Below are 115,343 nucleotides of genomic sequence, written 5' to 3'. Positions count from 1 at the left end.
GCTGCTGGGACGTGCCGTGAAGCTGACCCCGGTCCAGCACGGCGGGGGACAGGAACGCGACGTACGCTCCGGCACCCTGGACACCGCCTCTATCGCGGCCTTCGCCGCCGCGGCGGCGGCAGTCACCGGCAAGCTTGCAGCGGAGTCAGCGCGAGTCGCCGCGCTGCGGGACCGGCTGATCGACGGCGTCCGCGCTGCCGTTCCGGAGGCCGTGTTGCGCGGAGCCCCCGGGGCCGGCCGGCTGCCGGGCAACGCGCACTTCACCTTCCCCGGCTGTGAGGGCGACTCGCTGCTGTTCCTGCTGGACCTTGCCGGGGTGGAATCCTCGACCGGCTCCGCCTGCACCGCCGGCGTGCCGCGTCCCTCCCACGTGCTGCTCGCCATGGGCCTGGATGAGGACACCGCGCGGGGTGCCCAGCGCTTCACCCTTGGCCACGCGTCCATGGAGGCTGACGTCGATGCCCTACTGGCGGCCCTGCCCGCGGCTTATACGCGGGCCCGCCAGGCCGGCATGGCCGGACACGAGTCCAGCATCCAGACCGCCGGGACCGTCGCCCGCCGGTCCGCCGCCCAGGGCTAGCCCTCCCGCAGGAGCTGTTCGAGCGGGATGTCGGGATCCGCCAAGGAGTCCGGGCTGGCGGCGGCGCCCGCCGTGATGAGTGCCTTGATGGCTTTTTGCGGTTTGTCGGAACGCGGCCAGTTGACGTTCATGCCCGCGACCACGCGGCCGCCGCGCTGCCAAAAGGCGAGGAATTCCTTCCGCTCGAGTGAACCCCGCAGCACCGGCGGGCCCTCGACCAGGCTGGGGAAGCCGGAATACTCCATGCTGACGTCGTACTGGTCCGTGTAGAAGTACGGAACGGTGTCCAGTACGGCGTCCCGGCCGAGCATCGCCCTGGCGGCAACCTTCCCGCCGTTGAGCGCATTGGACCAGTGCTCGCTGCGGTGGTGCCCGCCCGTGAAGGGATGCAGGGCATTGGCGACGTCGCCGGCGGCAAAGACTCCGGGAGCCGACGTCCGCAACGAGGCGTCCGTGAGTATCCCGCTCTCCACCTCGATACCTGCGGCCGCGGCGAGCGACGTCCCGGGGACGACGCCGACGGCGATGATCACCAGGTCTGCGGGCAGGATTTCGCCGGCATCGGTGCGGACGGCGGTGACCCGGCCGGCCGCGCCGCTGATCGCGGCGGCCGACGCCGGGAGGCGGAACCGCACGCCGCGGGACTCGTGCAGCGAGCGGAAGAACGTTCCCAGTTCGGGGCCAATAGCGGCTGCCAGCGGCACCTGTTCGAGCCCCAGCAAGGTGACAGAGTTGCCATAGGAGTTCGCCGCGGCCGCCAGTTCCATCCCGATCCAGCCGGAGCCGACCATCACCACGTTCCGGCCCCCGCCGGCGAGGGCGTCCCGGAGCCGGCGGCTGTCCTCGAGAGTGCGGAAGGTCATGACGCCGTCGAGGTCGCTGCCGGGCAGTGGAATCGAACGCGGCCTGGCCCCGGTGGCCAGCAGCAGCGCCGAGTACCGGAGCCGGCGGCCGTCCCCGAGGGCCACGGTCCGTGCCGCGGTGTCCAGCCCGGTGACCGGGACGCCCAGGAGCAGGTCGACGTCGTGCTCCGCATACCAGCCGGCCGGAACCACCGGCAGCGACTCGTCGCCTGCCTTGCCCAGCAGGTATTCCTTGGACAGCGGCGGGCGCAGGTAGGGTGCATGCGCCTCCTCGGCGAGCAGGGTGACCGGCCCCTCGAAGCCTTCCGTCCGCAGGGTCTTAGCGGCGGTGGCTCCGGCCAGGCCGCCGCCCACAATCACGATGTTTTCGCCAGTCATCTCGCCAGTCCCAACCGTGCTTATCACGCCCGCCAACTCTAAAACTGCTAATGTCGACTTTAGAATTGCTGCTTGGCGCCGTCAAGGCTTTTTGGGGGAGGAATCGGCGTGGCGATAGACTGGGCAAGCGGGCGTTGTGTTATTTCCGGCTTCCGCGAACCTTCCATTTCCGAGAGAAAGCCAGCATGCGAGTTCTTGCAGCCATGAGCGGCGGCGTCGATTCAGCCGTCGCCGCAGCCCGCGCCGTCGAGGCCGGCCACGACGTCGTCGGGGTCCACCTGGCGCTTTCCCGCATGCCCGGAACACTGCGCACCGGCAGCCGCGGCTGTTGCACCATCGAGGATTCGCGCGATGCCTGGCGGGCGTGCGACGTGCTCGGCATCCCGTACTACGTGTGGGACTTCTCCGAGCGCTTCAAGGAAGACGTCGTCCAGGACTTCATCGACGAATACGCTGCCGGCCGCACGCCCAACCCGTGCATGCGCTGCAACGAGCGGATCAAGTTCGCAGCCCTGCTGGAGAAGGCGATCGCGCTCGGCTTCGACGCCGTCTGCACCGGCCACTACGCCAAGGTGATCACCGACTCCGAGGGCAACCCCGAGCTGCACCGGGCCGCTGACTGGGCGAAGGACCAGAGCTACGTGCTCGGTGTCCTCACCCATGAGCAGCTCCGGCACTCGATGTTCCCGCTCGCGGATACCCCCTCCAAGGCCGAGGTCCGCGCCGAGGCCGAGCGCCGCGGGCTGTCCGTGGCCAACAAGCCCGACAGTCATGACATCTGTTTCATCCCCGACGGCGACACCGCCGGCTGGCTGGCCGAGAAAATCGAGATGACCTCCGGCGACATCGTGGACGAATCCGGCGCCAAGGTCGGCGAGCACCCCGGCGCCAACGCCTTTACCGTCGGCCAGCGGCGCGGCCTCAAGCTGGGCACCCCGGCCGCCGACGGCAAGCCGCGCTTTGTGCTGGAAATCCGGCCTAAGGAGAACAAGGTGGTTGTGGGTCCCGAGGCCCTGCTGGCGATCGATGAGATCCGCGGCATCAAGGTTTCCTGGGCCGGGCTGCCGATCGCGGAGATCGCCACCGGCGAGGAGTTCGACTGCCACGCCCAGGTGCGCGCCCATGGGGACCCGGTGCCGGCAACGGCCCGGATGGAGCACGCCGGCGGGTCCGGCAACCTCGTAGTCACGCTGACAGAACCCCTGCGCGGCGTCGCCCCCGGCCAGACGGTGGTGCTCTACCAGGGCAGCCGGGTCCTGGGCCAGGCCACCATCGACGCGGCGCGGTCGTTGCAGCGCGCCGCGCTCTAACCGCACCTGGCATGTCCGGCGGTGCCCGCGGGCGAACCCGGCTCCGGCCGCAGGGTGCCGAAGATCGGGGCCTTTCGCTGAAGAAAACGATGAGTTCGGTGGAATCGTGTAAATTTTGTGTCTCAACTCACAAGATAGTGCGATTCACGCCATGGTCTTCTGGTTGAATCTAGGAATCAGGACAGTGGGCGCCCCTCGAGTCAAGCTACTTCGGGCTGCGCACTAGTACTCATCGAACAGAAAGTTCACAGATGGCAATGAACAAAAAGGCCCTGCAGAGCGCCATCGCGCTTGCCGGGGTGTCCGCCTTTGCATTGACGGCCTGCACCGGCCCTTCCGGCGGCGGAACGTCCTCCGGCAGCGCCGCAGGCGGAGGCACCATTACGTACGGCACCACGGACAAAGTCGTCACCCTCGACCCGGCTGGCTCCTACGACGCCGGCTCGTTCATGGTGATGAACCAGATCTACCCGTTCCTGATGAATTCGAAGCCCGGAACGGCGGACTCCACCCCGGACATTGCCGAGTCCGCGTCCTTCACGAGCCCGACGGAGTACACCGTCAAGCTCAAGCCGGGCCTCAAGTTCGCCAACGGCCACGCCCTGACGTCCTCCGACGTGAAGTTCTCGATCGACCGCGTCGTGAAGATCAACGACGACAACGGCCCGGCCTCGCTGCTGGGCAACCTCGCTTCGGTCGAAGTCAAAGACGACTCCACCGTCGTTTTCAAGCTCAAGGAAGGCAACGACCAGGTCTTCCCGGGCGTGCTCGCCGCGAACGCCGGCCCGATCGTCGACGAAGAGGTCTTCGCCGCCGACAAGCTGATGAGCGACGACGACATTGTCAAGGGCAAGCCCTTCGCCGGCCCGTACACGATCGAGAGCTACAAGAAGAACGAGCTCGTCAGCCTCAAGGCGAACCCGGACTACCAGGGCCTGCTCGGCAAGCCGGCGAACGACAGCGCCACGATCAAGTACTACGCGGACTCCAATAACCTCAAGCTCGACGTCCAGCAGGGCAACATCGACGTCGCCGGCCGCAGCCTGACCGCGACCGACGCCGCCGACCTGGAGAAGGACTCCAAGGTCAAGGTCCACAAGGGTCCGGGCGGTGAGCTGCGCTACATCGTCTTCAACTTCGACACCATGCCGTTCGGTGCCAAGACTGCCAACGCCGACCCGGCCAAGGCCCTCGCCGTCCGCCAGGCCATGGCGGACGTCGTTGACCGCGATGCCATCGCCAGCCAGGTCTACAAGGGCACCTACCTGCCGGCGTACTCCGTGGTTCCCGACGGCTTCGTCGGCGCGATCACCCCGCTCAAGGAGATGTACGGCGACGGCAGCGGCAAGCCCAGCATCGACAAGGCCAAGAAGGCCTTCAGCGACGCCGGAGTCACCGCGCCGGTCACCCTGAAGCTGCAGTACAACCCGGACCACTACGGCAAGTCTTCCGGCGACGAGTACGCCATGATCAAGGAGCAGCTGGAGAAGTCCGGCCTGTTCAAGGTTGACCTGCAGTCCACCGAATGGGTTACCTACTCCAAGGACCGCACCAAGGACGTCTACCCTGTCTACCAGCTCGGCTGGTTCCCGGATTACTCCGACGCCGACAACTACCTGACCCCGTTCTTCATCCCGGGCAACTTCCTCAAGAACCACTACGAAAACCCCACCGTCACCGAGCTGATCAAGAAGCAGCTCACGACCGTGGACAAGGGCGAGCGCGAGAAGCTGCTCGGCGAGGGGCAGACGGCCGTCGCCAAGGACCTCTCCACGCTGCCGCTGTTGCAGGGCGCCCAGCTCATGGTTGCCGGCAAGGACGTCCAGGGTGTCGAAAAGACCCTCGACGCGTCCTTCAAGACCCGTCTTGGTGTGATTTCCAAGTAGGTCCAGTCCCCATCCGGTCCTGACCAGCCAAGGAGGCGGGGCGCCCGCGCGGCGTCCCGCCTTTCTTGCTGATAGCAGGACAACCGATTCCGGAAGCCCACGAAGCCGATGGAAACACAATTTTAGGTACCAATGACAACACTTATTGAGGCGCCGCCCAGCGACGCCGACGGCCTGTTGCCGTCGAAGAAGAAGTCGTCCGGTGGGGGACTGGGCCAATACATCCTGATCAGGTTCCTGCTGATCTTCCCGACCATCCTCATCCTCGTAACGATGGTGTTCTTCCTGATGCGGATCACCGGTGATCCGATCACCGCCGCCCTGGGCGGCCGGCTTCCGCCCGAACAGCTCGCAGAACGAATTGCCTCGGCCGGTTACGACCGGCCCATCTTCGTGCAGTACTTCGAGTACCTCGGGCAGCTCATGTCCGGGAACCTGGGCACCACGCTTTCGGATAACCGACAGGTCGTGGAGGTACTGACCACTTACGGTGCGGCGACACTGGAACTGGCCGTCAACGCCGTTATCGTCGCCCTGCTTGTCGGCATTCCGTTGGGTATGGTCGCCGCGCACCGCCGGGATAAGGCCCCCGACGCCGTGCTGCGGATCATGGCCATCCTCTTCTACGCCACGCCCGTGTTCTTCGCGGGCCTGTTGCTCAAGCTCACGTTCTCGGTCTGGCTCGGCTGGCTTCCGGTTGCCGGGCGGGCTAAGACCTCCACGGAACTTGCCCTCACCGCGCTCCAGGCGCCCACCGGCATCTACTGGCTCGACGCGCTCCGCAGCGGCAATCTCAACGCCCTCGGCGACGTCATCGCACACGCGGTGCTGCCCGCCCTCGCCCTGGGCCTGCTGACCGCCGGAATCTTCCTGCGGCTGGTGCGCACCAACGTGATCGGCACGCTCGGCAAGGACTACGTGGAAGCAGGCCGCTCACGCGGAGTCAGCGAATTCCGCCTGGTGACCAAGCACGCCTACAAGCCCGCGCTCATCCCCATCATCACCGTGATGGGCCTGCAGATCGCGGTCCTGCTCGGCGGCGCCGTCCTGACCGAGACCACCTTCGAATGGAAAGGCCTCGGTTTCCAGCTCGCCAGCTATCTCACCGCACGCGACTTCGTCGCTGTGCAAGGCATCGTCGTCCTGCTTGCCGTGATCGTGGCCGTCACCAACTTCATCGTGGACATCATCGCCGCGCTGATCGACCCCCGCGTGAGGTACTGACATGAGCATCGAACCCAATAGCATCAACGACAACCGCCGGAAACCCTGGTTCGGGAAGCTGCCGGTCGTCTCCCACTTCAACAAGAGCGTCGGTCTGCAACGCGGCATGCTCGTCGCCGGGCTCATCCTGACCTCGCTGTTCCTGCTGACCGCAATCTTCGCTCCGCTGATCGCGCCGTTCGGCTTCTCCCAGATCTCCGACGCCGACGGCGGCTTCCCCGCGCAGAAGGCCCCCGGCGGCAAGCACCTCCTCGGCACCACAGTCGGCGGCTACGACGTGTTCTCCCGCGTGGTGTGGGGGGCGCAGACCGCCGCGCTGGTGATTGTGGTGGCCGTGATCATGTCCATCTTCATCGGCGTCATCCTGGGCCTGCTCAGCGGCTACATCGGCGGGTGGCTGGACCGGATCCTCGTGGTCATCGCCGACGCCGTGTACGCCTTCCCGTCCCTGTTGGTCGCGATCGTCATGGCGATCGTGATCAGCGGCGGCCGGTCCAGCCTGTGGGGCGGCATCCTGGCCGCGGCGATCTCCATCACCGTGGTCTTTATCCCGCAGTACTTCCGCGTCATCCGGGCCGAAACCATCCGGCTCAAGGCCGAACCCTTCGTTGAATCGGCCAAGGTGGTGGGCGCGTCCAACATCCGGATCATGACCCGCCACATCTACAAAAACGCCACCCGCACCCTGCCGCTGATCTTCACGCTGAACGCCTCCGAAGCCATCCTCACCCTCGCGGGCCTGGGCTTCCTGGGCTTCGGCATCGAACCGACTTCGGCCGCCGAATGGGGCTTCGACCTCAACAAGGCGCTGGCGGACACCACCTCGGGCATCTGGTGGACCGGTGTCTTCCCCGGCTTGGCCATCGTCCTCACCGTGCTGGGGCTCACCCTGGTCGGTGAAAGCATCAACGACCTCAACGACCCGCGCCTGCGCGGCCGCAAGAAGGCCGCTTCAGGCAAAGCCGGACCCGACACTGCCGGACCGGGCAGCTCCAGCGCACCGGCCGCGGATACAGCAGAAGTGAGAAGTTCATGAGCACCAATCTCGGCTCCGTTTCAGACCAGCACACACGGGGCTCCGGGCCCGTGCTGGACATCGACCACCTGAGGGTCACGTTCGCCACCGACGCCGGGGACGTCTACGCCGTGAAGGACGTCAGCCTCGAGGTCAACCCCGGCGAGGTCGTCGCGATCGTGGGCGAATCGGGCTCCGGCAAGACCGTCACCGCCAAAACCATCCTGGGGCTGCTGCCGGAGACGGCGATCAGCTCCGGCGCGGTGTTGATCAACGGCAACAACGTGATCAGCGTCAGCGCTGCGAAGCTGCGGGAAATCCGCGGCCGGGACGTGGCCATGGTGTTCCAGGAACCCTCGACAGCGCTCAACCCGGTCTTCACCGTGGGCTGGCAGATCGCCGAAGGCATCCGCGCCCATGCCGGACACGGGGGAGCCGGCCGGGTCAGCGCCAAGGAGGCCAAGTCCCGGGCGATCGACGCGCTGCGCAAGGTGGGCATCCCGGATCCGGAAACCCGGATCGACTACTACCCGCACCAGTTCTCCGGCGGGCAGAAGCAACGCGTGGTGATCGCCGCCGCGCTGGCGCTGAACCCGGGCCTCATCGTCGCGGATGAGCCCACCACTGCGCTGGACGTCACGGTGCAGGCGGAAATCCTGGAACTCCTGCGCAACCTCCGGGACCAGTACGGCACCTCCATTGTGCTCATCACGCACAACATGGGCGTCGTCGCCGATCTCGCGGACCGCGTCGTCGTGATGTACCAGGGCGACGTCGTCGAGGAGGCCAGCGCGCGGGTGCTCTTCGCGGAACCGAAGCAGGACTACACCAAGAAGCTCCTCGCCGCGGTCCCGCACCTGGGCCGGAACTCCGCCTCGGCCGGCATGACCGAACGCGCCCACCAGGGCGGCAAGGTGCTGGTCGAGGCCAAGAACCTGACGATCGAGTACCCCGGCCGGCTCGGCAGCCCTGCGTTCAAGGCTGTGGACGGGGTGAACTTCACTCTGTCGGAGGGCGAGGTCTTCGGCCTCGTGGGCGAGTCGGGTTCCGGCAAGACGACGATCGGGCGCGCCATCGCGGGCCTGAACCGCACCACAGGCGGGAGCCTGAAGGTGCTGGACTACGAGATGCTCGATCTCAAGGAACGCACCTTCAAGCCGCTGCGCAAGCAGATCGGCTTCGTATTCCAGGACCCGGCGGCGTCCTTCAACCCGCAGCTCACCATCGGGGACTGCATCGCCGAGCCGCTGATCATCCACACCAAGCCGACGCCGGCGCAGGCCCGGCAGCGGACCCGTGAACTGCTCGAAGCCGTGCAGCTGCCCGCCGCGTACGCGGACCGGTACCCGCATGAACTTTCCGGCGGCCAGCGCCAGCGCGCCTCGCTGGCGCGGGCGCTGATCCTGAACCCGAAGCTGCTGATCGCTGATGAGCCGACGTCGGCGCTGGACGTGTCGGTGCAGGCGGTAGTGCTGGAACTGTTCAAGGAAATCCAGGCCGAATTCGGCTTCGCCTGCCTGTTCATCAGCCACGACCTCGCCGTGGTGGACATCCTCTCGCACTGGGTCGGTGTCCTCTATAAGGGGAAAATGGTGGAGCAGGGGCTCGGGAACCAGGTCATGGGCAATCCGCAGCACGACTACACAAGGAAGCTGATCGCCTCCTTGCCGGTTCCGGATCCGGACGAGCAGGCCCGCCGCCGCGAGCAGTTCCGCGCGGTCCTCGGGGCCTGACAGCCCGGCCGGGAATGCGGCGCCCGGGGAGCCGCCTGCCGCGAAGGGGCGATGCCCGCCGTTCACACGAACGGCGGGCATCACCCCTTCGCGGCCGGCCCGCCGCCGCTTAACACCCGGAAGAAGTGCGCCTCCAGCGCCTAGACTGGACCAATGACCGAGCAGAACCAGAACCTCCCCGACGCCGACAGCTATGACCCCGCCGCCAGTTCGCTGGCCGGGCAGGTGGATCCCGCGGTGATGGCGGAACTGCTCTCAATCCGCTCCAGCATCGACAACATCGATGCCACCCTCGTCTTCCTGCTGGCCGAGCGGTTCAAGGCGACGCAGAAGGTCGGCTTCCTCAAAGCCGCGCACAAGCTCCCGGCCGGGGACCCCGGCCGGGAGACGGCACAGATCGCGCGCCTGCGCCGGCTCGCCGCCGAAGCCCACCTGGATCCAGCGTTCGCCGAGAAATTCCTGAACTTCATCATTGGCGAGGTGATCCGCCACCATGAGGCCATCGCCGAGGACCACCAGGCGGCCGCCCATCAGGCCGCTGCGCAGCGGTCCACGGCTGACGCGGACCCCGCCGTCGCCGCCGAAGCGTAGAAGTGCCAGTGCCTAAAGCTCCCGGCCAGGTCACGGCCACCGCACTGGGCCCCTGGCCAGGCGAAGACCCGGTCGAAGCCGCCCGCATCATCCGCGGTGAACTCGGCAGCCCGCACCTGCCCTTCCTCGCCGAGCTCCCGGACCGCGGGGTCGGTTCCGACTCCCTGGGCCGCACGGCGTCCCTGCTGGAAGGGCTCGCCGTCGACATCCAGCCCTACGGCTGGCGGCTCGTTGACCGGCCCGGCAAGGACCTCATGCGGGCCCGGTCGGCCCTGTCCACCGACATCAACGTCCTCGCCGACGTCGTCGGGGCCGAGGACACTCCCGCCGCGGAGCTCAAGATCCAGCTGCGGGGACCGGTCAGCCTCGCCGCCGGGCTGCACCTGCACAACGGGGAACGGGCCCTCATCGACCACGGCGCGCGGCGGGACCTCGCGGCCTCGCTCGCCGCCGGTGTGGGCTCCTACCTGCGCCGGGCCGCCGCCGCGGCGCCGGGCGCGAGCCTGGTGGTGCAGCTCGACGAACCGGACATCGCCGCCGTGATGGCCGGCACCATCCCCACCTCCAGCGGCTACCGCACCCTGCGCGCGGTCGCGGGTTCGGAGATCACCGAATCCTGGCGCCTCGTCATCGACGCCCTGAGGGCTGCCGGCGCGGCCGACATCGTCATCTCCGTGCCGGAAGTCGAGGCGCCCTTCGACCGGATCCTCGCCGCTGGCGCCGACGGGATCGCGGTGCCGCTGCGGGCCCTGACCTCCCGCCAGTGGGAACAAATCGCGGGCGCGGTGGAGTCCGGAAAACGCTTGTGGGCCGGGACCTTGCAGGTCGATGATCCCGCCGCGGCGCTGCCGCGCGTGCCCCAGGCTGTCGAAACACTCTGGCGCCCGTGGCGCCAGCTCGGGCTCCCGGCCGCCACGCTGGGCTCGGTGCGGGTAACGCCCGCGGGAGGCCTCGCCGCGCACACGCCGTCGTCCGCGACGGCGGTGCTCACCCGGCTGACGCAGCTGGCTGACGGCCTGAACCAGCTCGCGCTCGGCTAGGGCCTAGAGGCGGCGTTCCCAGCGGTCCGGCCGCGCCCGTTCGGGAAGATGGCCCGGCGCCGCGGCAGCGCCGGGGTATGGCTCAAGCCGGTAGCCGAAGTGCCCGGCGTAGACCAGTACCAGGCCGATCTGCGGCTGGATCACCTTGACCTGGATGCGGTGCCGGCCCTCGCCCGGCTCCCACCACTGCTCGGCGTAGGCCTTGGCGTCCAGGGCGTCCGGCAGCGGGATCCGCAGCGGGCCCAGGAACAGCCGGGAGGCCTCCGAGACGCCGCGCAGCCTGCCTTCCGGTGTGACGCTGAGGTTAAGGTCGGTGACCAGCCGGCGGTACCGGCCGACGTAATCCACCAGCCGCGGGGTGCCGGCGGAGGAGTCCAGGCTGGTGGTGTCGTGGAAGATCCTGGTGGTCTCCGGAAAGAAAATCTCCCGCCGGGCGGTGAGGCTGGAGCGGCCGAACGGATCAAGATGGGCGTGGTTCTCGATCCGGAACCTGATGCCCTCGCCGTACTCCGGGAAGAACGCCTGCTCCCCGGTCGCGAGCCGCAGCATCGGCCGCAGCCAGCGCTGCCGGCAGCCGACAACGTCAAAGACGCCCTCACCGACGCCGTAGTGGCCGGAACCGGGAGCGAGCGAGAAGTAGTCCTGCAGTTCGGGCTGCAGCCGGGAAAAGTCCGGCCCGAGGCCGATCTGGTAGATGGGGTCGTAACTGGTCACGGCATCCTCCTGGTGGTCACAGCCGTCCTGCGGCCTTCAACCGAATGTACGCGTCCGCGAGCGCCGGCGGCAGCTGCGCCGGTTCGGCGTCGACGACTTCGACGCCGGCCAGGCGCAACTGGGCGCTGACTGCCTCGCGTTCCAGCAGGGCGCGTTCGGCGGCGGCGGCGCGGAAAACACCGCTGGCGGTCGAGCGCTCGCGCTGCATTTCGCCGAGCCTGGGATCGCGGACCGAGGCGACCACCACGACGTGCTGCTGCGCGAGCTGTGCCGCCGTCGGCAGGAGCCCCGCTTCGGGGGCGCCGCCGTCGAGCGCGGTGAGCAGCACCACGAGGGAGCGGTGCGCGGCCACGGTGCGGACCCGGGCCGGGATCTGCGGCCAGTCGAGTTCAATGAGTTCGGCCTCGAGCGGGACCATGGCCTGGACCAGCTGTCCCAGCAGGTTCCCCTTGGCCGCGGACCCGGCCTGCGCCCGGAGCCTGCGGTCGAAGGCGAGGAAGTCGACCCGGTCCCCGCCCCGCTCGGCGAGGACGGCCAGCAGCAGCGCCGCCTCGATGCCGGTATCGAGCCGCGGCTCGTCGGCGATCCGGGCGGCGGCCGTGCGCGAGGTGTCCAGCAGGATGACGACGCGGCGGTCACGCTCCGGCCGCCAGGTCCGGACCACGACGGCGGAGCGGCGCGCCGTGGCACGCCAGTCGATGGAGCGGACGTCGTCGCCGCGCACGTAGTCGCGCAGGGAGTCGAATTCGGTGCCGGCGCCGCGGATCTGCACTGCCGCCTTGCCGTCGAGCTCGCGCAGGCGGCGCAGCTTGGAGGGAAGGTGCCGCCGCGAATGGAACGGCGGGAGCACCCGGAGCGTACCGGGGCACGGGAAGGTGCGCTGCCGGGCGGCAACGCCCAGCGGGCCGAAGGCACGGAGCGTGACGTGCGCGGCGGCCAGTTCACCGCGCCGGGTGGGCTGCAGCGTGACGGTGATCCGGCGGCGCTCGCCGGGCGGGACCACCAAGGGCTGGACCGGGTTCTGCGCGCCGGCCGATGGCTGCCAGGCGTCCCGCACCAGCCCCCGCAGCGCACGGTTACCGGCATTCGCCACCGTCAGTACGGACTCGGCCGACCCGGCGAGCGGGACGTTGGCGGGGTCGTTGCGCTGCACCGAGACCTGCCGCAGCGGGACCGCGAGCGCCAGGTCCAGCAGTGCGGCGGCAAGAAGCAGCAGGCCCACTGCGGCAGCCGACCCCCAGCCGGGCAGAAGCGCCACTGGGACCAGGCCCAGCAGCGCCAGCAGCACGAAGCGTCCGGAGACTGCCATGGCTCAGCGCGGAACGGGGACGGAAGCGAGGATGCTGGCCAGCACACCGTCGACGTGGACGCCGTCCATCTGCGCCTCGGGGCGCAGCGCCACCCGGTGCCGCAGGCAGGGCAGGGCGAGGGCCTTCACGTCGTCGGGGGTGACGAAAGTGCGGCCGGAGAGCCACGCCCAGGCGCGCGTGCCGTTCAGCAGGGCTGCGGCGCCGCGCGGCGAGACGCCCAGCTGGAATGACGGCGCCACGCGGGTAGCGCGGACCAGGTCCACGATGTAGGCGAGAACCTCGGGGCCGATCCCGACGGCGGCCACGGCGTGCCGCGCCTGCTCCAGCTCGGCGCGGCCGGCCACCGGGCGGACGCCGGCGGCGGCCAGGTCGCGCGGGTTGAATCCGGCCGCATGCCGTCGGATCACCTCGATTTCGTCCTCCCGTCCGGGCAACGGCATGGTGAGCTTGAGCAGGAAGCGATCCAGCTGGGCCTCCGGCAGGGGATAGGTTCCCTCGTACTCGACCGGGTTCTGCGTGGCCGCCACGATAAAGGGCGCGGGAAGCTGGCGCGAGACGCCGTCCGCCGACACCTGGCGCTCCTCCATCGCTTCCAGCAGCGAGGCCTGGGTCTTAGGCGGCGTCCGGTTGATCTCGTCGGCCAGCAGGATATTGGTGAAGACCGGGCCTTCGCGGAAGCTGAACTCCGACGTGTGCGAATCGAAGACAAGTGAGCCGGTAACGTCGCCGGGCATGAGGTCCGGGGTGAACTGGATCCGCTTGGTGTCGAGGCTGAGGGCGGCGGAGAGGCTGCGCACCAGCAGTGTCTTGGCCACCCCCGGTACCCCTTCGAGCAGCACATGGCCGTGGCACAGCAAAGCGATCAGCATCCCGGTGACGGTGGCGTCCTGCCCGACGACGGCCTTGGCGACCTCGTGCCGCACATCCAGCAGGGCCTGCCGGACGGGGTCCGGGTCCCGGGAACCCCAGTCGCCGGGCGCCTGCGGCGCGTGCGTGGAAACGCTTGGCTGATCGTTCATCGGGCGTGTACCTCTTTCTCTAGTCGGTCCAGCTGTTGGGCCCAGCGCACGAGCTCGGCCTCCGCGCGGGGAACGGCATCGAGGACGCCGGCGACCGTCTCCGGTGCCCGGTCCAGGTGCCGGGCGGCCGCGTCAATGATGGCCGCAGCCCCGGCGTCCGGTCCCAGCCTGAGCGTGGTGGCCAGCCGCACCAGGCTGCCGGCCCGGAGGACTTCGGCGGCATGATCGACAGCGCGGGCGTCGTGGTAGAGACGGGCCCGTCCTTCAGCCGTTTCCACCGCCTTCACCACCACGGGGAGCGGCTCGAAGACCAGGGGGCCGAGCCGCCGGCCGCGCCAGAAGATCGCGAGGATCGCCACGAAGGCCAGCCAGGGCCCCAAGACGTGGGCCCAGGGCGCGGCGAGCTGATCGAGGGTCACCGGTTCCGTCGCTGCGGGTACATCGGCGATCCCGGGCAGATACCAGATCAGCCGTTGTTCCGCTCCGAGGCTCCGCAGCACGAGGGCGGCGTTGCCCTGCTCTGCCAGGGCCGCGTTGCTGAGGATTCCGGTGCTGCCCAGGACCACTGTCCGGCCGTCCTCGCTGCCGGCGTAGAGGCCTCCCAGGCCGCCGGGCGGGGCGTAGCAGACCACTTCCGCGTCGTAGAGGTAGCCGTTCCGGGCCGAGACCGTGCCGGCGGCGGCGGCGTCGGGAAGGACACACCCCGCCGCGAGCACCTCGGTGCTGTCCGGCACCACTCCGGCCTGCTGGATCCCGCCGCCCACACCCTGCAGCGTGTTCAGCCGGGGTGTGATCACGACCAGCCGGTCCGCGGCTGCGCCCAGGTACTGCAGCTGGTCCCGGCCAAGGTAGCCGTTGCGGTCGTAGAGCAGGACAGTGGTGCCCGCACCGGCGCGCTTGGCGGCCTCCAGCGCCTGCCTGGCCGCCGCCAAAGAGCCCTGCTGCTCCACGTCGACGCCATGGCGGCGGAGGATTTCCGCGGCGGCCTGCGCCCCGTCCGGGGCAGGGTTGCGGATGGACAGCGCCGTCCGGTCGCCGCGGGGCTGCAGTTGAAGGACCGCCGTGAGAACCAGCGCTGCGACAAAGACGACGCCGAGCACGCTCCAGGTGCGGTGCCGCCGCAGCCACCGGCGCAGCGAGGGCGGGCGGCTCATAGCGGCCTGACGAAGGCATCCGCGCCCGCGTCCTGATAGTCCGGAATGGTGCCCGCGAGCGCCCCGTCGAGCTCGGCCAGTGCCGCATGCTCGTGCCGGCCCGCAGCCGCACCGCCGTAGCGCACGGCGTCGAAGGTAAGTGCAGCGCCCTGCAACTCCCGGGCGTGCGCACCAAAGGCCCGGCCCAGCCGGGCGGCGGCCTCGTGCGCGGTCCGTCCCGGTTGCCGGTTTAGGACGGCGCGGTCTTCCGCCGCCCGGACAAGGGCCCGGAACTGCTCGACGACGGCAGCGGGCCAGTCTTCGCGGGCCGCCGCCTGCCGGGCGCGCTCACGATGCGCCGCCGGGCTAAGCTCCCGGCCGGCGTCGAAGACGTCCTCGACGGCGGGGCGCCTGGCGTTGAGCCGGGGCCGCACCACCAGGACGGCGGCGCCGATGACCACGGCGGTGATGATCAGCAGCAGCGGCAGGGCATAAGGGCCGTCGCCGCCGGGGCCGCCGTTGCCGGTCAGCGCACGCAGCCAGCGGCCGAACTCGGCAAGGGCTTCGTCGAGCCCACCGGGTGCGGCGGCGCGGTACGGTGCCTTCGCAAGTTCGTCCGCGGCCCAGCGGCCGGCGTCTTCGCGTCCGGGAAGCACCGGAGGTTCCTGCTGGAAATGTACAAACAGCGCCGCTCCGGCCCAGACCACCGCAAGGGCTGGAAGACCCGTCATCCGCGGAACGGGGGAGGGCCGTAAGGCGGCTGCTGCCAGGCGGAGGTGTCCCCGTGGAGCAGCGCGGGACCGCGCCCGGGGACCCCTTCCGGGTCGCTGCCCGTCTCCAGCTGCCGCAGCAGGGCCAGGTCCAGCCCGTCCTTGCGCATCCGCAGGTCCAGGTAGACCAGGGCGACGGTCGAAGTCTGGAAGGCGTAGCCCAGGGCCGCGACCAGCGCCGAAACTACCGCGCTGACCACCGTGACCGCGATCCCGAGCGCCTGGGTCTCACCCTGGCCGCCCTGCGCGAGGACCGTAAACCCGACCGCGTTGCCGACAAGCTTCACGGGAAGCAGGGCAATTTGGGTGAGGACGGCGACGAGCAGACCGACCACCAAGGTGATGCCGAGCAGGCGCCACCAGCTCCCGCGGGTCAGCTGCCAGGAGCGGCGAAGTCCGGCGAACGCGCCGGTCTCTTCGACTGCGATCGCCGCCGGTGCGACGAGGAACCGTACGGCGAGCCAGCCCAACGCAATCATCACGCCGATAAACAGGCCGATCAAGGCAGGTGCGGCGGCGCGGTCCATGGCAGCCAGGAGTGCCACTGTGGCCAGCACCGAGAGAGCGACGACGGCGGCGACGCCGAGGATCAACAGGCCGGCAAGGCCCAGCAGGGCGCCGGTCCGGCCGCGGGACAGTGTCCACATCTGGCGGAAACCCGTCTTCCTGTTCAGTAGCGAACGCGCCACGGGGACGGCCATGGCGCCTTGCATGAGGACCGAAACCAGCGCCGTGAGCAGCGCCAAGAGGATGCCGACGCCGGCGATGCCCAGCCCGAGTGCCGCCGCCTGTGAGCGGCTGAGGCCCTCCAGCCAGGATGCGGGCGACCACCCGGAGACGGCACCGGTCTGTGCCAAGGCGGAGGCAACAGAGCCGAGCCCCTGGGCGATCACACCCGCGCCCAACATGGCTGCAGGATTGCGTCTGATGGTCTGGAAGGCGCCGTCGAGGATTTCGCCCAGCATCAAGGGGCGCAGCGGCACAATGCCTGGTTTCGGCGGGGCCACGTAACGGGGCTGGCCGTAAGGCGACGGCTGGGCGGAGCCCATGCCGGGGAAACCAGGACCAGGACGCTGCCCGCCCCGCTGCGGGTGCTGGCCCCATTGCGGCTGGCTGCCCCACGGCGGCTGCTGGGCGGGAGGGGGCGGCGGGGTTCTCCACTGGGGTTGCTGGCCCCACTGGGGTGGCTGCCCCCACGGCGGCTGCTGGGCCGGCCAGCCCCCCTGCTGCGGCGCGTTAGGTTCCTGCTCAGACAAGCTTTTCCTCCCCAAGAAATTGCCCGCCGGACGCCCGCGGCCCAGGCCCCGGGGCCCTGCTGTCCACAGGTCCCGGCGTGAGTCCGGGCCAGCTGTGCCCTTAGCCTATAGTTTCGGCGGCCGGCCGCAAGCCTGCGGGCCGGTGCGCGGCGCCTGATTACCGGTGGACGCGGCGCGGGCGTCCCACGGCGGGCAGCCGCCCGCGCCATGCCGGGGACCGCCCGAATACGACAAAGCCATTTCAATAGGGGAATATATAAGCTATGAAGGCACGGATTTTGGTAGTTGACGATGACGAGGCGCTGGCCGAGATGATCGGTATTGTGCTGCGCAACGACGGCTTCGACCCCGTCTTCTGCGCGGACGGAGGCCAGGCCCTGGAGGTTTTCCGCTCCTCCAAGCCGGACCTCGTGCTGCTGGACCTAATGCTTCCGGGGATGGACGGCATTGAGGTATGCCGTCAGATCCGCGGCGAGTCCGACGTTCCGATCGTTATGCTGACGGCCAAGTCGGACACCTCGGACGTGGTCCGCGGACTCGAGTCGGGCGCCGACGACTACGTTCCCAAACCCTTTAAGCCCGCGGAACTCGTGGCACGCGTCCGGGCGCGCCTGCGTCCCGGCGACCAGAAGGCGCCGGAGACCCTGCGCATCGCGGACGTCACGATCGACGTCGCCGGCCACGTGGTGAGCCGCAACAGCGAACGGATCTCCCTGACTCCGCTGGAATTCGACCTGCTCGTCGCCCTGGCACGCAAACCCTGGCAGGTCTTTACCCGTGAGCTGCTGCTGGAACAAGTCTGGGGCTACCGTCACGCGGCGGATACCCGTTTGGTCAACGTCCACGTCCAGCGGCTGCGCTCGAAGATCGAACGCGATCCGGAAGCCCCTGAAGTTGTATTGACGGTCCGTGGTGTCGGCTACAAAGCGGGTTCCTGAGCCGGCGGACGGCCACCCGCAGCCAGCCTCCGTGATCGCTGTCCCGGAACTGGCCGCGCCGCCAAATCCGGAGACAGCTGCGCCCGGGCCTCCGGAGCCGCCCCCCGGGCAGAGTCCGCTGTTCCGGGCCGGCATCTGGGCCCGCCGCGCCAGGATCGTCACCGCCCGCGTTCTCCGGCTGCTGCGCACCGGGGCGTCGCGCCTGCTGCCCGCATCCAGGTACCTGTTGCGCGCCCTGCAGCGGCGGTGGCGGAGGTCCCTGCAGTTCCGCACCGTGCTGACCACCCTCATGCTCGCGATCGGTTCCTTCGCCGTGGTCGGCGCTTACCTGTCGAACCAGATCGCCAACAACCTCTTCCAGGAGCGGCTGGCCCAGGCGGAGTCCGAGACCCGCTACAACGTCAAGCAGGTCCAGGACACGTTCGACGGCGCCCAGGTCACCGACCAGTCGAGTGTGATCACCCTGGTGTACGACACTTTGAATGCCGTCGAAGGCCGCGGCTCGGTGATCCAGCGCCGCTATGTCTTCGAAGCCATGCCCGAACAGACCAAACCGCGCAACCGCTGGGTCGAATCGCGGGCCTCGGACCAGCTCACCATCAGTGTGATCCCGCCCGAGCTGCGCAAGGCGGTCCAGGAGTCCGGCAAGGACCAGTTCTGGGCGTCCACGGAGTTCCCGGTGGGAACCGAGGACCGCCCCGGGATCGCCGTCGGGAACAAGGTGACCTTCAACGGAACCGTCTACGAGCTCTACCTCATCTACGACCTCAACACGGCGCAAAAGACCCTCGACGAGATCCAGAACGTCCTGCTGGCCGGCGCTGCCGCCCTGGCGCTCATGATCGGGGCCGTCGCCTGGTACGTCACCCGCAACGTGGTCAGCCCGGTCAGTCATGCCGCCGTCGTCTCCGAAAAGCTGGCCGCCGGCCAGTTGCAGGAACGCATGGTGGTCAAGGGCGAGGACGAAGTGGCCCGGCTCGGTGCCTCGTTCAACCACATGGCCGCCAGCCTGCAGGAGCAGATCACCCAGCTGGCCACCCTGTCCCAGATGCAGCAGCGGTTCGTCTCCGACGTTTCGCACGAGCTCCGGACCCCGCTCACCACGGTCCGGATGGCCGCTGAGGTGCTCTACGACGCCCGCGACCAGTTCGACCCGATCAACAAGCGGTCCGCGGAACTGCTCTACAACCAAGTCGAACGCTTCCAGTCGCTGCTGGCGGACCTGCTGGAAATTTCCCGGTTCGACGCCGGCGTGGCCATGCTCGACGCCGAACCGACCGACATCGTCCAGCTCATTTCGCACGTGATCGAGGGGGTCGGCCCGGTAGCCGCCGAGTACGGATCGGAGGTGACGCTGAATGCCCCCGCCGGCAGCATCATTGTCGAGATGGATGACCGGCGGATTGACCGTATCCTGCGCAACCTGGTCCTGAACGCCTTGGAACACGGAGAGGGACGGCCGGTGAACGTCTCGGTGGCGGCGAACGACACCGCGGTGGCCGTCGCCGTCCGGGACCACGGCATCGGCATGACCGCCGCCGAAGCCGCCCGCGTGTTCGACCGCTTCTGGCGTGCCGACCCGGCCCGGGCACGGACCACCGGCGGCAGCGGCCTGGGCCTCTCCATCGCCACCGAAGACACCAAACTGCACAACGGCTGGCTGCAGGCCTGGGGCCAGAAGGGACGCGGCTCCAACTTCCGCCTCACCCTGCCGCTGCGCCAGGGCGAAACCATCACCCGGTCGCCGCTCCAGCTGGAACCCGCCGACGTCGGGCCGGCCGGCGACCAGTCCGAGCGGACGATGCTGCTGCTCGAGACGGCCGTCACCGATCCCCGTCCGGCCGCCGGCCGCGACGGGACGAAGGAGCAGTCATGATAGGCACCAGGAAGTTCACCAGTCCCGCCGCGGCCCTGCTGGCGGTGATCCTGGTCCTGCTGACGTCCTGCGCACAGATCCCGCGTTCCGGTCCGGTCGGCAAGAGCACCGATGAGAGCGCCGGGAAGCCCAACAACGCCCCGGTCTTCTTCCCCGTGGCCCCGCGGCCCGGGGCATCCCCGGAAGCGGTGATTGAGGACTTCTACCTCGCGGGCAGCGGCTATGAGGACGACTACGCCGTCGCCCGGCAGTACCTCACCCAGGCCTCCTCGGTGCAGTGGAAGCCGGACCGCCGGGTGCTGGTGTTCCGCTCCGCCCGCGTGGTGCGCACCGCCGTCGAAAACGTCTTCAACTACGAACTGGACCTCGCCTACACCGTCGACGCCGATGGGATCGCCACAGCGTTGCCGGAAGGGTCCAAGGAAAGTATCCCCGCGACGCTGACCAAGGTGGACGGCGAGTGGCGCATCGCCGAGATTCCGGACGGCACCGCCATCCCGGAACAGACGTTCAAGGTCATCTACGGCGCGTACCCCATCTACTTCTATGACCCCACGTTCACCTACGCGGTGCCGGATATGCGCTGGTTCATCAAGAAGAAGACCGTCAAGGCCATGGCCAGTGCCCTGCTCGGCGGTCCCGCCCCCTACCTCAAGGGCGCCGTGGTGAGCGCCTTCCCTTCGGGCATCAAGCTGGCCCGCGAGTCGGTGCCGGTGGTCTCCGGTGCCGCGCAGGTGGACCTCACGGCCAAGGACCTCGTGGAGGCCTCCAACCAGGACCGGCTGCGGATGCAGACCCAGCTCTCTTTGACCTTCCGCAGCCAGCCCGATGTCGTCAACGTGGAACTGCGGGCCAACCAGGACCTGGTGCGGGTGGAAGACGACGGATCTGTGCTCCCGCCCGTGCGGAACGTGGAGGTCCCGGCCCGCCAGATCGCCGTCAGCAACAACGACCTGGTCCGCTACGAGAACAACAAGCTGGGGCCGGTGCCGGATATCCAGTCCGTCCGGGCCCTGGCGCCGCGACTGCCCGCGGAATCTCCGGTATCCCAGGCCGTGGCGTTCCTCAACCGCGGCCACGGCACGCTGTACTCGATCATCCCGGGCCAGCCGGCGCGCGCGCTCACCACGCGGGCCGGCCTTTCCAGGCCGTCCTTCGGCCGGTACGACTGGGTCTGGAGCGCCGGACCGGGAGGCAACGGGACCACCGAGGTCCTGGCCTACCGGCCCACCGGGATCGCGGCCGGGGCGAACGTACCCACCGTGACCCTGGCGCCGCCGTGGCTGGCCGGCAGGAGCGTCAAGGAATTCAGGGTCTCGCGCGAAGGAACCCGCGCGCTCGTCATTTCAGAGCTGAACGGCAAGACCGCCGTCCAGATCACCGGAATCGTCCGGACCGCCGACGGCACCCCCCGGGATCTCACCGCGCCGATCACCCTACTGACGGCCCGGGCCCCGGACCGCGGTGTCTGGGTCAACGACACGACCGTCGCGGTGATGAAGAGCTCAGCCAGCGGCAACGTCACCCCCGAGCTGCTTTCCCTGACGTCCGGTGCTCCGCAGGAGCTGGCGCCCTGGCCGGGCCTTACCGCGCTCAGCGCCGGCAACGGGCCTGCGGAGATCTTCGGACAATCCACGGAGGGCATCTTCCAGCGCCTCGGTAACGGCTGGTCAGCGCAGCTCAAGGGGGCCATCGACCCGTCCTTCCCGGGCTGACCGGGCTACCTGTCCACATAGCGCGGCTGGTCCCTGCCGCGGGAGGCCGGGAACGCCCAGCCTTGAAAGGTGACCAAACTCCGGCGCCGCGCCCTTAAACTGACCCCTATCCTGACCCCTGTCCTGGCCCCTGATCCTGACCTCGCCCCGCAGCCGGGGGCGGCGAGGCACCGCGGGGGCTACTCCAACTGGCCGGCGCGGGTGGCGGACGGGGCCGCCGCTGCCGCCGCCGAACTGCTGGCACTTGCCGTGCCAGTGGAATGCGTCTGCTGCGGAGCGGAGGACCGGACCCTCTGCGGTGCCTGCGCCCACCGGGTCCGCCAGCTGACGCGCCGGCCGTTCCGGGCCGAGGGGAGGGCCCCCGCACTGGTGGACATGGACGGCTCCGTCCTGTTGCCCGTCGTCGCGGCCGGCGTCTATCGGGGTGAGCTGGCGCAGTCCGTGCTGTCGTTCAAGAAGTACGGCCAGCGCCAGCTGGCCGAGGAACTGGCCACGGCCCTCGTCAAAGCCATCGGTGCCGCCGCCGGCCGGGCGGAGCGGATCGTGCTCGTGCCCGTCCCCACCAGCAGCGCGGCCTTTCGACGCCGGGGGTTCAGCCCGGTGCACCTGCTGCTCTCCAAGGCCCGGCGGAGCCCGGCGCTGGACCGGGCCGACGTCGCCGATGTACTCCGCCGGACCCGTGCTGCGCCGGCCGCTTCCCGCAGCCGCACCGCGGCGGCAGCCGGCTGGCCCGGCTGGCCAGGCGGGCAGAAGGGTTTGGGCCGTGCGGCAAGGTTCCGGAAGGTGCGCGGTTCCATGCAGGTCAAGGGCCGCGCACGCCGGGCGGGGCTGGACGGTGCGCCCTGCGTCGTGGTGGACGATGTGCTCACCACCGGTGCCACGCTGGCCGAAGCGGCCCGCGCGCTCCGCGCCGCAGGCGCGGTGGTCCGCGGCGCGGTGGTGCTCGCGGCGACACGCCCGCCGGTCCAGTACGACTTTGCCGCCGCAATCCCCGCCGCTGGCGGGAACCACAGCCGGGAGGAAAAAAATAAACCGAAAAAAGATGAATAACAGGGGGCTATGAACTAACGTCGAAGATGGGTACCAAGAACAGATGTACCTGTCGATAGCGGCTCGGAAAGGGGCTCGACTGTCCGTCAGATCAGCCCCCGGAAGCGCCGCCGTCGTGTCACCGAAGTCATTTGGAGGGCACCATGGAGTTCATGATCAGCGGTCGCAATTTGACGGTTTCCGACCGGTTCCGCGAATACGCCGACGAAAAGATCTCAAAGATCGCTTCCCTTGGGGACAAGGTCCAGAGGGTCGACGCGAAGGTCACTAAGGAGACCAAGGCCCGGCAGACCGCAGAGCTGCTCACCGTAGAGCTCACAGTCCTCGGGCGGGGTCCCGTGATCCGTGCCGAAGCCAGCGCGGCTGACAAATTTGCCGCCTTCGATCTCGCCTACAACAAGCTTCTTGAACGGTTGCGCCGGGCCAAGGACCGCAAGAAGGTCCACCACGGCCGGCACACACCCAAGTCCGTCACCGAGGCAACGGCCTCCCTGGAACCGGCCAGCACCAGCGAGCCCATCTATGAGGAAGCGAGCCACCCGCCGCAGTCCGCCCCCGCGGAGAAGTCACCGTACGAGCTGGAGAACGACATCCCGGCCGGCGACTCGCCGGTGCTGATCCGCCGGAAGGTCTTCCCCGCTGCGTCCCTCTCGCTCGACGACGCCGTCGACAATATGGAACTCGTGGGCCACGACTTCTACCTGTTCGTGGACAAGGAGACGAAGGCCCCCTCGGTCGTTTACCGCCGGGAAGGCTGGACTTACGGGGTTATCAGCCTGGACCAGACCTGCGAACCGGGCGAGGCTCCGCTGGAAGAAAAGATCATCGCTTATCGTTCAGAGGATGAGCCTGCCAGCGCCTGAGCTGGTGACCATCCGACGAAGGGACTGACGTGCACGCATCGCTGAGCCTCAAGCAGGCGCGGCGGATCGCACTGGCAGCCCAGGGATTGGACAAGGTCCGGCCCGCCGCACCCGTGAGCGCACGGGCGGTGGGCCGTACCTTTGCCCGCCTCCACCTGGTCCAGATCGATTCGGTCAACGTGCTCTCGCGGAGCCATTACCTGCCGTTCTTCTCCCGGCTCGGGAACTACGACCGCGCCATCCTGCATCGGATGGCGGAAACGCACCCGCGGCGGATGATGGAGTACTGGGCCCACGAGGCCAGCTTCATCCGCCCCGAGCACTTCCCTGACCTTGTGCTGTGGCAGAACCGCAAATGGGTCGGCGCCCACGCCATGGACCCGGAACTGCGCAGCGCGGTGGCCGAGCGCGTGCTGGAAGTTTTGGCCGCGGGCCGGCCGCTGACCGCCGCCGAACTCACCGCCAGGCTGGGCCACGTGGAGGACCGCCCCAAAGACAACTGGGGGTGGAACTGGAACGCGGTCAAACGCGTCCTCGAGCACCTCTTCGAAGAGGGCCTGGTCTCGGCCGCGTCCCGGACCGGATCCTTTGAACGCCGCTATACGCTGACCGCCAGAGTCCTGGCCGCCTCCCCGACCGGCGGGCGGGCGGTGCCAGCGCAGGCTGACACGGCCGCAGCCCGGGAACCGGACGCCGCGGCTGCCATGGTCCGGCTGATCGACGCCGCGGCGCAGGCCCACGGGATCGGCACAGTGCGGTGCTTCGCGGACTACTTCCGCACCCCATTGCGCGCCGCCGCCACCGCAGTGGAGCAACTCGTGGATGCCGGACGGCTCGAGCCGGTGACGGTGACCGGCTGGAACAGGCCGCTGTACCGGCACGCGGACGCCGGGTTGCCCCGCGCTGCCCGCGGCCGTGCACTGCTCAGCCCCTTCGATTCACTCGTCTTCGAACGACGCCGGCTGGAGGAACTGTTTGGCTTCCACTACCGGATCGAGATCTACACCCCCGAAGCCAAACGCCGCTACGGCTACTACGTTCTGCCCTTCCTGCTGCGCGACGGGATCGTGGCCCGCGTGGACCTGAAAGCGGACCGTGCGACGGGCGGCCTGCTCGTCCGCAGCAGCCACGCCGAGCCCGGCGCGCCGGCTGACACCGCCGTCGAACTCGCCGAAGAACTGCAGCTCATGGCAGAGTGGTTGGAGCTGGACCGGATCGTTGTCGCCCCCGTGGGGGACCTGGCGCCAGCGCTCGGGCGGGCCGTGGCCGGCCTGCCTCCGCTCTGAGGGAACAGGCGCGTCCCGCCCTGCGTCCCTCCCGTAGACTAAACACGCCGGAATTCGGCAGCTTGAGACTGGGAGCAATTTCACGTGGCATCACTTATTGAAAAACTTCTCCGCACGGGTGACAAAAAGACCCTGCGGCAACTGCGGAACTATGCCGATTCCATCAATGCCCTGGAAAGCTCCTTCAAGACCTTCACCGACGCAGAACTGCGCGAAGAGACCGACCGTCTCCGTGCCCGCCACACCGACGGTGAAAAGCTGGATGACCTGCTGCCCGAGGCGTTCGCCGCCGTCCGCGAGGCATCGTCCCGCACCCTGGGGATGCGCCACTTCGACGTCCAGTTGATGGGCGGCGCCGCCCTGCACCTGGGAAACATTGCCGAAATGAAAACCGGTGAAGGTAAAACCCTGGTGGCCACCGCTCCGGCCTACCTCAACGCGCTCACCGGCAAAGGCGTGCATGTCATCACCGTGAATGACTACCTCGCCGAGTACCAGTCGGACCTGATGGGCCGCGTGTACCGCTTCCTTGGCCTGAGCAGTGGCTGCATCCTCTCCAACCAGGACCCCGCCGTCCGCCGCGAGCAGTACGCCTCAGACATCACCTACGGCACCAACAACGAATTCGGCTTCGACTACCTGCGCGACAACATGGCGTGGGACAAGTCCGAACTGGTCCAGCGCGGCCACCACTTCGCCATCGTCGACGAAGTGGACTCCATCCTCATCGACGAAGCCCGCACCCCGCTCATCATTTCCGGACCGGCGCAGGGCGATACCAACCGCTGGTACAGCGAGTTCGCCAAGGTGGTCCTGCGGCTGCAGCCCGAGACCGACTACGAAGTCGACGAGAAGAAGCGGACCGTCGGCGTCCTCGAGGCCGGCATCGAGAAGGTCGAGGACTACCTCGGCATCCACAATCTCTACGAGTCCGCGAACACCCCGCTAATCGGTTTCCTGAACAACGCCATCAAGGCCAAGGAACTCTTCAAGCGGGACAAGGACTACGTCATCCTCGACGGTGAAGTCCTGATCGTCGACGAGCACACCGGCCGCATCCTTGCCGGGCGGCGGTACAACGAGGGCATGCACCAGGCGATCGAAGCCAAAGAAGGCGTCGAGATCAAGGCCGAGAACCAGACCCTCGCCACGGTCACGCTGCAGAACTACTTCCGCATGTACGACAAGCTCGCGGGTATGACCGGCACCGCCGAAACCGAAGCGGCCGAGTTTATGAGCACCTACAAGCTCGGCGTTGTCGCCATTCCCACCAACCGGGACATGCAGCGCATCGACCAGCCTGACCTCGTCTACAAGAACGAGACGGTGAAGTTCGACGCCGTGGTCAAGGACATTGCCGAGCGGCACGAAAAGGGCCAGCCGGTGCTGGTTGGCACTACCAGCGTCGAAAAGAGCGAATACCTGTCCCGGCTGCTGGCCAAGGAGGGCATCCGCCACGAGGTCCTGAACGCCAAGAACCACGCCCGTGAGGCGTCCATCGTGGCGCAGGCCGGCCGCAAGGGCGCCGTCACGGTCGCGACCAACATGGCCGGCCGCGGAACCGACATCATGCTCGGCGGCAACGCCGAGTTCACCGCCGTCGCCGAGCTCGCCAAGCGCGGGCTCGATCCGGAGGAGAACTCCGAGGAATACGAGGCCGCCTGGCCGGCCGCGTTCGAGGCCGCCAAGCAGTCCGTCAAGGACGAGCACGAGGAAGTCCTCAACCTCGGCGGCCTCTACGTGCTCGGCACCGAGCGGCACGAGTCCCGCCGGATCGACAACCAGCTCCGCGGCCGCTCCGGCCGCCAGGGCGACCCCGGCGAGTCCCGCTTCTACCTGTCGCTGACCGACGACCTGATGCGGCTGTTCAACTCCGGCGCAGCCGAGCGGCTCATGAACAGCTCCGTGCCGGACGACGTCGCCCTCGAATCCAAGCTCGTCTCGCGGGCCATCGCCTCGGCCCAGGGCCAGGTGGAGGGCCGCAACGCCGAGCAGCGCAAGAACGTGCTGAAGTACGACGACGTCCTGAACCGCCAGCGTGAGGCAATCTACGGCGACCGCCGTCGAATCCTGGAAGGTGATGACCTGCACGAAAAGGTCCAGTACTTCCTCGAGGACACGATCACCGCGTTCATCGACGAGGCAACGGCCGAAGGTACCGGCGACGACTGGGACTTCAACCTGCTCTGGTCGAACCTGAAGACCCTGTACCCGGTCAGTTTCGCGCCGCGCGATGTGATCGACGAGGCCGGTGGAAAGTCGCGGATCACCGCCGACTTCCTGAAGGAAGAGATCCTCTCCGATGCGCGCCTGGTTTACCAGGCCCGCGAGGAGCTGATCGGCTCGGAGAGCATGCGCGAGCTCGAGCGGCGCGTTGTCCTCTCCGTGATCGGCCGGAAGTGGCAGGAACACCTCTACGAGATGGACTACCTCAAGGAAGGCATCGGCTTGCGGGCGATGGCCCAGCGCGATCCCCTGGTCGAGTACCAGCGCGAAGGCTTCATCATGTTCCAGGCCATGATGGAGGCCATCCGCGAGGAGAGCGTGGGCTTCCTGTTCAACCTGGAGGTTGAGGTGACCCCGGCGCAGGACGTTGTGGTGGCCGACGCCGCAGGCCAGCACACCGAGCACCAGGAGCCGCAGATCCACGCCGCCGGCCTCGAGGCCCCGGAGAAGCCTGCCCAACTGCAGTACACGGCTCCCGGCGAGGACGGAGCAGCCCAGACCCGGGTCGAGGCGAAGTCCTCCGGCCGCTCCGGCAACCCGGCCAAGGCCGCGGCCCAGGAACCGCCGCGCCGCGCCAACAAGAAGAAGCGGCGGTAGCACCAAAGCGCTGACAGCAAAGCAGGGCCGGAACCGCAGTTCCGGCCCTGCTTTTTGGTTTCCTCCTTTCCTTGTGTCCTCGCGTGGTCTTTCAGCCGATCTCCAGCACGGTGACCCGCCACACCAATCTGTTGCGCTCCAGCCGGAGCGCGACGGCGCGGACGCGCAGCTCGTCGGACACCACGGCGCTGGCCTCATAGACGTCCTCGGACACCCGGAGTGTGCGGACCGAGAGGACGGCCGGGTTCCGGTGCAGCCGGCCCGCCGTAGGGGACGTGCCGGACGCAACACGGCGCGTCAAAGCGGCCCGATGCTGCAGCGCCGCCAGGCAGCGCTCGTCAAGCCGCCGGGCGAGCTGCTGGACGGGCCGGGTTCCGGCGAGGACCTCGATGGCGGCCTGCACGGTGGACCGGGAAATCGCGCACACCTCGCGGTCCTCGTCTACGGCCCGCAGGGCCGGTGCCGGTCCGCGGGGACTGGAGGGACCGGAGGCGCGGGGGCCCGGCGGCGCCGTCGGGAAAGGGACAGCGGCGCCTGCGCGGATAACGGTTGCGGGACTCATGGGTTTTCCTTTGCTGTCGTTTGATCGGGGGGCTGGCTGGTGGGTTTCAGGGAAGCGCAGGTAGGCGAAGCACCTGCCCGGGCAGCAGCAGTCCTGGATCGCTGCCGATGAGCTTGCGGTTGGCCTGATAGAGCCGGGGCCAGGCCAAGGCGATGTCGACGTCTGACGCCAGCGGGCCCAGCTCTGCCGCGCAGATGCTCCACAAAGAGTCCCCGGCCCGGACCGTGACCTCGCCCGCGCCCACGGCCGGCTGCTGCGGCGGCGGACGCAGCGGGAGGGGCGCAAGGGCACCGGGGTCCACCGGCGGCGGCGCCGGCGTCCAGTGCGGATCCACGCCGAGGATCCGGGACCTGACGGAGGAAACGGAAGGTCTCGGCGCCGGATCAGGTGAGGGGCCGGAAGCCGCTGCCGGACCAGGACCCCGCGCCGGCGTACCGGTGGCCGGTACAGTACCGTCCAAGGCGCCGCCGGTGGGGGTCCACGCCGCTGCAACGGCCGGCGGGATGTGCGGGGCCGGCGCCGGAGCCCCTGGGCCGGGACCGGCGTGGGCCAGCGGGGCCGTGGCGAGCTGCAGCCCGACGGCGGCCAGGGCCAGCCGGCGCATGAAGGCGGGGCTGAACCTGCCCGCGGCCACCGCGGCGCGGCGGCTTCCGCTGCGTTCGAGCAATGCGGCCGTGACAGCGATCAAAAAGGACAGCGCCCACCAGGTAACGACGATCAAACCGGTGGTGTTGGCCGCGACTGCCAGATGGTCCTCGAAGGAGAGTGATTGGCGCCGCGCGGCCGAGGATCGCAGGCGCTGCGCGAGCTGGGCGCCCGACCCGGCGAGGAAGCATCCGAGCAGGAGGATGAGGGACGCCATGGCGGCGTCGGTACCGAGCCCGCGACGGTGCCCGGCGCGGGATAGTTCCGTGGTGTCCATAACCGCCTCCTCCGCGAGCCCGGCCCGCTGGCTCAAACGATACGTTTTGATGCAGTTTGATCTAGTTTGATCAATCTGGAGTTGCTTAAGGCGAGTTTGAGCTTTTTTGAGGTGGTTTGTCTAGAGCTGATGGAAAGAATGTGGATTGACCGCCGCCGGGGCCGCCCCTACGCTGTCGCCATGCGGTGGGACGACCTGTTTGCAGACCTGGAGGCACAGCTGGCCGCCGGGGAACGCCGTGACCTGGACGTCGAGATCGGTGAACGGGCGCGGGCGGAAGCCGCAACGGTCGAGTTGGCGGACCGGCTGCGGGGTTCGGTGGGCCTGCGGATCGGCGTCCACCTCGGTTCCGGGACGGTGTACGAAGGCACCCTGAGCCACGCGGGCAGCCAGTGGTTGGTCCTCGATGAAGAGCGGCACCAATTGCTGATTCCCCACACCGCGGCCGTTCGCTACGCAGACCTGTCCAGGCTGGCGGTCGGAGCGGCCACCGAGGTCCGGCAGCGGCTCGGCTTGGCCAGCGCACTCCGGGGGTTGGCCAGGGACCGCGCCAGCCTGGCCGTGATGGTGTCCCGCGGGGCGGCAGCGGAATCCGTGCTGCACGGGGTGATTGACCGGGTCGGTCGTGATTTCCTGGACCTGGCGGTCACCGACCCGGGCGAGGAGCGCCGCCCTGCCAACGTCAGCGCGGTGGCGACGATTCCCTTCAGCGCCCTTGCCGGGTTGAGATCGGTGCGCGTCGCCGACGGCTAGCCGGCCGGGCTCACTGGCCCTTGGCCCTGGCCTCGTCGATAAGCCGGCTGGTCTCGGCGTAGCGTTCCTGGATGTACTGCTCCAGCATGCTCTCCTCAACCCGCCACTGTCCCCGGCCACCCACCTGGATGGCCTTGAGCTGGCCGCTGCGGACAAGGGCGTAGGCAGCGGGGGAGTTGATCTGGAGCTGCTCGGCAACGTCTGCGAGGGTCAGGAATCGGGGCATGGCACTATTTTGCCACCGGTGGTGGCGTTTGGGGCCGTTATCCACAATTTGCTGTTGTTTGCTTTGGTATCTTCCCGCCGGGGCGCCAATTCGTGAGAATAGGGGTGTCCGGCGCCCGCAGCCCGGGCTGCGACTACGGGGGGAGCAGGACGCATGAGTGTGAGCACGGTGGCCGGCGGCGCCCGGTTGAAGAAACCCTCGTGGAAGGACCCGCGGCTCCTCGTGGGGATCCTGCTGGTGCTGGCCTCGGTCGCCGGTGTCGTGTCGCTCGTGACTGCGGCTGACCAGACCACGGAGGCCTTTGCGGCCAGCGAACCCATCGCCGTCGGAGAGAAGCTCACCCCGGACAAACTCCACCGGGTCAAGGTCCGGCTGGGCGACGTCGAACAGCACTACATCACCCCGGAGTCGGGGCTGGTTGACGGGCTGGTGGCGGTCCAGCGGATCGGCAAGGACCAGCTCCTGCCGCGTGAAAGCTTCGGCGAACAGGACGGGCTGGACCGCAAACCCGTCGCCATCACCATCGACGAAGCCCTGCCGCCGCAGGCGGTGGCGGGCTCGCGCGTGGACGTCTGGGTAGCGCAGCCCGACACCGGAAACGGGTTTAGCGAGCCCACGCTGCTGCTCCCCGGCGCCGAGATCGCGCAGCTCACGCCGGGCAGCACCGCCCTGGGTTCGCAGCGCGCCACCGTGGTGATGGTGCTGGTCGCGGACGGGCAGATGCCGAAACTGCTGGGGGCGCAGGCCAACAAGGCCAACATCTCCGTGGTCTGGAATCCGGGTGGTGCGCCCTGATGGGCATTCCGGTGGTGACCGTGGGCCGGACCCGTGACGACCTCGTCGGCGGGCTGGAGCGGCTTCATGGGCCGGTGTCCGTGGTGCGCCGCTGCGGCGAGCTTGCCGAACTCCTGGCCGCGTGCCAAACCGGCCTGGCCCGTGCTGCCGTCGTCGCGGAGGGAAGCGAGGAGCTCACCGCCTCCCTTGTGGACCGTCTCTCTGCGGTGGGGGTCGTGGTGGTAGCGCTGACCGACAGCCCAGAGGAAGCTGCCAGACTGTGGGGGATCGGCGTGACGGCCGAGGTGTCCGGCCTGGAACCGGCTGCGCTCGCCGCCGTGATTGCCGGCGCGGTGGCGCGGCTCGCGGGGGAGCGGCCCGGGCCGTCGGCAAGTGCCTTTGCCGACCACTCCGCGGCGCTTCGCACGCCGCCCCGCGCAGCGGACACTGCGGCGGCGGGTCGTACGGCAGCGCAGCGCGCCGGGGACCACACGCCGGATCCCGGGGCAGACGGGGTCGGCAGCGCCGTCGGGGCCGGCGGTGGCAAGCCCGTCACGGGGAGGATCATCGCCGTCTGGGGTCCGGCCGGCTCGCCCGGCCGGACCCTGCTGGCCGCCAACATTGCCGGCGAACTGGCCGCCGAGGGCAAATCCGTACTGCTCGTCGACGCCGACAGTTACGGCGCCAGCGTCGCCGCGGTGCTGGGACTGCTCGACGAGGCTGCCGGGCTCGCGCAGGCGTGCCGGCTGGCGGACCAGGGACTGCTCGACGGCGCCGCGCTGCTCCGGATCGCCGCGCCGGTCGCTAGCCGGGCCGGGACCTTCCGGGTCCTCACCGGCGTCACCCGTTCCGACCGCTGGACCGAACTGCGCGCTGCCGCGCTCTCGCTGGTCTACGAACGTGCCCGGGAAGTCGCCGAGGTTACGGTGATCGACGTCGGCTTCTGCCTCGAGGCCGACGAGGAGCTCAGCTTTGACTCCATGGCGCCGCGCCGGAACGCCGCGACCCTGCGGAGCCTGGAACTGGCGGACACCGTCTATGCCGTCGGCGCCGCCGACCCGGTCGGGGTGCCGAGGCTGGTGCGCGGACTGGCCGAACTGGCGGCGGCAATTCCGCAGGCGGCCCCGCGCGTCGTCCTGAACAAGGTGCGGGCCGGCGCCGTCGGACGCTCCCCGGAACGCCAGCTCCGCGACGCCTGGGCACGCTACGGCCCCGACGTGCCCTTGGAAGCGTTCCTCCCGGCGGATCCGGCAGCGTGCGACGCCGCCCTGCTGGCCGGCTCGCTGCTGCTCGAGGCCGCGCCCGACTCTGCCCTGCGCGGGGCCATCGCCGCCTTGGTTTGTGCACCTGTCCAGCGAAATCGCAAAGCCTCTGTTGTTTCTTCCACAGCAAAGGCCCGGCTAAAGGGCTAGGCTCGCCATGAGGGCCGCAACGGTGCGGCCATGAACTTTCTTGATGGAGGCGTTTGTCGATGTCGTCTGGGTCCAGCGTGGAGGATCAACCCGTTTCGATCGGTGCCGGTGAAGGGTACTTCGCGGACTACTACGAACATCTCGCCGAGGAGGACGCCCGCGCCTACGGCGAAGACGTCCTGACCGCCCGGTCCCAGACGCACCTGCAGGCGGCCGCCGCCCGCCAGCCCGGCGTGGCGAACATTTCCATCTCCGATGAGGCCGAGTCCAGCGTCGTCTACATCGTCACCGACGACATGCCCTTCCTGGTGGACTCCGTCAACGCCGAACTCGTCCGGCAGAAGTCCCCGATCCACCTGGTGATTCACCCCCTCTTCGTCGTCACCCGCAACCGCACGACCGGCCAGCTGGTCAAGGTCGCCCGGGTGCCCTCGCACCTGGGGATCTCCAGCGGCGACACGGCAGCGATGCCCAACCTCTCGCACCTGATCGCGCAGGGCGACAACGCCTCGCACATGGAGTCCTGGATCGCGGTCGAAATCGACCGGGTCGACGACGCAAAGCGCGCAGAGCTGACCGAGGGCCTCACCCGGGTGCTCGGCGACGTCCGGGCGGCGGTCGAGGATTGGCCGAAGATGCGCAACAAGGCGCACGAGATCTCCGACGACCTGGACAAGGTGGCCGACTCCGCCCAGATCGCAGAACTCCGCCAGGCGCAGGAGCTGCTCCGCTGGCTCGACGACGGAAACTTCACCTTCCTGGGCTACCGCGAGTACGACCTGCTGAACGAATCCGGCGAGGACGTGCTGGAACTGCGGGAAGGCAGCGGCCTCGGCCTGCTGCGTAACGGCGCCGACACCCGCCACCAGATCCAGCACTTGACCGAAACCGGCCGCAAAAAGGCGCGCGAGAAGCGGGCCCTGGTCATCACGAAGGCCAACTCCCGCTCCACGGTGCACCGCTCGGCATACCTGGACTACATCGGCGTCAAGAGCTTCGACGCCTCCGGGAACGTCAACGGCGAACGGCGCTTCATCGGCCTCTTCGCCACGACTGCCTACGCCGGCTCCGTCCGGGACATCCCGGTGGTCCGCGAGAAGGTCGACGCGGTGCTGCGCGATGCCGGGTTCCCGCCGGACTCGCACTCAGGCAAGGACCTGCTCGGCATCCTCGAGACCTACCCGCGCGATGAGCTCTTCCAGATCGAAGTCCCCGACCTTGCCGCCATCACCACCGGCATCCAGCGGCTGCAGGAGCGCCGCCGGACCCGGTTGTTCCTCCGCCCGGACATCTACGGCCGGTTCATGTCCGCCCTGGTGTACCTTCCCCGCGACCGGTACACCACCAATGTCCGGCTGCGGATCGAGAAGGAGCTGCGGAAGACCTTCGACGCGGTCTCCATCGACTATGAGGCGCGGATGACCGAATCCGCCCTGGCCCGGCTTTTCTTCCGCATCCGGCTGCCCAAGGACGCCGACGTCAGCCACGTGAACAGCGACGAGCTGGAGAAGCGCCTTGTCCGCGCCGCGCGCTCCTGGAGCGAAGGCATCGGTGAGGTCCTGCGTGCCCGCGCCGGCGCCGACGGTGAAAACGGCGCCAAGGAACTCGCCGCCGTGTGGGCCGAGGCGTTCCCTGCAAGCTACCGTGTCGACTACGAGGTCGAAGACGCGCTGGAGGACATCGCCCGCTTCGAGAAGTACGGCGCCGCCGCCGAGCGCGCCGGCGGCGCCGCCGGGGAGCAGCCCGGCGTGCACGTCTACCTGCCCGCCGGCGCGGGCGCCACGCTCGAGGAGGATGCCCGGGTCAAGCTCTACATGCTCGAGCCCAAGAGCCTGAGCCAGATCCTGCCCTACTTCCACAACCTGGGCCTTGAGGTCCTGGACGAACGTCCCTTCGAGATCGAAACCTCGGACCACCGGGACTTCTTCCTCTACGACCTCGGCCTCAAGTACCCGGCCGGCGTGGACCCGGTCCGCACCGGTGCCCTGCTGGGCGAGTCGTTCGCGGCGGCTGTCTCCGGCGCCGTAGAGTCGGACAGCTTCGACCGCCTGGTGCTGCGTGAAGGCATGCACTCGCGCCAGGTCATCGTGCTGCGCGCTTACGCCAAATACATGAGGCAGATGGGCAACACCAACTCCTTCGAGTTCATGGCGGACACACTACTGGCGAACCCGGACGTGGCCCGCGGGTTGAACGCCCTTTTTGCCGCCCGCTTCGACCCCGCTGTGGCGCCCGAGGACCGCGAACAGCGACAGGCCGAAGTCCGCGCCGGTCTCGACACGTCCATCGAACAGGTGGCCACCCTCGACGCCGACCGGGTGCTGCGCACGTTCAAGAACCTGATCCAGGCCACGCTGCGGACCAACTTCTACCAGAACAAGACGCACGTCAGCTTCAAACTTGATCCCTCCGGCATTGACGGCCTGCCCTTCCCGCGGCCGATGTTCGAGATCTGGGTTTACTCTCCCCGCGTTGAGGGTGTGCACCTGCGCTTTGGCAAGGTGGCACGCGGCGGACTCCGCTGGTCGGACCGACGGGAGGATTTCCGCACCGAAATCCTGGGCCTGGTCAAGGCCCAGACCGTCAAGAACGCCGTGATTGTTCCCACCGGCGCCAAGGGCGGGTTCTACGCCAAGCAGCTTCCGGATCCCGCGGCGGACCGCGGCGCCTGGATGGCCGAGGGCATCGAGAGCTATAAGACCTTCATCCGCGGCCTGCTGGACATCACCGACAACCTCGTCACCACGCCGGAGGGCGAGACGCTGGTGCCCCCGGCCGACGTTGTCCGGCACGACGACGACGATTCCTACCTTGTCGTCGCGGCGGACAAGGGAACCGCCTCGTTTTCCGACATCGCCAACGGCCTCGCCGCCGAATACGGCTTCTGGCTCGGCGACGCTTTTGCGTCCGGCGGTTCCGTCGGCTACGACCACAAGGCCATGGGCATCACCGCCCGCGGCGCGTGGGAATCGGTCAAGCGCCACTTCAGCGAGCTGGACCTTGACACGCAGACCGAACCGTTCACGGTCGTCGGCGTCGGCGACATGTCCGGTGACGTCTTCGGCAACGGCATGCTGCTCTCGCGGCACATCCGGCTGCTCGCGGCATTCGACCACCGGCACATCTTCCTGGACCCGAACCCGGACGAGGCGGCCTCCTTCACGGAACGCCAGCGGCTCTTCGAGCTTCCCCGCTCCTCCTGGGACGACTACGACAAGTCGCTGATCAGCGAAGGCGGCGGCGTCTTCGCCCGCCAGGCCAAGTCTATTCCCGTCTCCGCACAGGTCCGGGCGGCGCTGGGGCTGCCGGAGGGCACTACCCGGCTCAGCCCGCCGGAACTGCTTCGTGCGATCCTGCTGGCCCCGGCCGACCTGCTCTACAACGGCGGCATCGGCACCTACGTGAAGGCGAGCACGGAGAGCAACGCCGAGGTCGGCGACAAGGCCAACGACTCCATCCGCGTCGACGGCCGGGAGCTGCGCGTGAAGGTGGTCGGCGAGGGCGGCAACCTCGGCATGACCCAGCGCGGCCGGATCGAGGCGGCGCTGCAGGGCGTCATCCTCAACACGGACGCGATCGACAACTCGGCGGGCGTGGACTGCTCCGACCACGAGGTCAACATCAAGATCTTCGTGGACCGGATGGTGGCCGCCGGCAAACTGGATCCGGCCGAGCGCGCGGAGTTCCTTTCCTCGATGACGGACGAAGTGGGCCGGCTGGTGCTCGAGGACAACATCGACCAGAACATCCTGCTGCTCAACGACCGGATGCGGGTGGCCGAATGGAGCCCCAGCTACGAGCGGCTCATGGACTGGCTGGAAAAGTCCGCCGACCTCAATCGCGACCTGGAAGCACTCCCCACCACCGAGACCCTGCGCGAACGCCTCGAGCAGGGCCAGGGGCTGACCTCGCCGGAACTCTCCGTCCTGGCCGCCTACGCCAAAATCGAACTCGCGACGTCGCTGCGCGACAGCGACCTCGCGGAGGACCCGTGGTTCCGCGAAACGCTCCGCGCCTACTTCCCGAAGCAGCTGCGGGAACGTTTCGACGCCGAACTGGACACCCACCCGCTGCGCCGGGAAATCATCGCGACCGTCGTGGCGAACGACATGATCAACCTGGGCGGCATCACGTTCGCGTTCCGCGCCATGGAGGAAACGTCAGCCACTGAGTCCGCCGTCGCCAAGGCCTTCGTCGCCCTCCGCGAGGTCTACGAGCTGGACATCATGGTGGCCGAGCTTAACGAGCTGCCGGCGTCATTCCCGACCGAGCACTGGAGCACCGTCCACCTGGACATCCGCAGGCTCCTGGACCGTGCGGTCCGCTGGATTCTCAGCCAGGGCAACGCCGCACGGCCGATCGCCGAGATCGTGGCCGAATTCAAGCCTCTGATGGATCCGATGCGGGCACGGCTGCTGGACTACCTGCGCGGCGACGACCGCGAACGGGTGTCGCAGTGGCTCGAGAAGGCCCGGAGCTGGGAGCTCCCCGAGGACCTGGCGCACCGCTGGGCCGAGCTGTTCGAAAGCTTCGTTTTGCTGGACATCGCCAAGATCGTTCACGTCAGCTCCGAGCCGGTGGAGAAGATCGCCCATGTCTACTACACGGTCTTCAACCGATTCCACGCCGATTCGCTGCTGGAACGCATCACCAAGCTGCCCCGGAAGGACCGCTGGCAGGCTCTGGCCCGTGCGGCCCTGCGTGATGACCTGTACTCGACCGTCTCGGACATGACGACGGCGGTCCTGGAGGCGACGCCGTCGGACCTGTCGGCGGAAGAACGGCTCGTGGCCTGGGAAAGCCAGAATGTGGAGCAGCTGGGACGGGCGAAGAGCATGTTCGACGAGGTAAACGCGCTCGAGGCCGATGACATGGCCTCACTCTCGGTAGCATTGAGGCTCTTGAGGTCAATCGTCCGACGCTAGGGTCTGCCGGCCCCGCGTCGCAAATGGAGGTGCAGTGGCAATCTTTACGGACCCTATCAGGGAGCATGCTGATTTCGGGCCGGGGGATGCCGAGTGGCTGCACCTGCTCGTGGGGGACTGGCAGATGGTCGCCGACCTGGCCTTTGCCGACCTCGCCTTGTGGTTTCCGCACCCCGAGCTCGGCTACGTGGCGCTGGCCCACGTCCGCCCCTCCACCACGCACACGGTGTTCCATGCCGACTTCGTGGGGGAGGGGATCCGCTCGGACCTGTTGCGCCTCGTGAACAAGGCCTGGGAAAGCCGCACTATCGAACGCTCCAACGAGACCAACTGGAACAGCGACATGGCGATGCGGGTCGAGGCCGTGCCGATGGTCCGCAACGGCCGGACCCTCGCGGTCGTGACCTCGCACATGGACCTCTCCAGCTCGCGGATGCCCTCCCGGCTGGAACTGACTTACCGGCAGTGCGCCTACGACCTGCTGCGGATGGGCACCCTGGGACTCTGGCCGGATTTTGCCTCGCCCACCGGATCGCGCCGCGGCGCGCCGCGCGTCGGCGACGGCCTGATCCGGCTCGACGCCGAAGGGATCGTGCAGTACGCGAGCCCCAACGGCGTCTCCGCGTTCCGGCGGCTCGGCGACGGCGAATCGCTGGAGGGCCGGTCACTGGCTGAAGTCACGGCCGGCCTGCTGCGGGACCGCCGGATGGTGGACGAGACGCTGCCGCTGGTGGTCACCGGACGCATGCCGTGGCGCAGCGAGATCGAATCCCGCGGGGTGAGCCTCTCGCTCCGCGCGATTCCGCTGCGGGACGAACAACAGCGCTTCGGGGCGCTCGTCCTGTGCCGCGATGTCTCAGAACTGCGCCGGCGGGAAATGGAGCTGGTCACCAAGGACGCCACCATCCGCGAGATCCACCACCGCGTCAAGAACAACCTGCAGACCGTGGCGGCGCTGCTGCGCATGCAGTCCCGCCGGATGGTCAGCGACGAGGCCAAGCAGGGGCTAGAACAGGCCATGCGCCGGGTGGCGACGATCGCGCTGGTCCACGAAACGCTCTCGCAGGGCCTGACCCAGAGCGTCGACTTCGACGAGCTGATCGGACGCCAGTTCCGCCTGTCCGCCGAGGTCGCCTCGCCCTCCCAGCAGGTAAAGACCCAGCGCTCCGGATTGTTCGGCGAATTGCCCAGCGACTTCGCGACGCCGCTGGCCCTGGTGATCAATGAACTCGTGACCAACGCCGTCGAACACGGGCTTGAGGGCAGGGCCGGGACGGTCTGGCTGCTTGCCGACCGTTCCGAAAGCGAAGACGGGGACGAACTGCTCACCGTGACGGTGGCGGACGACGGCGTCGGGCTGCCGGCCGGGTCCTACACCGAAGGCCTGGGGCTGCAGATCGTCCGGACCCTGGTCACGAGCGAACTCGGCGGGAGCATCCAGTGGAAGCCGCGCGAGGGCGGCGGAACTGCGGTGCAGGTAGTCCTCAGCCTCGCCACGCGCTGAGCGGCCCCGACCCAAACGCGCGGGCTAAGGCAAAACCACAGGCAGAAGCAAAGGCCCCGGACCAATCGGTCCGGGGCCTTTGCTGACGGCTTGCCCGACGGCGTGGAATCAGGAAGCGCGGCGGGCGCGGGCCGCGCGGCGCTTCAGGGCACGGCGTTCGTCTTCGCTCATGCCGCCCCAGACGCCTGCGTCCTGGCCCGATTCGAGGGCCCACTGCAGGCAGGTGTCCACAACGGGGCAGCGCCGACAGACGCTCTTAGCTTCCTCGATCTGCAGGAGGGCGGGGCCGGTGTTTCCGACGGGGAAAAACAGCTCCGGGTCCTTGTCAAGGCACGCTGCGCGGTTACGCCAATCCATGCTGATCAGTAACTCCATTCCTGGGAATTCGTTAAATGCCTCTTGTGAAATTATTCACTAGAGGCTTCATAAGAAAGGGGCCCTGTGGGCCCCCTCGGTCATCTGGATTAAGCGTGTCATGTTAACGCTGTGTAAACAAGGGGTATTTACCGTACAAATGCCGCCAAATCGTGAGCGATGCATCACATTGGCTGGCGGTACCCCCACATCTGCACGACTATGTCCGGTAGGGTGCCAGTGTGTCAAGACCCCCAGTAAACCCCGCCCAGCCCGCTGAGCCCCGGCCCGGCGAACCGGGGCCCGCTCCCGCCGCGAGGCCCGCCGGAATCACCGTCATCGCCATCGTCACGGCGCTGGAGGCGGCGGCGCTGCTGGTGGCCGCCGGGTGGTACGGTTTCCAGCTGCTGACCGGAGCTCCCGTTCTGTCCTTCTGGGGCGCGGTCTTCACCCTGGGGCTCCTGCTGGCATTCTCCGCCTGGCTTTTCGCCGTCAGTTACTTCCTCTTCCGCGGCTACCGCTGGCCGAGGGCCGGGGCGCTGGTGGCCCAGCTGTTCATGCTCACCATCGGCTTCCCGACGTTGACGGGCGGCTACCCCGCGGCGGGGCTGGCCATGCTGCTGCCTGCGGCCCTGGCAATCGTGCTGCTGTTCGACAAGCGCGTTATTGCCTTCGCCTCCCGGCCGGGCGGCTCAAGCCGCGCCCTCTAGCGCATCCGGTCTTCGGAACCGCGTTGCGCCGGCGGCACTTCGATCGCCAGCTGCACGGCCGAAGGCAGGCCGTTGACCACAACGACGGCCCGGCCGGGCGGCGGGCTGTGCTCCGGCTCGAACCGGATGCCGAAAAGATCCGCGTCGGCCGCGGCGCGGGGGGCGATCAGGATCCCACAGCCCTCGCCGCGGACCTGGAGGGTCAGCGGCACCCGCTGCTGGATCATCCGCCGGAAGCCAGCGGTCAGCACCACAGTCCAGCCAAGGCCGTTGAGCTCCGCCAGCCGCATATTGGCGTCCATGCCCACGAGGTCCAAGTCATCGGCCAGCGCGATGGCACCCCGGTCGAGCTCCCCGGCCCGAGCCCGCGCCAGCACCGCGGACCAGTAATCCTCCGGCCCGGCTCCAGGCCCGGGACGCAACCATTCGACCCAAGGGTTCAGTCCCGGCAGGGCCCGAAGCAGGGAGCTCTTGCCCGCACCGGGTCCGCCAAGCACGGCCAGGACGTTGCCCGGCGGCAGCGGGACGCCGGCCGGGACGAGTTCATCCCCGCCCACCCCGAGCCACAGCCGGGAGGGGCGGGCCGGCGGCGCGGGAGGCTGCGGCCCGATCCGGGCCCGGACCTCGGCCACGGTCACGACGGCGGGAAGCGGCTCAACCCGGAACGGCCGAACGGTCAGGGGTCCGGTGGTGCACGGCCGGAGCCCTGTTTCGGGCGGCTCGTACAGCTGGGCGGCGTGCGGAGTGGCTTCGGCGAAGGGGCCGGCTACGGCGACCCTGCCGGGCACGGCCGGAAGTTCCGGCAACCGGGGCCAGCTGTGCCGGCTTTCCTCGGTCGATCCGGCCGGAAAGAAGATCCGGTTGGGAAGCGCCGCGAAAAACCTTGCCGTCACAAGTTCGCGCCCGCCGGCGACGATGGCGGTCACGCCCGCCCCGGCGCCGTCACGGATGATGTCATTGACGAGGTCCTCGGCCCACGCCAGGGGCCCGGAGCGGAAGGCCGATACCCACGACCCCCAGTGGTTCAGCACGAGAACCAGGGGAAAGGCAGGCGCCGCCCCCGGCGCGGCCAGCCGGCTCCGCGCTTCCCCGGCCAGCCGCTCCAGCACCCGGACAGCGCGGCGCAGCTCATCGGCACCCGCCCACGCACCGACCCGGGGCGAGCCTGCCGCGCCGCGCAGGGAGCCGTCGGCGTCGAGGATGTACAGATGGGCTTCAAGGTCGTCACCCAGCAGCTGTTCCACAACCAGCCGGCAGGCCGCTGCCGGCCCGCTGGACGTCCCGCCGCGGGCGTCGCCGATGAGGGCAAGGTGGCCATGACCGCCCGCGTGCCAGCGAAGCTGGCGGACATGCTGTTGTTCCGGCACGTCCACCAGCCCCAGCAGCACGCCCGGCCCGTCCGCCGTGGCGGCGGAGCCGGCACCACGCCGGGGAAACGGCAACCGCCCGGGCAGCGGCGCGGCGACCGGGCGCCGGGGGAGGGCACCGCCACGCCCGGACCACAGCCCTGACGTCAGCCGGACCAGCGGAGCCGCGGCCTGGGCGGGGGTGGGCAGGACGCGCGGGCCCGTTCCGGTCCGGCGGGCTGCGGGCCTCCGGTCCAGCAGGGCCGCGGCCGTCGTGACGGTCACGGCCAAGCCGGCGGCAGGCTGCGCGGCTCCCAGGGCAGCGGTCTGGAATTCCTCGGGTGCAGCGCTGCCGCGCAGCAGGTAGGCGCGCCCCGGCCTGTCCAGCGGAATGGCCGCGGCGAGCCGGGAGTTCATGACGTCCGCGGACTCCAGCTCCGACTGGACCCGCAGCACGACGCTGCTGGTGACGTTGGCCCGGATGTCCGCCGACAGTGCCCCCTGGGCGCGCTGGGTGGCCATCACGAGGTGGATTCCCAGCGACCGTCCGATGGCCGCGATCCGCATGAGTTCCCGCAACGCGGAGGGCGCCTCCTCGACCAGCATCCGGAACTCGTCGATAACGAGGACCAAGCGGGGCAGCGCCGGCAGCCCGGAGGCTGGTGCCGGGTAGGCGGCCAGATCGGGGACGCCGGCAGCGGCGAGCAGTTCCTCGCGGTGCCGGACTTCCGCGCGCAGCGACGCCAGGCTGCGCTCCACCTCGTGGCTGGCCAGGTCGGTCAGCATGCCGACGCAATGCGGCAGGCCGGTCAGCGGTCCGAGCCCGGAGCCGCCCTTGAAGTCCACGAAGAGCAGGTTGACGAGGTCAGGCGGGTAGCTGGCCGCCAGCCCGGCCACGAGGGTGCGCAGGAACTCCGACTTTCCGGATCCGGTGGTCCCGGCCACCAACAGGTGCGGCCCGTCCGCCACCAGGTCCAGGTGGAGCGGCCCCGTTGCCGCCCGGCCGACCGGAACAGGCAGTCCCCACCTCGGCCTGCCGTCGGCCGCGGACCAGCACCGTTCCACCGCGCCGGCAGAGAGCGGCAGGAGCTCACTCAGCCGGCACGCGTCCGGAACGCGTCCTGATCCTGCGTCCGGCCGGGGTTCCGTCCCGCCCGCACTCCGGCAGAACCGGTCAAACACCTCCGCCGGGACAAGATCGGCGGTGAAGACGGTCCGTGCGGTGCCGGTGGTGAGCACGGCCCCGCGCCCGCCCAGCACGACCGTCTGGCCGGGTCCGGTGTGCCCGGAGGCACTGAAATCGAGTACCTGCCAGCCGCGCCCTGCCGCCGCAGCGCAGAGCCCGGCGGCGTTGTCCGCCCCGGCCAGCACGATCAGCACGCCACGGTCCCAGCCCGGGCCGGGGCCGGCGGCAAGTTCCGCTGCGGTCAGTGACCCGCTCGCCGACAGGGACACCTGTGCCAGGAAACGCGCCGCGAGCGGCAGCGACCGGCCGGGACCGTGCAACAGAATCCGCGTCCGGCTCGCCCGGGGGTAGCTCGCCAGCTGCATGACCAGAAACCGGACCAGCCCGGCGCGGGATTCTTCCGGGCCGCGGAAACCGGCCGGCGCCGCGGGGTCCAGGCACACCGGAACCGGTCCCACGGAAGGGGCCTGGAATCCGGGGTCGTACGGATCCAGGCTGATTCTCGCGGAGTCCCGGGCGAGGCCAAGCCGCAACCAGACGGGTCCGGCGCCGGGTCCGTCCTGGCCCGCAATGGAGTCCGGAGTCCGCGCGTCGATGGCGAGTTCCGCGGCGGACGGGGCGGCCCGCCGGCGCCGGCCGCGGTCTTCCTCGACGGCGGCGGCGATGGCGGCCTTCAGCACGCGCCGCCGCCTCCGGCCGGACAGTGCCGGTACCAGGACCGAGACCGCGGACAGGGCCGAGAAGGCCAGGAACATCCACAGCCCCGTGCCGACGGCCAGGGCGATGCCCGCAGCCAGAGGGAGCGCAGCGGTCAGCACCAGTGCGGCGCGGTTGGCGGAACCCGGATTCGGGATCCGCAGCGGCTCCGAGGTGTCACAGCCGGCATCGGGCCACCCGGGACCCGCCGCGGCGCCGGGGGCCGCGCGGCCGCCGCGGAACACCAGGCCGAGGGTCGACTGGCCGCAGCCGATGACAGAGTCGCTGGAAACCCGCACGCTCGTCACCGGCTTGCCGTCGACTGAGGTGCCGTTGGCGCTGCCCAGATCAACCAGGGTGACTCCCGAATCGGTCACCTCCAGCAGCGCGTGCGCGCGGGAAAGCTCCGGGTCGGGAAGGACCAGCTCCGTCCCGCCCCGGCCCACGCGGTAGCTTCCGCGGCGCAGCGGCAGCAGCGTCCCCGCCCGCGGTCCGCTCAGCACAGCCAGCAGGAGGGCATCGCCGCCGGGGGCCGCGCCGGCAGCGATGCCGTCCACCAGGACGGCGCCGCTGACCAGCGGGGCTTCCCCGGCGGCCAGCGTGCCCAGCGGTACGCCGTCCACCGTCAGCCCGGTGGTGCCGAACTGCCGGGCCACTGCTGCCTCCAGCTCGGTTCCCGGGCAGCCGGCCGGCAGCTCGACGGACAACTCAACCGGGTCCGCCGGGACCCCTGGCGCCGCGCCGGGCCCACGGACCAGGGTGCAGTGCAGCAACACCGGGGACTCCCATCCGTAAAGACGTGTATCCACCACACGCTAGGGATCAACGAGGCGTCGGCGGCAACAAAGTCCGGCCATGTGGATAACGCCCGGCGGTGGAAAAGTGCCGCCGCCGCAGCGGGAAGACCGGGCGCAACGCGCGAGCGGGGACCGCTTGCGGCGCACGGCCCCGGGCGCCGCGATTCGTGGCTCCGGCATAACGCTCGGTAGTCTAGAGCAGCAGACGATGCACAACGTTGCGCTGCCCGCATTCGAACCAGGAGATTTTGTGACCGCTGACCTCGTCATCGTAGGGTCGGGCTTTTTCGGCCTGACAATCGCAGAACAGGCCGCCACCGAGCTGGGCTTGAAGGTCGTCGTCATCGACCGCCGCCACCACATCGGCGGCAATGCCTACAGCGAAAAGGAGGAGCAGACCGGGATCGAAATCCACCGGTACGGTGCCCACCTCTTCCACACCTCCAACGACCGCGTGTGGGAGTATGTCAACCGCTTCACGACGTTCACGAACTACGTGCACAAGGTCTACGGCGTCCACAAGGGCGAGGTTTACTCCCTCCCCATCAACTTGGCCACCATTAACCAGTTCTTCCGCGCGAACCTGACCCCCGGCCAGGCCCAGGACCTGATCAAGGAACAGGCCGGGGAGCTGGCGGGCACCGACCCGCAGAACCTCAACGACAAAGGCATCCAGCTTATTGGCCGCCCGCTCTACGAGGCGTTCATCAAGCACTACACGGGCAAGCAGTGGCAGACGGATCCCAAGGACCTGCCCGCCGGCATCATTTCCCGACTCCCGGTGCGCTACAACTACGACAACCGCTACTTCAACGACAAGTACGAGGGCCTGCCGACCAACGGCTACACCGCGTGGATCGAGAAGATGGCGGAGCACCCGAACATCGAAGTCCGGCTCAACACCGACTTCTTCGACGAGTCGCACGAGTACAGCAAGGACAAGGTCGTAGGCAACATCCCCGTCGTCTACACCGGACCGGTGGACCGCTACTTCGACTACGCCGAGGGCGACCTCTCCTGGCGCACCATCGACTTCGAGGAGGAAGTGCTCGACGTCGGGGACTTCCAGGGAACCTCGGTGGTCAACTACAACGACGCCGACGTCGCCTACACGCGCATCATCGAGCCGCGCCACTTCCACCCCGAGCGGGACTACCAGACGGAGAAGACCGTCATAATGCGCGAGTTCTCCCGTGCGGCGGAAAAGGGCGATGAGCCCTATTACCCGATCAACACCCCGGCGGACCGCGAACGCCTGCTCAAGTACCGCGACCTCGCGGCCGCCGAGCAGGACGTGCTGTTCGGCGGGCGCCTCGGCACCTACAAGTACCTGGACATGCACATGGCCATCGGCTCAGCCCTGACCATGTTCGAGAACAAGATCCGCCCGCATTTCGAGGGTGGCGCCAAGATTGAAAGCGGAGGGGTGGACGCGTGAGCGTAGGCCAGCAGGACAATCAGACCGTGACCGCCGGGCCGGGCACCGACGCCGCCTGGCACACCATCCAGCGTGTGATCCTTCCGGGCGAGCGGGGACACGAGACCCTCCCGCTCTACATGGACTCCGGTGTGGTGAGCAGTTCCACCGACATCTCGGCGGAACTGTCCGGGTTCGGCCGTTCCAAGACCCCGGTGAAGCTCCTCGACCCGGCCCGGATGGCGCACGCGGATGACATCACCTCGCGGACCAGCGCCTCGGTGCGGGCCGGCGAGCGCATCTCCTTCGCCACCTACTTCAATGCCTTCGCAGCGAGCTACTGGCGCCGCTGGACCACGGTGGAAGAGGTCCGCCTCCAGGTCCGGACGTCCGGGCGGGGCACCGTCAGCATCTACCGCTCCAACGCCCGCGGCTCGCTGCAGCACGTCGAGACCACCAGGGTCGACGGCGAAGCGGAGACAGAGTTCGTCCTGTCGCTGGCCCCCTTCGGCGACGGCGGCTGGTACTGGTTCGACGTCACCGCCGGAACCGAGGACATGGAGTTCGTCGGTGCCGAATGGCAGACCCAGGCCGTGCGGCGGCAGACCGGATTGATCACGCTTGAAATCACGACGCTGAACAAGACCGCCTACTGCATCAACAACCTCCGCATCCTCGGGCAGCACCCCGAGGCCTTGGAGCACGTCAAGGAAGTCATCGTTGTCGACCAGGGCACCGACAAGGTGGCGGAAGCCGAGGGCTTCGCCGAGGTTGAGAGTGCGCTCGGCGGCAAGCTGCGCATCATCGACCAGAACAACCTGGGCGGATCCGGCGGCTTCGCCCGCGGGATGTACGAGGCGGTCGAGAACGGCAGTGACTACGTCCTGCTGCTCGACGACGACGTCGTCATCGAGGCCGAGAGCCTCATCCGGCTCGGCACCTTCGCCGACTACTGCAAGAAGCCCACCCTCGTCGGCGGCCACATGTTCGACCTGCACGACCGCAACGTGCTGCACACCCTGGGCGAGGTCGTCAACCCTTACCTGATCGGCCCGGCCGAACCCAACCCCAGCCAGGAGATGCGCCACAACTTCGCGCAGCGGAACCTGCGGGACACGCCGTGGATGCACCGCCGCGTCGACGTCGACTACAACGGCTGGTGGATGTGCCTGATCCCCACCGCGGTGATCCGTGAGATCGGCCTGTCGCTGCCCGTCTTCATCAAGTGGGATGACTCCGAATACGGTGTCCGTGCGAAGGCCGCCGGGTACAACACGGTGTCCCTGCCGGGTTCGGCTGTCTGGCACGTCTCGTGGATCGACAAGGACGACCTGGTCGGCTGGCAGGCCTACTTCCACACCCGGAACCGGTTCATCTACGCGCTGCTGCACAGCCCCTACGATTTTGGCGGCGGCCTGGTGGAGAACTCGATCAAGCTGGACCTCAAGCACAACATCTCCATGCAGTACTACACGCTGCAGGGCAGGATCGAGGCCATGAAGGATCTCTTGCAGGGACCCGGCAGCCTGCACAAGATGCTTCCGACCAAGCTCCCCGAAATCCGTGCCATGGCGCAGGAGTTCTCGGAAGCCCAGTTCAAGCCCAGCTTCGACGACTACCCGTCGGTGATGTCCACCAAGGTTCCCCGCCGCGGCAAGGGCGTCTCGGTGCCGTCCTACCTGGGGCTGCTGCCGTGGGTGGCAAAGACCGTGGTCCGGCACGTCGGTTTCCCGGTGTCGGACACGTCCAAGGCCCATCCCGAGACCATCGTGCCCCACCAGGACAACAAGTGGTGGCGGGTCTCCCAGTTCGACAGCGCCCTGGTATCCAACGCGGAGGGCAGCGCAGTGTCCTGGTACAAGCGCGATCCCCGCCGGGTGCGCGCCCTGCTGGCCGAAAGCGTCAAGGTGTACGGCGAGGTCCTGCGCCGGTGGCCGGCCCTCAAGCAGGAATACCGCGGCGCCCTTGCCGAGATCACCTCGATGGACGCGTGGAAGCAGACCTTCGACGCCAACAGCAAAGGCGACAGCAGCCGATGAGCGCCAGCACCCAGGAGCTCGTTGAGCCCGGCCTGGGCCGTGGCCTGGCCGACGTGGCCCGTTCGCGGTTCCTGCTCAAGCTGCTGGTCCGCAAGGAACTCAAGATCCGCTACCGGGGATCCGTCCTGGGCCTGCTCTGGTCCTACGTCAAGCCGGGCGTCCAGTTCATCGTCTTCTACATTGCGCTCGGGGTCTTCCTCGGGCTGGAGCGCAGCCCCCGGAATCCGGAAGGGCTGACGAACTACGCCGTCTACCTGTTCTCCGGCATCGTCCTGATCAACTTCTTCACTGAGGCCCTGGGGAATGCCGCCCGGTCGATCGTGTACAACGGCAACTTGATCAAGAAGATCTACCTGCCCCGCGAACTTTTCCCGGTGGCCTCGGTCTGGGTCTCGGCAGTGCACTTCTTCCCGCAACTGGTGGTGCTGGTAACGGCGTGCCTGTTCACGGGCTGGAAGCCGGACCTTTTCCAGCTGCTCTCGGCGGTCGGTGGATTCGCCATCGTCGCGCTGCTGGCCGCCGGACTCGGGCTGCTGTTCGGCGCCGCCAACGTCTACTTCAGGGATTCCGAGAACCTGGTCGACATGCTGCTGATGGTGGCCACCTGGGCGTCGCCGGTGATGTACGCGTGGTCCATGGTCGAGGCGAAGCTCGGCCCGGCCGCCTTCGCGGTCTACCAGGCCAATCCGATCACCGTCGGCGTCGAGCTCTTCCATTACGCCTTCTGGTACCCCACCACCGACGGTTCTTCACCTATGCCGCCGGACCTGCTCGGCCTCTGGTTCCCGGTCGGTCTCGTCGTGTCCGTCCTCGTCCTGGCGCTCGGCCAATTCACCTTTAGGCGGCTCGAAGGCCGTTTCGCCCAGGAGCTGTAGTGGTAAACGCGATTGAAGTGACCGATATCAGCAAGCAGTTTGTGCTCCGCCACACCCGCTCCATCAAGGAAGCCGTGGTGTGGCTCGCCAAGGGCAGGAAAGGCGATCTGACCAAGAAGTTCCACGCCCTCCGGAACGTCTCGCTGCATGTCCAGACCGGCGAAACCGTGGCGCTGCTCGGGTTGAACGGCTCCGGCAAATCCACGCTGCTCAAGCACATCTCCGGCGTGATGCTCCCGGACAGCGGGTCGGTGCGCACCCGGGGCCGGGTCGCCGGCCTGATCGAGGTCGGGGCCGGCTTCCATCCCGACCTCTCCGGCCGCGACAACGTGTACCTGAACGGAGCGATCCTGGGGATGACGGAGCAGGAGGTGAACGACCGCTTTGAGTCGATCGTGGAATTCGCGGAAATCGGCGAATTCATCGACACCGAGGTGAAGTTCTATTCGTCGGGCATGTACTTGCGCCTGGCGTTCTCCGTGGCCGTCCACACCGATCCGGAGGTCTTCCTCATCGACGAGATCCTGGCCGTGGGCGATGAGCCGTTCCAGCGCAAGTGCATCGACAAGATCCAGGAACTGGCCGAGCGCGGCAAGACGCTCGTCGTCGTCAGCCACGACCTGGACCTGGTCTCCCGGATCTGTGCCCGCGGTGTCCTGCTCGAGCACGGAAATGTATTGTTTGATGGGCCGATCCACGAGGCGGTCAGCCGGCTCCGCAACTAGCCGGCCGACCCCGCCAAAACGCCGCCGCCATGCGGCAGCGGCTAGGGTGGAGACAGTCCTTTGGCCCCGCCATCAGGTATGAGAGAAAAGGCACGAGAATCGTGAAGATTGCTGTAATTGCGTTGGGAAAGATCGGCCTGCCCTTGGCCGTCCAGTTTGCGTCCAAGGGTCATGAGGTCGTCGGAGTCGACGTAAACCGGCAGGTCGTCGACCTCATCAACGCCGGAACGGAGCCGTTTCCCGGCGAAGCCCACCTGCAGGAAAAGCTGTCCGAGCTGGTGCCCGCCGGCAAGCTCCGGGCGACCACCGATTACGCGGACGCCGTCCCCGGCGCCGACGTCGTCGTGCTCGTCGTCCCGCTGTTCGTCGACGCCGACGCGAACCCTGATTTCGGCTGGATGGACGCGGCCACCGCGGAACTGGCCAAGCACCTGACCCCCGGCACCCTGGTCTCCTACGAAACGACCCTCCCGGTCGGCACCACCCGCAGCCGCTGGAAGCCGGCCCTAGAAGCCGCCTCCGGCCTGGTCGAGGGCAAGGACTTCCACTTGGTGTTCTCGCCGGAGCGGGTGCTCACCGGCCGGGTGTTCGAGGACCTGCGCAAGTACCCCAAGCTGGTCGGCGGCCTCTCGCCGGCCGGCGCAGCCAAGGCCGTCGAGTTTTACCAGGCCGTGCTGGACTTCGACGAGCGCACGGACCTGGTCCGCCCGAACGGCGTGTGGGACCTGGGCTCCGCCGAAGCCTCAGAGCTGGCGAAGCTCGCCGAAACCACTTACCGGGACGTCAACATCGGGCTGGCCAACCAGTTCGCCCGCTTCGCCGCCACGGCCGGGATCGACATTTACCAGGTCATCGAGGCCGCCAATTCCCAGCCCTACAGCCACATCCACACGCCGGGAATCGCCGTCGGCGGACACTGCATCCCCGTCTACCCGCGGCTGTACCTCTGGAATGATCCGGAGGCCACCGTGGTGCGCGCCGCCCGCGCGGCCAACGCCGACATGCCGGCGTACACCATCGGCCTGCTTGAGGGCGCCTACGGCGACCTGGCCGGCGCCCGCGTGGTGGTGCTGGGCGCCGCCTACCGCGGCGGCGTAAAGGAAACGGCGTTCTCCGGTGTCTTTGACGCCGTCAAGGCGCTCGAATCCCGCGGCGCCACAGCGCTCGTCCACGACCCGTTGTACACCGACGAGGAACTCCAGAAGCTGGGTTTCCAGCCCTACCACCTGGGGGAGCCTGCCGACGCTGCCGTGGTCCAGGCCGACCACGCCGAGTACCGGACGCTGGGGCAGCAGGACCTCCCGGGCGTCCGCGTGTTCATCGACGGCCGCCGGGTGAGCAGCCCCGAGGCGTGGGACGGCGTCCAGTACCGCGTCATCGGCAAGGCATGACCCCGGCAGCCGCGCCGATCACTTCTTCCCTGACAGGAGATCCACGATGAACAACATTGCCCCGAGCGCTGATGTGTCGGACCGCGCGGTGCTGGGTACCGGCACCAAGATCTGGCATCTGGCCCAGGTCCGCGAGGACGCCGTCCTGGGAGAAAACTGCATCGTCGGCCGCGGCGCCTATGTCGGCACCGGCGTCCAGATCGGCGACAACACCAAGATCCAGAACTACGCCCTGGTCTATGAGCCCGCCACGCTGGGGAAGGGCGTCTTCATTGGACCCGCGGTGGTCCTGACGAACGACACCTACCCGCGCTCGGTCAGCCCGGACGGATCGTTGAAAAGCGCGCACGACTGGACCCCGGTGGGTGTCACCATCGAGGATGGAGCGTCCATCGGCGCCCGTGCCGTGTGCGTCGCGCCGGTGACGATCGGACGCTGGGCGACCATCGCCGCCGGAGCCGTCGTCACCAAGGATGTCCCGGCGTTTGCCCTGATGGCCGGAGTACCGGCCAAGCGGCTCGGTTGGGTCGGCAAGGCCGGCTTCCCGCTGCGTGAGGCGGACGGCTTCTGGGTGTGCCCCGAGACGGGCGCCAAATATGTAGAAGAAGAAAATTTCCTGAAAGAGGCAGAGGACAACGCATGAGCCTGGACTTTATCCCCGCAGCCAAGCCGATCATCGGCGATGAAGAGCGGGCGGCCGTCGACGCCGTCCTCGCCTCCGGAATGCTGGCCCAAGGCAAGCAGGTCGCGGAGTTCGAAACCGAGTTCTCCTCGGTGCTGGTTGACGGCCGCGCGGCCGTCGCCGTGAACTCCGGCACCTCCGGCCTGCACCTTGGTCTCCTCGCCGCCGGTGTCGGCCCCGGCGACGAGGTCATCGTGCCCTCGTTCACCTTTGCCGCCACCGGCAACGCCGTGGCGCTCACCGGCGCTACCCCGGTGTTCGCCGACATCGAGCTGGACCACTACACCCTGGACACGGACCATGTCGCGTCACTGATCACGGACAAGACCAAGGGCATCATGCCGGTCCACCTCTACGGCCACCCGTTCGACGTCGAGGGCCTCGGGCGGATCGCCGCGGAGCGGGGCATCGACCTGTACGAGGACGCCGCCCAGGCGCACGGGGCAAGCTTCAACGGCAAGAAGGTGGGCAGCTTCGGCACCTTTGCCATGTTCAGCCTGTACCCGACCAAGAACATGACCTCCGGCGAGGGCGGCATGGTCACGACGTCGGACCCCGACGTCGAGCACAAGCTGCGGCTGCTGCGCAACCAGGGCATGGAGAAGCAGTACGAGAACGAGATCGTCGGCTTCAACGCCCGCATGACGGACCTGCACGCCGCCATCGGCCGTGTCCAGCTCACTAAGGTGCTGGCCTGGACCGCGCAGCGGCAGCAGAACGCGGCCTTCCTCGACGCCAACCTTGAGAACGTCGGGACCCCGGCCGTCAAGGCCGGCGCGGGCCACGTCTACCACCAGTACACCATCCGGGTCACCGAGGACCGGGACGGCCTGGCCAAGGCGCTGCGGGAGGAATACAACATCGGAACCGGCGTGTACTACCCGGTCCCGAACCACCGGCTGCCGTCCTTCAACCGCACCGAAGACCTGCCCAACACGGAGACGGCGGCCAAGGAAGTGCTCTCGCTGCCGGTCCACCCGTCCCTGAGCCAGGATGACCTCGAGCGGATTGTCACGGCGGTCAACGCCGTCGCCAAGGCCGGTGCCTGAGATGGCGAACCTGCGTGTCGGCCTGATCGGGCTGGGAATGATGGGCCGGCACCACGCCCGCGTCCTTCGCGAACTGCCCGGCGTCGACCTCGTAGCGGTCGCGGACGCCTATGGCGACCCGCACGGCGTCGCCGGCGGCCTCAAGGTGCTGTCCTCGGTGGAGGAGCTGATCGCCGAGGGCCTGGACATGGCCGTCGCCGCTGTCCCGACCGGGATGCACGAGGAAGTCGGCCTGGCCCTGGCCGAAGCCGGGATCCACACCTTGGTGGAGAAGCCGATCGCCGCCAGCGCCCCGGCAGGCCAGCGCCTGGTTGACGCCTTCGAGGCCAAGAACCTCGTCGGCGCCGTCGGCCACATTGAGCGTTTCAATCCGGCGCTCCAGTCCCTGCGGAAGCGGATCGAAGCGGGCGAACTCGGCGAGGTGTACCAGATTGCCACCCGCCGTCAGGGTCCCTTCCCGTCGCGCATCGCCGACGTCGGCGTCGTCAAGGACCTGGGTACGCACGATATCGACCTGACCGCCTGGCTCGCCCAGAGCCGTTTCGAGTCGATCTTCGCCCATGTCACCACGCGCAGCGGCCGTCCGCATGAGGACATGGTCGCCGCGACAGGACAGCTTGAAAACGGCGTCATCACCAACCACCTGGTGAACTGGCTTTCCCCGATGAAGGAGCGCCTGACCATCGTCACCGGCGAAAAGGGCGCTTTCGTCGCGGACACGGTGACCGCCGACCTGACGTTCTTCGAGAACGGCACCGTGGCCACGGAGTGGGAGTCCATGGCGGCGTTCCGGGGAGTCTCCGAGGGCAACATGACGCGGCTGGCCATCGCCAAACCCGAGCCGCTGCGAACCGAGCACGAAGCCTTCCGCGACGCCGTCCTGGGGCTGCGCAACGACGTCGTGACCATGCGCGAAGGCCTCGACACCCTGTCCGTCGCCGAGGCCGTGCTGGAGTCCGCGCGCAGCGGGCAGATGGTCAAAGTCGTCGCCTCGTGACGGCCGGTCCCCGATTGCGGGTCGCGGTCGCCACCCGGCTTTTCACGCCCGAAGTAGGGGCCGCCGCATTCCGCCTCCAGGCGCTGGTGGACGGGCTGGTGGCCGCGGGGGCTGAGGTGCAGGTCGTGACGACCCGCGCCCCAGGCGGTGCGTCGGCCGGCAGCGTCCCGTTCAAGATCAGCCGGTGGCCCGTGCTGCGGGACCCGGGCGGCAACGTCCGCGGCTACCTGCAGTACCTGAGTTTCGACATCCCGGCCTTCTTCCGCCTGCTGGCGCTGGACGCCGATGTTGTCGTCTCCGAGCCGCCGCCCACCACCGGCCTGGTGGTGGCCCTCAGCAGCTGGCTGCGCCGCCGTCCGTTCGTCTACTACGCGGCAGACGTGTGGAGCGAAGCGCTGTCCGCCATGGACGTCCCGGGCGTCGTCATCGGCCTGATGCGGCGCGTCGAAGGCTTAGTGCTGCGCCGCGCCGCCTGCGTCATTGCCATCTCCGACGCGGTCGCAGAGCAGGTCGCGAAGTTCGGCGTGCCGGCCGAGCGGCTCCGGGTAGTGGCCAACGGGGTCGACACCTCGGTGTTCAACCCCGACGGCGAGGCCGTCACCGGACACCGGCCCTATTTCGCCTACACCGGGACCATCTCCGAATGGCAGGGAGCCGACGTTTTTGTCCGCGCCCTGCCGGCCGTGCAACAGAAGTTCCCGGACGCGGAGATCCGTTTTTTCGGGCAGGGCACGGACGAACCGGCCCTCCGGGCGCTGGCTGCCGAGACCGTTCCCGGAAGCGTTGTCTTCGGCGGCGTCGTTCCGCCCCGGCAGGCCGCGTCCTGGCTGCGGGGAGCCACCGCGGCACTCGTGAGCATTAAGCCGGGCCAGGGTTACGACTTCGCCAAGCCGACCAAAATCTACGCCGCCGCAGGCTGCGGCACCCGGGTGATCTTCGCCGGCGCCGGCGAGGGGGCGGCTGTGGTGGCCGGCAACGGGCTCGGCGACGCCGTCGCGCACGACCCGCAGGCCGTCGCGGCCGCGATGGTCGCCGCGCTGGAAGGCGCCGACACCGGCCGCGGACTCCGCTCGCAGTGGGTGGCGGACAACGCATCCCTCGCCGCAGCGGGCCAGGCTGCCGCGGCCATCGTCGCCGCAGCGGGGAAGCCCGGGCGCTAAAAAGGCGGGAACGGACGCTCATTGTCGTCCGTTCCCGCCGCTGACCGGCGCCTGCGCCCGGCTACTTGCGGCCGGACTCCGCGTTGAAGGCGAGGAGTGCGTCCACGATCTTCTCGGCAGCGTGTCCGTCGCCGTACGGGGCAGCTTCGGTGGGCTCCGGAGCAGGCCGCTTCACGGTGTCGGCAAGGATGGAGAGGTCTTCGCTCACCAGGACGTTCCACCGTGACTCCAGGGTCTCAACCCACTCCGTCTCGGGACGGATCGTGGTGCACGGAACGCGCAGCAGGAAGGCCTCCTTCTGCAGTCCGCCCGAGTCGGTGATAACGCCCGCACTGTTGACGACGGCGTTGACCAGCTGCGGGTAGGCCAGAGGCGGGCACACCCGGATGCTTCCCTGCTCGAGGTCGAGCCCGTGCCGTTCGGCGAAGCTGACCAGGCGCGGATGGGCCAGCAGGAGCACCGGCCGGTCCAGCGAGGCCAGGGACCCAAGGATGGACTTGAGCCGGGACGGCGAGTCCGTGTTGTCCGGGCGGTGGATCGTGCTGACGTAGAAGCCCTGCGGGGACACATCGAGGGGGAGCGGTTCGTTCCGGCTCTCCAGCAGGTCACGGACCTGGTACAGGACATCGGTCATGACGTCTCCGACGAGGACCGTCTTGGCCGCCAGGCCCTCGTTGGCCAGGTGGTCGACGGCGACCTGCGTCGGGGCCAGCAGCAAGTCCGCAGCGTGGTCGGTCAGGACGCGGTTGTGCTCTTCCGGCATCCGCCGGTTGAAGGAGCGCAGGCCGGCCTCAAGGTGCGCCAGCGGGATGTGCAGTTTGACGGCGGCGATGGCGGCGGCCAGGGTGGAGTTCGTGTCCCCGTAAACCAGCACGCAGTCGGGCTTGGCCTCTTCCAGGATCTCCTCCAGGCCGGAGAGCATGGCCCCGGTCTGTGCCCCGTGCTTGCCGGAGCCGACGCCGAGGTTGAAATCCGGTGCCGGGATACCCAGGTCACGGAAGAAGACATCGCTCATGAGTTCGTCATAGTGCTGGCCCGTGTGGGCAATGAGGTGCTCCGCCCGGCCGGACAGGGCCGACGCGATCGGTGCGAGCTTTACAAACTGTGGTCTTGCGCCGACGACGCTGAGAATACGCATGGTTCCAGCTTAGGCGATTGCTGGCCCCGGCCACGGCGGCTGTGACCCCGGGCACGGGCCGCCGCCAGGTGGAGCAGGCTCAGCAGGCGTCGACCTTGTACAGCTTCGCCGCGCCCTGCTGGTCCACGAGTTCGACCTTGGCGCCCGGGGTCGTCATAACGTCGACGAACGCGGGGTAGGCCCGGGCCTCCACGAAGTTGAGCATGTAGAAGTTTCCGAAGTCGAGGATGTAGTCCACATGGTCCTTCGCCGCGAGCTGGCAGGTGTCCGAGCCCGGCTGCGCCGTCGTGATGTCCTTTGCGATCTTGCGCAATTCGGCGTCGGGACCGGGCGAAATGTGGTACTGCGTGACGTGGCGGCCCGACACGGCGTAGGCCAGCGGTCCGCCGTTGAACGGGTTGACGCCGATCACGGCGTCTTTCGGCACGGTCGACCCGAGCCGGGACATCAGGGCGAACTCGTCATTGGATACCGCCCAGCCCGGGGAAAAGGAATAGGACTTGGTGATCTTCGCCGCGACGACGGCCAGGCCCGGGCCTTGGACGTTGTTCACCAGGTTGGAGAGCAGGACGGCCATGATGGCAGCTGATGCGACGGCGTACAGGCTGGCGGATCCCCTGAACTCGGGGAGGCCCAGGCGCCGGCCGGCGGATCGTTTCGCGGCGACGCGCTGGAGCAACCCCCGGACCGCGGACACCAGCCCGTCGGCACCCACGCCGCCCAGCACAATCATGAACAACGGCACCAGGCCGGCAAGACGGTAGGGGTCCTGGTACCAGCTGCCGGTCGTGAAGTGCCGGAAGCGGCCCTGGTACATGTAGACGGCGACGATGTAGAGGGCGGCGGAAATCAGCGCGCAGGCAATCATCCACGCGCCCTTCCGCCGCAGGAGGATGGTGATGACGCCCAGCAGGGCCGCCCAGGAGGCGACCATCGTCTCGTTGCCGCCCAGGAGGGTGCCTGTTGTGACGTCGCCTACAGCCTCGGACAGGGTCCGGCTGGGTTTCCAGTTGTCGTAGCTCAGGAGCAGGGCCTGCCAGATGACCAGGAAGGCAGCTGCGGAGGCCAGCCCCCACAGGACGACGAACGCGATGGCCTTGGCGCCGGCCCGTGCCCGGATCCGGGAGCGCAACTGGGAAAACCAGGCACCTGCGATCAGCGGGACGGAGAACGCCATCAGCGCCGTGGCCCCGTTGGGCTGGGAGAGGAACAATGCCGCCAGCGCCACGAGCAAAAAGGACCAGAGACTGACGTTGTCCAGGAACCTTTCCCGCCCTGCGTTGAACAATCCCACGAGGACCAGCAGCGCCAGCGGCAGCAGGCTGTAGGCGAGGGTGTTGGGGTACAGCGGGCCCCACTGGAGCAGTTGGAAGGGAAAAATCCAGAAGCCGCCGCTCAGGGTGCCGGCAACCACGAGTGGCAGGACGCGGGGACCGACGATGCCCCGGACCAGCATGATGCAGGCGAAGGGCCACAGCAGGGCGCTCACCGCAACGGTGACGGCGTTTTCGCTGACGAAGACGTCGTTGTTGGTCAGCTGGGCCACGAGGGCAGCCAGGGAATGCCACACGGAAGGGTAGATGGCGATCCCGGCATCCGGCGTGAGCATCCGGCCCAGCGTCAAGGACGATGCGTTGCCGGTTTCGAGGATGTACCGGATCGCGTTGAGGTGGAAGACGTTGTCGTACACCTGGGCGAAGTTCCCGGGCGTGCCGATCGCCGGAAGCAGGCGGGTGGTGATCAGGGTGGCCCCTGCAATCAGGCCGCCGGCGACTGCTGCCCATTGGACGGCGGGCGCCGCCGAAGCCGGCGCGACCGGGGTGATCCGGCGCTTGAAGAACCGTCGCAGCAGGAAAGCCAGGCCGGTGCAGACTGCGGTCACGAGCAGGTAGCTGGGAAGGCCCCAGCCCAGACGAAGCAGACCCCCCAGGACACCGGCGAGGCCAATAAGTCCGCAGGAGGCCAAGGGGGCCATGGCCGCCGTGGCGAATCCTTTGGCGCCCAGGGCCCGCGCGAGCACCAGCCCCGGGAGGAACAGCAGAAGTGCGGCCACGGCGATAGCGGGAAACGCCTGCCACCAGTTCATCAATGCTCCTGCCAGTCCGAATGATCGACTCGAGTCTAGCAAGCCGGGCGGGTCCGCCCGCGCCCGGAAGCTGGCGCGGCAGGCCGCCCGGGGCGGCCTAACCGAAGCGCGCGGTTACTGTCAACGCGGTACGGCGGGCGGTGCCCTGAACACGCCGGTTCTGGCACGCAGTCTCTCGCTGAGATAGTGCCGGAGGGTCGAGTCCCGGGAGAAGGAGTCCCGCAGCCGGGCCGTGAGCAGCTCCGCAGCCCGCCCGGACCGCCGGTAGTCAGCCACCACGGATTGCAGCCGCCGAAGATCGTCAGCCGAGCCCGCGGCCTGGATCAGGGACGAGTCCCGCCGGCTCATGCTTGGGATCGGACCGCCGGCAAGGGCCAAGACCCGCCCGGTGACGTCACGCCAGTACAGGCTCTCCTCCGGATCCCAGAGCGGGGCCCGGCCGGGGGAGCCCGGGCTGTCGGGGGTGCCCGGGGTGTCAGCGCGCCGGAGCAGGGCACCGATGCCGTGCACCCTGAGGATCTTGTGCGCGATGGCGCGCCGTTCGGGCGCGGTCGCCTGCCGCAGCCAGTCAGCCGCCAGCAGGTTTTCCAGCCAGGCGAACTCCTGCCGCAACGGCCGGATCGAGCTCGTAACGCGGGCCGGCCCTGAGTCGTCGGTCTGGTGGTACGCGGGGGCGCCGTACGGATAGCAGATAGCCCCGGAGCGGAACCACAGGCGCAGCGTCGGTTCGAGGTCTTCACCGGTAAGGATGCCTTCGGTGTAGCGGAAGCCTACGGCCTTCAGGCTCCCGCGGCGCAGCAGGCCGTAGGGCACGCTGCGGTACGCCAGCCCGTCTCGGAGAGGGTGCAGGACGGGCGGCTTTGACGGCCGGATCCGTGGCGCCGCGAGGACGTTTCCCTCGGGTGTCCGCAACGGCGCGATGACTGCCGCGGCATGGTGATTCTCGGCCACCTCCCACCAGGACAGCAGCGAGCCTGGTTCCAGGTAGTCGTCCGAGTCAAGGAAACTCAGGTAGTCGGCCGTGCTGCGGCCCAGGGCCAAGTTGCGCGGGCCCGCCGGTGACGCGACGCCGTCGGAATGGCCGAGATAGCTGACGCCGGCGGCCCCGTCGGTCAATCCGGCTGTGAACCCGGCGTGCTGGGTCAGGCTGTCCGCCGCCAGATTGTGCAGCACCACCGTCACGCGCAGCTCGACGCCGCGGGCGGACAGTTCGGAACGCTGCTCGACGACGGAGGCCACCGCCCGCGCTACCGGCCGCGCCGGATCATGGACCGGAATGACGACTTCGATGCTCCGGTTCACAGGTTCATACTCCTCGTCGGGCTGCGTGCTGGGTTCCGCGATAACCTTACTGGGTGGACAACCAAAGCCAGGATTCCGTGCTGCTCGACGTCGTGATCGCTGTGCACACCCCGGACCGGCCCGTGGAACGCGCTGTGGCCTCCCTGGTTGCCGGTGGCCTGCCGGCCGACCCGGCCGCACGGCAGCGGCTGAGGATCACCGTCGTCTGCCATAACACAGAGGTGGAGCCCATTCGCGCCCGCGTCGCTGCCGGGCATCAGCCACTGGTTCGGTTCCTGCAGTACACGGACGGGATCAAGAGCCCCGCCGGTCCCTTTAACCACGGCATTGCCCGGGCCACCGGAACCTGGGTGGCGATTATGGGAAGCGACGATTCGGTGGAGGCCGGTGCGCTGGCGGGCTGGGTGGGAAGGGCCGAAGCTGACCGCGCCGACGTCCTCATCGCCCCGATGGCGCACGCCGGCGGCAGCACCATCCGCACGCCGGTGGTCCGTCCGGCCCGGCGCACGGGCCTGGACCCGGTGCGTGACCGCCTGGCGTACCGGACCGCCCCGTTGGGCCTGATGCGGCTGTCCCTGGTCCGCGCCCTCGGCCTGGAATTTCCCACGGCCTATGCCACGGGAGAGGACCAGTCGTTCTCCGCGAAGCTGTGGTTCTCCGGCGCCAGGATCAGCTACGGACGCGGCCTGCCGCGCTACCTCGTGCATGACGACGCCCAGCTGCGGGTCACCCAGACGCCCCGCCCGGTGGCGGAGGACCTGGCCTTCGCGACGGATCTTGTGGCCACCGGCTGGTTCGGCGGGTTGCCGCCACGGTCCCGTACGGCGCTGGTGACGAAACTGATCCGTATCCACGTCTTCGGGCACGTCACGCTCCGGGCACAGGCCGGAACCTGGAACGCCGCCGACGCCGCCGGAATGGCCGAGGTATTGCGCCGGCTGCTGTTCGAGGCGCCGCTCGCCGCCCGTCCGCTGTCCCTCGCCGACCGGCAACTCCTGGACGCCGTCGCCCGCGAGGAAGCCGACGCCGCTACCATGGCGGGGCTCGCGGCTGCACGGCGCAACTTCACCAGCCCGCTGACCTGGATGCCCCGCGGACTGTCCCACGTTCTGCACCCGGAAGCCCCCCTGCGTTTTATGAGTGCCTCGGCACTCATCTAATCCGCCCGCCAAGGACGTTCCCGGCACCGACCGCCGTGTCCGCGGTGCGCCCGTCCACGCCATAGAAGGAACTCATGAAGATTCTGGTCATCGCCACGTGGTATCCGCACGACGAGAACCCCGCCGAGGCTCCGTTCAACGCGGACCATGTCGACGCGATCCGGCGCCGCGGGCACCAGGTCCGGGTGGTCCACGTCCGGCTCGGCAGGGGGCTGGCGATGCCGGCCCGTACCTCGGGCGACTGGGACGGGACGCCGGTGCGCCGCATCCTCGCGGACCCGGCCCGGCCGCTCACCCTCCTGCAGACACTTCGGACCCTGCACCGTGAAATGGCCTGGGCCGACGCGATCCACACGATGGCTTTCTCCAGCGTCCTCGTCGCCGCCCCGGCCTGGGCGCTGCGCGCCGTGGCGGGGCGCGGTCCCGCCTGGGTCCACACCGAGCACTGGAACGGCGTCGTCAACCCCGGCAGCGTGTCGCCCCTGTGGGCCAGGCTCTCCTGGTTGCGTGTCGTGCTCCGGCTGCCGCACGTCGTCACCGGTGTCACCGGCCAACTCGCCGCCGAGATGCAGAAGTTCGCGCGGCCGCACGCGGCGGTGACCATCCCCTGCGTGGTCAAGGGGCCCGCAGCCGTGACCGCCGCGGCGTTTGGGCCGGTGTTGCGGCTGGTGGCGGTGGGCGGCCTGATCGCACGGAAGCGGCCCCAGGAGGCCATCGAGGCCATCGCCTGGCTCCGGAACCAGGGCACGGAGGCGCACTTGACCTGGGTCGGCGAGGGGCCGCTGCGCGCGCAGTGCCACGACCTGGCCGCGCGGCTCGGCCTGCAGGAGCAGGTGAGGTTGGTGGGATCGGTGAGGCCTTCCGACGTCGCAGGCTACCTCTCCGACGCTGACCTCTTCTTCCTGCCCACGGCCCAGGAGAACTTCTTCACCTCGGCTGCCGAGGCGCTCGCAGCCGGCCGCGCCGTCGTGGCGACGCGGGTGGGCGGTTTCAGCGACTACGCTAACGACGCCAACAGCCGCCTGGTGGACGACGCCGCCCCGGAGGTGCTGGGACGGGCGATCGTGGCGGCGCAGGCCGCGTTCAAAGACGTCCCCGCGGAGGTCATCGCCGACCCCATCCGTTCGCGCTTCTCGCCCGACGCTGTCGGGGAACGGTTCGACCGTGCCTACGTGGCGGCGCTGGCCCGTGCCTAGTGATCGGAGCGCTAGAGTGAGCAACCACCCGAGGGTCCTCCAGTTCAATGACTGTGCGTTCGTCGCCCGGTCGATGGTCCGCGCCGCGGGGCGGGCCGGTATCACCTGGGACTACCTGCCGCCCGAACAGGTCCGCCCACTGACGGCGGCACCGGCCAGCCCGGTCCTGGCCAGGGCCCGGTTTGTCCCTTATGTTGCGCGCAGGGCCGCGAAGCTGCTGCGCGCCGATGTCGTCCACGTCCACTACGCCACCAGCGCACGCCTGCTGCGGGAACGGGGCATGCCGCGGCGGCCGTACGTGCTGACGCTGCACGGCACGGACATCCGTAAACAGTGGCGGGACCCGGAGTTCCACGACGAAATCCAACGGGCGATCGACGGTGCCGCCCACGTTTTTTTCGCCAACAACGACACCGCAGACAACGCCCACGCGGCGCGTCCCGACGCTGAGTTCCTGCCGGCGCTCGTTGATGCCGCGGCCCTGCCGGCGTGGGAGCCGTCGGCTGAACCCACCATTGTCTTCGTTTCGCGCTGGGATGAGGACAAGGGAGTTGACGAGCAGTTGCGGCTGGCCCGCGCCCTCCGCGCGGCCGTCGGTCCCCAGACCCGTATGCTGGGGCTGAATTGGGGACCGGGCGCGGGCTCCGCGGCTGACGCGGGGGTGGAACTGCTGGAACGGATGCCGCAGGCCGAGTTCCACCGGCTGGTGTCCCGCGCACACCTGACCATCGGACAGGCGACGAAGAACTTTGCCACCAGTGAATTTGAGGCGCTCTGTATGGGAGCACCCATGGCTGCCCTGGGCCGGCGGCTACCGCGGCCCGACGACGGCACGGTGCCTCCGGTGCTGGAAGGTTCCGAGGACGAGGTCGTGGAGCAGGTCGCGGGGGCGCTCCTGGACCCGCGGGCGGCGGCCAGCCGGCTTGGGGGAGCGGCGTGGGCGCTGCCGCGCTATGACGCGGCGTCCTACGTGGCGCGGCTGGACTCGCTGTACCGTGAGGTTGCTACCTCAAGCGGCAGGTAATTGGCGCTAGGACGCCGCGTTCCTGCCGGCCAGTCGCGTGGCGTCGAAGCCTCCGGGTCCTGACCCGTCCGGAGTGTACAGCCCCGCGAGGGCGGCCTGCTGGGCGAAGTCCGGATTGAGGCGGATGACCTCGTCAAACGTCCCCTGAGAAACGACGCTGCCTTCCTTCATGAAACAGATCTGGTCGTTGTTCCGGATAGTGGAGAGACGGTGCGCGACGGAGATGACCGTGATTTCACCGTGCAGTTCGCTGATGGCGTTCGCCACCGCGGCTTCCGTGGACGTGTCCAGCGCGCTGGTGGCCTCATCGAGCACCAGCACCAGGGGGTCCATGTACAACGCCCGTGCGATGCCCAGGCGCTGGCGCTGCCCGCCCGAGAGGGCCAGGCCCCGCTCGCCCACCCGGCCGTGGACGCCGCCGGCGCGGGCATCGATGGTGTCCAGGAGCTGCGCGCGTTCCAGCGCGGTCCGCACCTTCTCCTCGTCGATGTCCCCGCCCCAGCTCAGGGCCACATTCTGTGCGACGGAGCCGTCGAAGATCGCCACGTCCTGGGGCACATACCCCACCCGCTTGCGCCAGTCCGAGAGCACCTGCTCAAGCGGCACGCCGTCGAGGGTCATGGTGCCCTTGGAGGGGGTAAGCAGGCCAAGGAAGATGTCGATCAGGGTCGATTTGCCGGCCCCGGACTGCCCGACGATGCCGACGGATGAGCCGATGGGCAGCCGGAGGTTGATATTGGTGACCGCCGGGCCCTCGGCCCCCGGGTAGGTGAATTCGACGTCCTTAAGTTCAAGCATCTTCGGCTCGCTGGTGATCGGGGTCTTGCCAAGCTTTTCGGCGTTCTCCCGGAAAATCGCGGCGTCCTTGATGTCGCGCATCACCGTCTCGGTGTAGGGCAGGGTCGACTGGACCAGGGTCAGCTGGGCCTGGACCGTGGTGAGTGCCGGAACCAGCTTGAAACCCGCCAGGCCAAAGATCGCCACCGAGGACATTGCCGTTTCCATGCCGCCGATTGCGTAGCCCACCGCCCCGATCAGCAGGAAACCGCCGATCAGCGCCATGTCGATGACGAACTTGGGGACCGAACTCATGAACCTGATGTTCGACCGTGAGCGGGCGGCACGTTCACGGCTGTGCAGGACGATGTTTCCCACTTCCTCAGCCTTGTCGCGGAGCGTGATTTCCTTCAGCGCCGCGAGCATCTCGGCGACCAGGGTCGACATGCGCATGGCGGCGTCGCGGTTCACCTTTCCGGCTTCATACGACTTCTTCGAGAGCCACAGGTACAGGAACGCCGCGATGATCCCGAGGTAAATAACGGTGGCCAGGGCGGTCTGCCACGATGCGGCGACCAGCACCACCAGCACCGACGCGAACGTCAGTGCCTGGGCCGGCAGCGTCACGGCCGGGAAAAGCACGCCCGATACGGTGTTGGCGATGCCGACGTCGATCATCCGGACCAGTTCGGTGGTGGACCGCTTCATCCGTTCCGTCCATGGGGCCCGGATGTAGCTCTGGAACAGAATGGAGCCAATCTCCAGTTCATAGTCCGCGAACTTGCGGGTGGACACCCACTGCAGCCAGATGTTCAGCATGGATTTCAGGATCATGACCAGGGCCGAGGAAACCAGGATCAGCAGGCTGAACTCCTGGGTGATCGTGCCGAGGACCGGCAGGGTCATGGCCCCGCCCTTGAGGATCTGGTTCAGGACCAGCGCAAAGACGCCCAGCGCCGCAGCATCGAGGAGTGACAGCACCGCCGAGAGCACGCCGAAGAGCAGCAGGAACCGCCTGGCGTTGGCGGGCAGGAGAGGCAGCAGCTCGCGCATCGTGCGGCGCAGGTGTTTCAAGGAGTACTCCAGGACGGCGGGGGAAGAATCCTTCCCATACTACGCGGGGTGCCGGGCCGGCCCCTGCGTGGCGGCCCGGTCCGCCGTCGCCGCGGTACCGGGCCGCGGGCATCCGCTCACTGCCGAAATGAGAAGATGGGCAGCATGAGTCAGAAGATCCGAGTCACTCAACTGTTCGACTGCGCCGACGTCGGGAAAACGCTGGTGGCCGAGGGCCGCCGGCAAGGCCTGCCGTGGCGGCTCATCCAGGGTCCCTGGACCCGGGGCGGGGGAAAAGCGGCCTATTACCGCTTCCGGGCGGAACAGCTTCTGGCCTACCCGGGAACGAGCCTGTGGCACGTGAACATGGGCGGGCGGGCCCGCTGGGCGCGTGGCGCGCTCGCCCGGCCCTATGCCCTGACCCTGCACGGCACCGACATCCGCGAAAACTACTGGCAGGACCAGCACCACACGGCCCTGAAGGAAGACATCGACCGCGCCGGCCAGGTTTGGTACACGACGCCGGACCTGCGCGAGAAGGCCGAACGTGCCCGTCCGGACGCGGAGTACCTGCCGGTCCCCGTGGATATGGACGAGCTGCCGGCGTGGGCCCCCGCAACCCGGCCGAGAGTCATCTTCCCGTCCCGCTGGGATGCCTCCAAGGGAGGGGATGCGCTGCTGCAGACCGCGGCCGAGGTGGTCGCCGCGGCCGGCGGCCCGGGCGGAGCGGACATTGTCGGCCTGGACTGGGGTGACCGGGCGGCAGAAGCGGCCGAACTGGGGGTCCGGCTCCTGCCCAGAATGCCGAAGAAGCAGTTCCTGGCGGAAATCGCCCAGGCCCACGTCGCCGTGGGCCAGGTCGCCGGAATCCTGGCGGCGAGCGAGCTGCAGGCCATCGGCATCGGGGTGCCAACGGTCTTCGCCGACCAGGTAGGGGGCTACAGCGCGGACCTTGCCACGATCAGTGTTAACCGCGCAGACGTCGGCCAGGCGGTGCGCGAGGCCCTGGCGGATCCCGTGACGGTGTCCGGAAAGCTGCAGGGACCGGAATACGTACGGCTCCACCACGGGGCTGCCGGCCTGCTTCCGACGCTGGAAGCCGGCTACGCCAAGGTGCTGGGCAGGTCCGCATGAGCAAGCCGCACCTGCTGTACGTAGCGTTCGCTTTTCCGCCGAGCACTGCCTCGTCCGTCTACCGCTGCACGGCGGTGGCCAACGCCTTCGCCGAGGACGGCTGGGAAGTCACGGTGCTGACCCTGGACCGGAACATCTGGTCCGAAATCTCCGGAGTGGACCAGAAGCTCGCGGATTCAGTGGACCCGCGGATCCGCGTCGTCCAGGTGGACGACGGCGGTTCCGAGGAACTTGCCCGCGGCGACCTCCGCCGGTTCTCCCGGTTGCGGATCGAGGCGCCCTACCTGTGGAAGGAGGTTGCCCGGCGGCGGGGACGGAAGGACTTCCCGGAGGACTTCCATGGCGCGTGGCTGGAGCCTGCCAGCGCGGCGGCCCGGGACATCCACGCCGAAAAGCCGGTGGACCTCATAATGGCGTCCGCGAGCCCCTATGTGGCGTTCGGCGTGGCCCGCTGCCTGGCGGGCGTGCCCTACATCATGGATTACCGCGACGCCTGGGCCTTCAACACCATCACCGGCGCGGAGGACTTCAGCCCGGGCAGCGCCCGGGGCCAGCTGGAGGCCCGGTTCCTGGCGGAAGCCGCCGGATCATGGTTCGTCAACGACCGGATCCGCGACGAATACGCCTCCCGGTATCCCGGGTCGGCGGCAACGATGCGGGTGGTGGCCAACGGTTTCGACCCGCAGCCGGGACACGCCCCGCCTGCGGTCCGGCAGACCCGGCACCCGCGTTTCGGATATCTGGGCACCTTGCAGTACGTCAACATGCCAATGACAGAGTTCCTGCAGGGGTGGGGCCAGGCCTTTCCCCGCCCTGAGGGCGGCGCTGAGGCGGTGTTCCGTGGGAAACTCAGCGCCTCGGGCGCGGCCGGCGCGGAGATCCTCGAGACTTTCGGCTCCGGAACACGCAACGGCCTGAGCTACGAAGGGCCGATTTCGAAACGCGATGTGGCCCGTTTCTACGGCACGGTAGATGCGCTCCTATTGCTGCTCTCGACCGGAAAGTACGTCACCGGGGGCAAGACCGCCGAGTACCTGGCAACCGGACTGCCCATCGTCTCGGTGCACGATCTGGGCAATGCGGCCACCGAACTGCTCCGTGACTATCCGTTGTGGTTTCCGGCCAAGGACCTCACGCCCGCGGGCATCGCCGCTGCCTTGCAGGCCTGCGCCGAAGCCCTGGCACAGCCGGACAGCGCCGCCTGGCAGGCAGCCTGGGAATACGGCCAGCAGTTCGCGCGGAGCGCCATCCTGGCGCCGGTCATTTCCGATTTGCGCCGGCTCGTGGGCCACCCGCTCCAGCAACCACTCGCCGAAGACCAGAGGAGTCCCCAGCCATGAAACCAACCGGAGCCCTCCGCCTCGGCATCGTCGTCGGCCGCAGCCCCAACCCCCAGGCGACCCTGAACGACCTGTGGGGCCGGGCCGAGGACGCCTTGGCGGCGACGGGCACCCGGCTGAGCGGCGACGCCCTGGTGGTTGCCGGTCCCGGCCCTGCGCCGGTGTCACCGGCCGCCGGGCTGGACGTCGTCGCCCTCCCGCCGGCCGTGCCCGGGCGCCTCGACGGAATCATCGCCGCCGTCGCCCGCAAGGGCGGCCCGCTGGGCATCGCGGGACGACTGGTCCGGGACAACCGGGAATCCCGGCAGCTCGCGAGGTCCGTAGCGGCCCGGGCAGAGCTGCAGGCTGCGCTGCTCGCCGCCGACGTGGTCGTGGCTGCCGACGTCTCCGCCAACCGGACCGTTTGGCAGCTGAGACGCCACACTTCCGCCCCGCTCGTGCACGGTCCGATCGCCATGATGCACGCCCTGCGCGGGAAGGCGGAAGGCTGAGGCGCCCCGCCCGGCCGTGCCGACTATGGAATACTTGACGGGTGAGTCGCACCTGGATAGTCATACCGATGTACAACGAGGCTTCCGTCGTTGGTGGAGTGATCGACGGAATCCGCCAAGAGTTTCCGAACGTCGTGTGCGTCGATGACGGAAGCAGCGACGGGTCGCAGGACGTGGCCAGGCGTGCCGGCGCGGTCGTCGTCCAGCACCCGGTCAACCTGGGCCAGGGCGCTGCCCTTCAAACCGGCTTCGAGTACGCACTCCAGGATCCGGAACTTGATTGCATCGTGACGTTCGACGCCGACGGCCAGCACCGGGTTGAGGACGCCAAAGCCATGGCCGAACGCGTGCGCTCCGGTGAAGCCGATCTGGTCCTGGGCTCGCGGTTCCTGGACGGGCGTACCAAATTGTCCCCGGCCAAGCGGCTGGTGCTGCGGACCGCCGCGGTCCAGTCCCGGCTGGCAACCGGGATGGCGCTGACCGACGCGCACAACGGTCTGCGCGCCATCGGCCCGGACGTCGCCCGTCAGATCCACCTCACCCAGAACCGGATGGCACACGCCTCGGAGCTGATCCACCAGGTGTCCGAGATCAATCCCCGCTGGGTGGAGCACCCTGTTGAGATCATCTACACCGATTACTCAAAGGCGAAGGGCCAGTCCCTGCTGAACTCCGTCAACATCCTCGCTGACCTTCTGTTTAGGTGAGAAATTGCAGATCATAGTTCAAATAGTCCTCGTTCTTGCCGTCATCGTCGTCTCGCTGGCGCTGATGCGGGGCGGTTCAAATGCCCGGCACCTGGCCATCCGCCGGATCATGCTGGTCATATTCGCGGTAGTGGCCGCGCTCTCGATCTTCTTCCCCGAGCTGCTGACCATGCTGGCCCGTTTCCTCGGCATTGGCCGCGGCACCGACCTTGTCCTTTACGGCCTGGTCGTCAGCTTCATGGTCTTCATGGCCACTACCTACCAGCGCTTCCGGCACATGGAAACAACGCTCACCCAGCTCTCCCGGCGGATCGCCATTGACGAAACACCCCGGCCGTGGCTCAAGGAAGCGCCGAAGGCCTCCTCGGCCGTATTTTCCGAACGGATGCAGGAAACCGAGTGACAGGGCTGGGGACCCGCCCGGCAGCCCGCGACGCGGAAGCCCCGCCGCGGGACTACTCGCTGGATATCCTGAGGATCCTCAGCATCTGCGGTGTCGTAGCGATCCACCTTTTCGGCTACGTGGTGGGGCACGCCAAGCCCCAGTCCCGCAATTGGTGGCTGGCGGCCGCCCTGGACATCCCGTTCATCTGGGTCGTCCCGGTGTTCGTGATGATCTCCGGCGCGCTGCTGCTGGCACCATCCAACCGGGTGACGGCGCCAGGGGCGTTTTACCGTAAGCGGGCGGTGCGGCTGCTGCCGGCACTGATCGTGTGGCACCTGGTGTACCTGGTCGGCGTCCGCTGGCTGATGCGCGGAGAAGACCTGCCCCCAGCCAGGGTGGCCCAGCTGCTCTTCGACGGCTCTGTCTTCACGCAGCTGTACTTCCTATGGCTGATTCTTGGTCTTTACCTGGTGGCCCCGCTCATTACGGCGTTCCTGCAGGACGGCGGCCCGCGGCGTGCGCAGACCCTGGCGGCCGTCCTGCTGGCCGCCACGGCGTTGGCCTTTATGGCGCCCGGCGTCACCGCGGCCCTGGGCTTTGCCAGGCCGATCAGCCTGAACATCTTCACGCACTGGCTGCCCTATGTTGGCTACTTCGTGGCCGGCCGGGCGCTCAGGGACGTCAGGCTCAGCGGCCGGTCCCTGGCCGCTGCCGTCGCCGTCGCCGCGGGTCTGGCGGCACTCTTGCTGTGGCAGTACGGACACCGGGGACAGGCCTCGGTTCTGAACGTGGTGTCGCCGGTCAGCTACCTCTCACTGACCGTGATGATGCTGGCCGTGGCGGTCTTCCTGTCGGCCAGGTCCCTGTTCGGCCGGATCAGGCCTGCCGCCGCGGCCGGGCGGATGCTGGTCACCCTCTCCGGCGCCTCCTTCGGCGTGTTCCTGGTCCACCTGCTGGTCTTCGAAGCCATCAGGCTGAACGTGCCGGCGGTCCATGACGGCCGGTCGATCGTGGCGGCCTTCGCAAGCTACGCTGCCACCCTGGTGGCCAGTTTTGCCCTCGCTGTCCTCGCCTCCCGCATTCGCTTCCTGCGGAACATTTTCTAGCGGGAGAGCGTCGACTCCGCCCGGCCTCCGGTTCCGGGCCAGCCGTGTGGGTGCGGCCCCGCTGTCTGGAATGATGGAAGCATGACTGCCTTGCCCCGACTGCTCATCATTTCCTTTTCACCGATCCGGTCAGACCCGCGCGTGCTCAAGCAGGTGGGGCTGTTCAGCGGGAAGTACCACCTCATCACGTGCGGATACGGGGCGGCACCGGACGGCGTGGATGAACACTTCGCCCTGTCGGCGGATGCGGTCGGGTGGCCTTCGGACAGGATTGGCCTGCTCGGCCGCCGCTACCGGCGGGCGTATGACAAGATGTCCGCGGTCCGGCAGGCCCGGGAGCTGCTGAAGGGGATTTCCGTCGACGTCATCCTCGCCAACGATCTGAACACCCTCCCTCTGGCCCTGGAGCTGGAGCCGAAGTACGGGGTCCATTCGGACCTTCATGAGTTTGCCCCTAAGGAAAAGGACGACGACGCCAAGTGGCGCCTGTTCGTCGCACCGTTCATGCGGTGGCTCTGCCGCACCTACCTGCCCCGTGCCCGCTCGCTCACCACGGTCGCTCCCGGCATCGCGGCCCAGTACACCCTGGACTTCGGCGTTGCCGCCGAGGTGGTGACCAACGCGGCGCCCTATGCGGCGGGAACGCCGCAGCCCGTCGGCGAGACCATCCGGCTGATCCACAGCGCTGCGGGCCAGCGCTACCGGAAGCTGGAGAACCTCATCGAGGCGATGCGCAGCGCGCCGCCAGGGGTTGAACTGGACATGATCGTGATGCCCAACGAACCGGACTACGTCGCCGAGTTGAAGAAGGCCGCAGCCGATGTCCCCGCGGTGAGGTTTCGCGAACCAGTGCCCTACGCCGAACTCGTGAAAACCTTGAGCAGCTACGACGTGTCCTTGGTCTTCCTTCCCCCGACGAACTTCAACATGGAGAACGCATTGCCGAACAAGTTCTTCGAAGCCGTCCAAGCCCGTCTGGGAGTGATCGTGGGGCCCTCGCCGTCAATGGTGGAAATCGTCAAGCAGTTCGGTTTTGGCACCGTCACTCCGGACTTCTCACCGTCCGCCCTGGCCGCAACGATCCAGTCGCTGGACCGCGGCCAGATCATGGAGTGGAAGCGGGCGGCCGACCGCGCGGCCGAACCGCTGGCGGCCGAGTCGCAGCTCAAGATCTGGGAAGCTGCGATCCGCGCCTTGCTGCCGGCCGCCGAGTCCGCCGCTTCCTGAGCCGCCGCCCCGGGCGGGCCGGTTGTCCCAGGGCTACCTAGGGCAGCCAGCCCGCCGAGGCCGCAGCCTTGTAACCGCTGTTGCGCTTGGGCGCCCCGGCGTAGAACCACAGGGTGCCGTTCTGGTTGACGGCGGCCAGGTCCGGCAGTCGGTCGCCGTTGAGGTTTCCCGCGCCCAGCAGGACGCTGTAGGCGTTCCAGCCCGACGTGCCGATTTTCACTCCCGCGTGGTATCCCGGGCTGGCCGCCGACACCCTGCCCGTGCCCGAGTAAAACCACAGGGTTCCGTCCGGGCGGATGCCCGCGAGGTCGTTGAGGCCGTCTCCGTCGAAGTCCTGGACGCCGGCAACGGAATGGAAGCTGGACCACCCGGACCGGCCGATCTTGACCGCCGGCGCGTAGCCCTCATCGGTCGCGGAGACCCGTCCGGTGCCGTGGTAGAACCAGAGCGAACCGTCCGGGCGGATACCCGCCAGGTCGTTCCTGCCGTCTCCGTCCAGGTCATGTGTGGCGACGAGCTTGCTGTAGACGTTCCAGCCCGAGCCCACCTTCCGGGCCGGGGAGTACCCCTCACGGCCGGCCGACAGGTCGCCGGTCCCTGCGTAGAACCAGAGGGTACCGTCGGGCCGTACGGCGAGGAGGTCGCTCTTGCCGTCGCCGTTGATGTCGCCGGTGCCGACAAGCTTGGTATAGATCTGCCAGCCGGAGCCAATTTGGCGGCCCGTCGCGTAGCCGTTGTCGCCGGTGGAGGCGTAGAACCAGAGGGCGCCGTTCTTGGCCACGGCCAGCAGGTCCGGACGGGCGTCGCCGTTGAAGTCCTGCACGGACTCCACGATGGTGAAATTGTTCCAGCTGGACTTGCCGATGTTGACGGCGGGTTTGTAGCCGGCCTCGTTCATGCCCGTCCCGGCATAAAGCAGCAACGAATTGTCACGGCGGCGGGTCAGCAGGTCCGCCTTGCTGTCGCCGTCGAGGTCCCCGGTTCCGAGCAGGTCAAGGACATCGTTCCAGCCCGAGGTGCCGATGCGGGCGCCCGGGGCGTAGCCTTCGTTCGTCGTCGAGACGGTGCCGGTTCCGTCGTAGAACCACAAGCTGCCGTCGGCTTTCGTCGCGACCAGGTCGTTGCTCGGTTTGCCGCCGAAATTCCGCACCCCGACGATGCTTGTGAAGGCATTCCAGCCGGACGAGCCGATTTTCCGGGCAGCCGCGTAACCGCTTTGCGTCGAGGAGACGGTTCCGGTGCCGGCAAAGAACCAGAGGGTCCCGTCCTTGCGGGATGCGATCAGGTCGCTTTTCCCGTCCCCGTTGAAGTCCCTGGCGCCGGTGATCTGGCTGAAGGTGCCCCAGTCGGGACTGCCGATCTTGACGGCGGGAGCATAGCCCTGGCTGCCGGAACCCACTCTGCCGGTGCCGGCGTAGAACCACATGGATCCGTCGGGCCGGATGGCGACGAAGTCGTTCCTGCGGTCGCCGTTGAAATCTCCGACGCCGATGATGCGGGTGTAAACCTTCCAGCCGGTGCCAATCCGGACCGGGCTCCCGAAGCCGCCCCGGCCGTTGCCGGGGTAGAACCAGAGGGCACCGTCGGCGCGGATGCTCAGGAGGTCATTCAGCCCGTCCCCGTTGAAGTCGTCCACGCCGGTGTTCAGGCTGGGACCCGAGTTGAAGGCGAAGCGCCGCAGCCCCTCGTAGTCGCCGTTCCAGACGTTGGAGTCGCCGGCGAAGGGGCCGGACTCGCTGTACTGCCAGAAGGAGAAGGCGCTCCAGCTGGCAGGCAACGGCCCGGCGTAGTTGCTGGCGGAGCTCGGCCAGTAGGCGGTCCACAGGGGGTAGTCACCGAAGCCTGCCGCGTCGGCGGTGCACTGCTTCCACCATGAAGTGTTGGTGTAGATCATCGGGAGCCGCCCGGTCAGCGATTTCATGGTGTTTCCGAAATCGCGCACCCAGCTGGCCAGCTGGCTGGGGGACCGGTCGTAGCAGCTGTTGCCCTGGTAGAAACCGTCGATCGTTTGTCCGGCGTAGGGGTTGGCCTCGAAGTCCAGTACCGGGGGAAGCGTGTAGCCGTCGGCGCTCCAGCCCCCGCCGTTCTGGACAAAGATCCTGGCCTGGTCAGCACCGGAGGAGGCCAGCGGGTTGGCGAAGTGGTAGGCGCCCCGGATCATTCCCACCTGCCGCGCGCCTTTGTACTGCGCGGCGAAGGAAGCGTTGGTGTAGTAGTTGCCTTCGGTGGCCTTCACATAGGCGAAGCGTGCGCCCAGATTCCACTGCGTCTGCCAGTTGACCCCCGACTGGTAGTAGCTGACGTCCAGGCCCTTGACGCCGAATGACGGCGACCAGGTGCCCTCGGTGGCCGGAGACGATCCGGTCCGGGCCGCGTGCGAGCCCTTGCTGCTCTGGCCCATCTCGGCGCCGCCCGGACCCGCCGCCGCCGCCATGGCCTCGCGGAAAGTGGTGGCGGTGGGCGCGGCAGTGGGCGCCGCAGTAGGCGTGGACGTGGGGGAGGCAGTGGCGGTCCCCGTTGGGGAGGCCGTTGGCTTCGGGCTCGCCGTCGCCGTCTCCGTGACACTGGTCGCCGGCGACGGCGCGGGGGCCGGCGCCGTGGCGTTTGCCGGCACCGGGAGTGCGGCCAACGAGAGTGCAGCGGCGGCAAGGCCGGCAGCGAGGGGTTTGACAAACGGGGTGCGTCGTCTTGCCGGGTTCGGGTTCATGTGCGTCTCTCCGGAGCGATGGCGTGCTGTGCACAGCACACCATCTGGTTCGCGATGGCCGGTCGTCCGCATAATCGGGCACCGTTAAGTCAATTCGGTTGGGTCTTGACGCGGCCACGTTAGCACCGGGTACCCGGTGAAACCAGAGTTGCCAGTGTTAGTTCTGTTACTTGTGACCATTCCGTTGTGCGGCCCGGCGCGTCCCGGCCGCCGCCGGGCAACTTAGACTGGAACCCATGAAGGTATTGGTTACCGGCGGCGCCGGCTACATAGGATCCCACACGACGCTCTCCCTCCTCGAGGAGGGGCACGACGTGGTTGTCCTTGACAACCTGATGAATTCCAACCCGGAGTCCCTGCATCGCGTGGAACAACTCACGGGCAAGAGTGTGGACTTCCGGGAGGTCGACCTGCTGGATGCCCCCGCCGTCGACGCCGTCTTCGCCGAGGGCGGCTTCGAAGCCGTCATCCACTTCGCCGGGCTCAAAGCCGTAGGGGAATCCGTCGAAAAACCCCTGATGTACTACCAGAACAACGTGGTGGGCACCCTCAACCTGCTGCACAGCATGGACGCCGCGGGGGTACGCCGCCTGGTCTTCAGCTCCTCCGCCACCGTGTACGGCGCCTCGGAGGAAGTCCCCCTGATCGAGAAGGCTCCGCTGGATGCCACCAACCCGTACGGCCGGACCAAGGAACAGATCGAGGACATCCTCTCGGACCTGTGCGCCGCCGACCCGCGCTGGAGCATTGCCCTGCTGCGCTACTTCAACCCGGTGGGCGCCCACGAATCCGGCCAGATCGGCGAGGACCCCAGCGGCATCCCCAACAACCTGCTGCCCTTCGTTGCCCAGGTGGCCGTCGGGCGCCGTGAAAAGGTCATGGTCTTCGGCAACGACTACCCGACACCGGACGGCACCGGGGTGCGAGACTACATCCACGTGATGGACCTCGCCGCCGGCCACCTTGCCGCGCTGGGCTACCTCGGCACCCGGGTAGGCGTATTCCGCTGGAACCTTGGTACCGGCCGCGGTTCCTCCGTCCTGGAGGTCATCGAGGCGTTCGGCAAGGCGGCCGGACACCCGGTGCCCTACGAATTCGCCCCCCGCCGCCCGGGTGACGCCGCCGTCAGTTACGCCGATCCCTCGGCTGCGCTCGCCGACCTGGGCTGGTCCGCGCACCGGAACCTGGCGCAGATGTGCGAGGACCATTGGCGCTGGCAGAGCAGGAACCCGCAGGGCTACGCTGCGGTCGCCGAGACTGCCGGAGTGGCCGCAGACTAGCGTTCCCGGGCGGCGGCCCGGCCAGGCCGGGTCGCCGGGCACTTATCCACAGGTGCAAGCGGGGCTCTTGTCTGATTGCCGCGCCTCCTCTAGTTTTAACCCCAGTTGCACTGCCCCAGGGGGATGGGTAGCGGTCATGTTGGGGGCACCGTGGAAGCTGTGCGCATCGTCGAAGGCGAAGTCCGTGAGTTGATCCGTCGCCGCGGGCTGGACCCGCTGCGGCAGAGCGGCGAAGTCCGCCGCCTGGTGGAAGAGGCGATCAGCGACTACGACGAGCGTGCGCTGCTGGCGCCGCTTCCGCCCATCGGCCCGCTGGAGCAGGCCCGCAGGTTCGTCTTCGACGCGGTGGCGGGTTTCGGCGCCCTGCAGCCCTTGCTCGACGACCCGGCTATTGAAGAGATCTGGCTCAATGCGCCGGACGAAATCTTTGTGGCCCGCAACGGTGAATCCGAGCTGACCTCGATCGCCTTGACGGACCAGCAGGTCCACAGCCTCGTCGAACGCATGCTCAAGAGCTCGGGGCGGCGGCTGGATATTTCCTCGCCGTTTGTGGATGCCGCCCTGCCGGACGGTTCGCGCCTGCACGTGGTCATCCCGGATGTGACGCGGCGGCACTGGGCGGTCAATATCCGCAAGTTCGTGGTCAAGGCCAGCCGGCTCGAACACCTGGTGGAACTGGGCACCCTGACGCCGCAGGCGGCCCGCTTTCTGGGGGCCGCCGTCGCAAGCGGGCTCAACATCCTGGTCTCCGGAGCCACGCAGGCGGGCAAAACCACCATGCTCAACTGCTTGGCCGCCAGCATCGGCACGCGGGAGCGGGTGGTGACGGTGGAGGAAATCTTCGAACTGCAGTTCCCGCTGCGTGACGTGGTGGGACTCCAGTGCCGGCAGCCGAACCTTGAGGGGGAGGGCGAGATTCCCATGCGGCGGCTCGTGAAGGAGGCCCTGCGGATGAGGCCGGACCGGCTCGTGGTCGGCGAGGTCCGCGAAGCCGAAAGCCTGGACATGCTAATCGCTTTGAATTCCGGGCTTGCGGATAGACGTTCAGGCACAACAAGGATTAATATCCGGCCATGGAGAGTGCGGCCTTCATCTACTGCAGGATCAGCCAGGACCGGGACGGAGTAGGGCTCGGTGTTTCGCGGCAGGAGGAAGACTGCCGCAAGCTGGCGGCAGACCGGGGGCTCACGGTTTCGCGGGTTTTTGTGGACAACGACATCAGCGCCTATTCCGGCAAGAAGAGACCGGCTTACTCGGAGATGCTTGCCGCCCTTGAGCGCGGCGAAGCAACAGCAGTCCTCTGCTGGCACACTGACAGGCTGCACCGCAGCCCGTTGGAGCTTGAGGCATACATCGACGTTTGTAAGGCTCACGGGGTTAGGACCTTCGCCGTAAAGTCCGGCGAACTTGACCTCGCCACCGATGCGGGGCAAATGATTGCCCGCATGCTCGGCGCAGCGGCCCGGTACGAGTCCGACCAGAAAGCCACAAGAGTCCGCAGAGCTATGGAGCAGAAAGCCATCAAAGGGGAATGGCTGGGAGGTGGCCGCCCCTTCGGATGGCGATTTGTGGACGGCACTCCAGAAGCTGACCCCATAGAGGCTTCAGCCATACGCGATGCGTGCAATGCAGTTCTCCAAGGACAAAGCCTTGGATCAATCGTTGCCAGGCTGAACACGTCGGGGATCGCAACAAGCGTTGGCAAGCCTTGGGGCTACGCGCAACTGCGGCAGATGCTGATGCGCCCGAGAAACGCAGGTTTCGCGGTCTACAAAGGGGAAGTGATCGGTCCGTCGACGTTCCCCGCACTGGTTTCGGAGGACGTTTGGCGTGCTGTTGTGTCCGTTCTTACCGACCCTCAGCGCCGACGCTCCCAGTCCAACAAGGCGCGGCATTTGTTGGCGGGCATCGCGCAATGCGAGTGCGGATCCTTGGTACGGTCGGCCACCGCGACTGGTCGAAAAAATCAGAAATACATGGTCTATCGCTGTCATGAAAAAGGGCGGGGTCACGTCGGCAAGAGGATTTCTTATGTGGACAGTGTGGTGAACCGACACATGATCGCCTACAAAACCATGGCAGCACAACGGGCAAGCAATTCGGTGCCAACGCAGGAGCTGGAGGAACTTGGGGCCGAAGGCGCCGCCCTGAGGGAGCGTCTGAACGAAGCGGCACTTTTGGCCGCTGACGGGGTGATAACGATGGGCCAGTTGGCAACGACCTCGGCCCGCATACGTTCCAAACTGGAAGACACGGAACGACGTTTAGAAGAGGCCGCTCTATCTGCTCGGCTGCCAGAAAGCAGGTTTCGCCTATGGGAACCGGATATGAGCGGCCCCCATGCCGCGGAGTGGTTCGACAGCCCTATCGATAGCCGCCGGGACTACGTCCGGCAGGTCTGCAATGTCATTCTTCTCCAGCATTCCCAAGGCTCTCCCAGAATTTTCGATCCTGACACTGTGAGAGTCGTCGTGAAGACGAGGAATGATCCGCGGGGACCACTCGCCAAAGAAGCGATTCTTAATCTGGTTGCCGCATGGCGGGAGGATGATGCAGTTGCAGTCTCCTCCGCGGCCGACTGCCCCACACCGTGGACTGTCATCGGCGGGACAGAGGTGAATACGTGACTGACGGCAACAAGGATTTTGAGGTGCTGGTCGACATCCCTGGACTGACGCTGGTACGCGTCGACGGCACCATGCACTTCGACGTGATTCCTGGCTTCCGGACTCGAGAGCAAGCGGAAGCAATTCTGAGCGAGTTTGGGGACGTGAATTGGCCGGACGAGGACCAGGGAGCGGGAGGCGGCTCTGTGGCCGCCTCCTAGACTCCAGCCAGTTGGGAGATGCGGCGGTACAGAGTTGCCCGCGACATCCCTAGGTCGCGCGCGACTTGGGCAGCCGGCTTGCCGCCCTCGATCAATTTCTTTGCGTTCCCGATCTGGCTGTCGGTGAACTGCGCCTTGCGGCCCCCCAAGTCCAGCCCTTTCGCGCGACGCTTGCTCACGCTGTCGTTGATGCGCTCGCGCTTGATGGCAAGCTCCATTTCAGCCAGCCCCGCCATAACTGTGAACATCATCTGGCCCATCGGAGTGGCGGTGTCGACATTGCCGCCGCCAAGGTTCAGGACGCGGAGATTGATTCCGCGGTCCTTCAAATCGGTGGCGAGGTTCAGCATGTTTTGCGTAGACCGCCCCAAGCGGTCGAGCGTGGCGACTACGAGGGTGTCACCCTCCTGAAGTGCGGCAAGGGCCTGATCCAGCCCGGCGCGGTTGGCCTTAGCCCCGCTGACGCCCCGATCCATGTACAGGTCGTCGCGGCGGACGCCCGCCGCGAGGATGTCTGTCTCCTGGCAGTCGGTATCCTGGCCCTTCGTGGATACCCTGGCGTACCCGATAAGTTTCCCCATGACTTCCTCCCGAAAGTGTCTCGCAAGGGTGTTTGAATACACTCAGATTAACAGACGCTTGTGAGACATGGTAGCGAGACAGCATGGCCCCTTAATTTGCGTGGGACCGAAGGTGTCTCATCGTGCTGTCTCGTAACCGATCGGTTGTGAGACGCCCTGAGGGTGTCGGCATGCGAGTCATCACGTTTCTGCCCCGATGTGCTCGTTGATTTCCGGCCATGACAGACCGCTTTTCTTTCGCCTGAGCAAAACAGGCGGTTGGGAGCTCCCGTCAAACGCCCAATTCACGCGCCCTCTCGGGGGCTCATATGCCATAGTGGACGGGTGATTAAGGCAGAACTGATTGAGCGCGCGAACGCTTACTTGATGGACTTTCAAGATGCACTTCCTGATCTTGACGCAGCTCCTCTGCCAGCTTCGGTGCATCACTACACCGATGTTGGCGGCCTCATCGGAATTCTGTCCAGCAGGCGTCTTTGGTCGACGGACTATCGATTTCTGAATGACAGCTCGGAGCTCTCCTACACCGCCGATGTTGCTCGAGAGATCGTCCGCCGAGATTTTCTCGGGAAGCATGAGGGGTTGGCAGCAGTGTTTCTTGAGCACATCGCAGATGCCCCAAAGCCGGCAGTGTACGAGCGGACCCCTTACTACCTCACTTGCTTTTCCGACCAAGACAATTCATTGAGCCAGTGGCGTGCTTACGGCGGCAAACAGGGTTTTGCGCTTCAACTGCCGGGGGACATCTCACCTATCCCTGGATATAATGCCGCTGGCCGTCAAAATCCTGGCATTACCCTGATAAAAGTAATTTACGATCGGGCCTTCCACGAGGAGTATGTCTCGCGGCTAATTGAGCAACTCGTCGACCTTTGCAAAATGCCGGTGATGCAAGATGCAGTCGCGGACATCGGACCGATGGAAGTGCTGTCAACTTTCTTGCCCTTCTATTGGGGCCAGGTGGATAGGGCCTCGTACCGTTTCAAGCACCCCGACTTCGAGAGTGAGCGGGAGTGGCGCATGGTGCATTGGGGCGAGGTCCACGAGGAGCACTACCGGTCTGGAGAGACGGTTGTGCCGTACATTGAGATCGGCCTTCACTCAGCGACGATGCCAGGAACGGTGCTTCCCCTTCTTGGCGTTCGCCACGGACCAAGCACGGTTCCTGCGCAGACCCTATATGCGTTGGACCGCATCCTGTCGCGCAACGGTTACGCAAGCGCGGATTGCGAGCGAAGCGGCAGTGAAACTCCCGCTCGACTGTAGCCTCCGCCTGAGAGAATTCTGCGCCGTCGTAAGAAGACCGAGGACGAACCTAACACGTCACCGTGCGTCACCGGTTGAGGTTGTACCGGGCGCTCAAGGAAGTGATGATGCTGGAGTCTAGGTGACACCATGCGGGGTGGCGGGGTGGGGGTAACCCCTTCGCAGCGGCTAGCGCCCCCCGGCGGTGATAGCGGCTGGGGTTCTGTACGGGTTCGTGAACGCTGACGTGGGGCTAGGGCGGGGCCATCGAGTGCCCCGCCGCCCGCCTCACCAGGCCCTGACTACCTCGGTTCGTTCAACTTGCGAGGGGCAACGCGCTTCTTCCGCTTCCCCTTAGGGGCGTTCGCAATCCTTCCGCGCCGCGCCGCGCCCAGGCTGTAATACAGCCGCCCCCAGACACGCCAAAGCCCGGGACCTACCTGAGCGATTTCTCCGCCCCATCCGTCGGCGACTGTGCCGTCGACTGCTCCTACATCTTTGATTCCCAACTCTCTCCTTAACTAGATGGTGTTCCCACTTTTGTGGCCAAGACGGGCGAGCCCCAGCAGCTCGCCGCGACGCCAAGGGCCTACCGCTTGCGGTTGTGCTTGTACTCTTCCCAGTGCTCGGCCCCGCTCCTGGAGTCCGGCAGGTACTTGGAGCGCACCTCAGGCGAGTTATCCCAAGTTTCAGAAGGGACACCCTCACTCATCGCCCTGGCCCTCGCAGCAGCGTCCTCTTCGGCAGCTTCCTGGCCCGGCGTCTTTGCGGGAACGATCAAAGCATTCACGTAGTTGGCGTATTCCCTTTCGGCCCGGCCCCGAGCAGTCTGTCCGGCGCGCCGGGCTTCGTCTTCGGACCTGAACACCCTTGAATCGTTGGGTGCCTTCCAGCGATCAGAGCCGAGGGGTACGGGGTCCCAGTTAAGGGTGGCCGGGTCCGTCGGAGGGGTCGGGTCCGAAGCCGCTTCGGCCCCGGCGATATGCTCCTTACCGCTCTTCATGCGGCGGAAGTATTCATACCCGTCTGCTGATTCCGTCATATCTCGTGGTTCCTTTGCTTTTGGTTCTTGTTGATTTCCCTGGTTCTCCAGTGCCCCGGCACAGCTCCTGGGAGGCCGTGCCGGGCAGCCCAGAGCATGAGCGGGATGGAGGTCCTGCCGAGATCATCCGCGTCCGTCCAGAAATCGGCTCCGGGATGGCGGGCCCTGCGGACCTGTCAATGGCCAATAGTTTGTGCCCACGGGCGGCCAGCAAAAATGCCCGCTGGTGGCCATGAAAACTGCCCACTCATGGCCACGAGATCTGCCCACCGGGTGTTCGGTGGCGTTGGCCATGTTGGGGTGTGGGTTTAGTTCATTGGGGTGACTCCTTTTCCGGCCAGTGCCTGGCTGAGGCGGATCGATTCTCCTGAGGTCTGGCAGACATGCGCGTGGTGCAGCAGCCGGTCCACGGTGGCGGTGGCGAGGGTTTTGGGCATGAGCTCGTCAAAGCCGGCCGGATGCAGGTTTGAGGAAACCGCGATGGAGCGTTTCTCGTAGGCGGCGTCGACGAGGCGGTAGAGGCCCTCGGCCGCGTCCGTGCCCACCGGCAACAGGCCGATGTCATCGACCACCACCAAATCTGCGCGCAGGATCCGGGCGACGACTCTGGTGACGCTGTCATCGGAGCGGTGGGCGCGCATCAGAGCGCCGAGGTCCTCGAGCCGGAACCACGCGACCCGCAGGCCGGCCTCGACGGCTTGCTGGCCGAGGGCTTCAAGGAAGAACGTCTTGCCCGTGCCGGAGGGGCCGCAGATCACGACGTTTTCCTTCCGCCCGATCCATTCCAGCGTCCGCAGCGCCTGCTGCGTCGGTGCCGGGATCGAGGAGGCGTCAGGGTCCCAGGTGTCGAAAGTCTTCCCGGTCGGGAAGCCCGCGGCCTTGCGCCTGGTGGCGAGCATGGACCGGGACCGGCCGGCGACTTCCTCGACAAAGAGTGCCTTGATGACCTCGGCCGGTTCCCAGCGCTGGGCGCGGGCGGTCGCGATCAGTTCCGGCGCCAGCGCCCGCGCATGGGGCATCTTCAACTGCCGCATCAACGCCTCCAGCTCCGGCGCCAGTACGGGCGCGGTGACCGGGACCGGGCTCACGCGCTTTCCTCCAGGGCGCCGTCAACACGGGCGGCAACGGGTGGTCGGCCAATCGCCGCCCACCCGGCGGTGCCCTGGGTCAAGGACCGGGTCTCCCCGGCAGCATGGGTGGTCGTTCGCGTGCTCGCGGCGTTCAGGATCGAGGCCAGGTCCTTGTTCGCGAAGCGGCCATGGATGGCCGCAGTCCCGAGGGCCTGATCGACCTCGGACTGCCCGGCGATCTTCGCCAGGGCGACCGCTTCGGCCATCTTCACGTTCATCCGGGCCGTGCCCGCCGCTGCGGCCTCGAGCAGCCAGGTCCGGGCGCCGTCGCCGATGCTAAGGAACTCCGTCTCCGCGGCCGTCCTGGCTTTCACCGTGTACTCACCCGGGATTTTCGGCCGGTGGTCAGGGAAGTGGGCGTCGTTGATCGCCGGGCTGCCGGGCCGGGCGCGCCGGTGCCGGGCGACTTCCACCGGCCCCTGGCCGCCGAGGTGGACGATGATGACCTGCTCGTCGGCTCCGGCGCCGTGGGCGCGGACGAACACCCGCGCGCCGAGCAGATACGCCGGGACGGAGTACTGCCCGTTCTCGAAGGTGACCATCGGCGTGTTCTCCGGGACACTGCGGGAGAGCCCGAACGCGACGGTGTGCGCGGTGTCCGGGATCCGGTGCAACCGCGGCGCTTCCTCGGCCAGCATCGTCACGGGTTTGCGGCGGGTGGCCCGGTGCTCACGGTGGTTGACCTCGTCCATAAACGCCTGGCAGGCCGCCTCGATCTCGGCGAAGGAAGCGTAGTCGGCACGCAGGTTGGTGTCCTTGGGCACGATGTCGGCCTTGGCGACCTTCACCGAGGCCTCCACGCCGCCCTTGGACGCCGGGTCAGCCGGCTGGCAGGTCAACACCGTCACCCCGTAGTGGCGGGCGAACTCGACCGTCTGCTGGTTGCGCACCGGGACCCCGGCAACATGGGAAACCGTTACGGTCTTCTCGTTATCGGTCAGGACGTAGGTCGGGGCGCCGCCGATGACACGGAAGCTGCGGTCCAGCGCCGCGAACACGCTCGGCGCCGTCCGGTCCCGCAGCGCGATGACAATCCTGAAGCGGGACCATGCCAGCCAGGCCACGAACAAAACGGTCTTCTTCCCCTCGATCACGGGGCCGTCGCCGAAATCGTACTGAAGCCACATGCCCGGTTCCGTGATCCAGGGCCGGTGCACCCGGACATGGCCGAGCCGCCAGGCAGCGCGGACCTGGGCGACGGCCCGGCGGGTCGAGCGCTCCGAACCCTCGTAGCCGAGGTCTCGGAGTTTCGCGTGGGCTTTGTCGGCACGGATCTTGCCCTTGGACGCTTCTATCCATTCCTCGATCTTGGGCAGGTACGCATCGGTGACCCGGCCCCGGTAGACCGGTTCGGCGATCGGCTGGCCGGCGTCGCGGGCAGCGACGTGCCTGGCGACCGTGTGGTGCGAGCAGCCGGTGAGTTCCGCGGCGGCGCGCAACGATCCGGTCAGATCATACGCAGCGAGTATTTCCATGATTTCTCCGTCAAACTTCATTAGGGCCTCTTCCCGGGCGACTTTGGTGCGACTAGACACCGTCATCAAACCCCGGGGAGAGGCTCCCGCCGCTTAAGCGGCAGGGTTCAGTAAGGAAGTGGGCAGATCTCATGGCCACCAACGGGCAGTTTTCATGGCCGTCAGTGGGCAGTTCCGTGGCCGCCTACGGGCAGTTTTTCATGGCCGCTAACACGGACCCGTCGCTTCGCATTCACCTTCGCCGTCACCGCTTGGAGGTGACGCGGGTTTACACAGCGCCGACGGTCGTACTCGGTCTGCCCGTCAGCAGCAGGACCCCCGCAAAGGTGGTCGAGTTGCCGCGTCTGTGGATGCGGCCCAATAAAGACCAGATACATGAGTCGGTGTACCAGCCAGTCCTTACCGGAAACCTTGCAGTGCGCGTACCCCTCGCCGTCCAAACTGCCTGTCCATAACCAACAGCCAGTTAGGGGATCAACTGCGATCTGCGCGGCCACTTCCTCTAGCAGGCGGTCCAACTCGCCAAGGGGTAGTTGTTCCAGCAACCGCCCTTCGTGGCGCCGGCAGTGATCGAGCTTTATTGCTTCGGTGGCGCATCCTGGTTCGATGCATTTCGGGCGTGCGCGGAGACGTTTGCGGGCATGTGCTGCACAGAGTCCGTGAGAGTGGTGCGGCAAGCCGCAGTCGTCCAGAGTGCAGTGCCGACGGGGTGTTTTGGGCAAGGGAAGTATCTCCTATCGAATGCGCGTTTTTAAATGTCAGACATCCGGCTCCCGTGGCCTTGTTTCCCTTACTGGCGCGGGAAAACCGAATGACCCGGGGATGGGCTTTCGGAAGGTCGTTCTTACCTACTTGGGCGTCATGTCTACGGGGGCCATTGGTCGGTGCTTTGGAGGGCCCTTGAAGGGCCCGACAGCTCAGCCCCAACCACACGATCACATTGTTTTTGTAGCCGCCGGACCCTTCCAGATCAGTATCCGCAGATGCGCACGCCACAGACGGCTGTTGGCCTGTAGCGAACAAAGCCGCTGCCCTTACTGGCGCGGGGCCAGGTCCTGGAGTGGAGGGCAGTCTCGTGTGTCTTGGCTCCGAGAGGAAACGCCGAATCTCCGCACAGCGTTGAGTTTGATGGGGCATTAGGCTCGGCCCATGGAGCCGATCAAACGTCACAAGGTCAACTATGGACAGTCCATGACCTTCCCTGAACTGAAGACGACGCCGCGCCGCTGTGTCGGGCAGAGTTTCTATCTGAGTGACCGTGAGCGGCAGGCACTCGACATGCACCTTGCATTCCTGGTCCGAGACAGGCGCAACTCTGCCGACTTCAATGCGGTGGCTGTGGTCCGTGACGACTTTCGGAAGGTGGGGTACCTGTCAGAAGCGCAAGCCCGCACGCTTGCGCCGATCCTGGACGGTCTGGACTCGTTGCAAGTCACCTGCCGTCTGGATGGTTCGAGGCTTTGGCTGGACTTGCCAGCCCCGACAGCACTGAAGAAAGCGCTGGAAGCCAGTTGAGGGGCCTGACGTTCTGCCTGCCGATGAGGCGCACTTTAGGGGCGTCCCCGTTCGCCTCGCCATCGTGTCTAAGTCCGACTTTCAATCTCCCGGCCCTGCTGAATGTGTAGGTGTCCTCGAAGGGGCAAGGGGGATCGTGGCGACACGTGTGCCTCGACAAGCAGCGAGAAATATTTCGGGGTAGTCTCGGACGGTGATTGACGCATCAATGCCTGAAGCATGCCCTCCACCCGCAAGTGCGCCTACGGAGGGCATCTTTTATCGTTTGACCGAAGCGCATTTAACAATCGGAAGCATCCCGGTAAAAGGCTCCTGGCGGAAGCCATACAAGGGGCGCGGTCCATATTTTGGGCGGACTGACGTGTGTGGGGCCCATGCTTTCTCTGTTTTCCGAAGTCTCGATGCCATCCAAGAGGCCAGGAAGATCAACCCATGGGCTGCGAAGAAGTCATTAGCAGAGGTTGAAATACTTCCGCACATGGGTCATGTTCTGGAGACGCCAAGCGACGTTGCAGATACTCATCACGATTGGTGGACTTCACCATATGACTTGATTCCCCACGCGGTTGTAATCGAAGAGTCGAGGTAGGCAGCGTGATTGACTTCTACGGCTTACCACTCTTTGGCTCCCCGTTTGAGCACGTCGAGACCTATTTTGAGTACGACGGTATCCGCACGTTCGCGATGCGTTCCACTCGCCTACCCTTGTACTACATAGGTAACTGCGTAGAAGAGAGCGACGAGGAAGACACTCTGACGTTCTTGTTCGCCACGATGGGACCAGAGCGTTTTAACGCGGTTCGGGCGGGGCTCGTGGCGTTCCGCGACGTATTCGCTAATTCGTTGATTGATGGTCACTACGTAGTGACCTGGGACTTCACTAAGGAAGATCTTTCGTCTCCAGAGGTTCAGGTGATCGGTGGCAGCGATATCCCTGAGGCGTGGCTTCCGGCGGCGGACGCAAGACTTCAACTGAAGACGGACACGACGGTCGAGTATTCGCCGACTGAGCTTTCGAGAATTTCTGCCGAGCAGGGAAGGTCAATAATTGCCTTCGAGGTTGAATCATCGACAAATAATATAACCGAGTTTCCAACGAAGTATTCGGGCCGTTTGCAGACTGCCATTCAAGGCCAGCTTGATGCTTTGGCGCATGATTACAACAGCGCCAACCTTGCTGACGTGCAGACGACTGTAATTGGGCTTAGAGCAGCGTCGTTTGTCATTGTCTTGGCGGTCGATACCAGCCAAGTCTTGTTCGAGCAGGAACATGTAACTCGTGAAGTCTTCAGTCAGTTCCAGGCGCTCGTTGCCGTGGCTGCGAACGAAGACTCCAGAGCAATAATTGATGCACTCAGGTCTCATTCACGCCGAGTTCGATTGCGCTTCAAGGATTTGCTGGAACCCCTTGTGAAGACAGGGAGTGGTCTAGCCTTGGATACCGCCCTCGTAGGATCCGATGTGGTAAGTTCCACCCGCATGAGCGCTGAGTCAGCAGCTAAGGCTTTCAAAGCCTTAGAGGATGTGACACCCATCAGTGAAACACTGAGACTTTCACGCGCAACATTGACAGGCCTCACTCTCCGAACGAAGCGATTCGAGATATACGACGCGGCCTCTGCGAAGATTTACAAGGGCGCAATGACCGATGAGGCTCACGCCCAGGCGGATGGACTCACTGTCAGCAGCTCAAGCTTCGTGTCTGCAGTCATCCGTAAGGAAGTGTCTTTCGCCGGTGAGGATTCAGACTCCGAAGCAAGGTACGTCTTGGAAAGCATCGAAGCTATCTCGAACCAGTGAGGAGCGAGTCATTTCTGCCGGCAAACGGCTCCGCAGTCAACGAGAAGCAGAAAGTCGGTTCCACTTCGCCTAGTTCCTCATGCCGCTGTGCCCGGCTGCAGGCGCAGTGACGTGCGGTATTCGGCGAGATGATGGTTCCGGCCCGGCGGGGCCACGGGGGGGGGGTACGTAGGCCGGGCGGGAGCCGCGGAGCCTCCACGTCTCGGGATGTGCCTGAGAAATGTTCGGCCTGCCGGGAATGTGCACGATCCACGCCAACTCGGCCCACGACGCCGTCACCAAGATCTGCACGCTGCCGTTGCTGGCCGGGGACAACATTTCTAGTGCGTTCGTCGTCCCCACCGTTGCGTCCTGCATCGACCTGGTGGTCCACTGCAGTCGGCAGCCCGGCGGCCGCCGGCAGGTCACCGAAATCCTCTCGCTGGGGCGCAGGGTGGAAAACGGCATTATCGAGTCGTCCATGGTGTTTGATCTGCAGGACGGGAAGCTCCACGCGCAGGCCAATTCCATGCCGGCGGCGGAGAAGTTCGCCCGCTCCGGTTACGACGTCGCGGCGCTACTGGAGCGGCGCTGATGGCGCCGCTGTTGGGGGTGCTCGGCGGTACTGGATTGCTGTTGATCTGGTGGTCGGCCTGGGAACAGCCGCAGACGGCACAACGCCGGCCACGAGCCAGCCGGCTGGAGGACCTCCTGCGCGCCGCCGGCATTGAAAAAGTCAGCCGGCTGGGCCTGGTTGTGACGTGCACCGGAGTCTGCGCCTTCGTGACACTCGTGTTCTTCGCGGGTACCCGGTCCTGGCCAATTTCCGGCTGCTTCGGCCTGTTCGGCGGCTGGCTCCCGCTGGGCGCGGTGAAATGGCGCGCCAGGAAGCGCACAGCCATGCTCCGAGAGCTGTGGCCCGACGTCGTCGACCACCTCCGCTCGGCCATCCGCGCAGGGTTGTCACTGCCGGAGGCACTGATCCAGCTCAGCGAGAAGGGCCCGGCGGAGCTGCGGCCGCTGTTCCGCGACTTCGGCGCGGACTACCGGGCCGGCGGCCAGTTTGACCCCGCCTTGGCACGGTTGAAGGAACGGCTCGCCGATCCGGTTGCGGACCGGATCATCGAGGCCCTCCGGTTGACCCGGGAGGTGGGGGGATCGGACCTCGGCCGCCTGCTGGGCACGCTCGCCGAGTTCCTCCGGGAGAACGCCCGGACCCGGAGCGAGCTGGAGGCCAGGCAATCCTGGACTGTCAATGCCGCCCGGCTCGCCGTAGCCGCGCCCTGGTTGGTGTTGGTGCTGATGGCAAGCCGGCCGGAGGCCGTGGCGGCCTACAACTCGCCCGTCGGCGCAGCGGTCCTGATTGGAGGGCTGCTGGTCTCACTGTTCTCCTACGCCGTGATGTTGCGAATCGGTGCCCTGCCGCAGGACGAGCGGGTGCTCCGGTGAACGGGCTAATGGCAAGCGCGGTGGTCTGCGGCGTAGTCCTGGGCATTGGCCTCTGGCTGTCTATTGTGCGGCTGCCGTTCCTGCGGCCGGTCAGCTTCGCGGACCGCGTCGCTCCACAGCTCAAATCCCACAGTCTGGAATCGCGGCTCCTGCGCGCCGCACCCGGAAACGTCACGCCCTTCGGGCCACTTGAACGCATCCTGCGGCCGGTGGTCCGGGACGCGTTCAGGGCGCTGGGCAGACTCAACCCGGGCTCGACGGCGCTCAGCCGCCGGCTTGCCCGCGCCGGCAGCAGCAAATCCGCGGTGGACTTCCGCGCGGAGCAGCTGCTGTGGGCCGCCGGCGGCTTCGTAGCAGCCGCCGGGATCGTGCTGCTGGGAGGAACGGCCGGGCGCTTCAATCCGCTGTTCGCCGTGCTGATTGTGCTGGGCGCGGGCCTGGCCGGCTTCCTGTGCCGGGACTATGCGCTGGGGGCGCAGATCAGGAAACGCGAGGCCCGGATGATGGCGGAGTTCCCGAGCGTAGCCGAGCTGATGGCCCTGGCGGTCAGCGCCGGGGAGAGCGCCACCGGCGCGCTGGACCGCGTCGGCCGCAGGACCCAGGGCGAGCTGTCGACGGAATTTGCCCGGGTATTGGCCGATACCCGTGCCGGCAAGCCGTTGGTTGAGGCCCTTCAGGACTTTTCATCCCGGACGGAGCTGGGCCCACTGGTCCGGTTCGTTGACGGGCTGATAGTGGCGGTGGAACGCGGCACCCCGCTCGCGGAAGTCCTGCGCGCCCAGGCCCAGGACGTGCGGGATACCGCGAAGCGGGACCTGATGGAGTCAGCCGGCAAAAAGGAAATCGGCATGATGGTGCCACTCGTCTTCGGTGTGCTGCCGCTGACCGTGGTGTTCGCCGTGTTCCCGGGTCTTGCGGCCATCAGCCTGGGACTCTGAGCGAGCGGGACAAAGCATGGGGAAGTATCCGGATTATGCAGGAGCAGGAAGCGCAACATCAGACGAAGGGGAAACAGTGAAGAGTATCGGTATCCGCACGTTGTTACTGGTCAGGCTAGCGGGGACGCTGTTGTGGTGGTCCGCTTCAGGCGGCACGCAGCCGGGCAGGCAGGGCGGCCGGCCGCCCGGAAGCCGTGACGGCGGCGAACGCGGTGACGTTCCGGGCTGGGTGATGATCACCTTGATGTCGGCCGTCCTGGTCGCCGCCCTGCTGGCGCTCGCAGGCCCAGCGCTGGAGGGGCTCTTCAACCAGGCCATGCAAAAGGTCGGGCAGTAGGCGGTGCTGGCGGCCGGCAGGCGCGGGCACGCCGGCCGGGACGGGGAGGACGCGCCTCACGCCGGCCCTGAACGCGGCTCCGCCGTGGTGGACTTCGTCCTGGCCGGCAGCCTGCTCACCGTGTTCTTTCTCGCCATCATCCAGCTCGCCCTCGTACTGCACGTCCGGAACACGCTGATTGACGCGGCGGCCTCGGGTGCCCGGTACGGCACGTTGGCCGACCGCAATGCCGCAGACGCCACCGAGCGCACCACACAGCTGATCGGCGTGGCCCTCACTCCGGACTTCGCCCGGGACGTCAGCGCCGCCGAGACCACTTACGCGGGCATCCGCACGCTGGAGGTCACCGTCCGCGCCCCGCTGCCGGTCATAGGACTCATCGGACCCCGCGAACTGCTGGAGGTGAGAGGGCATGCCGCCATCCAGCCGTAGGGCGGACGACGCTGAGCGGGGGGCCGCGGACGACGCCGAGCGGGGGAGCGCCGTCGTCGAATTCACCTTCCTGTCCCTCCTGCTGATGGTGCCGGTGGTCTACTTCATCATCACGATCGGGCAGCTGCAGGGCGGCTCTTTCGCGGTGGTCGGTGCGGCGGAGCAGGCAGCCAAGGTCTATGTGGCCCAGCCGGACGCGGCAAGCGGCCGTGCCGCTGCCGAGCAGGCCGTGCAGCTTACGCTCGCCGATTACGGCCAAGCGGCGGACAACGCCAGCCTCGAAACCAGCTGCGTCCCGGCCGACTGCACGGCTGCCGGCTCCGCCCTGACCGCCACCGTCCGGCTGACGGTGCCGCTGCCGTTCGTCCCGTTCGGCGATGCCCTGCGGCTCGACGCCGGCCACCTCAGTGCCTCGGCCACCCAGATTGTTGGGCGGTTCCGGTGACCGCCCGCCCGTCCGGGCGCTCCGGCTGCCTGGACGGCACCAGGCAGGACGGCCAGCTGATGGTCCTGATCATCGGCTACGTGCTGCTCGCCCTGCTGGTGGCCACCGTCGTCGCGGCCGCGTCCAGCGTCTACCTCGAACATAAGAAACTGCTGTCCCTGGCGGACGGGGCCGCCGTGGCAGCCGCGGACAGCTTCACCCTGGGTCAGTTGGAAAGCGCCTCCGGGAGCCCCACCGCCATCCTCAGCGCCGGCCGGGTGCGCAATACCGCCGTCGACTACCTGAACCGCAACGGAGCATTTGCCCGGTTCAGCGGCCTGGTCGTCGGTCCGGCAACGGGCAGCCCGGAGGGTTCCACCGCCGTCGTGGTGCTCAGCGCCGCCGTCCACCCGCCGGTGGTTAATTTCCTGGTCCCGGACGGCATCCGGATCGAGGCGAAATCGACGGCGCGGTCCCGCCTGACGCGCTGACCCGAACCTTCCCCGGGGCGGGTTGCCCCTTCCCGCGGGCAGGGGCGGCTGCGGTGGATAGCGTAGGCTTGAAAAACCATGGCAAACATTGATTTTCCCGCAGAAATCCGCGCGCTGCGCGCCACCTACACCTCGATCGAGAACGTTTCGAATGTCGAGGCGCTGAAGGAAGACATCGCCGAACTGAGCGAGCGCGCCGGCGAGCCGAACCTTTGGGACGATCCCGCGGCCGCCCAGGTCATCACGTCCAAGCTCTCGCACAAGCAGTCGGAGCTGGAGCGGCTGAACAAGCTCGCAGCCCGCATCGACGACCTGGAAGTCCTCGTGGAGCTGGGCCAGGACGAGGACGACGCCGATTCAATGGGGGAGGCCGCCGCGGAGCTTGAGTCGATCCGCAAGTCGCTGAAGGACCTTGAGGTCGTCACACTGCTCTCCGGCGAGTTTGACGAGCGCGAAGCCGTGGTCACCATCCGGGCCGGAGCCGGTGGCGTGGACGCCGCTGACTTCGCCGAGATGCTGCTGCGGATGTACCTGCGCTGGGCCGAACGCCACGGGTACCCGACCACCATCATGGACACTTCCTACGCTGAAGAGGCCGGGCTCAAGTCCGCCACGTTCGAGGTCAAGGCCCCCTACGCCTTCGGCACGCTGAGCGTCGAGGCCGGCACCCACCGGCTGGTCCGGATCAGCCCCTTCGACAACCAGGGCCGCCGCCAGACCTCCTTTGCCGCCGTCGAAGTCATCCCGCTGATCGAGCAGACCGACTCGATCGACATCCCGGACAACGAAATCCGCGTCGATGTGTTCCGCTCCTCCGGCCCGGGCGGCCAGTCGGTCAACACCACGGACTCCGCGGTGCGCCTGACCCACCTCCCCACCGGCACCGTGGTCTCGATGCAGAACGAGAAATCGCAGCTGCAAAACCGTGCGGCCGCCCTGCGCGTGCTGCAGTCCCGCCTGCTGTTGCTCAAGAAGGAGCAGGAAGACGCGGAGAAGAAGGCATTCGCCGGGGACGTGAAGGCCTCCTGGGGCGACCAGATGCGCTCCTACGTGCTCAACCCGTACCAGATGGTCAAGGACCTGCGCACCGAACATGAGGTGGGCAACACCTCCGCGGTGTTCGACGGCGAGATCGACGACTTCATCGACGCCGGCATCCGCTGGCGCACCGACAACCGCAACGCCGAGAAGTAAGCCTGACGTAGCGGCCGAATCCCGCGACACACCCCCGCGCTCCGGCCGCTGCGCGGTTACCCGTGCGTATAGTCGAGGGGCCGGTGCCCTACTTCCCCCAAAAGAAAGCCCGCGCCCCGGCGGCAGAACTGGTCTGAAAGATGCCCGGCTCCTGCAGGGTACTTAGGGTCATGATCCGTTTCGAAAATGTCACCAAGGTCTACGACCAGAAAGCGCGGCCGGCGCTGGATTCGATCAACCTTGAGATCGACCGCGGCGAGTTCGCCTTCCTCGTGGGGGCCTCCGGCTCCGGCAAATCGACCTTCCTGCGGCTGGTGCTGAAGGAAGACCGCGCCTCCTCGGGCGCCGTCTACGTCGCAGGCCAGAACGTCGCCAAGATTTCCAGCTGGCGGGTGCCGCGGCTGCGACGCGGAATCGGCGTCGTCTTCCAGGACTTCCGCCTGCTGCCGCAGAAAACCGTGTTCGCCAACGTCGCCTTCGCCATGCAGGTCATCGGCAGGAGTCGCAGCGTCATCCGCGAGACCGTCCCCGAAGTCCTCAAGACCGTTGGCCTGGAGGGCAAGGAAAACCGTTTGCCGCACGAGCTCTCCGGCGGCGAGCAGCAGCGCGTGGCCATCGCCCGCGCCGTCGTCAACCGCCCCGGCATCCTGCTGGCCGACGAGCCCACCGGCAACCTGGACCCGACCACCTCCATGGGCATCATGGGCGTCCTGGACAAGATCAACCAGAACGGCACCACCGTAGTGATGGCCACCCACGACGACGACATCGTCAACGAAATGCGCAAACGCGTGGTGGAACTCCGCAACGGCGTCATCATCCGTGACGAGGCCAAGGCCCTGTACACCTCGATGATCCCGGTGGTCGGGCAGTCCCGCCGGTTGCGGGATGCCAGTGGCCGCGGGCCTTCGGCTGCCGAGGCAGCCGGCCGCGGCGAGGCCCAGCCCGCCGGGGAGGGCGCACTGTGAGGCTCGCGTTTATCCTGGCCGAGATCGGCAGCGGCCTGCGCCGCAACCTGTCCATGGTGGTGTCCGTCATCCTGGTGACCTTTGTGTCCCTGACTTTCGTGGGCGCGGCCGGCATGCTGCAGCTGCAGATCAACCAGATGAAGGGCTACTGGTACGACAAGGTCCAGGTCGCAGTCTTCCTCTGCAGCGACGGTTCGACGGCGCCCGGCTGCGCCACCGGCCCGGCGACGCCGGAGCAGCAGGCCAACCTGCGCAAGCTGCTGCAGTCCCCGTCCGTGGCCCAGTACGTCAACGACTTCCAGTTCGAATCCAAAGACGAGGCGTACAAGCACTTCAAGGAGCAGTTCTCCAACTCGCCGATCGTTGACTCGGTCACCCCGGACCAGCTCCCGGCCTCCTTCCGGATCAACCTGAAGGATCCGGAAAAGTACGAGGTCATCAGCGAAAACTTCTCCTCGCAGGCGGGAGTGGAGTCCGTCATCGACCAGCGGCAGCTGCTGGAACGGCTCTTTTCCGCGATGAACGCCGCCTCCCTGGTGGCGGTCAGCGTGGCCGGTGTGATGATTATCTGCGCCATCTTGCTGATAGCCACCACCATCCGGCTCTCCGCCTTCAGCCGCCGCCGGGAAACCGGCATCATGCGCCTCGTGGGTGCGTCCAAGATGGTGATCCAGCTGCCCTTCATCCTGGAGGGCGTGATCGCGGCCGTGATCGGCGCGGCCCTCGCTTCCGGCACGCTGTGGGCCGTCGCCCACTTCTTCCTGGGCGGGGTCCTGTCCAAGCAGTATCCGGACACGGCGTTCATTTCCCCGGCCCAGACGCTGCTCCTGGCGCCGGGCCTGATCGGCCTTGGTGTGTTGCTGGCCGGCACCTCGTCTCTCCTGACCCTCCGCCGCTACCTGAGGGTCTAGCTGTGCGCAACGAAGAGGAATGCTTATGAAACCGATGGTCCGACGCACCGACCCGGCCCGCCGTGCCCTCCGCCGCGGCCGCCTGGTCAGCGCCGCCGTGGTGCTGGTCCTGGCCGCCAACCTGGGAGCTTCGACCCCGGTGGCGTTCGCCGACACCCTTGAAGACCAGCAGGCCGCCTTGCGGGCTGAGGCCGAGCGGGTCCAGCACTCGCTGGAGTTCGTGGACGCACGCATCGCCAAGGCCGCCGGCGACCTGGTGGTCTACCAGGGCCAACTGCCCGGCGCCCAGCAGGCGCTGCTTGACGCACAGGGCCGTGTGGCCGGTGCCGTCAAGGAGGTCGAAGCCCTCGCCGCCCGCGTCGACCTGGCCCAGCAGAACAAGGCCAAAATCACCCAGCAGCTGGCGAATGACCAGAAGAAGATGACCGACACCCGCAAACTGATCGGGCAGATCGCCACCCAGGCCTACAAGTCCGGCGGCGTGCCCTCCAACCTCTCGCTATTCTTCGGATCGAACAACGGCAGCCTGACCGACACCATCGACCTGGCGGACCAGGCGCTGCGCAGCCAGAACTCCGCGATGGACAAGTTGAGCCAGCAGAACGCCACGAACGTCAACTCCCAGGCGCGCCTGCAGGCCGTGGAGGCGGAAATCGCGGACCTCAAGGCCAAGGCTGACGCCGCGCTGGTCCGCGAGCAGGCGGCACGCGACGAGGCGGCGTCCAAAAAGGCCACGGTGGACAAGCTGATCGCCGACACCAGCCGGCTCAACAGCCAGTTGCAGGCAGCCAAGCCAGCCATCCAGAGCCAGCTCGCGCAGGTCAAAGCCCGGCAGGACGCCGTCGCGGCCGAAATTGTCGAACGCGACCGGAAACTGCGCGAGGCGTGGGAAGCCGAGCAGCGCCGGATCGCGGCGGCCCGCGCCGCCGCGGCTGCGGCCGCGGCCCGGGCCCAGGGCCAGATTGCGCCCCGGCCGGCGCCTTACGTCCCGGCGCCGCCCGGCCCGGTGTCGGCCTTCGGCCTGCGCAGCCCGTTCAACGGCGTCCCGATCACCTCGGGCTTCGGCTGGCGTGCGACGCCGCCGGGCACCATCGACTTCTACGGCCAGGGCGGCTACATGCACACGGGCATCGACTTCGGCGCCGCCTGCGGCACCCCGGTCTACGCCCCGGCGGCCGGAACGGTCTTCTCCGCAGGGTGGGGCAACGACGGCGGCGGCAACCACGTGAAGATCTCGCACGGCGTCGTGCAGGGCAACTCGCTGACCACGATCTTTTACCACAACACCTCCGTGGTGGTCTCGGCGGGCCAGCAGGTCAGCCAGGGGCAGCTGATCGCTTATTCCGGGACCACCGGTAACTCCACCGGCTGCCACTCGCACTTCGAGACCTGGGTCAACGGACAGGCAGTCGACCCGATGGGCCTGCTCTAAACTGGAACTGACCCGATTCATCGACCAAGGAGTTTGACCGTGCCTAAAGAAAGTGGCCGGAAGGTAGTGGCCACCAACCGCAAGGCCCGGCACGACTACCACATCATGGATACCTATGAGGCGGGCATCGCGCTCATGGGCACCGAAGTGAAGTCCCTCCGCGAGGGCCATGCCTCCATGGTTGACGGCTTTTGCACCTTCTACAACGACGAGTTGTGGATGGAGGGCATCCACATCCCCGAGTACCACCAGGGGAGCTGGACCAACCACGCCGCCCGCCGGCGTCGCAAGCTGCTCCTGCACCGCGACGAGCTGACCAAGATCTCGCACAAAATCCGCGAATCCGGCTTCACGATCGTGCCGCTGCAGCTGTACTTCGTGGATGGCCGCGCCAAGGTGGAGATCGGCGTCGCGCGCGGCAAGAAGGAGTACGACAAGCGCCAGACGCTGCGCGAGCAGCAGGACAAGCGCGAGGCCCTGCGCGTCATGCGCGAGCGTAACCGGCGCTAGGCAGGGTGCTCCAGACGTGCGGGAATGAATCCGCGCAGAGGTGCGTTATGCTTGGTAGTCCGGGAGGGATCCGCAGGGTCCGGAACGGATGGTTGAAGTAATTTGATAAAAAAATACGGGGATGATCGGTTTCGACGATGTTAGTCGCGACAGGTGAAGCGGGCCGAGGATGCAGAATTATCTCGTAAACGCTGTCTGCAAACCAATAAGTGCCGAATCAAAACGCACTGACTTCGCTCTCGCTGCCTAAGCAGTAAGACAGTCCGTCAGCCCGAGGTTGCTATTGCCCCGGATCCTGGCGTCATTTAGATAGCCACTGCTGTTTACCCCCGTCATCGGGGTGAATGGGACTCATTGATGACTGGGCCCGGATCAGCCACCTGTTTGCAGGATGGCTGGGGCCGAGAAAATCCGATGCAAACTGCGCCCGGAGAAGCCCTGACAACACGACATCGGACGGGGGTTCAATTCCCCCCATCTCCACTAAAAAAGCCTCGGTTTTCCGGGGCTTTTTTATTGTCTGTGCACCAAAGTACGGTGAGTGTGCACTAGAAGAGGGGACGTGGACGATGGCCAGCATCGTGGAGAAGCAGGGCAAGAAGGCGACGACCTACATGCTTAGGTGGCGCGAGAACGGCGTCCAAGAGAACACGACCTTCCCCACCCGCGAGGCCGCTGAAGTCTGGAAGGCCCTCCTCGACGCCAACGGGCAGTCCATGTCCGCCGCCCAACGAGCGGTGGACAACGCAAACATCACCGGCCCGTCCGTGGTCCAGCTGCTGCACAAGCACGTCGACCTCTTGACCGGCGTCGGCGGGGACCAGCTGGGTCGGTACAAGCGGGCCATCACCCACCACTTCGTTGGCACACCGATCGGCCGGATGCCCGTGGCCGCCGTAGCCCATGAGGACGTCATCCTGTGGGTCAAGGGCATGCAGGCGAAACCCGGCCGCCTCGCGGGCACCACGATGAGGGCGAAGACCCTGGCCAACCACCACGGCTTCCTCTCCGCGGCCTTCACCACCGCCGAGCTCCTCGGTTACCGGAAGGGCAACCCCTGCAAGGGCATCAAGCTCCCGAAGGAGGTCGCCGGCGGCGACCAGATGCGTTTCATGACGAAGGAAGAGTTCCGAGCCCTGGACGCGGCCATGGATCCGCACTTCCGCCCCTTCTTCAACTTCCTCGTCGACACCGGCCTCCGATTCGGGGAAGCGACCGCACTGCTCGCCGAGGACTTCGAACTCGACGCCGCTGTCCCCATGGTGCGGGTGAACAAGGCGTGGAAGGAAGACGAGTCCGGCGCCTACTACGTCGGGACGCCGAAGACGAAACGCTCGTGGCGGTCCGTGCCCCTGGCGCCGTCCACTGCGGAGGCTGTGCGCGCCAGTGTGGAGGCCGCCGGCAGCGGGCTGGTGTTCACCCTGAAGCGGGGCGGTCCGATGCGCTCAGGGGCCACCTATAACCGCGCCTGGGAGCCTGCGTGGAAGAAGCTCGAGGAGGCCGCCGAGGAGGCGAAGCGAACGGGGGAACCGTTTACTCCCATCCGGAGAGCCCGGATCCACGACCTCCGCCACACCCACGCGTCTTGGATGATCGAGGGCGGCATGGACCTCTTCCAACTGTCGTACCGCCTGGGGCACCAGTCGACGCTCACCACGGACGGGCGCTACGCTCACCTGATGCCGTCGTCACGGCAATCAGGCGCGGCCATCGCAGCGGCCGCGCTGGCCAGGTAGCCTACGCCAACAGGAAGCCGGGCAGACGGTTCCCCCAGCGGACGCCACGGAGGTTTTCGGGGCACCGGTGGTACTCCTCGATGTCCCATTCAGAGTCGGTGACGCGGCGGACACTGCCGGCCGGGATCCAGCTCCAGTGCGGACGGTGGTCGTCGTCCTCCCACGACGCAAGGATGTGGGCTGGGTTCCAGCGCTCTGCACGGGCGTAGACATCGATGGCCCCGCCCCCGGCCAGCGCGACAGTGGCCATGATCTTCGGGTACTTCCCGTACTCCCACGACCTCGTCGATTCCGGGTGGCCAGGGTCCGGGATCAGGTACTCGTAGGTGATCCCGCCGAGGGTGAACGATGCCATGCCGCTATCGTAGCTGGACGACGAAAAGCGCCCCGCACCGGGATGGGTGCGGGGCGCTTCTGCTACTTCTTGTCAGGGGCGAGCCACGGAAGATACGTCCGGGTCCACTCGATCACTCCCGGGACCGCCATGACGCGGGCGATCGTCGCGGACAGTGCCGTGATGACCGCGGCGGCGCCGGCCAGCCACAGCCGGAACCCCTCCGGGAGGTGCTGCCCGACCCCGTCGACGATGTCCTGGATGATCGGTGGGAGGATCACCAGCAGGCCGACGAACGCCGGGATGGCGGTCTGCAGTGCGGTGCGGAGTGCGGCCCGGTTCGGGTTCGTGGCCTGCGTGGTCGTTGCTGCGTGGTCGCCCATCACTTGCCCCCGTTCACGTTGACGTCGACGGTCACGCCTTCGGACAGTCCGGCCTTGACCGCCTCGGTGATCTGCGCGGACGTCAGCCCGTCATTCTTTGCCAGTGCCACGGATGCCGCGATGGTTGCCGCGGCCTTCTCCGCGAGACTCTTGGAGTCAGCGAGTTCCTGCTTCACGCTGATCTGCTTCCCGCCGCGGGTCACAGTCTGCGCCCACACCTTGTCCGGCACCGCGCTGGTCGGCGCATCCAGGTAGCGGTTAGTGCGCCGCTTGATGTCCCGTACGTCATCAGCAATGCCCGGCCGCTCTTCGCCGGCGGACGTGTAGCCGCCGATGAGCAGCGCGTGGATGTAGTCCTTGATTTCCTTGACTTCTGCTGCGGACAATTCGTCCTCCTTGATAGGTGTGATGTTCTCGCCCATTGCGGCGAGGCCGGTAGGTTCGATAACGCGGGTGCCTTCGACGTCCTCGGTCCAGCCCCGGTAGGTGAGGGTCATGCCGTAGTAGGCGTAGTACGCTTCGAGGTCGGCGAGGTTCGGGTGGTGGTGCGGGACGTTCGTAAGGTCCGACGTCGAGTACACGGAACCGTCCGGGGCCAGCAGCACCACATGGCCCAGCGGTGTGGTGTCCAGCCCGTACCAGACAGGCACCCACACGCCGGCGGGGAAGTCCCGGCCGGTGTGCTTTGTCTTGGACGCGGACCACGCCGACGTCGCGGAGGGGTAGACCTTCGGGACGCCGAACGCCTCGTTCACGTAGGCCAGGCACCAGCCCGGCTCGCAGGGGATGTTTGGGTTCGGGGCGATGAGCTGGCGCATCAGTGACCGTCCTCGTGGTTGCGGCGGGCGATGACCTGCTTGGACACGATCGTGTACCCGTTCCAGAGGATGACGGCGCCGAACGCTGCAGCGAGGAACAGCTCGTACCAGTCAGGGCCCTGCCCGAACGCCCCCTCCGCTGCGAAATGGACCACGATGAGCCCGAACACGACGTACAGGGCGAAGATTGCCCGGCCGGCACGGGTCGTCCACCATGGGGCGAACAGTGAGTAGACGGCGATGACGGCCAGCGCGAGGACGGCGTCGGCGGCGAGGATGATGCTGAGGGCGCTCATAGCAGCCCCTTCCCTTGATATGTGGCTTCGAGTTTTTCCCCGAACCCGTTGGCCCGGTGCCGGTGGAGCATGTTCTCCGCGAGCTCCTTAAACACCGGCCGCTTCACCGCCGTCTCATGCTTCACGGCGAGTGCCTCTCGATGGGCGTCCAGGATCTCTTGGGGGACGGGCGGGAGCGGGGCGTGTTTGCGTTTCCGTGGCCATGTCATTCGGATCCCGCCTTCTGGCTGATAGCGCCCATCGTGTGCTCGACGACCTGCCCGACCTGCTCCACGGTGCGGGCGTTCTGGACGGCACCCTTCACCGCTTCCCGCTGGTCCTTCACGACCTCTTCCAGGTAGTGGATGCGGTCGCGGAGGTCCTTCTGGTGCGGCGGGGTTGCGAGGGTGCCCCGCATGACCATGAAGAACACGACGATCAGGATCGCCACTGCGGACATGTTGCCGGCGTCCAGGTGCATGCCTTCGATCACGGGCGGCCCCCTCGGTGTTGTGGTTTACCCATGCGGGCGCGCCTCCTTAATAGGCTGTGAACGTGTTTGGTCAGTACGGCCCGGACCTGTGAAGAGGTACCGGGGCGCACGCTTGTATGATGTGGGCTAGGATGGGGCCATGACCCACGGACTACTGTTTAGCTTCAGCAAGCACGCGCCATACGTAACGCTCACCCCTAGCGTTGAGCGCCTGGAGCGCGCCGCGGACGGCAGCGTTTCAATCTGCGCCGCCGGCGAGTCATACCCAATCGGCATCCCCGGGCTAATGTTTGGGCCCTGGCCTGACAAACACGGCGACCCGCAAATAAGCGTCGGAATGTGCGAATCACTCACCGCAGCAGCTAAAGCCGCCGGGATCCCAGTAGTGAGTGTTTAGACAGCAACACCAGCAGCGTCTTTCCACGCAGCCCCGTCGTACCAAATTGGCCGGTTAAGTGTCGTGTCGTAATACTGGCTGCCCTTAGACAACCCGGCAGGCCGCGATGCCGTAGTGCCTTGCAGGTTGACCGGGCGCCACGCAGCACCGTGTCGGGTGAACATCTGCCCGGTAGCGAAGTTCACATATCGCGAGCCGTTTTCCGCCACCATCGAACCGGCTACATCCCCGGTAAGGTCAAGCAGCCACCTGTCCGTGCCGGACACGGTCTCCGTAGTAGCGCCGAAATTGTTCATTCTGGCGGCTGGCCGGAAGGTGAGTGTATTCGACGCGGCGGTGACGTAGAGTCCGTATTGCCCGGCGTCGGTCGTCGTGCCGTCAATCTTCAGGCGGCGCGTGTTAGGCAGCAGAAGATCAACATAAATGTGGTACGGGTTCGATTGCAGCAAACCGCCATTAATGGTGATGTCTTCCATAGCGCCGCCGTTATTCGTCGTCGCATCGTCGGCTATGTCATGCAACCGGATTCCATGCGACTGGCACTTTTCGATCTGCGGGTTGTTGACTGTGACCTTCGTGGAACCGAAGATGCGGATACCGGCGTAGGCCGAAGTTGTCCCCTCCGTGTACGACGGTTCGACAGCCGATGCCCGCACAACCGGGTTATTTACGACGACGTTCCGGCACTTACCAATGTGGAAAGCTTCGGTGTTGCTCCCCGCAAGGTTCAGGGAGTTTTCAACGACGCAATCGTTGAAGTAGATATTGCTGTGCTTCGCTGAGTTGTTCATTGCGTTGGTCGGGCCGAGTACCTTGAACCCACACCCGCCGGTAGCCCCGACAGTAGCGCCAGAGTTTATCGCGGCGCAGTCATTGAACCAAACGTTTTTCACCCGGTACTCGCCAGCGACCCTAAACGCGTGCTCCGATGACTTGCGGGACACGAAGTTGTTGACGCGGATGTTCCGGCAGGAGTGGTCAGCGCGGGTCGAGCCCAGAAGGACAGCGTTTTCACCCGGCCCGCCAGTAGCGTTCGCAGAGAGAACATCGTAGGTGCCGGAACCGATAACCGTGTCAATGTTATCGTTCATCAGGAGCCCTTGCCGCGAACCCCTCATGTGCAGCGCATCGATCATCACCCTGGCGGAATCAAAGATCCCGACTGAGTAGTCCCAGTTCTCCACCCATACCGAACCGAGACGGACATTTTTGCTACCCGTCCCCTCGATCCCAACCACGAGGCCGCGCCGCCGAAAGTTTCCAACGCCTGCGGTTACCCTCGCTGTGACATTGATTCTCTCGACGGTCACGTTGTCGCCAGCGACCAGTAAACCGCGAGCTGCATCCCCGCCGGCCAAGTCAAGGCGCAGTGAGTCAACGTAGCTATCGCCATTGACGCGGAATGTTGATGTGTCAGCCTTCGATGCGAGCTCTTTGAACGTTGCGCCGTTGGTGAGCAGCGTGGTTCCAGCGGGCAGGGTGAGCGTCGCGGTTGGGGTGTAGGCGTATACCTTGCCCTTCTCCATGACGATTGTTCCGCCGGCATCAAAGAGGGCCTGCAATTTGACGAACTCGTCCGTCGCACCGTCTCCTACCAGGCCGAAGTCTGGGGCGAAGTTGACCGGCTTACCCTTGCGTGCAAACTGCGCAGCAATGGCCTTATTCGTGTCGCTTCCAGTGTTATCGACCAGCGCCTTCACCACGGAATCCTGGAACCCGAGCGGCGGCGCAGTGAACCCGGCAGCGCCTTCAAGCAGGGATAGTCTGCCGTCCTGCGCAGACTGGCCAGCGTTGAACTTCGCCTCGGTAAGGAGCCTGATATCAGATGGTTGCGTCATGTTGCGTGCTCCTAAGCAGCTTCGTAATAGGGGGTGCCGTCAGTGTCTTGGAGGAGTTTCGCCGTGCGTGAACCGAACCTGATGAACGGGATGCCGTCCGTATCCAGGTCGATGTTGGAGACCGCGAGGTCGTCCCTGATGACGGTTTCGCGGGTGTCGGTGTACGCCTTAGCGCTGGTCAGCCCTGCGGCGTCTTTCGTGTCCGCGTACGCCTTTGCGTCCACGTCCACGGAACCCCAAGGCGTGAGTGTCCCCGCCGTAACGGATGCTGAGGTGCGGCGCCATGCAGTATTGGATGAGTAGTTCACCCACGTCTGCACCTTCATGCCGTGCGGTGTTGTGGTCAGTTCAACGAACCCGGGGCCAGCGCCGGTCGGCTTGTTGACTATCGTCGCTACATCCTCGGCGAGTCGGACAGCCCAGCGCCCTGTGCCGGTGAAGGTGTTCAGGTCGGTCCCATTGGGAAGGTATCCCTTGTACCAGACCTGCCCCTCAAGTGAGGTGACGCGGTCTGGCAGACCCCCGTACTTCGTGGTTGCGTCGTCCTTAGCCGCGCCCTCGGCCCTGGTGCCCTCCGCCGTGATCGCCGTGTTCGCTGCTGTCGCGACTGCGTTGATCTGCTTGCGGATGTTGTCGCCCGTGGGGGACCGGACCAGGTCGCCGACGCCGAGGATTGGCAGGGAATGTGGGGTGGTGTAACTCTCTGCCATGGCTAGGCAACCTCCGGTGTCTGGTCGTTGAACTGGTCATGGGTTAGCGTCGTCGGTGACAGCAGGTTCCACTGGTCATGGGTGAGCTGCCCGCCAGCATCGTTGAACTGCTGATACGTCGTGTACGTGTTGGTCGCCGAGATAATCCGTACGGACAGCGACTGGGTGAACGAATCCCCGGCAGCGTTCCGAACCCCAACGATCAGGGCCGTGATCGTCACACCCATAAGGTCCGGCGAATCGATCTTGATGACATCGCCGAGTTGCCGGCGCGGATCGTAAGCAACACGCATACCCGTGATAGTTGGGGATGGTGTCGTCACCTGGTCCGCGAGGTAGTCAGCCAATCGCGTCTGGATGAGCGTGTTATCAGCCTGCACAGCCCAGGGGCCGGCGTCATGCTCCAACTCAGGGAACCCATAATGGCCCGTCGTGGCGGACGACAACTCGGCATCAACGAACTTCACCCGGGCGCGCCCACGCATGATCGGGTAAGCGAACCCGCGGAACCTGCGGAAGTAGTTCACCGCGTCGTCCGGGGTCGCCAGCACGTACGTCTTCCCAGCCGGGAGTGTGCTGGTGACTACCTTGAATAGCCGGGTCCGCTCGTCCAGCTTCGTGATCGCAGACCACGAACCATAGCCGGTGTCGGCGGTCCAGTTCCCGGACCCGTCCTCCAAATACCCGCCAACCCACGTGCCTATGCCGGAGTTGAACGCAGCCAAACCGCCAGCGTTACTGACGGTGAAGTCGTCAATCTCAAACCATTCCTCATCCGCCGGGAACTCGGCAATGAGGGACTTCTCCTGGTTCGAACCCATCGTCTCGCCGTCAGCGTGCCACAAGTAAACGTTCGAGTATTTCGACCGGTTCAGCACAGGCAGGCGGTACTTCACCCGCACCTTGGAACGCATCCCAAGGCGGCTATCCGACCACGACAGGCTGTAAATGTCGTCCAGCGTCGTGACCGTCTGAGACGGTGCACGGTTGCGCAGAACATCCGACCCGATGAACTGGAACTTACCAACCTCGTCAAACCACATCGCCGCCAGATTCGCCTTGGAAATCTCCGTCAGCAGATCAATCGCAGGCCGGTTCACATACGAAGGCAAAACGTCCATGAGCCCGGAGAACAGACTGGTTTCCTGGTAGTAGCCGGACGCGTACCCGAGAGACGCGAACTCCTGCCCAGCCGGCGGAGACGATGCCTGGAAGCTCGAGGACCTGGTGTTCGCGTCACCGCTTACCGTGACCGTTGAAAGGTTCTTGCCGGTCGGGATCGCCGCGGAACCCGTTGCGGTGCCGCCACTGGTTTTCAGCGTCCACACCCCGCCGCTCACCAGCAGGGACACAACGCTGTAGCCGGAGCCGAGCACCAGGCTGCACACGTCCGTGCTATTCAGGCGGGCCGTCACAGTCCGTGACCCGGCAACCGCGAGCTGCACCTTATTGGACCCAAAGAACGCGTTGATCGAGAAGTTCCCCGAATGGTCCGGGGCGATCTGCGCCGTCAACTGCAACGCCGCGGACGGCGTCACCGTTGCCTGCGGCGTGTAGGTGGCCGAGAAGTTCCCCAACACCCAGCCCCACGGCGCACGATAAGACGACCACTGCTGCTCAGTACCAGCAAACGAAGCCGCCGCTGTCACCGTGCCGAGCTCGGGCCACAAAGACAACTGCGCCGGGACCGACACAACACAACCCGGCTCCATGCGCGGTGTCGCGTACAACCCGCACGCCCGCAGCGCCCGGTCAACCGGGTACGCCGAGGACATACCAACCGCCATATAAGCGCCGCCCTCAGTTTTCGGAGGGTGCAAACGCAGGACCGGGGAGTGCGACACCGGGCGGCTCAGGTAGTCGTAGTAGTCGATGACCGTCGAGGACGGCAGCCCGCCAATATCTCCGGTGTTCTCGTCGATTACGCCGGCGAACTGCAGCCACTCAGACACGCCGTCAGAGGCGTAAATAGCGACACTGTCGCCCTGCTTCGGCAACCAACCAGTCGAAGCGTTCCAAGGATTCGGGGACGTCGTGCCGATGTCCGGACCCTCAGCCCAAACAATCGTCCCCGTAGCCTGCTTGATCCCAGAAGACGCAAAAACCTGGTCCGGGAGGTCGCCGACCAGATCCCTGGACGTCTCCCAGGTCTTGTGTGCCCGTTCCACGCCGGCCACGGTGATCCGGGACGTGAAGAACTGCACGTCGCTGGTTACCAGTGACCCTGCCTGCATGGTTACCCCACTTCGGTGATGGTGAATTGTGCCGATGCCCGGTAGCGGGTGTCGGTGAGTACCCTGGGGTCCCGTTCGAGGGCGTCGATGACGGCCTTGGGGCAGCCGCCGCCGGGCCCGTAGGGGACGAGTGTGTCCGTCCATGTCAGGGCCGGGCGCGCCCCTTGGGTGGCGTTGAGCGCCTGCACTTCAGCCAGCACCGCGCCGGGCGGTGGGGTGTCGGTAACATAGGCGCGTTTCGCTGCCCCTGCGACACCGACAGCGGACCCGGTGGAGAACGAAATGAACCCGTCCGAGGCGTCGGCCCAGCGGATCCGGACCTGCGCCCCAGCGCCCACGACGTACGCGGATGCGGTGACCTTCCGGCCTTGCATCACGGGTGCGCCCTGCTGCCCAAAATAGAACGCGGTCGCCGGGGTTGGGTTCGTGAATGATCGGCCCGCCCAGCCGTCCGTCCCGAGGTCTAGCGGCCCGGTAGCGGTGACACCTGCGCTGTAGAGGGTGGACTTATCGCAGGATGCCTGCGCTGGTGTGAGCAGGTTGGAGACCTGCGCTTCCGGGGAAACCCACACGAACGGGCCGTTGCCCCACTCCCCGTCATCGAAGCCCCACAGCGCGGCGATCTGCCCGGCCGTGGCGATCCCCAGGCCGACCTCCCAGGACCGGCGGGCCCCCGGGGAGCGCTGCACTTTCACAGCGCCCTCCAGTGTCGTTTCCGCCGTGTACCTGTCGGCGCGTTTCACTGGCGCGGACTGGCACCGGATCGGCACGAGCCGGCCGGGTTGTCCAAGGTATGCGGGCATGGTGTCTCCTTAGACGGGTAGGCGGAGGGCTTTGCGGCCCTCGATGTTGGCTTCGGCGACGACGCGGGACCCGACCTTGACCTGCATGGGTCGTTCGGCGACTGCGCGGAGCAATGCCCGGTCCGCGGGGTGCAGGGACACCACCGAAGCGGCCGGTGTGGCCGTGGCGCTGCCGGCCATTGCCGTGGACGGGATGCCGGACAGCCCGACCGTCCCACCGGTGACGCCATTGGCGATGGTCGCCGAGACGTTCCCGAGGACCTTCTTCAGACCCGGCATGGACTTCTCAATACCCTTGCCGAGACCGGACATGATCCACCCGCCCGCGGGGACGAGGAGCGCGAGGTCGTAGCGCTTCGGGCCCTTGTTCGCCGCGATCCACGCCCCGATCCCGCCGACAAAGTTCTTGACGCTCTCGAACCCGGCTTGTAGGCCGCCCAGGAAGCCAGACATGATCTGTCCTGCGGCACCGGAAAGCAGACCACCGAGATTGCCGAGGGCGCCCAGGATCCGCCCGGGGAGCCCGGACACCCAAGAGACCATTTCAAGGAATTTGCCTACGGCGGCATCTTTGGCGCCACCGACCCAAGCGAGGAATTTCCCGGCCAGGGCAGCGAGTCCAGCAAGCCCCGAGAGGAAGCGGCCGGGTACGCCGGCGATCCACGCGATCATCGCCGTGAAGGCCGAGATTGCGAAATTCTTGCCCTCGGTGATCTCGCTACCGAGGAACGCGAACACGCCGGCCCAGAAGGAGTTCCATTGCCCGCCGAGTTGGGCTAGACCGCTGGTCAGCCAGTTGATAAACCCGCCCCATATGACGCTGATGAAGTTGGCGACCTGCTGCCAGTTCATAACGAGCAGGACAATCGCGGCGATCAGGAGCATAATGCCGAGGATGATCCAGGTGATGGGGTTCGCGGCCATCGCGGCGTTGACCACCCACATGATCGCGGCGAAAGCCCCTAGGGCGATGACGAGCGGGCCGAGGATCGGAGCCCATTCGGCCATCTTCGTGATCAGGGGCGTGAGCACGGGAAGGATTTGCGCGCCGATCGCGGACATGGTCGATTCCCCGGCGCGCTGGAAGGCCGCCCACCCGTTCGATGCCCCGGCGTTCAGGGTTCCATCGAGTTCCTTGGCTTTACCTTTCAGGGAGTCGAACTTGTCACCCATGGGGTCGATCGCTCCGAGGAAGTTCGGGATCTCGTTGACGGACAAGTCCTCCAGCGGGGTGCCGAACAAGGCAAGGGCCGCCTGGGACTGGGCTACTGGGTCCTTCATGGTCTGCAGCCCTGCAATGATCTCCCCGAAGGCCTTCTTCGCGGTCGGCCCGCCGGCGAGGAGCCGGGCGGTCATCTGCTCCTGGTCCATCCACAGCGCCTTGTACGCGCCGCCCGTGGCCTTGGACATGTCCGTGGACCGGATCGTGAACTCTTTGAGGGCGTCGCCGGTTTTGTCGATCCCGTACATGCCCTTCTCGGCGGATGTGGCGAGCAGGCCCATGGCCTCTTCGCCCTTGATGCCGAGTGTGGCCATGAAGGGGGAGTATTCGTCGACGGCGTCCATGATGTCCTCGCGGACGTTCTTCGGGACCTTCGACAGGGTGCCGGCGAGCAGGTCGGTGGCGTTTGCCGCGTCGGTGGCGATCCCGGAAGTGATCATCTGCCCGACGATCTGCGAGGTGCGTCCGACGTCGAGCTCGAACGCGGCCCCCAGGTTCAGGACGTCCTTGGTCACGGCCTGGATGTCGGCCTGTGAGGCGGTGCGCATGCCCTTGACGGAGGACATGACGCCCTCCACGGCCCCGGTGACGTCCTCCATGGAGGCGCCGTAATTGTCGGCATACAGCTGCCCGGCCGCTTTACCTGCGGTAGCGGACTGCTCCTTGGTCAGGCCGAGTGAGGCGGCCATTTTGTTGTTCAGCTTCTCCGTGTTCGCCGCGGACACCAGCCCGGCGGCCAGTGCGGTGCCGGCTGCGACACCTGCAGCTGCGCCGGCGACCTGCCACTTCTTTGACCCCATGGAGTCGAACGCCTTGCCGACGGCCTTATCGAACGGACCAGCGTCGAGCTCGAGGTACCCCGTCAGTTCGCCAATGGATAGTGCCAACGGGGCCTCCTGTGTGTAGTTATTTGCGCCGGGGCGGTCCGGGCGGGTTCAGCGCCATGCCGAGCCGGGTCGAGTGGATGGTCCTGCCGTCGTCGGTGATGATCGCCGGGGGTTTCGCCAGCAGCCCGCCGATGCGGACCGCGAGCCACCGCCACGACCGGGTCCGGAGCAGTTCCGGGGTGAGGTCGACGCCGGCGTCCTGCAGGTCAGCTTCGAGGAGGTTCCAGTGGTCGAGGATCCGCCCCCAGGTCAGGCCGGAGGAGTGCCCTTCCGGGTACTCGTACCACTCCGAGATCCCGCTTTCCGGGTCGTAGACGCCGCGGCCGTACGGGTCCGGGTCTCCGTTCGGCGCGCCGCCCGATTCGGCGCTGGCGCTTTTCCCCCGGACGCCCAATACGCGTCCGCGAACGTGTCGCCGTAGACGGCGTGGAAGATCACGTAGAGGGCCGCGAGCTTCAGCTCCGCGAACGTCACCCCGTCGGCGATCATCTGGTCGTGGGCCGGGCCGAGGGCCCGCTCGTACAGCCCTTTTTCGCCGGCGTCGTTGATGACTTCGGTGTCGTCGTCGTCCGGGGTGTAGTCCGGGTCCTCTTTCGCTTTCGCGGCGATCGCCATGAGGTCCTGGAACTGCAGGCCGAGTTCGGCGCTGATCGGGGCGACTTCGTAGACGGTGCCGGCGATGGGGAGTTTCAGGGCGCCGTTGATCGCGGCGCGGAGGTCTTTCAATGCCATGTGCTGCTCCAAGGGTGAGGTGTTCCAAGGTTCCAAGGGGGTGGTGCCCTCCCCGCGCCGCGCCTTGGATCGCAGCGCGGGGAGGAGATGGGTTACGGCAGGGTGACGTCAGCCAGCGGGCCGCGGCCGGTGAGGACGACGGCGGCCGTGGTGATGTCCGTGCGGGGGCCGCCGTTGTCGGTGAACGTCGCGTCAGCAACGCCAGTCCGGGCCGTGGTCGGCTTGGTGCGGTCGCTGATGCGGACGTGCACGAAACCGTCCTCAGCGAGGCCGTTGCCGGCGGCGCGCAGGATCGCCTGGCCAGGGTCCTCGGTGAGGGAGGCGCGGGCGCGCTTGACGGTCGCTTCCACGGTCCAGGCGAGGCCGGTCGCGACCTGCGAGCCCCAGCCGTTGGAGTCGAACGAAGAGTCGTCCTCGAGGTTCTTCTCCACCGCGGGCGGGGTGAACTCGGTGAGCCCGAGGACGGGCGTCCAGGTGGTGGGTGCGACGCCGTCCGCGTAGGCGGCGACTTCGAGCTTCCAGTCCCCGACTGTGCCGGGAGTGATTTCAGCCATTGTGGTGCTCCTTCATGGTTGGTGCAGCTAGTCGCTGCGGTTTGTCCCGGTGCGGGTCAGTTGGATGTAGTAGTTGACGGTGTGCTCGGGACGGTTGAGGGAGTCGGGGCCGAGGTTCGCGCCGGACTGCCACCAGATCCTGACGACGGGCACCCCGCCGATGGTGACGGACTCCAAGTCGTGGAGGGTGTCGAAGAGGCGGTCGAGGATGTCCTTCGCCGCGGTCCGGTCTTTGGGGTTGCCGCGGACCCGGCACTGCAGGCCTTGGACGGAGTCGGTCCCGCCGGTGTGCTCGACGTCGTAGAGGGTCAGGGCGATGCCCTTGTCCGGGGACGCGCCGAGGGAGTCGATCGCGATCGCCGTGTCCGTGGCGGTGAACGTCTGCCCGGAGCCTGGGGTGATCCAGCGGCCGACGTTCTCGGCGTCCAGTAGTTCGGCGATGCCGGTGAGGAGGTTCACGGTGAAACCCATCTACAGTTCCCCCTTGATCGCGTCGGCGATGATCTGCCGCACGGCGGCGGTCTCGGAGTTGAACGCGTTCTCCAGGTACTTCGCTTCGCGGCCGGAGTCGTGCCGGAGGTGCATGTCCTCGTGCTGCTTCACCGCGTAGGGGGTGTCGTAGGAGACGGCGCCGCGGAGGTTCTTGTCGTCCACGCTGGCGGCCCCGGAACGGATCAGGGTGCCCTCTTCGATGGGGGCCTTAGCGTTGGAGACGCCGAGGAGGTGTTCCCCGGCGAGGGCGAGCCCACGGACGGCGCCCTTTTTGGATTTGATGATGGCCGAGCGGTCGGGTTTGAACGTCCAGGACTTCCCCACGCGGGCCTCCTAGGTCAGGGTGACGGCGATGTGGTCTGGGAGATCCAGCGGGCCGGAGTCGGCGACTTTGCACCGGATCACGGTGGACACCCGATCGGGGAGGTTCACCAGCGACTCCGGCGCGAACAGGGCCGCGTGTTCCTTGCCGGTGTAGAACGTCGACTCGGACACGACTTGGTCGCCGTTGGCGTTGCGGACGAGGGCGCGGGAGTCGTCGAGGAACCCAGGGATCGGGTCGGATGTGGTGGTGTTGACGTTGCCCCAGGAGTCTTCCCCGGACTTCGTCTCCACCGTCACTTCATGGACCATGAACTCGGCGAAGCCCTCGATCACAGGAACCTCACCGGCCCGTCGAGCAGGCCAGCATCCTCCAGAATGTAGAACGCGTCCGGGCCGAGGGTGCCGGCGGAGTTCGCCCGCGCCTCAGCGGTGGCCGCGTACACCGAGTAGGCGATGGACGCCCCGCCGATGGACTTCGACGCGGCGAGGGGCTGGACCCCTGCAGCACCCAATGCGGGGTTGATGTTCGAGTCGGACCAGAACTTCACCTGCGCCATGGTCGCGACCCGGAACGCTTCCCGGGTGGCGGTGTCGGTGGCGTAGCCGTCCGAGTCGGTCGCGTAGACCGCCCGTTTGGTTTCGGACCGGATCAGGGACGACGCGGACCGCAGAAGGTCCCCCGCGTCCGCAGGCACAGCCTTCGGGGCGAGCCAAGTGGTCAGCTCGTCCACGGTTGCGTACAGCTTCACGGGGGACCTCCTTGGCTAGTTGAACAGGTCGCGGATCTGGTTGCGGGACAGGCCCTCAACGTCCTTGCCCTGCGCGGTGGCGTACGCGGCCCAGTCCTCCAAGGAGGCGTTGCCGGCCGGCGGCTCAGCTACGAATGATTCCTTCTCGGCGTGGGCGGTCTCGGCGGCGTCCTGCGCTTCGATGTCGTCCACGTGGACGTCGCCTTCCTTGACGGGGCGGACACCCTCGGAGGCATGGATCTCGGGGGAGATCACTTCCGGGCCGTGGGGGTTTGCTTCGCCGGCGTTCGTCGGGGCGAGGAAGTCCTCGGGCTTCGGGTCCACGGCCGCGTCTCGAAGGGTGGAGCTTTCCGGGTCGGAGACTTCGCGGGGGTCCGGTGATTCCGGCTCCGGTTCCTGCTCCGCGGTTGTGCCGTCCACCGTGTAGCCGGCCCCACGGCAGTAGCTGATGACTGCCTGGTTGTCCGTCTCAGCGACACCATCCGTGAACTGGACGCCGCCAATCTCGCCGTTGTACCCCTCGGAAGGGGCGGTGATCTTTGCCATGCTTGGCTCCTAACGTTGGGGTGCGCGGGCGCCCGTCATGGGCGCCCGCGCAGGGGGTGCTACTGGACCTTGATGTTGCGGAACACGCCCGCAGCCTTCGAGGCCTTCAGGGCTACGGCGACGGGGCCGAGCTCAACTTCGCCGGTCTTCACAGCGCCGGGGGTGGAGAAGTCCGGCAGCCACGTCTGGACGAGCTGGCCGCCGGCGGTGGAAACGCCATGGAAGCCGTCCAGGCCGAAGCGGACCGCGTACAGCGCGGACGAACCGGCGGTCAGCGGGCCGGTGGAGTCCGGGTCGGTGACGTTGACCGGGATCACGTCGGAGGCGGAACCGGCGACGAGGCCGGCGTCCTGCAGGATCGCCCCGGCGTAGGAGGTCAGTGCCGTGTCGCGGGGGCCGACAACCTGCGTGGCCTGGTTCGCGAAACGTGCGGCGGCCTTGATCAGGTTGATCAGCTTCCGGTTGCCCATGAGGATGCCGGCGGCACCGTCGAGGGTGGAGAGCAGGTCGTCGACGTCCGTGAGGATCTTGAACGCGAGGGTCTGCGACATCGGGCCGGTCCAGTCGCGGGAGATGGTGTCTTCCGTGGTGGAGCCGGTCAGGGCCTTGGACAGGCCGTCGAAGCCGTTAGCGTCCACGGCGGTGTCGCCGTTGATGACGAGGTCGCCGAACTTCGCCTGCGTGGCCTTGATCTTCTGCGAGATGTTCAATGCAACGGAACCGGACGCGGACGGGCCGACCTTCGCGAGGACACGGTCGACCTGGAACGAACCGCCGAGGACACCGAGGTTCACGGTCTTCTGGACCGTGGTGACTTCCTGCGGGGCGTACTCGGAGTTGATCGCACGGGTCGCGGCCGTGGCGGTGGTCAGGAGCCGGCGGTAGCCGTAGGTCAGGGTAGCGCCGCCACCGGCCGGGTTCACGGCGTCATCGAAGGTGATGAGGTCCATGATCGGGTTGGTGCGGAACTCGTCGATGACCTGCACGTCGAGATCGGTCTGGGCGTTGAGCTTCGCCTCGGTAAGCGTAATGGGCAAGGTGTTCTCCTAGCGGGTTAGGCGCCGTAGCGTGCGGCTACAGCGTCTGCGATGGTGGTGGGTTTCTTTGCGCCTTCGCCGGTCCCGCCGTTGAAGTTTGCGCCACTCGCGCCGGCCGCCTGGACCGCTCGGAGTTCGGGGTGTTTCGATACTGCATCCTTGACCACCGCGTCGAGCTTCGCCTGGAAGTCAGGCGCGGTGGGGTCGAGGTCTTTGAACGCGCTCCTGCCCCGGAGGACATCGGCGGCGAGCGGGGACGCCTGGTTGGCGGCCAGCGCCGCGGTCAGGGCGTTGTCGATCGTGAGAGTGCGGATCGTCTCGTCCTTCGCCGCAAGCTGCTGCGCGATGGCGTCCGGGTCCGGAGCTTCGTTTCCTGCGTCCGGGTTGATGGCCTTGGTGATCGCGGCGAGCTGCTGCTCGAGCGTGCTTTTGCCGGTGCGGTTAGCGGCGGCTTCGGCCCGGGTGTCGGTGATGAGCTTCTGCGCCCAGTCGGGGAGGTCTTCGACCTTCTGCGGGGCCGGTGAGGGCTCGACGGGTGCGGGCGCCGCGGCAGGGGCCGGAGCGGGAGCCGGGGCAGGCTCACCAGCAGGTACAGCGGCCGGCGCGGGGGCACCTTCTGCCGGGGCGGCGGACATCGTCGCGTCACCGAAGGCCAGCCGGTGGTGGGCGAGGAGGGCGTCGATGCCGCCCGGGGCGTAGGGGTCGATACCGTGGATCGTGCGCTTCTTGCTCATGTGCCCTCCAAGTGGCATAGGTTTGGGGAATGAAAAAACTTGGTCTCTTGCTGGTATCCGTCGTGCTGCTCACGGGGTGTGGGGGAGGCGCCCCGGCGTCCGCGCCAGCCTCCACGACTGCAGCTGCAGCGACGGCTAAACCTTCACTGCCGAACCTCACGAGCGCGCAGATAAACGCCCTCGCGGAGAAGCTCCGGGCCATTGACCCGGCAGCCGTGAAGGGGAGCTTCGATAAGGCGCAGGCGGTGTGTTTGCAGATCGCTGATGGCGCCCACGGCGAAGGGTTCATCCGGGGCGTGGAGACACGGTTTGGAACCAAGGCCGGGACTGGCCAGGCGTTGGTGGATGCGGTTAAGTCCGCCGGCGTCTGTGGTTAGCGGGCTTTGAGGCTCGTCCGGTAGGCGAGGTCTTTACGGCCGTTCGCGTCCCGGAATGCCTTGAACTCGGCCTGCTTGGCGCGCAACTGCGCCCGCGCCTGGGTGGCTTGCGGTCCGCCGAACTCCTGCGCGATCGCGTCCCGGCGCTTCAACTCGCGCACCCGGCGCTCGTAGGCGCGCTGCTGCTGCCGGAGCGCGTCCCCTGCCGGGTCGGCGAGGTCCTTGCCCGGGCCTTTGGTGATCCCGGGCAGGTAGATGGAATGTGAGTGGCGACAGTTGTTATGGAACAGGCCCTTGCCCTTCGCCTCGGGCAGGGAGGCGACGACCGTTTTCCCGTCCTTGAGCCGGCCAGTGGTCCGCCCGGACAAGCTGAGGACCTTGCCCTCGAACGGCCTGCACACCTTGCACTCCTCGGGCGCGTCCGACACGATAACGGTGTCGATGCCGAGCTCTTGGATGCGGTCGGTGTGGCCCTGCAGCATCGCGTTCGACGTTGCCGAGCGTGCGGCCATCTCGGCGTAGGAGGCCATGTTCCAGTTCCGGCCCGCGGTGTCGCGGAACCCGGTAACGCCTTGGGTGGCGAGGCGGGTGAGGATGTCACGGGACGCTTCCCGCCGGGTCATCGTGCCCAGCGCGGTCTGCGCGATCACACGGGTGACGACCTGCTGGTAAACATCCATCGTGGCCCGGCGGATCTGGAACGACATGGGGGTTAGCCGTGCCGTGGTTTCGGAGATGATTGCGGCGGCCGCCCCGGTGGGTTGGACTTCGTTGAACGCGCCATGAGCGAGGCCCGCGGCGGTTAGCTCCGTCCCGGCAGTGGCTATCCCACGGTTGTAGGCCAGCCCGACGGCGCGCTCCACAGCGCCAGGGACCCCTGCGGCGAGGTCGGCGAGGATGCTGTCGACCTGCCGGGAGAGTGCTTGGATGCCGAGTAGCTTCTGCTCTGCCCAGTCCGGTGCGTCCGTCCCGTTGGCGAGGGCCCGGGCGATGCGTTGGAGCAGCACGGTCTCGGCCTCCGCGTAGAGTTCGCGGAGGTCCTTGGCCAGCACAGCAGCATCGTCCGGGCGGATCGCCATGGGTGCATCCTATCCGCTAGACCTTGGGTTCGGCTTCGAGTCCGTAGGGCTTGCCGGTGTCATCCGGGTCGCATCGGTGTTTGCCACGGTACCCGCCCGCGGTGTGGACATAGGACTTATAGACCTTCCCGTCCGACCCGACGTTCGTTACGCCGCGGCTACAGTGCTTGCAGACCATCAGGGGTTCCTCCTACTGGTGTGATGCCTGCCCCGTCAACCCCGAACGTGCCGGGGTCCTCCAACGGGGTGAGGCCGTTCTCCAACCGGATCCGGTCCGCCTCTTCCTTGACCTTCGTGTCATCCCAGTCGGGGTTACGCTTCCGCACCCGTTCTTCGATGGAAGCGGACTGGGAGGCGTAGTCGAGCTGGTTCTGGTTGGCGATGGCCTGCGGGTCGTCCTGCACCCCGTCGGGGAACTCAACCGACACTGGCAGGGCCTGGGCACCGCCAGCGGGGAAGATCGCCGCGTCCGTCGCGAGAGCCTTCGAAAGGATGCGTTCGGCCGCCGGCTTCAACCCCAGGACCTTCCGCTTCCGGGTGGTGAAGGACAGTTGCTGCCGGGCCGCGACCTCCGTCGCCGTCATCGCGGATCCGTCATCGGTGAGCCCGAACGTGGAAGGCGAGTAGCCGGCGGCGGCGAGGATGATGCGGCGGAAGTGGTCGATCGCCTTCAGGAAGTCGTCGGTGCGGATCTCGAACTGCACCTGCTCGATCGCCATCTTCGAGTCGCCCATAGACGACGGAGAGGCCTTGACCGGCATGAAGAGCGACGTGTCAATGTCGAAGCCCGTACCTTTGCCGGCGCCGAGGTCCTGCAGCATGGACTCACCCACGATGAGGCGGCCCTTGCCGAGGCGGATGTCCCGCAGCCAGGAGGAGTAGAGCTCGTCGAGCGCGTCGAGTTTCTGCTCGATCCCTTCAAGGTCGGAGCGGCCGAGGTTCGCGCCGAGCGGGTCCCGCCGCCACAACGAGGAGGGGAGGATGTTCGGGGCGTACACGGCGCCGAGGCCTTGGGTGAGGGTGGAGACCTTCGCGTCCGCGTCGACGATCGCGGCGAGGGCTTCCGTTTCGGGCCGGTCGGCGAGGGGGACGAGCTGGCCGAGGTCGTTTGCGGTGCCTTCGTACAGGCCGTGCAGGATCACACCGGTGCCCGCGGCGTCGACCTCATGCCGTTCGAGGTGCCGCCAGATCCGGGTGTTCTCCGTGGCCACGGTCCGCCAGAAGGTGACTGCGACGAGCTGGCCCCAGCGGAATTCCGGCCACGCCATGTCGGGGTCGACCTTGGACACGAAGACGTGGTCGCGGATGGTGGTGTCCCACGACACGCGGAGGAACACCCCGCCGAGGCCGGAGGAGACCTCGGCTGCGCCGATCATCATCTGCTCGAAGTCCGGGCCCGCGATGGTGTCTAGGCGGGCCTGCACCTTCTTGGTGGCTTCGGTGTCTTCACCGTCGACGATCGCGGTTGCCGGCTCCGAGTAGAGGAGGTTCGAGGAGGTGCGGGTGATCTCCTGCGCGAGGGAAACGTGGATGGTGTTGTTGTCCGCCTGGTCCGAGGCTTTCGCGCCGAGGAACCATGTCCGGACCCGCTGAACTACACCGAGGCGGGCCGCGCCCTTCGCATAGATCGAGGACAGGGTCGCCGTGTTGTTCGACATCCAAGCGTCGTACTCGCGGTACTTGTCGAGGATGGGGGCGAGCTCGACCGGGGGCCATGCTGTGCCGTTTGCGGGCAATGCCATCATGGCCTCCTAAGTGCTTGGGGTTTGGTTAGGGCGCGAGGGCTGCGTGGCGTTTAGCTGTTTCGACGGGGTCGCCGGTCGGCGCCGCGATGTTGATCACCGTCGTCGCCTCGGGCTTATCCGTCTTGCCGGTAGTGATGAACCGAGCGAAGGCGTCGGCGCGTTTGAGGACGTTCTCC

Annotated in this window: 103 protein-coding genes, 1 other RNA gene and 2 pseudogenes (2 of these 106 cut by a window edge); 62 read left to right on the top strand and 44 right to left on the bottom strand. The window is 67.1% G+C overall.

Annotated elements, in window-relative coordinates:
• Positions 1-580, top strand: the 3' portion of a protein-coding gene (locus tag ACUYM2_RS12900) for a cysteine desulfurase family protein (RefSeq protein WP_481600416.1). The gene continues 650 nt to the left of window position 1, outside the view; 580 of the gene's 1,230 nt are visible here — the last part of the coding sequence; its start codon lies beyond the left edge, outside the window; the stop codon is at positions 578-580.
• Here the strand turns inward: ACUYM2_RS12900 and ACUYM2_RS12895 are convergent.
• Entirely contained in the window at positions 577-1,821 is a 1,245-nt protein-coding gene (locus tag ACUYM2_RS12895; protein ID WP_481600415.1) for an NAD(P)/FAD-dependent oxidoreductase, read from the bottom strand. The two genes, ACUYM2_RS12900 and ACUYM2_RS12895, sit on opposite strands and share 4 nt — an antisense overlap.
• 185 nt (positions 1,822-2,006) lie before the next feature.
• Between ACUYM2_RS12895 and mnmA the strand changes: the two genes are divergently transcribed.
• The 7 genes from mnmA to ACUYM2_RS12860 all read left to right on the top strand — a co-directional run bounded on the left by mnmA (position 2,007) and on the right by ACUYM2_RS12860 (position 10,620).
• On the top strand, positions 2,007-3,131 hold the full coding sequence (mnmA, locus tag ACUYM2_RS12890; RefSeq protein ID WP_481600414.1) for a tRNA 2-thiouridine(34) synthase MnmA: 1,125 nt from the start codon (positions 2,007-2,009) through the stop codon (positions 3,129-3,131).
• A 251-nt stretch (positions 3,132-3,382) separates the two neighbouring features.
• Entirely contained in the window at positions 3,383-5,017 is a 1,635-nt protein-coding gene (locus ACUYM2_RS12885) for an ABC transporter substrate-binding protein (protein ID WP_481600413.1), read from the top strand.
• 132 nt (positions 5,018-5,149) lie between these two features.
• Entirely contained in the window at positions 5,150-6,241 is a 1,092-nt protein-coding gene (locus ACUYM2_RS12880; protein WP_481600412.1) for an ABC transporter permease, read from the top strand.
• Between the two features lies 1 nt (position 6,242).
• Positions 6,243-7,277, top strand: a complete 1,035-nt coding sequence (locus ACUYM2_RS12875; RefSeq protein WP_481600411.1) for an ABC transporter permease — start codon at positions 6,243-6,245, stop codon at positions 7,275-7,277.
• Positions 7,274-8,989 carry an ABC transporter ATP-binding protein gene (locus ACUYM2_RS12870; RefSeq protein ID WP_481600410.1) on the top strand — a complete coding sequence of 572 codons (1,716 nt, stop codon included), beginning with the start codon at positions 7,274-7,276 and terminating at the stop codon, positions 8,987-8,989. Before ACUYM2_RS12875 ends, ACUYM2_RS12870 begins: the two co-directional genes overlap by 4 nt.
• A gap of 153 nt (positions 8,990-9,142) precedes the next feature.
• The gene (locus tag ACUYM2_RS12865) at positions 9,143-9,580 is read left to right on the top strand and encodes a chorismate mutase (RefSeq protein WP_346959723.1); all 438 of its coding nucleotides are present in this window, start codon (positions 9,143-9,145) and stop codon (positions 9,578-9,580) included.
• An 8-nt stretch (positions 9,581-9,588) separates the two neighbouring features.
• Positions 9,589-10,620 carry a uroporphyrinogen decarboxylase/cobalamine-independent methonine synthase family protein gene (locus ACUYM2_RS12860; protein ID WP_481600409.1) on the top strand — a complete coding sequence of 344 codons (1,032 nt, stop codon included), beginning with the start codon at positions 9,589-9,591 and terminating at the stop codon, positions 10,618-10,620.
• Positions 10,621-10,623: 3 nt separating this feature from the next.
• Here ACUYM2_RS12860 and ACUYM2_RS12855 read toward each other — a convergent pair whose 3' ends face one another.
• The 6 genes from ACUYM2_RS12855 to ACUYM2_RS12830 are packed head-to-tail and all read right to left on the bottom strand — an operon-like array spanning position 10,624 to position 16,573.
• Positions 10,624-11,334, bottom strand: coding sequence for a DUF4166 domain-containing protein (locus ACUYM2_RS12855; protein WP_481600408.1), 711 nt, complete (start codon positions 11,332-11,334; stop codon positions 10,624-10,626).
• A 16-nt stretch (positions 11,335-11,350) separates the two neighbouring features.
• Positions 11,351-12,643 (bottom strand): DUF58 domain-containing protein, encoded by a 1,293-nt coding sequence (locus ACUYM2_RS12850; RefSeq protein ID WP_481600407.1) that lies wholly within the window; start codon positions 12,641-12,643, stop codon positions 11,351-11,353.
• Positions 12,644-12,646: 3 nt separating this feature from the next.
• Positions 12,647-13,663 (bottom strand): AAA family ATPase, encoded by a 1,017-nt coding sequence (locus ACUYM2_RS12845; protein ID WP_481600406.1) that lies wholly within the window; start codon positions 13,661-13,663, stop codon positions 12,647-12,649.
• A complete protein-coding gene (locus ACUYM2_RS12840) occupies positions 13,660-14,817 on the bottom strand; it encodes a DUF4350 domain-containing protein (protein WP_481600405.1) in 1,158 nt (385 codons plus the stop codon). The genes ACUYM2_RS12845 and ACUYM2_RS12840 overlap by 4 nt, the downstream gene beginning before the upstream one ends.
• Positions 14,814-15,527, bottom strand: a complete 714-nt coding sequence (locus tag ACUYM2_RS12835) for a DUF4129 domain-containing protein (RefSeq protein ID WP_481600404.1) — start codon at positions 15,525-15,527, stop codon at positions 14,814-14,816. Before ACUYM2_RS12835 ends, ACUYM2_RS12840 begins: the two co-directional genes overlap by 4 nt.
• Entirely contained in the window at positions 15,524-16,573 is a 1,050-nt protein-coding gene (locus tag ACUYM2_RS12830; RefSeq protein ID WP_481600403.1) for a DUF7847 domain-containing protein, read from the bottom strand. The genes ACUYM2_RS12835 and ACUYM2_RS12830 overlap by 4 nt, the downstream gene beginning before the upstream one ends.
• Positions 16,574-17,085: 512 nt before the next feature.
• Here ACUYM2_RS12830 and mtrA point away from each other — a divergent pair.
• The 7 genes from mtrA (at position 17,086) to secA (ending at position 27,373) form a co-directional block, all read left to right on the top strand.
• Complete coding sequence (mtrA, locus tag ACUYM2_RS12825; RefSeq protein ID WP_346959715.1) at positions 17,086-17,760, top strand: MtrAB system response regulator MtrA; 675 nt, start codon at positions 17,086-17,088, stop codon at positions 17,758-17,760.
• Positions 17,761-17,878: 118 nt separating this feature from the next.
• The gene (gene mtrB, locus ACUYM2_RS12820; RefSeq protein ID WP_481601487.1) at positions 17,879-19,636 is read left to right on the top strand and encodes an MtrAB system histidine kinase MtrB; all 1,758 of its coding nucleotides are present in this window, start codon (positions 17,879-17,881) and stop codon (positions 19,634-19,636) included.
• Positions 19,633-21,351: an LpqB family beta-propeller domain-containing protein gene (locus tag ACUYM2_RS12815; RefSeq protein WP_481600402.1), complete on the top strand. Its 1,719-nt coding sequence runs from the start codon at positions 19,633-19,635 to the stop codon at positions 21,349-21,351. Before mtrB ends, ACUYM2_RS12815 begins: the two co-directional genes overlap by 4 nt.
• A 69-nt stretch (positions 21,352-21,420) precedes the next feature.
• A complete protein-coding gene (locus ACUYM2_RS12810; protein ID WP_481600401.1) occupies positions 21,421-22,401 on the top strand; it encodes a ComF family protein in 981 nt (326 codons plus the stop codon).
• Between the two features lie 143 nt (positions 22,402-22,544).
• Entirely contained in the window at positions 22,545-23,264 is a 720-nt protein-coding gene (gene hpf, locus ACUYM2_RS12805; protein WP_481600400.1) for a ribosome hibernation-promoting factor, HPF/YfiA family, read from the top strand.
• Between the two features lie 29 nt (positions 23,265-23,293).
• Positions 23,294-24,550 (top strand): winged helix-turn-helix domain-containing protein, encoded by a 1,257-nt coding sequence (locus ACUYM2_RS12800; protein ID WP_481600399.1) that lies wholly within the window; start codon positions 23,294-23,296, stop codon positions 24,548-24,550.
• A gap of 84 nt (positions 24,551-24,634) precedes the next feature.
• Positions 24,635-27,373 (top strand): preprotein translocase subunit SecA, encoded by a 2,739-nt coding sequence (secA, locus tag ACUYM2_RS12795; protein WP_481600398.1) that lies wholly within the window; start codon positions 24,635-24,637, stop codon positions 27,371-27,373.
• 91 nt (positions 27,374-27,464) lie between these two features.
• On the opposite strand, the gene ACUYM2_RS12790 is transcribed toward secA, so the two are convergent.
• Together ACUYM2_RS12790 and ACUYM2_RS12785 are read right to left on the bottom strand one after the other, a co-directional pair.
• Positions 27,465-27,935: an Rv3235 family protein gene (locus tag ACUYM2_RS12790; RefSeq protein WP_481600397.1), complete on the bottom strand. Its 471-nt coding sequence runs from the start codon at positions 27,933-27,935 to the stop codon at positions 27,465-27,467.
• Between the two features lie 46 nt (positions 27,936-27,981).
• Positions 27,982-28,857: a LysM peptidoglycan-binding domain-containing protein gene (locus ACUYM2_RS12785; RefSeq protein ID WP_481600396.1), complete on the bottom strand. Its 876-nt coding sequence runs from the start codon at positions 28,855-28,857 to the stop codon at positions 27,982-27,984.
• 180 nt (positions 28,858-29,037) lie between these two features.
• On the opposite strand from ACUYM2_RS12785, the gene ACUYM2_RS12780 reads away from it, so the two are divergent.
• On the top strand, positions 29,038-29,610 hold the full coding sequence (locus ACUYM2_RS12780) for a hypothetical protein (protein ID WP_481600395.1): 573 nt from the start codon (positions 29,038-29,040) through the stop codon (positions 29,608-29,610).
• A 10-nt stretch (positions 29,611-29,620) separates the two neighbouring features.
• Here ACUYM2_RS12780 and ACUYM2_RS12775 read toward each other — a convergent pair whose 3' ends face one another.
• Positions 29,621-29,836, bottom strand: coding sequence for a helix-turn-helix domain-containing protein (locus ACUYM2_RS12775; RefSeq protein WP_481600394.1), 216 nt, complete (start codon positions 29,834-29,836; stop codon positions 29,621-29,623).
• Positions 29,837-29,989: 153 nt separating this feature from the next.
• Here ACUYM2_RS12775 and ACUYM2_RS12770 point away from each other — a divergent pair, with 153 nt between their 5' ends.
• Genes ACUYM2_RS12770 through ACUYM2_RS12755 form a run of 4 tightly spaced genes read left to right on the top strand, consistent with a single transcriptional unit; the run spans position 29,990 to position 38,451 of the window.
• Complete coding sequence (locus ACUYM2_RS12770; RefSeq protein WP_481600393.1) at positions 29,990-30,631, top strand: CpaB family protein; 642 nt, start codon at positions 29,990-29,992, stop codon at positions 30,629-30,631.
• A complete protein-coding gene (locus tag ACUYM2_RS12765) occupies positions 30,631-32,022 on the top strand; it encodes a CpaE/TadZ family protein (RefSeq protein ID WP_481600392.1) in 1,392 nt (463 codons plus the stop codon). The genes ACUYM2_RS12770 and ACUYM2_RS12765 overlap by 1 nt, the downstream gene beginning before the upstream one ends.
• Positions 32,023-32,081: 59 nt before the next feature.
• Entirely contained in the window at positions 32,082-36,947 is a 4,866-nt protein-coding gene (locus ACUYM2_RS12760) for an NAD-glutamate dehydrogenase (protein WP_481600391.1), read from the top strand.
• 34 nt (positions 36,948-36,981) lie between these two features.
• The gene (locus ACUYM2_RS12755; RefSeq protein ID WP_481600390.1) at positions 36,982-38,451 is read left to right on the top strand and encodes a sensor histidine kinase; all 1,470 of its coding nucleotides are present in this window, start codon (positions 36,982-36,984) and stop codon (positions 38,449-38,451) included.
• Positions 38,452-38,559: 108 nt separating this feature from the next.
• Here ACUYM2_RS12755 and ACUYM2_RS12750 read toward each other — a convergent pair whose 3' ends face one another.
• A complete protein-coding gene (locus tag ACUYM2_RS12750) occupies positions 38,560-38,808 on the bottom strand; it encodes a WhiB family transcriptional regulator (protein ID WP_003804966.1) in 249 nt (82 codons plus the stop codon).
• A gap of 239 nt (positions 38,809-39,047) precedes the next feature.
• On the opposite strand from ACUYM2_RS12750, the gene ACUYM2_RS12745 reads away from it, so the two are divergent.
• A complete protein-coding gene (locus ACUYM2_RS12745; protein ID WP_481600389.1) occupies positions 39,048-39,515 on the top strand; it encodes a hypothetical protein in 468 nt (155 codons plus the stop codon).
• On the opposite strand, the gene ACUYM2_RS12740 is transcribed toward ACUYM2_RS12745, so the two are convergent.
• Positions 39,512-43,552, bottom strand: coding sequence for an FtsK/SpoIIIE domain-containing protein (locus tag ACUYM2_RS12740; protein WP_481600388.1), 4,041 nt, complete (start codon positions 43,550-43,552; stop codon positions 39,512-39,514). The two genes, ACUYM2_RS12745 and ACUYM2_RS12740, sit on opposite strands and share 4 nt — an antisense overlap.
• Before the next feature lie 238 nt (positions 43,553-43,790).
• Between ACUYM2_RS12740 and glf the strand changes: the two genes are divergently transcribed.
• The 9 genes from glf (at position 43,791) to ACUYM2_RS12695 (ending at position 53,875) form a co-directional block, all read left to right on the top strand.
• Positions 43,791-44,978, top strand: a complete 1,188-nt coding sequence (gene glf, locus ACUYM2_RS12735) for a UDP-galactopyranose mutase (protein ID WP_481600387.1) — start codon at positions 43,791-43,793, stop codon at positions 44,976-44,978.
• A 119-nt stretch (positions 44,979-45,097) separates the two neighbouring features.
• Positions 45,098-46,996, top strand: a complete 1,899-nt coding sequence (locus ACUYM2_RS12730) for a glycosyltransferase (protein WP_481601486.1) — start codon at positions 45,098-45,100, stop codon at positions 46,994-46,996.
• Positions 46,993-47,871 carry an ABC transporter permease gene (locus tag ACUYM2_RS12725; protein WP_481600386.1) on the top strand — a complete coding sequence of 293 codons (879 nt, stop codon included), beginning with the start codon at positions 46,993-46,995 and terminating at the stop codon, positions 47,869-47,871. Before ACUYM2_RS12730 ends, ACUYM2_RS12725 begins: the two co-directional genes overlap by 4 nt.
• Complete coding sequence (locus tag ACUYM2_RS12720) at positions 47,871-48,596, top strand: ABC transporter ATP-binding protein (RefSeq protein ID WP_479783632.1); 726 nt, start codon at positions 47,871-47,873, stop codon at positions 48,594-48,596. The genes ACUYM2_RS12725 and ACUYM2_RS12720 overlap by 1 nt, the downstream gene beginning before the upstream one ends.
• A gap of 101 nt (positions 48,597-48,697) precedes the next feature.
• Entirely contained in the window at positions 48,698-49,987 is a 1,290-nt protein-coding gene (locus tag ACUYM2_RS12715) for a nucleotide sugar dehydrogenase (RefSeq protein ID WP_481600385.1), read from the top strand.
• Between the two features lie 46 nt (positions 49,988-50,033).
• Positions 50,034-50,630 carry an acyltransferase gene (locus ACUYM2_RS12710; RefSeq protein ID WP_481600384.1) on the top strand — a complete coding sequence of 199 codons (597 nt, stop codon included), beginning with the start codon at positions 50,034-50,036 and terminating at the stop codon, positions 50,628-50,630.
• The gene (locus ACUYM2_RS12705) at positions 50,627-51,718 is read left to right on the top strand and encodes a DegT/DnrJ/EryC1/StrS family aminotransferase (RefSeq protein WP_481600383.1); all 1,092 of its coding nucleotides are present in this window, start codon (positions 50,627-50,629) and stop codon (positions 51,716-51,718) included. The genes ACUYM2_RS12710 and ACUYM2_RS12705 overlap by 4 nt, the downstream gene beginning before the upstream one ends.
• Position 51,719: 1 nt before the next feature.
• A complete protein-coding gene (locus ACUYM2_RS12700; RefSeq protein WP_481600382.1) occupies positions 51,720-52,715 on the top strand; it encodes a Gfo/Idh/MocA family oxidoreductase in 996 nt (331 codons plus the stop codon).
• Entirely contained in the window at positions 52,712-53,875 is a 1,164-nt protein-coding gene (locus tag ACUYM2_RS12695) for a glycosyltransferase family 4 protein (RefSeq protein ID WP_481600381.1), read from the top strand. Before ACUYM2_RS12700 ends, ACUYM2_RS12695 begins: the two co-directional genes overlap by 4 nt.
• A gap of 61 nt (positions 53,876-53,936) precedes the next feature.
• Here the strand turns inward: ACUYM2_RS12695 and wecB are convergent, their stop codons facing one another.
• The 3 genes from wecB to ACUYM2_RS12680 all read right to left on the bottom strand — a co-directional run bounded on the left by wecB (position 53,937) and on the right by ACUYM2_RS12680 (position 58,401).
• Entirely contained in the window at positions 53,937-55,013 is a 1,077-nt protein-coding gene (wecB, locus tag ACUYM2_RS12690) for a non-hydrolyzing UDP-N-acetylglucosamine 2-epimerase (RefSeq protein WP_481600380.1), read from the bottom strand.
• A 79-nt stretch (positions 55,014-55,092) separates the two neighbouring features.
• Positions 55,093-57,099: a DUF6541 family protein gene (locus ACUYM2_RS12685; protein WP_481600379.1), complete on the bottom strand. Its 2,007-nt coding sequence runs from the start codon at positions 57,097-57,099 to the stop codon at positions 55,093-55,095.
• A 120-nt stretch (positions 57,100-57,219) separates the two neighbouring features.
• Positions 57,220-58,401 (bottom strand): glycosyltransferase family 2 protein, encoded by a 1,182-nt coding sequence (locus tag ACUYM2_RS12680; RefSeq protein ID WP_481600378.1) that lies wholly within the window; start codon positions 58,399-58,401, stop codon positions 57,220-57,222.
• Between the two features lie 53 nt (positions 58,402-58,454).
• Between ACUYM2_RS12680 and ACUYM2_RS12675 the strand changes: the two genes are divergently transcribed.
• The 3 genes from ACUYM2_RS12675 to ACUYM2_RS12665 all read left to right on the top strand — a co-directional run bounded on the left by ACUYM2_RS12675 (position 58,455) and on the right by ACUYM2_RS12665 (position 61,781).
• A complete protein-coding gene (locus ACUYM2_RS12675; protein ID WP_481600377.1) occupies positions 58,455-59,561 on the top strand; it encodes a glycosyltransferase in 1,107 nt (368 codons plus the stop codon).
• A gap of 74 nt (positions 59,562-59,635) precedes the next feature.
• Positions 59,636-60,757: a glycosyltransferase gene (locus ACUYM2_RS12670; protein ID WP_481600376.1), complete on the top strand. Its 1,122-nt coding sequence runs from the start codon at positions 59,636-59,638 to the stop codon at positions 60,755-60,757.
• Between the two features lie 16 nt (positions 60,758-60,773).
• Entirely contained in the window at positions 60,774-61,781 is a 1,008-nt protein-coding gene (locus ACUYM2_RS12665) for a glycosyltransferase (protein ID WP_481600375.1), read from the top strand.
• 6 nt (positions 61,782-61,787) lie between these two features.
• Here the strand turns inward: ACUYM2_RS12665 and ACUYM2_RS12660 are convergent, their stop codons facing one another.
• Positions 61,788-63,632 carry an ABC transporter ATP-binding protein gene (locus tag ACUYM2_RS12660; RefSeq protein WP_481600374.1) on the bottom strand — a complete coding sequence of 615 codons (1,845 nt, stop codon included), beginning with the start codon at positions 63,630-63,632 and terminating at the stop codon, positions 61,788-61,790.
• 144 nt (positions 63,633-63,776) lie between these two features.
• Here ACUYM2_RS12660 and ACUYM2_RS12655 point away from each other — a divergent pair, with 144 nt between their 5' ends.
• The 7 genes from ACUYM2_RS12655 to ACUYM2_RS12625 all read left to right on the top strand — a co-directional run bounded on the left by ACUYM2_RS12655 (position 63,777) and on the right by ACUYM2_RS12625 (position 70,001).
• Positions 63,777-64,745, top strand: a complete 969-nt coding sequence (locus ACUYM2_RS12655; protein WP_481600373.1) for a glycosyltransferase family protein — start codon at positions 63,777-63,779, stop codon at positions 64,743-64,745.
• A complete protein-coding gene (locus ACUYM2_RS12650) occupies positions 64,742-66,085 on the top strand; it encodes a glycosyltransferase (protein ID WP_481600372.1) in 1,344 nt (447 codons plus the stop codon). Before ACUYM2_RS12655 ends, ACUYM2_RS12650 begins: the two co-directional genes overlap by 4 nt.
• Positions 66,082-66,576: a hypothetical protein gene (locus ACUYM2_RS12645; protein WP_481600371.1), complete on the top strand. Its 495-nt coding sequence runs from the start codon at positions 66,082-66,084 to the stop codon at positions 66,574-66,576. The genes ACUYM2_RS12650 and ACUYM2_RS12645 overlap by 4 nt, the downstream gene beginning before the upstream one ends.
• Positions 66,577-66,617: 41 nt before the next feature.
• A complete protein-coding gene (locus ACUYM2_RS12640; RefSeq protein WP_481600370.1) occupies positions 66,618-67,283 on the top strand; it encodes a glycosyltransferase family 2 protein in 666 nt (221 codons plus the stop codon).
• Positions 67,284-67,287: 4 nt separating this feature from the next.
• The gene (locus ACUYM2_RS12635; RefSeq protein ID WP_481600369.1) at positions 67,288-67,686 is read left to right on the top strand and encodes a DUF2304 family protein; all 399 of its coding nucleotides are present in this window, start codon (positions 67,288-67,290) and stop codon (positions 67,684-67,686) included.
• Positions 67,683-68,774, top strand: coding sequence for an acyltransferase (locus tag ACUYM2_RS12630; protein ID WP_481600368.1), 1,092 nt, complete (start codon positions 67,683-67,685; stop codon positions 68,772-68,774). Before ACUYM2_RS12635 ends, ACUYM2_RS12630 begins: the two co-directional genes overlap by 4 nt.
• A gap of 81 nt (positions 68,775-68,855) precedes the next feature.
• Entirely contained in the window at positions 68,856-70,001 is a 1,146-nt protein-coding gene (locus ACUYM2_RS12625) for a glycosyltransferase family protein (protein ID WP_481600367.1), read from the top strand.
• 37 nt (positions 70,002-70,038) lie between these two features.
• Here the strand turns inward: ACUYM2_RS12625 and ACUYM2_RS12620 are convergent, their stop codons facing one another.
• Positions 70,039-72,708: a GH25 family lysozyme gene (locus ACUYM2_RS12620; RefSeq protein WP_481600366.1), complete on the bottom strand. Its 2,670-nt coding sequence runs from the start codon at positions 72,706-72,708 to the stop codon at positions 70,039-70,041.
• Between the two features lie 236 nt (positions 72,709-72,944).
• Between ACUYM2_RS12620 and galE the strand changes: the two genes are divergently transcribed.
• The 4 genes and pseudogenes from galE to ACUYM2_RS12600 all read left to right on the top strand — a co-directional run bounded on the left by galE (position 72,945) and on the right by ACUYM2_RS12600 (position 76,815).
• Positions 72,945-73,988 carry a UDP-glucose 4-epimerase GalE gene (gene galE, locus ACUYM2_RS12615; protein ID WP_481600365.1) on the top strand — a complete coding sequence of 348 codons (1,044 nt, stop codon included), beginning with the start codon at positions 72,945-72,947 and terminating at the stop codon, positions 73,986-73,988.
• 150 nt (positions 73,989-74,138) lie between these two features.
• Positions 74,139-75,020: pseudogene (locus tag ACUYM2_RS12610) on the top strand (TadA family conjugal transfer-associated ATPase); the annotation flags it as partial.
• Positions 75,021-75,061: 41 nt separating this feature from the next.
• A complete protein-coding gene (locus ACUYM2_RS12605) occupies positions 75,062-76,615 on the top strand; it encodes a recombinase family protein (RefSeq protein ID WP_481600364.1) in 1,554 nt (517 codons plus the stop codon).
• A complete protein-coding gene (locus ACUYM2_RS12600; RefSeq protein WP_481600363.1) occupies positions 76,612-76,815 on the top strand; it encodes a hypothetical protein in 204 nt (67 codons plus the stop codon). The genes ACUYM2_RS12605 and ACUYM2_RS12600 overlap by 4 nt, the downstream gene beginning before the upstream one ends.
• Here ACUYM2_RS12600 and ACUYM2_RS12595 read toward each other — a convergent pair.
• Positions 76,812-77,396, bottom strand: a complete 585-nt coding sequence (locus ACUYM2_RS12595; protein WP_481600362.1) for a recombinase family protein — start codon at positions 77,394-77,396, stop codon at positions 76,812-76,814. The two genes, ACUYM2_RS12600 and ACUYM2_RS12595, sit on opposite strands and share 4 nt — an antisense overlap.
• 324 nt (positions 77,397-77,720) lie before the next feature.
• On the opposite strand from ACUYM2_RS12595, the gene ACUYM2_RS12590 reads away from it, so the two are divergent.
• The gene (locus ACUYM2_RS12590) at positions 77,721-78,662 is read left to right on the top strand and encodes a DUF2971 domain-containing protein (RefSeq protein ID WP_481600361.1); all 942 of its coding nucleotides are present in this window, start codon (positions 77,721-77,723) and stop codon (positions 78,660-78,662) included.
• 568 nt (positions 78,663-79,230) lie between these two features.
• On the opposite strand, the gene ACUYM2_RS12585 is transcribed toward ACUYM2_RS12590, so the two are convergent.
• The 3 genes from ACUYM2_RS12585 to istA form a co-directional block, all read right to left on the bottom strand.
• Positions 79,231-79,683 (bottom strand): hypothetical protein, encoded by a 453-nt coding sequence (locus ACUYM2_RS12585; protein WP_481600360.1) that lies wholly within the window; start codon positions 79,681-79,683, stop codon positions 79,231-79,233.
• A 308-nt stretch (positions 79,684-79,991) separates the two neighbouring features.
• Positions 79,992-80,771 (bottom strand): IS21-like element helper ATPase IstB, encoded by a 780-nt coding sequence (gene istB, locus ACUYM2_RS12580; protein ID WP_476975977.1) that lies wholly within the window; start codon positions 80,769-80,771, stop codon positions 79,992-79,994.
• Positions 80,768-82,309 carry an IS21 family transposase gene (gene istA / locus ACUYM2_RS12575; RefSeq protein WP_476975978.1) on the bottom strand — a complete coding sequence of 514 codons (1,542 nt, stop codon included), beginning with the start codon at positions 82,307-82,309 and terminating at the stop codon, positions 80,768-80,770. Before istA ends, istB begins: the two co-directional genes overlap by 4 nt.
• Before the next feature lie 1,128 nt (positions 82,310-83,437).
• On the opposite strand from istA, the gene ACUYM2_RS12570 reads away from it, so the two are divergent.
• The 16 genes and pseudogenes from ACUYM2_RS12570 to ACUYM2_RS12495 all read left to right on the top strand — a co-directional run bounded on the left by ACUYM2_RS12570 (position 83,438) and on the right by ACUYM2_RS12495 (position 96,404).
• Positions 83,438-83,803, top strand: coding sequence for an HIRAN domain-containing protein (locus ACUYM2_RS12570; RefSeq protein WP_481600359.1), 366 nt, complete (start codon positions 83,438-83,440; stop codon positions 83,801-83,803).
• A 594-nt stretch (positions 83,804-84,397) separates the two neighbouring features.
• Entirely contained in the window at positions 84,398-85,603 is a 1,206-nt protein-coding gene (locus ACUYM2_RS12565; protein WP_481600358.1) for a hypothetical protein, read from the top strand.
• 226 nt (positions 85,604-85,829) lie between these two features.
• A pseudogene (locus tag ACUYM2_RS12560) lies at positions 85,830-86,177 on the top strand (CpaF family protein); the annotation flags it as partial.
• Positions 86,177-87,031, top strand: a complete 855-nt coding sequence (locus ACUYM2_RS12555) for a type II secretion system F family protein (RefSeq protein WP_481600357.1) — start codon at positions 86,177-86,179, stop codon at positions 87,029-87,031. The pseudogene ACUYM2_RS12560 and the gene ACUYM2_RS12555, both read left to right, overlap by 1 nt.
• An 8-nt stretch (positions 87,032-87,039) precedes the next feature.
• Positions 87,040-87,969: a type II secretion system F family protein gene (locus tag ACUYM2_RS12550; RefSeq protein ID WP_481600356.1), complete on the top strand. Its 930-nt coding sequence runs from the start codon at positions 87,040-87,042 to the stop codon at positions 87,967-87,969.
• Between the two features lie 76 nt (positions 87,970-88,045).
• Positions 88,046-88,306, top strand: coding sequence for a hypothetical protein (locus tag ACUYM2_RS12545; RefSeq protein WP_481600355.1), 261 nt, complete (start codon positions 88,046-88,048; stop codon positions 88,304-88,306).
• An 87-nt stretch (positions 88,307-88,393) separates the two neighbouring features.
• Complete coding sequence (locus tag ACUYM2_RS12540; protein WP_481601485.1) at positions 88,394-88,738, top strand: TadE family protein; 345 nt, start codon at positions 88,394-88,396, stop codon at positions 88,736-88,738.
• Positions 88,719-89,183 carry a hypothetical protein gene (locus tag ACUYM2_RS12535; protein ID WP_481600354.1) on the top strand — a complete coding sequence of 155 codons (465 nt, stop codon included), beginning with the start codon at positions 88,719-88,721 and terminating at the stop codon, positions 89,181-89,183. The genes ACUYM2_RS12540 and ACUYM2_RS12535 overlap by 20 nt, the downstream gene beginning before the upstream one ends.
• Positions 89,184-89,242: 59 nt before the next feature.
• Positions 89,243-89,653, top strand: coding sequence for a pilus assembly protein TadG-related protein (locus ACUYM2_RS12530; protein WP_481601484.1), 411 nt, complete (start codon positions 89,243-89,245; stop codon positions 89,651-89,653).
• A 78-nt stretch (positions 89,654-89,731) separates the two neighbouring features.
• Positions 89,732-90,847, top strand: a complete 1,116-nt coding sequence (gene prfB / locus ACUYM2_RS12525; RefSeq protein ID WP_481600353.1) for a peptide chain release factor 2 — start codon at positions 89,732-89,734, stop codon at positions 90,845-90,847.
• A gap of 170 nt (positions 90,848-91,017) precedes the next feature.
• Positions 91,018-91,815 carry a cell division ATP-binding protein FtsE gene (gene ftsE, locus ACUYM2_RS12520; RefSeq protein WP_479783594.1) on the top strand — a complete coding sequence of 266 codons (798 nt, stop codon included), beginning with the start codon at positions 91,018-91,020 and terminating at the stop codon, positions 91,813-91,815.
• Positions 91,812-92,726, top strand: coding sequence for a permease-like cell division protein FtsX (gene ftsX, locus ACUYM2_RS12515; RefSeq protein ID WP_481600352.1), 915 nt, complete (start codon positions 91,812-91,814; stop codon positions 92,724-92,726). Before ftsE ends, ftsX begins: the two co-directional genes overlap by 4 nt.
• A gap of 25 nt (positions 92,727-92,751) precedes the next feature.
• Positions 92,752-94,158 carry a peptidoglycan DD-metalloendopeptidase family protein gene (locus ACUYM2_RS12510; protein WP_481600351.1) on the top strand — a complete coding sequence of 469 codons (1,407 nt, stop codon included), beginning with the start codon at positions 92,752-92,754 and terminating at the stop codon, positions 94,156-94,158.
• Between the two features lie 39 nt (positions 94,159-94,197).
• On the top strand, positions 94,198-94,668 hold the full coding sequence (smpB, locus tag ACUYM2_RS12505; protein ID WP_441417300.1) for an SsrA-binding protein SmpB: 471 nt from the start codon (positions 94,198-94,200) through the stop codon (positions 94,666-94,668).
• Between the two features lie 117 nt (positions 94,669-94,785).
• Positions 94,786-95,154, top strand: a transfer-messenger RNA (tmRNA) gene (ssrA, locus tag ACUYM2_RS12500).
• An 83-nt stretch (positions 95,155-95,237) separates the two neighbouring features.
• Positions 95,238-96,404: a tyrosine-type recombinase/integrase gene (locus tag ACUYM2_RS12495; RefSeq protein WP_481600350.1), complete on the top strand. Its 1,167-nt coding sequence runs from the start codon at positions 95,238-95,240 to the stop codon at positions 96,402-96,404.
• Position 96,405: 1 nt separating this feature from the next.
• On the opposite strand, the gene ACUYM2_RS12490 is transcribed toward ACUYM2_RS12495, so the two are convergent.
• From ACUYM2_RS12490 to ACUYM2_RS12395, 20 genes are all read right to left on the bottom strand, one after another.
• The gene (locus tag ACUYM2_RS12490; protein ID WP_481600349.1) at positions 96,406-96,759 is read right to left on the bottom strand and encodes a hypothetical protein; all 354 of its coding nucleotides are present in this window, start codon (positions 96,757-96,759) and stop codon (positions 96,406-96,408) included.
• Between the two features lie 62 nt (positions 96,760-96,821).
• The gene (locus ACUYM2_RS12485) at positions 96,822-97,121 is read right to left on the bottom strand and encodes a hypothetical protein (RefSeq protein WP_481600348.1); all 300 of its coding nucleotides are present in this window, start codon (positions 97,119-97,121) and stop codon (positions 96,822-96,824) included.
• A complete protein-coding gene (locus tag ACUYM2_RS12480; RefSeq protein ID WP_481600347.1) occupies positions 97,121-97,939 on the bottom strand; it encodes a hypothetical protein in 819 nt (272 codons plus the stop codon). The genes ACUYM2_RS12485 and ACUYM2_RS12480 overlap by 1 nt, the downstream gene beginning before the upstream one ends.
• Positions 97,939-98,235: a putative phage holin gene (locus ACUYM2_RS12475; RefSeq protein ID WP_481600346.1), complete on the bottom strand. Its 297-nt coding sequence runs from the start codon at positions 98,233-98,235 to the stop codon at positions 97,939-97,941. Before ACUYM2_RS12475 ends, ACUYM2_RS12480 begins: the two co-directional genes overlap by 1 nt.
• The gene (locus ACUYM2_RS12470) at positions 98,232-98,444 is read right to left on the bottom strand and encodes a DUF7620 family protein (RefSeq protein ID WP_481600345.1); all 213 of its coding nucleotides are present in this window, start codon (positions 98,442-98,444) and stop codon (positions 98,232-98,234) included. Before ACUYM2_RS12470 ends, ACUYM2_RS12475 begins: the two co-directional genes overlap by 4 nt.
• Positions 98,441-98,707: a hypothetical protein gene (locus ACUYM2_RS12465; protein WP_481600344.1), complete on the bottom strand. Its 267-nt coding sequence runs from the start codon at positions 98,705-98,707 to the stop codon at positions 98,441-98,443. Before ACUYM2_RS12465 ends, ACUYM2_RS12470 begins: the two co-directional genes overlap by 4 nt.
• Positions 98,708-99,100: 393 nt before the next feature.
• The gene (locus ACUYM2_RS12460) at positions 99,101-100,942 is read right to left on the bottom strand and encodes a hypothetical protein (RefSeq protein WP_481600343.1); all 1,842 of its coding nucleotides are present in this window, start codon (positions 100,940-100,942) and stop codon (positions 99,101-99,103) included.
• An 11-nt stretch (positions 100,943-100,953) separates the two neighbouring features.
• Positions 100,954-101,652, bottom strand: a complete 699-nt coding sequence (locus ACUYM2_RS12455; RefSeq protein ID WP_481600342.1) for a pyocin knob domain-containing protein — start codon at positions 101,650-101,652, stop codon at positions 100,954-100,956.
• A gap of 2 nt (positions 101,653-101,654) precedes the next feature.
• Positions 101,655-103,856, bottom strand: coding sequence for a hypothetical protein (locus ACUYM2_RS12450; protein WP_481600341.1), 2,202 nt, complete (start codon positions 103,854-103,856; stop codon positions 101,655-101,657).
• A 32-nt stretch (positions 103,857-103,888) separates the two neighbouring features.
• On the bottom strand, positions 103,889-104,689 hold the full coding sequence (locus ACUYM2_RS12445; protein ID WP_481600340.1) for a hypothetical protein: 801 nt from the start codon (positions 104,687-104,689) through the stop codon (positions 103,889-103,891).
• Between the two features lie 9 nt (positions 104,690-104,698).
• Positions 104,699-106,798 carry a phage tail tape measure protein gene (locus ACUYM2_RS12440; RefSeq protein WP_481600339.1) on the bottom strand — a complete coding sequence of 700 codons (2,100 nt, stop codon included), beginning with the start codon at positions 106,796-106,798 and terminating at the stop codon, positions 104,699-104,701.
• A gap of 249 nt (positions 106,799-107,047) precedes the next feature.
• Positions 107,048-107,530 (bottom strand): DUF7426 family protein, encoded by a 483-nt coding sequence (locus ACUYM2_RS12435; RefSeq protein ID WP_481600338.1) that lies wholly within the window; start codon positions 107,528-107,530, stop codon positions 107,048-107,050.
• 92 nt (positions 107,531-107,622) lie between these two features.
• Positions 107,623-108,084: a phage tail tube protein gene (locus ACUYM2_RS12430; RefSeq protein WP_481600337.1), complete on the bottom strand. Its 462-nt coding sequence runs from the start codon at positions 108,082-108,084 to the stop codon at positions 107,623-107,625.
• A gap of 27 nt (positions 108,085-108,111) precedes the next feature.
• Positions 108,112-108,555 (bottom strand): minor capsid protein, encoded by a 444-nt coding sequence (locus ACUYM2_RS12425; RefSeq protein WP_481600336.1) that lies wholly within the window; start codon positions 108,553-108,555, stop codon positions 108,112-108,114.
• The gene (locus ACUYM2_RS12420; protein ID WP_481600335.1) at positions 108,556-108,900 is read right to left on the bottom strand and encodes a hypothetical protein; all 345 of its coding nucleotides are present in this window, start codon (positions 108,898-108,900) and stop codon (positions 108,556-108,558) included.
• A gap of 9 nt (positions 108,901-108,909) precedes the next feature.
• On the bottom strand, positions 108,910-109,233 hold the full coding sequence (locus tag ACUYM2_RS12415) for a hypothetical protein (protein WP_481600334.1): 324 nt from the start codon (positions 109,231-109,233) through the stop codon (positions 108,910-108,912).
• Complete coding sequence (locus ACUYM2_RS12410) at positions 109,230-109,649, bottom strand: hypothetical protein (RefSeq protein WP_481600333.1); 420 nt, start codon at positions 109,647-109,649, stop codon at positions 109,230-109,232. Before ACUYM2_RS12410 ends, ACUYM2_RS12415 begins: the two co-directional genes overlap by 4 nt.
• A 15-nt stretch (positions 109,650-109,664) precedes the next feature.
• Positions 109,665-110,195 (bottom strand): hypothetical protein, encoded by a 531-nt coding sequence (locus tag ACUYM2_RS12405; RefSeq protein WP_481600332.1) that lies wholly within the window; start codon positions 110,193-110,195, stop codon positions 109,665-109,667.
• A gap of 59 nt (positions 110,196-110,254) precedes the next feature.
• Positions 110,255-111,232 (bottom strand): major capsid protein, encoded by a 978-nt coding sequence (locus tag ACUYM2_RS12400; protein WP_481600331.1) that lies wholly within the window; start codon positions 111,230-111,232, stop codon positions 110,255-110,257.
• Positions 111,233-111,249: 17 nt separating this feature from the next.
• The gene (locus tag ACUYM2_RS12395) at positions 111,250-111,966 is read right to left on the bottom strand and encodes a hypothetical protein (protein WP_481600330.1); all 717 of its coding nucleotides are present in this window, start codon (positions 111,964-111,966) and stop codon (positions 111,250-111,252) included.
• Positions 111,967-111,995: 29 nt separating this feature from the next.
• On the opposite strand from ACUYM2_RS12395, the gene ACUYM2_RS12390 reads away from it, so the two are divergent.
• Positions 111,996-112,343, top strand: a complete 348-nt coding sequence (locus tag ACUYM2_RS12390; protein WP_481600329.1) for a hypothetical protein — start codon at positions 111,996-111,998, stop codon at positions 112,341-112,343.
• Here ACUYM2_RS12390 and ACUYM2_RS12385 read toward each other — a convergent pair.
• From ACUYM2_RS12385 to ACUYM2_RS12375, 3 genes are all read right to left on the bottom strand, one after another.
• Positions 112,340-113,422 (bottom strand): phage minor capsid protein, encoded by a 1,083-nt coding sequence (locus tag ACUYM2_RS12385; protein ID WP_481600328.1) that lies wholly within the window; start codon positions 113,420-113,422, stop codon positions 112,340-112,342. The two genes, ACUYM2_RS12390 and ACUYM2_RS12385, sit on opposite strands and share 4 nt — an antisense overlap.
• Before the next feature lie 158 nt (positions 113,423-113,580).
• Positions 113,581-115,164, bottom strand: a complete 1,584-nt coding sequence (locus ACUYM2_RS12380) for a phage portal protein (protein ID WP_481600327.1) — start codon at positions 115,162-115,164, stop codon at positions 113,581-113,583.
• Between the two features lie 28 nt (positions 115,165-115,192).
• Positions 115,193-115,343, bottom strand: partial view of a hypothetical protein gene (locus ACUYM2_RS12375; RefSeq protein ID WP_481600326.1) — the 3' portion only. The gene runs 71 nt beyond the window's last position; the window shows 151 of its 222 coding nt (coding positions 72-222); the start codon falls outside the window, past its right edge; it ends in the stop codon at positions 115,193-115,195.

It is taken from the genome of Arthrobacter sp. SD1074B (genome assembly GCF_056780195.1).
The sequence above is the reverse complement of the archived record's forward strand: the minus strand, read 5'-3'. Positions and strand labels throughout refer to the sequence as shown.

Excerpts from the sequence above, each read along its gene's own strand:
- ACUYM2_RS12895 (WP_481600415.1), bottom strand. The coding sequence starts at position 1,821 with ATGACTGGCGAAAACATCGTGATTGTGGGCGGCGGCCTGGCCGGAGCC.
- mnmA (WP_481600414.1), top strand. The coding sequence starts at position 2,007 with ATGCGAGTTCTTGCAGCCATGAGCGGCGGCGTCGATTCAGCCGTCGCC.
- ACUYM2_RS12885 (WP_481600413.1), top strand. The coding sequence starts at position 3,383 with ATGGCAATGAACAAAAAGGCCCTGCAGAGCGCCATCGCGCTTGCCGGG.
- ACUYM2_RS12880 (WP_481600412.1), top strand. The coding sequence starts at position 5,150 with ATGACAACACTTATTGAGGCGCCGCCCAGCGACGCCGACGGCCTGTTG.
- ACUYM2_RS12875 (WP_481600411.1), top strand. The coding sequence starts at position 6,243 with ATGAGCATCGAACCCAATAGCATCAACGACAACCGCCGGAAACCCTGG.
- ACUYM2_RS12870 (WP_481600410.1), top strand. The coding sequence starts at position 7,274 with ATGAGCACCAATCTCGGCTCCGTTTCAGACCAGCACACACGGGGCTCC.
- ACUYM2_RS12865 (WP_346959723.1), top strand. The coding sequence starts at position 9,143 with ATGACCGAGCAGAACCAGAACCTCCCCGACGCCGACAGCTATGACCCC.
- ACUYM2_RS12850 (WP_481600407.1), bottom strand. The coding sequence starts at position 12,643 with ATGGCAGTCTCCGGACGCTTCGTGCTGCTGGCGCTGCTGGGCCTGGTC.
- ACUYM2_RS12845 (WP_481600406.1), bottom strand. The coding sequence starts at position 13,663 with ATGAACGATCAGCCAAGCGTTTCCACGCACGCGCCGCAGGCGCCCGGC.
- ACUYM2_RS12840 (WP_481600405.1), bottom strand. The coding sequence starts at position 14,817 with ATGAGCCGCCCGCCCTCGCTGCGCCGGTGGCTGCGGCGGCACCGCACC.
- ACUYM2_RS12835 (WP_481600404.1), bottom strand. The coding sequence starts at position 15,527 with ATGACGGGTCTTCCAGCCCTTGCGGTGGTCTGGGCCGGAGCGGCGCTG.
- mtrA (WP_346959715.1), top strand. The coding sequence starts at position 17,086 with ATGAAGGCACGGATTTTGGTAGTTGACGATGACGAGGCGCTGGCCGAG.
- ACUYM2_RS12815 (WP_481600402.1), top strand. The coding sequence starts at position 19,633 with ATGATAGGCACCAGGAAGTTCACCAGTCCCGCCGCGGCCCTGCTGGCG.
- hpf (WP_481600400.1), top strand. The coding sequence starts at position 22,545 with ATGGAGTTCATGATCAGCGGTCGCAATTTGACGGTTTCCGACCGGTTC.
- ACUYM2_RS12790 (WP_481600397.1), bottom strand. The coding sequence starts at position 27,935 with ATGAGTCCCGCAACCGTTATCCGCGCAGGCGCCGCTGTCCCTTTCCCG.
- ACUYM2_RS12785 (WP_481600396.1), bottom strand. The coding sequence starts at position 28,857 with ATGGACACCACGGAACTATCCCGCGCCGGGCACCGTCGCGGGCTCGGT.
- ACUYM2_RS12780 (WP_481600395.1), top strand. The coding sequence starts at position 29,038 with ATGCGGTGGGACGACCTGTTTGCAGACCTGGAGGCACAGCTGGCCGCC.
- ACUYM2_RS12775 (WP_481600394.1), bottom strand. The coding sequence starts at position 29,836 with ATGCCCCGATTCCTGACCCTCGCAGACGTTGCCGAGCAGCTCCAGATC.
- ACUYM2_RS12770 (WP_481600393.1), top strand. The coding sequence starts at position 29,990 with ATGAGTGTGAGCACGGTGGCCGGCGGCGCCCGGTTGAAGAAACCCTCG.
- ACUYM2_RS12765 (WP_481600392.1), top strand. The coding sequence starts at position 30,631 with ATGGGCATTCCGGTGGTGACCGTGGGCCGGACCCGTGACGACCTCGTC.
- ACUYM2_RS12760 (WP_481600391.1), top strand. The coding sequence starts at position 32,082 with ATGTCGTCTGGGTCCAGCGTGGAGGATCAACCCGTTTCGATCGGTGCC.
- ACUYM2_RS12750 (WP_003804966.1), bottom strand. The coding sequence starts at position 38,808 with ATGGATTGGCGTAACCGCGCAGCGTGCCTTGACAAGGACCCGGAGCTG.
- ACUYM2_RS12730 (WP_481601486.1), top strand. The coding sequence starts at position 45,098 with ATGGACTCCGGTGTGGTGAGCAGTTCCACCGACATCTCGGCGGAACTG.
- ACUYM2_RS12725 (WP_481600386.1), top strand. The coding sequence starts at position 46,993 with ATGAGCGCCAGCACCCAGGAGCTCGTTGAGCCCGGCCTGGGCCGTGGC.
- ACUYM2_RS12710 (WP_481600384.1), top strand. The coding sequence starts at position 50,034 with ATGAACAACATTGCCCCGAGCGCTGATGTGTCGGACCGCGCGGTGCTG.
- ACUYM2_RS12705 (WP_481600383.1), top strand. The coding sequence starts at position 50,627 with ATGAGCCTGGACTTTATCCCCGCAGCCAAGCCGATCATCGGCGATGAA.
- ACUYM2_RS12700 (WP_481600382.1), top strand. The coding sequence starts at position 51,720 with ATGGCGAACCTGCGTGTCGGCCTGATCGGGCTGGGAATGATGGGCCGG.
- wecB (WP_481600380.1), bottom strand. The coding sequence starts at position 55,013 with ATGCGTATTCTCAGCGTCGTCGGCGCAAGACCACAGTTTGTAAAGCTC.
- ACUYM2_RS12685 (WP_481600379.1), bottom strand. The coding sequence starts at position 57,099 with ATGAACTGGTGGCAGGCGTTTCCCGCTATCGCCGTGGCCGCACTTCTG.
- ACUYM2_RS12670 (WP_481600376.1), top strand. The coding sequence starts at position 59,636 with ATGAAGATTCTGGTCATCGCCACGTGGTATCCGCACGACGAGAACCCC.
- ACUYM2_RS12655 (WP_481600373.1), top strand. The coding sequence starts at position 63,777 with ATGAGTCAGAAGATCCGAGTCACTCAACTGTTCGACTGCGCCGACGTC.
- ACUYM2_RS12650 (WP_481600372.1), top strand. The coding sequence starts at position 64,742 with ATGAGCAAGCCGCACCTGCTGTACGTAGCGTTCGCTTTTCCGCCGAGC.
- ACUYM2_RS12645 (WP_481600371.1), top strand. The coding sequence starts at position 66,082 with ATGAAACCAACCGGAGCCCTCCGCCTCGGCATCGTCGTCGGCCGCAGC.
- ACUYM2_RS12625 (WP_481600367.1), top strand. The coding sequence starts at position 68,856 with ATGACTGCCTTGCCCCGACTGCTCATCATTTCCTTTTCACCGATCCGG.
- ACUYM2_RS12620 (WP_481600366.1), bottom strand. The coding sequence starts at position 72,708 with ATGAACCCGAACCCGGCAAGACGACGCACCCCGTTTGTCAAACCCCTC.
- galE (WP_481600365.1), top strand. The coding sequence starts at position 72,945 with ATGAAGGTATTGGTTACCGGCGGCGCCGGCTACATAGGATCCCACACG.
- ACUYM2_RS12605 (WP_481600364.1), top strand. The coding sequence starts at position 75,062 with ATGGAGAGTGCGGCCTTCATCTACTGCAGGATCAGCCAGGACCGGGAC.
- ACUYM2_RS12595 (WP_481600362.1), bottom strand. The coding sequence starts at position 77,396 with ATGGGGAAACTTATCGGGTACGCCAGGGTATCCACGAAGGGCCAGGAT.
- ACUYM2_RS12585 (WP_481600360.1), bottom strand. The coding sequence starts at position 79,683 with ATGACGGAATCAGCAGACGGGTATGAATACTTCCGCCGCATGAAGAGC.
- istA (WP_476975978.1), bottom strand. The coding sequence starts at position 82,309 with ATGAAGTTTGACGGAGAAATCATGGAAATACTCGCTGCGTATGATCTG.
- ACUYM2_RS12570 (WP_481600359.1), top strand. The coding sequence starts at position 83,438 with ATGGAGCCGATCAAACGTCACAAGGTCAACTATGGACAGTCCATGACC.
- ACUYM2_RS12555 (WP_481600357.1), top strand. The coding sequence starts at position 86,177 with ATGGCGCCGCTGTTGGGGGTGCTCGGCGGTACTGGATTGCTGTTGATC.
- ACUYM2_RS12550 (WP_481600356.1), top strand. The coding sequence starts at position 87,040 with ATGGCAAGCGCGGTGGTCTGCGGCGTAGTCCTGGGCATTGGCCTCTGG.
- ACUYM2_RS12535 (WP_481600354.1), top strand. The coding sequence starts at position 88,719 with ATGCCGCCATCCAGCCGTAGGGCGGACGACGCTGAGCGGGGGGCCGCG.
- ACUYM2_RS12530 (WP_481601484.1), top strand. The coding sequence starts at position 89,243 with ATGGTCCTGATCATCGGCTACGTGCTGCTCGCCCTGCTGGTGGCCACC.
- prfB (WP_481600353.1), top strand. The coding sequence starts at position 89,732 with ATGGCAAACATTGATTTTCCCGCAGAAATCCGCGCGCTGCGCGCCACC.
- ftsE (WP_479783594.1), top strand. The coding sequence starts at position 91,018 with ATGATCCGTTTCGAAAATGTCACCAAGGTCTACGACCAGAAAGCGCGG.
- ACUYM2_RS12510 (WP_481600351.1), top strand. The coding sequence starts at position 92,752 with ATGAAACCGATGGTCCGACGCACCGACCCGGCCCGCCGTGCCCTCCGC.
- ACUYM2_RS12495 (WP_481600350.1), top strand. The coding sequence starts at position 95,238 with ATGGCCAGCATCGTGGAGAAGCAGGGCAAGAAGGCGACGACCTACATG.
- ACUYM2_RS12490 (WP_481600349.1), bottom strand. The coding sequence starts at position 96,759 with ATGGCATCGTTCACCCTCGGCGGGATCACCTACGAGTACCTGATCCCG.
- ACUYM2_RS12485 (WP_481600348.1), bottom strand. The coding sequence starts at position 97,121 with ATGGGCGACCACGCAGCAACGACCACGCAGGCCACGAACCCGAACCGG.
- ACUYM2_RS12480 (WP_481600347.1), bottom strand. The coding sequence starts at position 97,939 with ATGCGCCAGCTCATCGCCCCGAACCCAAACATCCCCTGCGAGCCGGGC.
- ACUYM2_RS12475 (WP_481600346.1), bottom strand. The coding sequence starts at position 98,235 with ATGAGCGCCCTCAGCATCATCCTCGCCGCCGACGCCGTCCTCGCGCTG.
- ACUYM2_RS12470 (WP_481600345.1), bottom strand. The coding sequence starts at position 98,444 with ATGACATGGCCACGGAAACGCAAACACGCCCCGCTCCCGCCCGTCCCC.
- ACUYM2_RS12460 (WP_481600343.1), bottom strand. The coding sequence starts at position 100,942 with ATGACGCAACCATCTGATATCAGGCTCCTTACCGAGGCGAAGTTCAAC.
- ACUYM2_RS12455 (WP_481600342.1), bottom strand. The coding sequence starts at position 101,652 with ATGGCAGAGAGTTACACCACCCCACATTCCCTGCCAATCCTCGGCGTC.
- ACUYM2_RS12445 (WP_481600340.1), bottom strand. The coding sequence starts at position 104,689 with ATGCCCGCATACCTTGGACAACCCGGCCGGCTCGTGCCGATCCGGTGC.
- ACUYM2_RS12435 (WP_481600338.1), bottom strand. The coding sequence starts at position 107,530 with ATGGCATTGAAAGACCTCCGCGCCGCGATCAACGGCGCCCTGAAACTC.
- ACUYM2_RS12430 (WP_481600337.1), bottom strand. The coding sequence starts at position 108,084 with ATGGCTGAAATCACTCCCGGCACAGTCGGGGACTGGAAGCTCGAAGTC.
- ACUYM2_RS12425 (WP_481600336.1), bottom strand. The coding sequence starts at position 108,555 with ATGGGTTTCACCGTGAACCTCCTCACCGGCATCGCCGAACTACTGGAC.
- ACUYM2_RS12405 (WP_481600332.1), bottom strand. The coding sequence starts at position 110,195 with ATGGCAAAGATCACCGCCCCTTCCGAGGGGTACAACGGCGAGATTGGC.
- ACUYM2_RS12395 (WP_481600330.1), bottom strand. The coding sequence starts at position 111,966 with ATGAGCAAGAAGCGCACGATCCACGGTATCGACCCCTACGCCCCGGGC.
- ACUYM2_RS12390 (WP_481600329.1), top strand. The coding sequence starts at position 111,996 with ATGAAAAAACTTGGTCTCTTGCTGGTATCCGTCGTGCTGCTCACGGGG.
- ACUYM2_RS12385 (WP_481600328.1), bottom strand. The coding sequence starts at position 113,422 with ATGGCGATCCGCCCGGACGATGCTGCTGTGCTGGCCAAGGACCTCCGC.
- ACUYM2_RS12380 (WP_481600327.1), bottom strand. The coding sequence starts at position 115,164 with ATGGCATTGCCCGCAAACGGCACAGCATGGCCCCCGGTCGAGCTCGCC.